The organism is Flavobacterium sp. (assembly GCF_044357305.1).
Classification (GTDB): Bacteria; Bacteroidota; Bacteroidia; order Flavobacteriales; family Flavobacteriaceae; genus Flavobacterium.
Map to the genome: position 1 here is coordinate 1 of NZ_JBIKPS010000001.1, position 115,343 is coordinate 115,343.

The 115,343-nt window shown below is 33.6% G+C and carries 101 protein-coding genes and 1 tRNA gene (1 of these 102 running past the window's edge); 50 read left to right on the forward strand and 52 right to left on the reverse strand.

Going from position 1 to position 115,343, the window contains the following annotated elements; all coding sequences use genetic code 11:
- Positions 1–1,720 precede the first annotated feature (1,720 nt).
- From ACIQ2J_RS00005 to dinB, 4 genes are all read right to left on the reverse strand, one after another.
- On the reverse strand, positions 1,721–3,928 hold the full coding sequence (locus ACIQ2J_RS00005) for a TonB-dependent receptor domain-containing protein (protein ID WP_396165174.1): 2,208 nt from the start codon (positions 3,926–3,928) through the stop codon (positions 1,721–1,723).
- A gap of 94 nt (positions 3,929–4,022) precedes the next feature.
- The gene (locus tag ACIQ2J_RS00010) at positions 4,023–4,373 is read right to left on the reverse strand and encodes a hypothetical protein (RefSeq protein WP_396165177.1); all 351 of its coding nucleotides are present in this window, start codon (positions 4,371–4,373) and stop codon (positions 4,023–4,025) included.
- Positions 4,374–4,463: 90 nt separating this feature from the next.
- On the reverse strand, positions 4,464–5,453 hold the full coding sequence (locus tag ACIQ2J_RS00015) for an aspartate-semialdehyde dehydrogenase (protein WP_396165179.1): 990 nt from the start codon (positions 5,451–5,453) through the stop codon (positions 4,464–4,466).
- A gap of 330 nt (positions 5,454–5,783) precedes the next feature.
- Positions 5,784–6,866 (reverse strand): DNA polymerase IV, encoded by a 1,083-nt coding sequence (gene dinB, locus ACIQ2J_RS00020; protein WP_396165182.1) that lies wholly within the window; start codon positions 6,864–6,866, stop codon positions 5,784–5,786.
- Positions 6,867–6,928: 62 nt separating this feature from the next.
- Between dinB and ACIQ2J_RS00025 the strand changes: the two genes are divergently transcribed.
- Positions 6,929–7,396: a CYTH domain-containing protein gene (locus ACIQ2J_RS00025; protein ID WP_396165185.1), complete on the forward strand. Its 468-nt coding sequence runs from the start codon at positions 6,929–6,931 to the stop codon at positions 7,394–7,396.
- Position 7,397: 1 nt separating this feature from the next.
- On the opposite strand, the gene ACIQ2J_RS00030 is transcribed toward ACIQ2J_RS00025, so the two are convergent.
- From ACIQ2J_RS00030 to ACIQ2J_RS00040, 3 genes are all read right to left on the reverse strand, one after another.
- Positions 7,398–7,889 carry a septal ring lytic transglycosylase RlpA family protein gene (locus tag ACIQ2J_RS00030; RefSeq protein ID WP_396165187.1) on the reverse strand — a complete coding sequence of 164 codons (492 nt, stop codon included), beginning with the start codon at positions 7,887–7,889 and terminating at the stop codon, positions 7,398–7,400.
- Positions 7,890–7,974: 85 nt separating this feature from the next.
- Entirely contained in the window at positions 7,975–8,397 is a 423-nt protein-coding gene (locus tag ACIQ2J_RS00035; RefSeq protein WP_396165189.1) for a hypothetical protein, read from the reverse strand.
- A 173-nt stretch (positions 8,398–8,570) separates the two neighbouring features.
- The gene (locus tag ACIQ2J_RS00040) at positions 8,571–9,143 is read right to left on the reverse strand and encodes a DUF3109 family protein (protein WP_396165191.1); all 573 of its coding nucleotides are present in this window, start codon (positions 9,141–9,143) and stop codon (positions 8,571–8,573) included.
- A gap of 141 nt (positions 9,144–9,284) precedes the next feature.
- Between ACIQ2J_RS00040 and ACIQ2J_RS00045 the strand changes: the two genes are divergently transcribed.
- The 3 genes from ACIQ2J_RS00045 to ACIQ2J_RS00055 are packed head-to-tail and all read left to right on the forward strand — an operon-like array spanning position 9,285 to position 10,727.
- Positions 9,285–9,863, forward strand: coding sequence for a MarC family protein (locus ACIQ2J_RS00045; RefSeq protein WP_396165193.1), 579 nt, complete (start codon positions 9,285–9,287; stop codon positions 9,861–9,863).
- 37 nt (positions 9,864–9,900) lie between these two features.
- A complete protein-coding gene (locus ACIQ2J_RS00050; protein WP_396165196.1) occupies positions 9,901–10,101 on the forward strand; it encodes a hypothetical protein in 201 nt (66 codons plus the stop codon).
- 17 nt (positions 10,102–10,118) lie between these two features.
- Positions 10,119–10,727 carry an FAD-dependent oxidoreductase gene (locus ACIQ2J_RS00055; protein ID WP_396165199.1) on the forward strand — a complete coding sequence of 203 codons (609 nt, stop codon included), beginning with the start codon at positions 10,119–10,121 and terminating at the stop codon, positions 10,725–10,727.
- Here ACIQ2J_RS00055 and ACIQ2J_RS00060 read toward each other — a convergent pair whose 3' ends face one another.
- The 5 genes from ACIQ2J_RS00060 to ACIQ2J_RS00080 all read right to left on the reverse strand — a co-directional run bounded on the left by ACIQ2J_RS00060 (position 10,728) and on the right by ACIQ2J_RS00080 (position 14,730).
- A complete protein-coding gene (locus tag ACIQ2J_RS00060) occupies positions 10,728–12,302 on the reverse strand; it encodes a S41 family peptidase (protein WP_396165201.1) in 1,575 nt (524 codons plus the stop codon). It abuts the gene before it with no gap.
- 142 nt (positions 12,303–12,444) lie between these two features.
- Positions 12,445–13,080: a hypothetical protein gene (locus ACIQ2J_RS00065; protein WP_396165204.1), complete on the reverse strand. Its 636-nt coding sequence runs from the start codon at positions 13,078–13,080 to the stop codon at positions 12,445–12,447.
- Between the two features lie 4 nt (positions 13,081–13,084).
- A complete protein-coding gene (locus tag ACIQ2J_RS00070; protein ID WP_396165207.1) occupies positions 13,085–13,501 on the reverse strand; it encodes a hypothetical protein in 417 nt (138 codons plus the stop codon).
- A 122-nt stretch (positions 13,502–13,623) separates the two neighbouring features.
- Positions 13,624–14,052: a deoxycytidylate deaminase gene (locus ACIQ2J_RS00075; protein ID WP_396165210.1), complete on the reverse strand. Its 429-nt coding sequence runs from the start codon at positions 14,050–14,052 to the stop codon at positions 13,624–13,626.
- 84 nt (positions 14,053–14,136) lie between these two features.
- Positions 14,137–14,730 (reverse strand): HupE/UreJ family protein, encoded by a 594-nt coding sequence (locus ACIQ2J_RS00080; RefSeq protein WP_396165211.1) that lies wholly within the window; start codon positions 14,728–14,730, stop codon positions 14,137–14,139.
- A gap of 143 nt (positions 14,731–14,873) precedes the next feature.
- Here ACIQ2J_RS00080 and ACIQ2J_RS00085 point away from each other — a divergent pair, with 143 nt between their 5' ends.
- Complete coding sequence (locus ACIQ2J_RS00085; protein ID WP_396165213.1) at positions 14,874–15,305, forward strand: TerB family tellurite resistance protein; 432 nt, start codon at positions 14,874–14,876, stop codon at positions 15,303–15,305.
- 59 nt (positions 15,306–15,364) lie between these two features.
- On the opposite strand, the gene fbp is transcribed toward ACIQ2J_RS00085, so the two are convergent.
- Complete coding sequence (fbp, locus tag ACIQ2J_RS00090) at positions 15,365–16,372, reverse strand: class 1 fructose-bisphosphatase (RefSeq protein ID WP_396165216.1); 1,008 nt, start codon at positions 16,370–16,372, stop codon at positions 15,365–15,367.
- Between the two features lie 127 nt (positions 16,373–16,499).
- Here fbp and ACIQ2J_RS00095 point away from each other — a divergent pair, with 127 nt between their 5' ends.
- The 13 genes from ACIQ2J_RS00095 (at position 16,500) to dgt (ending at position 30,590) form a co-directional block, all read left to right on the forward strand.
- The gene (locus ACIQ2J_RS00095) at positions 16,500–17,354 is read left to right on the forward strand and encodes a M48 family metalloprotease (protein ID WP_396165219.1); all 855 of its coding nucleotides are present in this window, start codon (positions 16,500–16,502) and stop codon (positions 17,352–17,354) included.
- 99 nt (positions 17,355–17,453) lie between these two features.
- Positions 17,454–17,957, forward strand: coding sequence for a GNAT family N-acetyltransferase (locus ACIQ2J_RS00100; protein ID WP_396165221.1), 504 nt, complete (start codon positions 17,454–17,456; stop codon positions 17,955–17,957).
- A gap of 73 nt (positions 17,958–18,030) precedes the next feature.
- Positions 18,031–19,284 carry an aspartate kinase gene (locus ACIQ2J_RS00105; RefSeq protein ID WP_396165224.1) on the forward strand — a complete coding sequence of 418 codons (1,254 nt, stop codon included), beginning with the start codon at positions 18,031–18,033 and terminating at the stop codon, positions 19,282–19,284.
- Positions 19,285–19,372: 88 nt separating this feature from the next.
- On the forward strand, positions 19,373–19,603 hold the full coding sequence (locus tag ACIQ2J_RS00110; RefSeq protein WP_396165226.1) for a hypothetical protein: 231 nt from the start codon (positions 19,373–19,375) through the stop codon (positions 19,601–19,603).
- Positions 19,585–19,899, forward strand: coding sequence for a hypothetical protein (locus ACIQ2J_RS00115; RefSeq protein ID WP_396165228.1), 315 nt, complete (start codon positions 19,585–19,587; stop codon positions 19,897–19,899). The genes ACIQ2J_RS00110 and ACIQ2J_RS00115 overlap by 19 nt, the downstream gene beginning before the upstream one ends.
- A 221-nt stretch (positions 19,900–20,120) precedes the next feature.
- Positions 20,121–23,522: a hypothetical protein gene (locus ACIQ2J_RS00120; protein ID WP_396165230.1), complete on the forward strand. Its 3,402-nt coding sequence runs from the start codon at positions 20,121–20,123 to the stop codon at positions 23,520–23,522.
- 220 nt (positions 23,523–23,742) lie between these two features.
- Positions 23,743–24,312: a hypothetical protein gene (locus ACIQ2J_RS00125; protein ID WP_396165233.1), complete on the forward strand. Its 570-nt coding sequence runs from the start codon at positions 23,743–23,745 to the stop codon at positions 24,310–24,312.
- 316 nt (positions 24,313–24,628) lie between these two features.
- A complete protein-coding gene (locus ACIQ2J_RS00130) occupies positions 24,629–25,606 on the forward strand; it encodes a ribonucleotide-diphosphate reductase subunit beta (protein WP_396165235.1) in 978 nt (325 codons plus the stop codon).
- 278 nt (positions 25,607–25,884) lie between these two features.
- Positions 25,885–28,302 (forward strand): ribonucleoside-diphosphate reductase subunit alpha, encoded by a 2,418-nt coding sequence (locus tag ACIQ2J_RS00135; RefSeq protein WP_396165239.1) that lies wholly within the window; start codon positions 25,885–25,887, stop codon positions 28,300–28,302.
- 104 nt (positions 28,303–28,406) lie between these two features.
- On the forward strand, positions 28,407–28,622 hold the full coding sequence (locus tag ACIQ2J_RS00140; RefSeq protein WP_396165242.1) for a hypothetical protein: 216 nt from the start codon (positions 28,407–28,409) through the stop codon (positions 28,620–28,622).
- Between the two features lie 35 nt (positions 28,623–28,657).
- Positions 28,658–28,906 (forward strand): type II toxin-antitoxin system RelE/ParE family toxin, encoded by a 249-nt coding sequence (locus tag ACIQ2J_RS00145; RefSeq protein ID WP_396165244.1) that lies wholly within the window; start codon positions 28,658–28,660, stop codon positions 28,904–28,906.
- Positions 28,907–28,967: 61 nt separating this feature from the next.
- Positions 28,968–29,189: a hypothetical protein gene (locus ACIQ2J_RS00150; protein ID WP_396165247.1), complete on the forward strand. Its 222-nt coding sequence runs from the start codon at positions 28,968–28,970 to the stop codon at positions 29,187–29,189.
- 66 nt (positions 29,190–29,255) lie between these two features.
- Entirely contained in the window at positions 29,256–30,590 is a 1,335-nt protein-coding gene (dgt, locus tag ACIQ2J_RS00155) for a dGTP triphosphohydrolase (RefSeq protein WP_396166011.1), read from the forward strand.
- Positions 30,591–30,671: 81 nt separating this feature from the next.
- Here dgt and ACIQ2J_RS00160 read toward each other — a convergent pair whose 3' ends face one another.
- Together ACIQ2J_RS00160 and ACIQ2J_RS00165 are read right to left on the reverse strand one after the other, a co-directional pair.
- Entirely contained in the window at positions 30,672–32,450 is a 1,779-nt protein-coding gene (locus tag ACIQ2J_RS00160; protein WP_396165249.1) for a 1-deoxy-D-xylulose-5-phosphate synthase, read from the reverse strand.
- 42 nt (positions 32,451–32,492) lie between these two features.
- A complete protein-coding gene (locus tag ACIQ2J_RS00165; protein ID WP_396165252.1) occupies positions 32,493–32,984 on the reverse strand; it encodes a hypothetical protein in 492 nt (163 codons plus the stop codon).
- Positions 32,985–33,106: 122 nt separating this feature from the next.
- Here ACIQ2J_RS00165 and ACIQ2J_RS00170 point away from each other — a divergent pair, with 122 nt between their 5' ends.
- The 5 genes from ACIQ2J_RS00170 to pbpC all read left to right on the forward strand — a co-directional run bounded on the left by ACIQ2J_RS00170 (position 33,107) and on the right by pbpC (position 42,470).
- Positions 33,107–33,358 (forward strand): DUF2683 family protein, encoded by a 252-nt coding sequence (locus ACIQ2J_RS00170; RefSeq protein WP_396165255.1) that lies wholly within the window; start codon positions 33,107–33,109, stop codon positions 33,356–33,358.
- Positions 33,340–33,621 (forward strand): Txe/YoeB family addiction module toxin, encoded by a 282-nt coding sequence (locus ACIQ2J_RS00175; RefSeq protein WP_396165257.1) that lies wholly within the window; start codon positions 33,340–33,342, stop codon positions 33,619–33,621. Before ACIQ2J_RS00170 ends, ACIQ2J_RS00175 begins: the two co-directional genes overlap by 19 nt.
- Before the next feature lie 15 nt (positions 33,622–33,636).
- Entirely contained in the window at positions 33,637–34,080 is a 444-nt protein-coding gene (locus ACIQ2J_RS00180; RefSeq protein WP_396165259.1) for a nucleoside deaminase, read from the forward strand.
- 276 nt (positions 34,081–34,356) lie between these two features.
- Positions 34,357–40,032 (forward strand): alpha-2-macroglobulin family protein, encoded by a 5,676-nt coding sequence (locus ACIQ2J_RS00185; protein WP_396165261.1) that lies wholly within the window; start codon positions 34,357–34,359, stop codon positions 40,030–40,032.
- Positions 40,033–40,094: 62 nt separating this feature from the next.
- Positions 40,095–42,470, forward strand: a complete 2,376-nt coding sequence (gene pbpC, locus ACIQ2J_RS00190) for a penicillin-binding protein 1C (RefSeq protein ID WP_396165263.1) — start codon at positions 40,095–40,097, stop codon at positions 42,468–42,470.
- Positions 42,471–42,766: 296 nt separating this feature from the next.
- Here the strand turns inward: pbpC and ACIQ2J_RS00195 are convergent, their stop codons facing one another.
- Positions 42,767–44,311 (reverse strand): Rne/Rng family ribonuclease, encoded by a 1,545-nt coding sequence (locus ACIQ2J_RS00195; protein ID WP_396165265.1) that lies wholly within the window; start codon positions 44,309–44,311, stop codon positions 42,767–42,769.
- A 389-nt stretch (positions 44,312–44,700) separates the two neighbouring features.
- On the reverse strand, positions 44,701–44,994 hold the full coding sequence (locus ACIQ2J_RS00200; RefSeq protein WP_396165268.1) for an HU family DNA-binding protein: 294 nt from the start codon (positions 44,992–44,994) through the stop codon (positions 44,701–44,703).
- Between the two features lie 133 nt (positions 44,995–45,127).
- Here ACIQ2J_RS00200 and mutY point away from each other — a divergent pair, with 133 nt between their 5' ends.
- Genes mutY through gldD form a run of 4 tightly spaced genes read left to right on the forward strand, consistent with a single transcriptional unit; the run spans position 45,128 to position 48,509 of the window.
- The gene (gene mutY / locus ACIQ2J_RS00205; RefSeq protein ID WP_396165272.1) at positions 45,128–46,165 is read left to right on the forward strand and encodes an A/G-specific adenine glycosylase; all 1,038 of its coding nucleotides are present in this window, start codon (positions 45,128–45,130) and stop codon (positions 46,163–46,165) included.
- 33 nt (positions 46,166–46,198) lie between these two features.
- Positions 46,199–46,633: a single-stranded DNA-binding protein gene (locus tag ACIQ2J_RS00210; RefSeq protein WP_396165274.1), complete on the forward strand. Its 435-nt coding sequence runs from the start codon at positions 46,199–46,201 to the stop codon at positions 46,631–46,633.
- A 21-nt stretch (positions 46,634–46,654) separates the two neighbouring features.
- A complete protein-coding gene (locus tag ACIQ2J_RS00215) occupies positions 46,655–47,950 on the forward strand; it encodes a gliding motility-associated protein GldE (protein WP_396165276.1) in 1,296 nt (431 codons plus the stop codon).
- A complete protein-coding gene (gene gldD, locus ACIQ2J_RS00220; protein ID WP_396165279.1) occupies positions 47,943–48,509 on the forward strand; it encodes a gliding motility lipoprotein GldD in 567 nt (188 codons plus the stop codon). The genes ACIQ2J_RS00215 and gldD overlap by 8 nt, the downstream gene beginning before the upstream one ends.
- A 137-nt stretch (positions 48,510–48,646) precedes the next feature.
- Here gldD and ACIQ2J_RS00225 read toward each other — a convergent pair whose 3' ends face one another.
- Positions 48,647–49,027, reverse strand: a complete 381-nt coding sequence (locus ACIQ2J_RS00225; protein WP_396165281.1) for a heavy-metal-associated domain-containing protein — start codon at positions 49,025–49,027, stop codon at positions 48,647–48,649.
- 114 nt (positions 49,028–49,141) lie between these two features.
- On the opposite strand from ACIQ2J_RS00225, the gene ACIQ2J_RS00230 reads away from it, so the two are divergent.
- On the forward strand, positions 49,142–50,008 hold the full coding sequence (locus ACIQ2J_RS00230) for a DMT family transporter (RefSeq protein WP_396165283.1): 867 nt from the start codon (positions 49,142–49,144) through the stop codon (positions 50,006–50,008).
- 69 nt (positions 50,009–50,077) lie between these two features.
- Here the strand turns inward: ACIQ2J_RS00230 and ACIQ2J_RS00235 are convergent, their stop codons facing one another.
- Both ACIQ2J_RS00235 and ACIQ2J_RS00240 read right to left on the reverse strand, forming a co-directional pair.
- Positions 50,078–52,132: an insulinase family protein gene (locus ACIQ2J_RS00235; protein ID WP_396165285.1), complete on the reverse strand. Its 2,055-nt coding sequence runs from the start codon at positions 52,130–52,132 to the stop codon at positions 50,078–50,080.
- A 12-nt stretch (positions 52,133–52,144) separates the two neighbouring features.
- Complete coding sequence (locus ACIQ2J_RS00240; protein WP_396165287.1) at positions 52,145–53,476, reverse strand: M16 family metallopeptidase; 1,332 nt, start codon at positions 53,474–53,476, stop codon at positions 52,145–52,147.
- Positions 53,477–53,698: 222 nt separating this feature from the next.
- Here ACIQ2J_RS00240 and rplU point away from each other — a divergent pair, with 222 nt between their 5' ends.
- Positions 53,699–54,172 carry a 50S ribosomal protein L21 gene (gene rplU / locus ACIQ2J_RS00245; protein WP_396165289.1) on the forward strand — a complete coding sequence of 158 codons (474 nt, stop codon included), beginning with the start codon at positions 53,699–53,701 and terminating at the stop codon, positions 54,170–54,172.
- Positions 54,173–54,194: 22 nt separating this feature from the next.
- Positions 54,195–54,455, forward strand: coding sequence for a 50S ribosomal protein L27 (rpmA, locus tag ACIQ2J_RS00250; protein WP_035127829.1), 261 nt, complete (start codon positions 54,195–54,197; stop codon positions 54,453–54,455).
- A gap of 1,112 nt (positions 54,456–55,567) precedes the next feature.
- Here rpmA and ACIQ2J_RS00255 read toward each other — a convergent pair.
- From ACIQ2J_RS00255 to ACIQ2J_RS00270, 4 genes are all read right to left on the reverse strand, one after another.
- Positions 55,568–56,356 carry a Fic family protein gene (locus tag ACIQ2J_RS00255; protein ID WP_396165292.1) on the reverse strand — a complete coding sequence of 263 codons (789 nt, stop codon included), beginning with the start codon at positions 56,354–56,356 and terminating at the stop codon, positions 55,568–55,570.
- 843 nt (positions 56,357–57,199) lie between these two features.
- Positions 57,200–58,240, reverse strand: coding sequence for an aldo/keto reductase (locus tag ACIQ2J_RS00260; protein WP_396165294.1), 1,041 nt, complete (start codon positions 58,238–58,240; stop codon positions 57,200–57,202).
- Positions 58,241–58,382: 142 nt separating this feature from the next.
- Entirely contained in the window at positions 58,383–59,348 is a 966-nt protein-coding gene (locus tag ACIQ2J_RS00265; protein WP_396165297.1) for an OmpA family protein, read from the reverse strand.
- A gap of 44 nt (positions 59,349–59,392) precedes the next feature.
- On the reverse strand, positions 59,393–60,154 hold the full coding sequence (locus ACIQ2J_RS00270) for an exodeoxyribonuclease III (RefSeq protein WP_396165299.1): 762 nt from the start codon (positions 60,152–60,154) through the stop codon (positions 59,393–59,395).
- A gap of 166 nt (positions 60,155–60,320) precedes the next feature.
- Between ACIQ2J_RS00270 and ACIQ2J_RS00275 the strand changes: the two genes are divergently transcribed.
- Positions 60,321–62,117 carry a GNAT family N-acyltransferase gene (locus tag ACIQ2J_RS00275; RefSeq protein WP_396165302.1) on the forward strand — a complete coding sequence of 599 codons (1,797 nt, stop codon included), beginning with the start codon at positions 60,321–60,323 and terminating at the stop codon, positions 62,115–62,117.
- A gap of 151 nt (positions 62,118–62,268) precedes the next feature.
- Here the strand turns inward: ACIQ2J_RS00275 and ACIQ2J_RS00280 are convergent, their stop codons facing one another.
- From ACIQ2J_RS00280 to ACIQ2J_RS00310, 7 genes are all read right to left on the reverse strand, one after another.
- Complete coding sequence (locus ACIQ2J_RS00280; RefSeq protein ID WP_396165304.1) at positions 62,269–63,072, reverse strand: M48 family metallopeptidase; 804 nt, start codon at positions 63,070–63,072, stop codon at positions 62,269–62,271.
- The gene (locus tag ACIQ2J_RS00285; RefSeq protein ID WP_396165307.1) at positions 63,062–63,502 is read right to left on the reverse strand and encodes a hypothetical protein; all 441 of its coding nucleotides are present in this window, start codon (positions 63,500–63,502) and stop codon (positions 63,062–63,064) included. Before ACIQ2J_RS00285 ends, ACIQ2J_RS00280 begins: the two co-directional genes overlap by 11 nt.
- Positions 63,499–63,903 (reverse strand): DUF2752 domain-containing protein, encoded by a 405-nt coding sequence (locus ACIQ2J_RS00290; protein WP_396165309.1) that lies wholly within the window; start codon positions 63,901–63,903, stop codon positions 63,499–63,501. Before ACIQ2J_RS00290 ends, ACIQ2J_RS00285 begins: the two co-directional genes overlap by 4 nt.
- Positions 63,904–63,906: 3 nt before the next feature.
- Complete coding sequence (locus ACIQ2J_RS00295) at positions 63,907–64,245, reverse strand: TM2 domain-containing protein (RefSeq protein WP_396165311.1); 339 nt, start codon at positions 64,243–64,245, stop codon at positions 63,907–63,909.
- 52 nt (positions 64,246–64,297) lie between these two features.
- Entirely contained in the window at positions 64,298–65,251 is a 954-nt protein-coding gene (locus ACIQ2J_RS00300) for a 2-hydroxyacid dehydrogenase (protein ID WP_396165313.1), read from the reverse strand.
- 123 nt (positions 65,252–65,374) lie between these two features.
- Entirely contained in the window at positions 65,375–66,109 is a 735-nt protein-coding gene (locus ACIQ2J_RS00305) for a T9SS type A sorting domain-containing protein (RefSeq protein ID WP_396165315.1), read from the reverse strand.
- A gap of 58 nt (positions 66,110–66,167) precedes the next feature.
- A complete protein-coding gene (locus ACIQ2J_RS00310) occupies positions 66,168–68,048 on the reverse strand; it encodes an Omp28-related outer membrane protein (protein WP_396165317.1) in 1,881 nt (626 codons plus the stop codon).
- Between the two features lie 157 nt (positions 68,049–68,205).
- Between ACIQ2J_RS00310 and ACIQ2J_RS00315 the strand changes: the two genes are divergently transcribed.
- Positions 68,206–68,279 (forward strand) — tRNA-Ala (locus ACIQ2J_RS00315).
- 80 nt (positions 68,280–68,359) lie between these two features.
- On the opposite strand, the gene ACIQ2J_RS00320 is transcribed toward ACIQ2J_RS00315, so the two are convergent.
- The 7 genes from ACIQ2J_RS00320 to ACIQ2J_RS00350 form a co-directional block, all read right to left on the reverse strand.
- Positions 68,360–68,971, reverse strand: coding sequence for a hypothetical protein (locus ACIQ2J_RS00320; RefSeq protein ID WP_396165319.1), 612 nt, complete (start codon positions 68,969–68,971; stop codon positions 68,360–68,362).
- Positions 68,972–69,034: 63 nt separating this feature from the next.
- Positions 69,035–69,490, reverse strand: a complete 456-nt coding sequence (locus tag ACIQ2J_RS00325; protein ID WP_396165321.1) for a hypothetical protein — start codon at positions 69,488–69,490, stop codon at positions 69,035–69,037.
- 107 nt (positions 69,491–69,597) lie between these two features.
- Positions 69,598–70,629, reverse strand: a complete 1,032-nt coding sequence (locus tag ACIQ2J_RS00330) for a hypothetical protein (protein WP_396165323.1) — start codon at positions 70,627–70,629, stop codon at positions 69,598–69,600.
- A 390-nt stretch (positions 70,630–71,019) separates the two neighbouring features.
- Entirely contained in the window at positions 71,020–71,235 is a 216-nt protein-coding gene (locus tag ACIQ2J_RS00335) for a hypothetical protein (RefSeq protein ID WP_396165325.1), read from the reverse strand.
- 210 nt (positions 71,236–71,445) lie between these two features.
- Positions 71,446–75,486: a T9SS type A sorting domain-containing protein gene (locus ACIQ2J_RS00340; RefSeq protein ID WP_396165327.1), complete on the reverse strand. Its 4,041-nt coding sequence runs from the start codon at positions 75,484–75,486 to the stop codon at positions 71,446–71,448.
- Positions 75,487–75,853: 367 nt separating this feature from the next.
- Complete coding sequence (locus ACIQ2J_RS00345; protein WP_396165330.1) at positions 75,854–76,012, reverse strand: hypothetical protein; 159 nt, start codon at positions 76,010–76,012, stop codon at positions 75,854–75,856.
- Positions 76,013–76,209: 197 nt separating this feature from the next.
- Positions 76,210–79,077, reverse strand: a complete 2,868-nt coding sequence (locus ACIQ2J_RS00350; protein ID WP_396165332.1) for a TonB-dependent receptor domain-containing protein — start codon at positions 79,075–79,077, stop codon at positions 76,210–76,212.
- A 392-nt stretch (positions 79,078–79,469) separates the two neighbouring features.
- On the opposite strand from ACIQ2J_RS00350, the gene ACIQ2J_RS00355 reads away from it, so the two are divergent.
- Positions 79,470–79,883, forward strand: a complete 414-nt coding sequence (locus tag ACIQ2J_RS00355) for a GxxExxY protein (protein WP_396165334.1) — start codon at positions 79,470–79,472, stop codon at positions 79,881–79,883.
- Between the two features lie 483 nt (positions 79,884–80,366).
- Here the strand turns inward: ACIQ2J_RS00355 and ACIQ2J_RS00360 are convergent, their stop codons facing one another.
- The gene (locus tag ACIQ2J_RS00360) at positions 80,367–81,149 is read right to left on the reverse strand and encodes an alpha/beta fold hydrolase (protein WP_396165336.1); all 783 of its coding nucleotides are present in this window, start codon (positions 81,147–81,149) and stop codon (positions 80,367–80,369) included.
- Positions 81,150–81,520: 371 nt separating this feature from the next.
- Between ACIQ2J_RS00360 and ACIQ2J_RS00365 the strand changes: the two genes are divergently transcribed.
- From ACIQ2J_RS00365 to ACIQ2J_RS00375, 3 genes are all read left to right on the forward strand, one after another.
- On the forward strand, positions 81,521–81,871 hold the full coding sequence (locus tag ACIQ2J_RS00365; RefSeq protein ID WP_396165338.1) for a hypothetical protein: 351 nt from the start codon (positions 81,521–81,523) through the stop codon (positions 81,869–81,871).
- Between the two features lie 75 nt (positions 81,872–81,946).
- A complete protein-coding gene (locus ACIQ2J_RS00370; RefSeq protein WP_396165340.1) occupies positions 81,947–82,144 on the forward strand; it encodes a hypothetical protein in 198 nt (65 codons plus the stop codon).
- Positions 82,132–82,455: a hypothetical protein gene (locus tag ACIQ2J_RS00375; protein ID WP_396165342.1), complete on the forward strand. Its 324-nt coding sequence runs from the start codon at positions 82,132–82,134 to the stop codon at positions 82,453–82,455. The genes ACIQ2J_RS00370 and ACIQ2J_RS00375 overlap by 13 nt, the downstream gene beginning before the upstream one ends.
- Before the next feature lie 60 nt (positions 82,456–82,515).
- Here the strand turns inward: ACIQ2J_RS00375 and ACIQ2J_RS00380 are convergent, their stop codons facing one another.
- The gene (locus ACIQ2J_RS00380; protein WP_396165344.1) at positions 82,516–83,808 is read right to left on the reverse strand and encodes an aminopeptidase P family protein; all 1,293 of its coding nucleotides are present in this window, start codon (positions 83,806–83,808) and stop codon (positions 82,516–82,518) included.
- 161 nt (positions 83,809–83,969) lie between these two features.
- Between ACIQ2J_RS00380 and ACIQ2J_RS00385 the strand changes: the two genes are divergently transcribed.
- The 13 genes from ACIQ2J_RS00385 to ACIQ2J_RS00445 all read left to right on the forward strand — a co-directional run bounded on the left by ACIQ2J_RS00385 (position 83,970) and on the right by ACIQ2J_RS00445 (position 95,333).
- Positions 83,970–84,821, forward strand: a complete 852-nt coding sequence (locus ACIQ2J_RS00385) for a ChaN family lipoprotein (protein WP_396165347.1) — start codon at positions 83,970–83,972, stop codon at positions 84,819–84,821.
- A gap of 65 nt (positions 84,822–84,886) precedes the next feature.
- On the forward strand, positions 84,887–85,759 hold the full coding sequence (locus ACIQ2J_RS00390) for a hypothetical protein (protein ID WP_396165349.1): 873 nt from the start codon (positions 84,887–84,889) through the stop codon (positions 85,757–85,759).
- 80 nt (positions 85,760–85,839) lie between these two features.
- Entirely contained in the window at positions 85,840–86,211 is a 372-nt protein-coding gene (locus tag ACIQ2J_RS00395; protein WP_396165351.1) for a type II toxin-antitoxin system RelE/ParE family toxin, read from the forward strand.
- A gap of 1 nt (position 86,212) precedes the next feature.
- Positions 86,213–86,518: a helix-turn-helix domain-containing protein gene (locus ACIQ2J_RS00400; protein WP_396165353.1), complete on the forward strand. Its 306-nt coding sequence runs from the start codon at positions 86,213–86,215 to the stop codon at positions 86,516–86,518.
- Between the two features lie 227 nt (positions 86,519–86,745).
- Complete coding sequence (locus tag ACIQ2J_RS00405; RefSeq protein ID WP_396165355.1) at positions 86,746–87,414, forward strand: succinate dehydrogenase cytochrome b subunit; 669 nt, start codon at positions 86,746–86,748, stop codon at positions 87,412–87,414.
- 6 nt (positions 87,415–87,420) lie between these two features.
- The gene (locus ACIQ2J_RS00410; RefSeq protein ID WP_396165357.1) at positions 87,421–87,729 is read left to right on the forward strand and encodes a nucleotidyltransferase family protein; all 309 of its coding nucleotides are present in this window, start codon (positions 87,421–87,423) and stop codon (positions 87,727–87,729) included.
- Entirely contained in the window at positions 87,719–88,057 is a 339-nt protein-coding gene (locus ACIQ2J_RS00415) for a DUF86 domain-containing protein (protein ID WP_396165359.1), read from the forward strand. Before ACIQ2J_RS00410 ends, ACIQ2J_RS00415 begins: the two co-directional genes overlap by 11 nt.
- A 12-nt stretch (positions 88,058–88,069) precedes the next feature.
- Complete coding sequence (locus ACIQ2J_RS00420) at positions 88,070–90,076, forward strand: fumarate reductase/succinate dehydrogenase flavoprotein subunit (protein ID WP_396165361.1); 2,007 nt, start codon at positions 88,070–88,072, stop codon at positions 90,074–90,076.
- A gap of 75 nt (positions 90,077–90,151) precedes the next feature.
- Entirely contained in the window at positions 90,152–90,442 is a 291-nt protein-coding gene (locus tag ACIQ2J_RS00425; RefSeq protein WP_396165364.1) for a nucleotidyltransferase family protein, read from the forward strand.
- Entirely contained in the window at positions 90,435–90,776 is a 342-nt protein-coding gene (locus ACIQ2J_RS00430; protein WP_396165366.1) for a DUF86 domain-containing protein, read from the forward strand. Before ACIQ2J_RS00425 ends, ACIQ2J_RS00430 begins: the two co-directional genes overlap by 8 nt.
- A gap of 42 nt (positions 90,777–90,818) precedes the next feature.
- Complete coding sequence (locus ACIQ2J_RS00435) at positions 90,819–91,580, forward strand: succinate dehydrogenase/fumarate reductase iron-sulfur subunit (RefSeq protein WP_396165368.1); 762 nt, start codon at positions 90,819–90,821, stop codon at positions 91,578–91,580.
- Between the two features lie 77 nt (positions 91,581–91,657).
- Positions 91,658–94,510, forward strand: a complete 2,853-nt coding sequence (locus ACIQ2J_RS00440; RefSeq protein ID WP_396165370.1) for a GH92 family glycosyl hydrolase — start codon at positions 91,658–91,660, stop codon at positions 94,508–94,510.
- A gap of 58 nt (positions 94,511–94,568) precedes the next feature.
- Positions 94,569–95,333 carry an amidohydrolase gene (locus ACIQ2J_RS00445; RefSeq protein WP_396165372.1) on the forward strand — a complete coding sequence of 255 codons (765 nt, stop codon included), beginning with the start codon at positions 94,569–94,571 and terminating at the stop codon, positions 95,331–95,333.
- A 39-nt stretch (positions 95,334–95,372) separates the two neighbouring features.
- On the opposite strand, the gene ACIQ2J_RS00450 is transcribed toward ACIQ2J_RS00445, so the two are convergent.
- Both ACIQ2J_RS00450 and ACIQ2J_RS00455 read right to left on the reverse strand, forming a co-directional pair.
- A complete protein-coding gene (locus tag ACIQ2J_RS00450; protein ID WP_396165374.1) occupies positions 95,373–96,974 on the reverse strand; it encodes an Ig-like domain-containing protein in 1,602 nt (533 codons plus the stop codon).
- An 82-nt stretch (positions 96,975–97,056) separates the two neighbouring features.
- Entirely contained in the window at positions 97,057–97,737 is a 681-nt protein-coding gene (locus tag ACIQ2J_RS00455) for a ComF family protein (RefSeq protein WP_396165375.1), read from the reverse strand.
- A gap of 84 nt (positions 97,738–97,821) precedes the next feature.
- On the opposite strand from ACIQ2J_RS00455, the gene ACIQ2J_RS00460 reads away from it, so the two are divergent.
- Positions 97,822–99,366, forward strand: a complete 1,545-nt coding sequence (locus ACIQ2J_RS00460; protein ID WP_396165377.1) for a glycine--tRNA ligase — start codon at positions 97,822–97,824, stop codon at positions 99,364–99,366.
- Between the two features lie 108 nt (positions 99,367–99,474).
- Here ACIQ2J_RS00460 and ACIQ2J_RS00465 read toward each other — a convergent pair whose 3' ends face one another.
- From ACIQ2J_RS00465 to uvrC, 10 genes are all read right to left on the reverse strand, one after another.
- A complete protein-coding gene (locus tag ACIQ2J_RS00465; protein ID WP_396165379.1) occupies positions 99,475–102,294 on the reverse strand; it encodes a TonB-dependent receptor in 2,820 nt (939 codons plus the stop codon).
- 217 nt (positions 102,295–102,511) lie between these two features.
- Positions 102,512–104,152, reverse strand: a complete 1,641-nt coding sequence (pgi, locus tag ACIQ2J_RS00470) for a glucose-6-phosphate isomerase (RefSeq protein ID WP_396165381.1) — start codon at positions 104,150–104,152, stop codon at positions 102,512–102,514.
- A 108-nt stretch (positions 104,153–104,260) separates the two neighbouring features.
- On the reverse strand, positions 104,261–105,484 hold the full coding sequence (locus tag ACIQ2J_RS00475) for a peptidoglycan DD-metalloendopeptidase family protein (RefSeq protein WP_396165383.1): 1,224 nt from the start codon (positions 105,482–105,484) through the stop codon (positions 104,261–104,263).
- An 18-nt stretch (positions 105,485–105,502) separates the two neighbouring features.
- On the reverse strand, positions 105,503–106,429 hold the full coding sequence (locus ACIQ2J_RS00480; RefSeq protein WP_396165386.1) for a tryptophan 2,3-dioxygenase family protein: 927 nt from the start codon (positions 106,427–106,429) through the stop codon (positions 105,503–105,505).
- Positions 106,426–107,202, reverse strand: a complete 777-nt coding sequence (locus ACIQ2J_RS00485) for a DUF3108 domain-containing protein (protein WP_396165389.1) — start codon at positions 107,200–107,202, stop codon at positions 106,426–106,428. The genes ACIQ2J_RS00480 and ACIQ2J_RS00485 overlap by 4 nt, the downstream gene beginning before the upstream one ends.
- A 295-nt stretch (positions 107,203–107,497) precedes the next feature.
- Positions 107,498–108,658, reverse strand: coding sequence for a 4-hydroxyphenylpyruvate dioxygenase (gene hppD, locus ACIQ2J_RS00490; protein ID WP_396165391.1), 1,161 nt, complete (start codon positions 108,656–108,658; stop codon positions 107,498–107,500).
- A 60-nt stretch (positions 108,659–108,718) separates the two neighbouring features.
- Entirely contained in the window at positions 108,719–109,876 is a 1,158-nt protein-coding gene (locus ACIQ2J_RS00495; RefSeq protein WP_396165393.1) for a homogentisate 1,2-dioxygenase, read from the reverse strand.
- Positions 109,877–110,104: 228 nt separating this feature from the next.
- Positions 110,105–111,610, reverse strand: a complete 1,506-nt coding sequence (locus ACIQ2J_RS00500; RefSeq protein ID WP_396165395.1) for an amino acid permease — start codon at positions 111,608–111,610, stop codon at positions 110,105–110,107.
- 80 nt (positions 111,611–111,690) lie between these two features.
- Entirely contained in the window at positions 111,691–114,057 is a 2,367-nt protein-coding gene (locus tag ACIQ2J_RS00505) for a patatin-like phospholipase family protein (protein ID WP_396165397.1), read from the reverse strand.
- Positions 114,058–114,069: 12 nt separating this feature from the next.
- On the reverse strand, positions 114,070–115,343 hold the 3' portion of the coding sequence (uvrC, locus tag ACIQ2J_RS00510) for an excinuclease ABC subunit UvrC (RefSeq protein WP_396165400.1). Its footprint extends 526 nt past the window's final position; the window shows 1,274 of its 1,800 coding nt (coding positions 527–1,800); the start codon falls outside the window, past its right edge; the stop codon is at positions 114,070–114,072.

Consider the following 115,343-nt stretch of genomic DNA (forward strand, 5'->3'; position numbering starts at 1 on the left):
AAAAAATGCAATTGCAAAACCAGTGTTCAGTGCTCGGTGCTCAGTAATACAAAACAAACAAAACAAATTGCCCTACTAAATTAAGCAGTAACAATATTCATCTGCGTAATCAGCGTAATCTGCGGGATAAAATTCAATAGTAATGTCAAAAATCAAAATCAATAACAAAAAAATCCGTTCTAATCCGCACAATCTGTGGCAAAAACAACTACTTGCTATATTATTCTATGCAAAGCGAAACGCCTAAACTACATTAAAAACCTATGAATCTATATGGTTAAAAAAATGCAATTGCAAAACCAGTGTTCAGTGCTCGGTGCTCAGTAATACAAAACACACAAAACAAATTGCCTTAATAATTTAGCAGTAACAATATTCATCTGCGTAATCAGCGTAATCTGCGGGATAAAATTCAATGGTAATGTCAAAAATCAAAATCAATAACAAAAAAATCCGTTCTAATCCGTGCAATCTGTGGCAAAAACAACTACTTGCTATGTTATTCTATGCAAAGCGAAGCGCCTAAACTACATTAAAAACCTATGAATCTATATAGTTAAAAAAATGCAATTGCAAAACCAGTGTTCAGTGTTCGGTGCTCAGTAATACAAAACAAACAAAACAAATTGCCCTACTAAATTAAGCAGTAACAATATTCATCTGCGTAATCAGCGTAATCTGCGGGATAAAATTCAATGGTAATGTCAAAAACAAATAAAATCCGTTCTAATCCGCACAATCTGTGGCAAAAAAACTACTTGCAATATTATTCTATGCAAAGCGAAGCGCTTAAACCACATTAAAAACCTATGAATCTATATGGTTAAAAAAATGCAATTGCAAAACCAGTGTTCAGTGCTCGGTGCTCAGTAATACAAAACAAACAAAACAAATTGCCCAACTAAATTAAGCAGTAACAATATTCATCTGCGAAATCTGCATAATCTGCGGGATAAAAATCAATAGTAATGTCAAAAATCAAAATCAATAACAAAAAAAATCCGTTCTAATCCGCACAATCTGTGGCAAAAACAACTACTTGCTATATTATTCTATACAAAGCGAAGCGCCTAAACCACATTAAAAACGTATGAATCTATATGGTTAAAAAATGCAATTGCAAAACCAGTGTTCAGTGCTCGGTGCTCAGTAATACAAAACAAACAAAACAAATTGCCCTACTAAATTAAGCAGTAACAATATTCATCTGCGTAATCAGCGTAATCTGCGGGATAAAATTCAATGGTAATGTCAATAACAAAAAAATCCGTTCTAATCCGTGCAATCTGTGGCAAAAAAACTACTTGCTATATTATTCTATACAAAGCGAAGCGCCTAAACTACATTAAAAACGTATGAATCTATATGGTTAAAAAATGCAATTGCAAAACCAGTGTTCAGTGCTCGGTGCTCAGTAATACAAAACACACAAAACAAATTGCCTTACTAAATTAAGCAGTAACAATATTCATCTGCGTAATCAGCGTAATCTGCGGGATAAAAATCAATAGTAATGTCAAAAATCAAAATCAATAACAAAAAAATCCGTTCTAATCCGTGCAATCTGTGGCAAAAATAACTACTTGCTAGAAATCTATGCAAAGCGAAGCGCCTTTATTGCATTAAAAACCTATGAATCTCCTATGTGGTTAAAAAAATAATAGCAATTTCAATAACAAATCACCAAGAAATAAACGGATAATTTTAAAATTGTTTGGGATTAAATAACAAAATTAATCCCCAAAACAATATTCCTTCCAATGTTGGGGATCCCATCATTTTTTAATCTGGACAAATGCGAAATATAAGTTTTATTCAATAGATTATTAGCATTCAAATTAACATCAAAAGCCATTTTGCCTAAAGTAACTTTCCCACCAAAACCCAAATTCAATAAAGTATAATCGTTGGATTTGGTTTCAAACGGACCTGGATTATTTTGATTTAAAGTATGTTCTACATTTAAAACTGCAAAACTATCTTTTAAATATTTAGTCGATTGGAATTCGGTTTTAAAGGAATTATTCCACTTGTTAGCCGGAATCAAAGGCAAGTTATCTCCGTTTTGTTTTTGACCCGTTACGCTTTCAAAACTACTCGTAATGTGTAACCAATCTAAAGGATGCGGATGAAAGTGAATTCCGGCTTCTCCACCAAATAAATTTGCGTTTTCTTGTTCATAATCATATGCATCATTTTCATCAATTACATTTCCATTTGGAGCAATAAAAATATAATTATTGATATGATTATAAAATCCGTTTACAAACAATTCAAAATGCGGATTTCTATATTCCAAATTCAAATCAGTTTGAAAATTTTGTTCGTTTTGCAAATTTGCATTTCCAATTTCATAGCGATTACTACCTTCATGAACGCCATTCGAAGTCAATTCTGCCAAGTTGGGAGCCCTAAATCCGGAAGCTAAATTCAATCGCAAAATGATATTTTCCTTCAAATTGGTTTTAAATCCTAAAGACGAATTAAAACTTTGGAATTTTTTATCGATAGCAGCAAAATAACCTTCTTCTCCTTCAATTCCATTTGTTTTAGAAGTCACTTCTCTATTGTCAAATCGGATTCCGGCTTGAAGTACATTCTTGTTCCATTCGTAATTGGCTGTGCCAAAAACTCCAAAATCATTCGTTGTTGCGTCCGGAATTAAATATTCCATCCCCGAATTAGTATTGGTTTGGTGCATTCCTTGCGTACCAATAATCGATTCTAATTTCCCGAATTTTGGTAAATAATACTTCACATTATAATTTAATGTTTTCAATTTCATACTTAAAACTGCCACATCACTATCTTCAAATTCGCTTCGGTCGTTGTTGATGTATCCTAAATCGGCTTCCAATTTTGAATTTTTAAAGAAAAAACTGTTATTCAAACTCAAAATCTGACTGTAAACGCCTTGTTTTGGAAACTCGGTAGTTTTACTATTGGATTGTTCTGCAATACCGTTTTCTGGAATTCCTAAATCTAATTTATTGTAATTGTATCTAAAAGTGGTAGAAAAACTGGAGTTAGAATATCCTAAAGCAGTTTTGAAATCCAGTTCTTTATATCGCGTATTGGTCACTCGATCTCCATCGGCAATTTTATAATCGGCATGTCTGGTATTGCTTATTCGAGTTGAAAATTTTAAATCTTCCCCAGATAATTTATATCCTAAAGAAGAATTTGTCCCGTTGGTATTGCTGAAATATTTTTGATTGAAATTCAATTCAGAAGTATTGGGTTTCCCAAATTTTTCAGGATTAAAATACAAAACACCGCCAATAGCATCCGAACCATATAATAACGAAGCAGGTCCTTTGATAACTTCAACGCTTTCCACTCCAGCATCGTTCAGCCCTAGTCCGTGTTCTTCTCCAAATTGTTGGTTTTCCATTCGAACTCCTTGCGAATACACCAAAACTCGATTACCACTCAAACCACGAATTACGGGTTTTCCAATAGAAGTTCCCGTTGAAATTTGTGAAACTCCTGGTATAGTTGCCAAACCTTCCATTAAGGTAGAAGTTCCTTTTTGTTGCAGCGCTTTCATCGATTGGTGTTCTACTTTCATCACATTTTGCGATTGCAATTTATTAAATGCTGTAGAAATAATTACCTCATCCATTTGGTGTATGGTCTCCTCCAAAACAACATCCATATTAATTTCTTTTTGATTCATCAAAAGTGATTTGGATTGTGTTGCAAATCCTATAAAGGAAAATACTATTTTGAAATTTCCAGAAGGTAAATTAGTGAAAACATAGGCTCCAGAAGCATCGGAAATGGTTTCCTTATGAATTTCTGGAATAGAAATGGTTACGCCAAGCATTGGCTTATTTTGAATGTCTTTGATAGTTCCTGTAATTTTGTTTTGCGCGTTAGCAAACAACGAAAACCCTAATAGTAGGGCGTATAAAAATGATTTCATTTTGAGAAAATTTTAGATTATTTCTATCGGAACCATTAAGAAATTAAGGTTCATTAAGAAACAATTTGATTATTGTTTAATTTTAATTGAGGAATTAAGCAATAATTGGCGGTGCTCGAAGTGCAAAAAGACTGCCTCGAAAGGATTGGGTTATTTCTTTAGAATAGAAATAAGAATACGAAACTGGGATTAGCTCTTTCTTAAAGGTGAAAGAAAAAATATCCGATTTTATAGAGGTGCTAAAGGTAAATTCACAAGCAAAACAATGGTCAGAATCGTGGTGACTATGGCCAACTTCTGTTTTGTTAATGGCGTATTTATGGTGGCATTGCTTCTCTGAAAAGGCTTTTTGGATATGATCATAAGAGTGAACTGATTGTAGCGTTATTGCGAACAATATTGCCAAACCAAAAAGCATACTTAGTATAGAATCTTTTCTTTTCATCGCTGCAAATATAGAATAGAAAAGCAAAAAACCATTTGAATTAACAAATTTTATGATTTGAAAATGCAAATGGTTCTATAATGGTAACTATTAAACTAGTTTATGCGCCACTAAATATTCCGCAATTTGAATGGTATTGGTGGCAGCACCTTTTCTTAAATTATCGGCAACAATCCACATGTTTAGGGAATTGGCTTGGCTTTCGTCGCGGCGAATTCTTCCAACAAAAACATCGTCTTTTCCTTGTGCGAATAAAGGCATAGGGTAGGTATAGGTGTCGTTGTTATCTTGTACCACCACGCCATCGGTATGGTGCAAAATAGAACGAATTTCACTCACATCAAAATCGTTTTCAAATTCGATATTCACCGCTTCACTATGTCCGCCTACTATAGGTACACGAACTGCTGTTGCGGTAACTGCAATAGAATTATCGCTTAGTATTTTCTTGGTTTCTTTAACCAATTTCATTTCTTCTTTGGTGTAACCGTTTTCTTCAAAACTATCGCATTGCGGAATGGCATTGCGGTGAATTGGGTATTTGTAAGCCATTTCACCTTGCACTCCTGCATATTCATTTTCTAGTTGTTGCACCGCTTTCACTCCGGTTCCGGTGATGGATTGGTAGGTAGAAACAATAACGCGTTTGATTTTATATTTGGCATGCAAAGGTGCCAAAACTAAAACCATTTGTATGGTAGAACAGTTTGGATTTGCAATGATTTTATCGTCTTTGGTCAATTGGGAAGCATTGATTTCGGGAACGATTAATTTTTTAGTAGCATCCATTCGCCAAGCCGAGGAGTTATCGATAACGGTGGTTCCTGCTTCCGCAAATTTAGGAGCCCAAACCAAAGAGGTTTCGCCTCCTGCAGAAAACAAAGCAATATCTGGACGCAGGTCAACAGCGGTTTGCATGCCTACCACTTTATATTTTTTCCCTTTAAATTCGATTTCTTTTCCCACTGATTTTTCCGATGCCACCGGAATTAACTCGGTAACAGGAAAATTTCGTTCTGCCAAAACTTGAAGCATTACTTCGCCAACCATTCCGGTAGCGCCAACCACAGCAACTCTCATATACTATTATTTAGATTTTAATAAAATTAACGAAAAACAAAAGTAAACAGAAATTTGTTTTTAGGGGAAGTTTTGAATTAAAAATTATTGTTTACTTTATTGTAGGCAAAGATTCTAATAGGTTTTTATCCGCGTTGCTTTGCATCCGTTTTATCTGCTTCCAATTTAGTAATAGCACGCTGATTTTACAGATATTCTAACGCAGATTCAAACGAATTTTTTATCCGCGTTGCTTGCATCCGTTTTATCTGCGTCCAATTTAATCCTGCAATCGGAATAGCACGCCGATATTACAGATATTCTAACGGACTTGTACTATCGTAACCATCATCAAAACTCAAACCGCAACTGCACCACTACCGTTTTTTTTATATCGGTATTCAAGTTGTTTAACGAAATGCCCAGCAACCGCACCGAGTCTTTCATGCGTTCTTGGAACAATAATTCTTTTGCAGTTTCCAATAGCAAACCTTTATCGGCAATAAAGTAAGGCAGGGTTTTGCTTCGGGTTTGGGTAGTAAAATCGCTGTATTTTATTTTCAAAGTAACCGTTTTTCCTGAAAGGGTATATTTCTTGAGCCGTTTTTCCAGTTCGGCAGCAATTCGTTCTAATTTTTCCAACATAAAAATCTCTGAAGTTAGATTTTCATTAAACGTATGCTCTGCTGCAACCGACTTCGAAATTCTATTCGGTTTCACTTCACTGCTGTGAATTCCTCTGACAATATTGTAATAAAATCCGCCACTTTTGCCAAAATGGTGTTCTAGATATTCTTTGGTTTTAGACTTTAAATCTTTACCCGTAAAAATACCATGTTGGTACATTTTCTCTTTAGTCACCTTGCCAATTCCGTAGAACTTTTTAATCTCTAAGTTTTCTAAAAATCGTTCTACTTCTTCTGGATTTACTGTTTTTTGACCGTTGGGTTTGTTGTAATCACTGGCAATTTTGGCAACAAATTTATTTACCGAAATCCCCGCAGAAGCATTTAAACCTACTTCTTCATGAATACGTTTCCGAATTTCTTGAGCAATCAAACTTGCACTTGGATTCCCTTTTTTATTTTGCGTAACATCCAAATACGCTTCGTCTAAGGAAAGCGGTTCTACTAAATCCGTATAATCCAAAAAGATTTTCCGTATTTTGTTAGAGATTTCTTTATAGCGGTCAAAACGAGGTCGTACAAAAATTAAATCGGGGCAATTTCGTTTGGCTTGCACGCCACTCATGGCACTTCGTACCCCAAATTTTCGAGCCTCATAACTCGCTGCCGAAACCACGCCACGAACTTCACTTCCACCAACAGCCAATGGTTTTCCTCGAAGTTCGGGAAAGTCCATTTGCTCCACCGAAGCGTAGAACGCATCCATATCTACATGGATTATTTTTCGTAATTGGATTTCTTCTGACACAGTACAAATTTAGTTTTTTTATTGCACCAAGAAATAGTATTTTTGAACAAAACAATAAGGTTATGATAGAAATAGAACGAAAATTTTTAGTGACTTCTACGGCATTTATAGCCGAATCTTTTACGCAACACCACATTGCGCAGGGCTATCTTAATTCCAATCCTGAAAGAACGGTTCGCATCCGAATAAAAGGAAACAAAGGTTTTATAACCATCAAAGGAATTGGGAATGCAAGTGGTGCCTCTCGATTGGAATGGGAAAAAGAAATCCCTCTTGAAGAAGCCCAACTATTATTCCCTTTATGTGAAAAGGGTGCTATAGAAAAAACCCGTTACGAAGTAAAATCAGGAAAACACGTTATAGAAATAGATGTTTTTCACGGAGAAAATGAAGGCTTAATTCTTGCCGAAATAGAGCTAAAAAATGAAAATGAAGCCGTAGAAAAACCATTTTGGCTTGGTGCAGAAGTAACTGGAGATAAGCGCTATTATAACTCTTATCTCAGTTTACATCCGTATAAAAGTTGGTAATTTATTTTTGTAAAACCTCCATAGAAACATTGATATAACCAGCGCCACTACTAGAGGCAATAGTAAAAAATGCTTTTTTAGATAAGTCTATTTCGCGACCTCTCACAAATGGACCTCTATCCGTTATTTCCACCACTACCGATTTACCGTTAGTAGCATTAGTCACCCGAACTATAGTTCCAAAAGCAAGTGTTTTGTGCGCTGCTGTTAATTTGTTCATGTCGTAAACTCTTCCGCTTGCAGTGCGCCTTCCATGAAATTTATTAGCATAATAAGATGCCCGAGCACTTTTTTTGTAAGGCTTAAATTTACCTTTATATGCAACAACAGAATCGGTAATTATGGTTTCCTTTTCTGGTAATTTAATTTTTTTAATCGTGTCTCTGCTAGTTACTTTAGTGTCTTTTTTCCCAACTAAAATAGATTGCGCAAAAAAACTCGTGCCAATTAAAGCAATACTAAGAAATAGTAAAATGGATAATGTTTTTTTCATCTTGGATAATCTGTAATTTAAAAAATGCTAATTTAGTAGGGATGTTTTTTTTACAAAATAACTAAATGGGGCAAAGCATTTTTTATTAAAACCACAAATGCCATGGAATTCTCGCTACTATTAACACCAATCCTAATCCGTAAAAAACAGCAATAGATTTAAATTTAGATTCGCTAGTAGCAGCTTTTTTATGTTTAGACCATCCTATAGTAATTAATACAATCGCAATGATATTAATTAAGGGATGCTCTAATGAAGTTAATCGTAACGAAGCGTCACTCATTTGACCTAAGCTTGCCTTTCCTAAAGGGGAAACAAAATATAAAATTAATCCAACTAGTAATTGAATGTGGATAAATACCAAGCCGAATAAAGCTATTTTTCTGTCTTTTTCGGTAAATTCTTTTTTAGAACTTAACCCAATTACAGAATTTAGAACTGTAATTACTAACAATAAAAGCGCTAAATAAGCCCAGCCAGAATGAAATTTTTGAAGAAAATCGTACATAAAAAGTAATTTAGTTTTAACAAATATATCAAAAAAAATGGAAAATAAAAACGTAAATTAATACCAGTTTAATTTAATTTAATTACAAAGCAGTTATTAATTACTGACTAATAACAACTTAGGCATGAATAAAAATCCTATTTGGATTATCATTTCCAAAAGAAAAAAACGCCCTATCGTTCCTTTTTCAAGTCTTCGGCTACTTTTTCCAATTCCATATACCAGTCCTCTCCAAATCTTCGAATTAAAGCTTCCTTCACAAATTTATAAATAGGAACTTGTAGCTCTTTTCCTAAAGAACAAGCGTCATCACAAATATCCCATCGATCATAATTTACTGCAGCAAATTCGGTAAAGTCTTTCACACGAATAGGATACAAATGACACGAAACTGGTTTTTTCCATGAAATTACACCTTGGTTATAAGCTTGTTCGATACCACAAAGGGCAGTTTTACCATCAAAAATAACATAAGCACAATCCTTATTATCTATAAGCGGCGTTTCCAAATCTTGATCGGTGCCTTTAACCCAAGTGCCCAATCGCTCGATGGCCTCGATACCTTCCTTGCGAAGAAATGGTTTTACCTTTGGGTAAATGGCTTCCATTATTTTAGTTTCTTCTTCGCTCAAAGGTGCACCCGCATCACCATCTACACAACAAGCGCCATGGCAAGCAGAAAGGTTGCAAACAAAATCTTTTTCTAATATATCTTCCGAAACGATGGTTTTTCCTAATTGAAACATGGCTGCTGCTAATTTTAAATATCGCCAAAGGTACAACGGATTTTTATTTTTTTGCCAAGAGTTATTTATCCTAAAATTAACAAAGGCATTAGTTGGTTAGTATTTGTAAAGGCTTAATTTTGCAAACTAAATAGAACTATTATGTTAGGATTTGATTTTAAAGAAATTGCCACTATCGGAATGGTGCTTTTTGCTGTAATTGATATTGTAGGAACGATTCCGATTGTAGTAGATTTAAGACAAAAATATGGTCATATTGAATCGGAAAAAGCTACTATAGCTGCAGCAATTATCATGATAACCTTTCTTTTCGTAGGAGAAGAATTGCTAAATTTAATTGGAATTGATGTACATTCGTTTGCTGTTGCAGGTTCTTTTGTTTTATTTTTTCTAGCCTTAGAAATGATTTTGGGCATCCGCCTTTATAAGGAAGAAGAAGCTAGTTCGGCATCTATAGTACCACTTGCATTTCCTTTAATTGCAGGTGCTGGAACAATGACTACTTTGCTTTCCTTACGTTCCCAATTCCAAACCGTTAATATTGTTGTTGCCATCATATTAAATATAATTATAGTATATATAGTCCTAAAATCATCGGCTAAAATCGAAAAAATGTTAGGCAAAAATGGTTTGGGAGTTATCCGAAAAACCTTTGGGGTAGTACTCTTGGCGATTGCTGTTAAATTATTTGCGGCTAATGTTAAAGGATTATTCGTTTAATTCCTTTTTCACTATTTTTACACTTTAAATTCCTACTATGAAAATTTTTACTACTATATTGATTGTTATTGCAATTGGACTTGTCATTTTTAACTTAACAATGTTGGATTTCAAGAAACCTTTTGAAGGGAATAGCATGATAGCATTGATTGGTGTTGTGGCTTCTTTTTGCGCAGTTTTCATCCTTCTTATTTTTAAAATGTCTAAAAAAATTGAAGACAAACTTAAAAATCAATAAATTTTAATACCTAATTTATGTTGGATGTTTTAATAATTGGCGGAGGAGTTTCTGGAGTTTCTTGCGCATTGGTTTTAGGTTCTGCAAAAAACAAATCTTTTGTTTCCGACAAGAAAATTGCAATTATTACCCACCAAAAAACTTCTGCCTTACAAGAAGCCTTATTCAATAATGCTTACGGAATCCCCGCAGGCAAATTAGGCTCTGAACTTCTAAGAGAAAGTTTGGAACAACTTGAAAATTTATATCCTCATATTACACAAATGGAAGGCGAAAAAGTAATTGCGGTAACTGGAGAACATCCAAATTTTACCGTTGTAACGAATAAAAACACCTACCCTACTAAAAATATTGTGGTTGCTATTGGCGCTTCGAACACTTTTGCAATTGAAGGTTTAATGCACTATGTAGAACCTCATAAAAAATCGATTGCTGAAAAACTACGCATCCAACTCCATAACGACGACCATTTAGTTGCCGATGGAATTTATGTTGCCGGAACCCTTGCAGGCCATCGAAGTCAATTGGCAATTGCTGCCGGAAGTGGCGCTGCAGTTGCAACAGATATTTTGACAGTATGGAATGATGGAATTTCGAGTCAAAGTCACGATTCTATAAAGAAATAATTACTTCTTCATAACTGCCTTAATCATATTATCGTCTTTCAAGATAATTTGATAGTATTGGTTTTCACCAAATAATTGTCGGGCGAATTCTGCAGTGATATATCGGTTTACGACCTCCGTGTTTTTAGTTAAGTTGAGATCAATACCCGCTTTAAATAAATACTTTTGAAATTGTTTTAAATAAAAAGTATCCTTTTGCATTTGAACTTGAAATTGCTCTATTTTTAAACCTCGAAATGCTTTTGGATTTTGATCTAATTGTTCAAAGACAAAGTGTCCTACAACACCTGTTTGCAAAATATATTCCAAACTTTCAGTACCTTGTGTAACTTCTAAAGGAACAAAAACATCAGGAACAATACCACCACCACCATAAACGATTCTTCCTTTTTTTGTTTTAAATTTTAAAGAATCGGCAATTTTTATTTTGTCTTTTTCGTATAATTCGCCACTTTCAAATCGGCTTTCCGATTCTTTATAGTAATCTTCGCTATCGCCTTTTTTATAATGTTTTTGGATAGAACGCCCACTTGGCGTGTAATATCTTGCAATGGTTAACCGAACGGCAGAACCGTCGTCAAAGTCCATTTCGCGTTGCACTAATCCTTTCCCGAAAGATCTTCTTCCGTAAATAGTTCCGCGGTCATTATCTTGAATAGCCCCTGCTAAAATTTCACTAGCCGATGCCGAATTTTCATCAATTAAAACCGAAACTCTACCCGATTCAAAATCGCCATCTTCAGTGGCAAATGTTTTATCTGTAGTGCCTTTTTTGTTTTTTGTGAAAACAATTAGCTCTTTATCTTTTAGTAATTCATCGGCAATTTGAACTGCCATTTCCATAAATCCGCCACCATTATTACGCAAATCTATTACCAACGAGTTGATGCCGCCTTTCTTTAATTGCAAAAGTGCAGTATGAAATTCTTGCCCAGTAGTTTCTGCAAAACGATTGATTTTTATATAGCCAGTAGTTTTATTCAATAGTAGGGCAACATCCACACTTTTAATAGCAACCACATCGCGTTTTACCTTAACTTTAAGTCTTTTATTTTCCGATTTTCTGTAAACGGTTAAGGTTACTTCCGAATCTTTTTCGCCTTTTAATTTGCTGAATAATATTTCATTATTAAGTTTTTTGCCAAATAACTGGAAGTTGTCTGCGTACAAAATTCGGTCTCCTTCTTTAATTCCTGCTTTTTCTGCCGGACCATTTTTAATAGGTTTAATAACAGCAATAGTATCTTTGTACGAATAAAAATTAACGCCAATTCCTACAAAATCACCTTTCATACTTTCGGCAATAGAAGATTGCTCGCTTGGTGGCACATACACCGAATGCGGATCTAGATTGGCCAAAATAGTAGTAACGGTTACATCTACAATAGAGTCGGTTTTTACGTCGTCTACATATTCGTTATCAATAAAATCTAGTAATTTATTGAGTTTAGTCTTATAATACTTCTTTCCTAATGTAGTTTTGGATGTTGGATAATTTATGAATCCACCAATTACAATTCCCAATGCAACGCAAGAGAAAAACAAAAGTGGCAAATAGGTTTTTTCAATTTTCATTTAAGGATAGGTGTTATTCAGCGATAGATACAGAAGAACAAAAGTATGAAATTGAATTCACAAATAATGGATTAGTTTTTTAGTTAATTTCTAAAAAAAAATAGATACCGAAGCAAATCTATCTTCAGGAAAACACCCTAAATTATTTGGTCTTTACAGTTAGTTTTGGCATTTGGTTTTTATTCAAGGCCTTTCCAAATGAAAATTTTATCCCAAGAGCAGGGATTAATTGATTAGAGACAGAATAGAATTTTTGATACGGCCCATCTAAAATAACATCATACTTGGTATGGTTGTATTCTAATCCAAAAAAAGCGGTCAGGACATCATTTAAAAAGTAATTAAATTTTGTTCCAATAAAAAAATCGTTCCCCGTTATTTTATATTCGGACAATTCCGATTTGTTATAAATTGTGGCATTCCCAAACCCTAATCGGCTTTCAAAATACATTTTATTGTTCTTTAAAAAATTTCGATATCCCACAAATAGATGAGAAGAATTACTATAGGCGCTACTAAAATCTCCTATTATTTCAGAATCTATACTGGAAAAATAATGTTGTTGGAAGTTTGCACCTATTAAAAAATTTCTTCGAACGTTTAGTTGTATTTCAGAATCAAAACCAAAAGCATTAGTATATCCCTTGTTCAGAAAATTATCTCCCAACGAAATTGGCAAATTCGGCGCAAAAGACAAGGAAAATCGTCTTAATACATTTTCTTGTGCTTTAGCATTAAAAAGAAAAAGCAACCCTAATATAAGTGTTATTTTTTTCATCTTTTTAATTGTAATTAATTAGTTTAATTATCCCAAAATTATAATAAGTGCCGTTCAAACTATTAATAAAACCATAATAATACGGAGGATGATTGCCGTCCTCTTGCAACAAAACGGAGTGGTTTTGCATGTTTATTATATTTTTATTTACAAAACCTAAAGAGTAATTATAATTGGCTTTAGGAGCCGAAACATATATCTTTCCATCATTATCTGAAAAAACTTCTTTAACAGAAATTCGAACGGTACTTCTAAAGGTATATAACTCTGCCGATTGGTTTGCTAATGGCATTCCATTTTCATTAACTAAATACGCTTCAAGAACAATTCTAGAATTATTCTCATATTTAAATGGCGGTGAAGATTCGCCTCCACAGCTAAATAAGAAAATAGTTGCTAAATATAAAATGGCTTTTTTCATAACTCGTTCTTTAAATTAGTATCAAATAAAACAGAAGATGAAAATTAATTATAATTTTCATCTTCCTACGAAACAATGCGCTAATGAAATATAAATATAATGAAAAAAGGGAGATAAGACTACTATTCCAAATCTTCAATTTGCGCTACTTCAATTCCGGCTTTAACCAAAAAGTCAATTCCAGAAGTATCGCGATAACCATTTTTATAAACTACTCGCTTAATTCCCGACTGGTGAATTAGTTTGCTACACTCTTTACAAGGTGAAAGTGTGATGTATAAAGTTGCGTTGTCGCAAGTTTGAGTAGAACGTGCCACTTTTAATATAGCATTGGCTTCGGCATGAAGCACATACCATTGGGTTAGCCCTTCGGTATCTTCACAACAGTTTTCAAAACCTGATGGGGTTCCGTTATAACCATCCGAAATAATCATTCTATCGCGAACTATTATGGCTCCTACTTGTTTGCGCTTGCAATAGGAAAGCTTGCTCCATTCGGCAGCAATTCTCAAATAAGCTTTGTCGTATTTATTTTGTTTTTTATCTGTCATGTCATTTGCCGCTAAGGCACTAAGGCGCAAAGTTTAAATTGTTGTAGTGTACAAATATAGTTAGGGTTTGGCTTACTAAACAACTTATTTCTTCCAAATTGGATTTTCTATAATCAAAGGCACTACTACACCTATTACAAAACTAGACATGATAAGAGTAAAATCGCGCTTATTAAATCGGAGTAAATTCTGTACTATGAAGGCTAAAATTAAAACAGCAATTACTACAATTATTTGAGCACCTTCTATACCGAGAGCAAATTCTAATAATGGTAAGAGTTTCTCTGTAGGTTTTCCGGGTAAAATAGTATTGAAATAATTAGAAAATCCCAATCCGTGGATGATTCCAAAGAAAATTGTTACTCCAGCAATAAAACTAATGTTTCCGTTTTTGGATGATTTTCCGACTAAAATAAGATTCGAAAATGCCGTTATAAAAATAGTAATCGGGATTAATAATTCTACCCACTTAGACTGCACCGTTACTATATTAAAAACCGATAGAAATAAAGAAATAGTGTGACCAAGAGTAAAACACGAAACTAGAATAATTATTCGTTTCCAATCTTTAGCAACATAAGGAACCGTTAGGGCAATTAAAAAAAGTAAGTGGTCGTAAGCATGTATGTCCAACACATGGGTAAGACCTATTTTTAAAAAAATTATAAATTCGTCCATCAATACCGTTGTTTAATCTTTTATAATGGTAAACATACAAATTATTTTGAGTTTTTATAAAAAAACACCGAAATTCAGTTAGTTTTTTCTTTCATATTATTGAAAATTTCTTTAAATTTGGGTATAACTTAATACTATTTATTATGTCATTCTCCGATTTATTTAACAGCGAATTCAAAGCCCGAAACAAAGGTCATTTTTCTGCAATAGTGCGCGTTGCCACTGCCGATGGAAATTTGAGCAAGGAAGAAAAAGAATTTTTAGATAAACTTGCCTTACGATTAGAAATATTACCAGAAGAATATGCGGAAATTTTGGAAAACCCATTGAAATATCCAATTAACCCTCCTTATTCTTATGCACATCGATTGGAACGATTGTATGATTTATCTCGAATGGTTTATGTAGATCATATTTTGGGAGATAAACAAAAACAAATTCTAACTCGATTTGCATTAGCACTTGGTTTCACCCCAGGAAATGTGCATTATATTGTAGACAAAGCACTTTCTCTATTAGTTTTGGGAGTAGATTTAGATACTTTTACCTACGAGATGCAACACATGAATAAATAATAAACTAAAAAGGCTGTTTTCAACTCTTGAAAACAGCCTTTTTAATGTTTTTTTGACTCCTATTTAAATTCACTCATAAACTCTTCCGCTTTTTCCACCATATTATAACTTCCACAGAAAAAAGGAACTCTTTGGTGCAATTCGGTAGGTTCAATTTCCATAATTCTTGTATAGCCATCGCTTGCTTTTCCACCTGCTTGTTCGGCTATAAAAGCCATTGGATTACATTCGTATAATAAACGTAGTTTCCCTTTGGGTGCTTTAGAACTTGTAGGATAAATGTAAATCCCACCTTTAATCATGTTTCTATGAATATCCGAAACTAAACTACCAATATATCTTGAGGTATAAGGTCTATCTGCTTCTTCTAGTTGGCAATATTTCAAATAATTTTTCACACCTTGTGGAAAATGCACATAATTTCCTTCGTTAATAGAATAAATAGTACCATCTTTAGAAAACTGCATGTTAGGGTGCGAAAGGTAGAAAGTTCCAATTGCTGGATTTAATGTAAATCCGTTTACACCATGCCCTGTTGTATAAACCAACATGGTAGAAGTACCATAAATAACATATCCCGCTGCAACTTGATTAATTCCTTTTTGTAAAAAATCTTCCGAGCTAACAGGTGTTCCCACCGGAGTAACCCTTCTGAAAACTGAAAATATAGTTCCTACCGAAACATTTACATCAATATTAGACGATCCATCCAATGGATCCATCAAGACTACATATTTATTGTTATGGCTTTTGTCACTTCCGGCAACGGTAATAAAATCATCGTTTTCTTCCGATGCAATTCCGCACACAATTTCGCGATTGATCAATGTTTGAATAAAAACTTCATTGGCATAAACATCTAATTTTTGTTGGTCTTCGCCTTGAATGTTTTGTTCCCCAGCCGCTCCAACAATGTCAACTAATCCCGCTTTGTTTACTTTGTAGTTTACCACTTTGGCTGCAAGGCGAATGGAGTTAATAATCCGGGACAATTCCCCGGAAGAATACTGAAAGGCATTCTGATTTTCAATGATAAATTCTCCTAATGTTGTGTTTTTTGTTTCCATTGCGCAATCGAGGTAGTTAGAGGACAAATGTAACTTTTTTTCTGATTAATATGTAATAAAATTGCTTCGTATAAGAAGTATTTTAAGCAATTTTTTTTTATCTTTGAGATAATCAAATTCATAAAAAATGAGATCAAAAAAAACATTAACACTAATTTTAATTGCCTTTTTAATTTTTTCAAAAACTTCTGCACAAATAAACTTAGGGGAAAGAGCTCTAGGAGCATTACAAAATGGCATGGCAGCCTTTACCTTTAGTGATGAAGATGCGGCAAAATTGTCTAAAGAGGCAGTACGGAAATTAGATTCTACAAACGTAGTTGCAGGTCCAAAAGATGGCTATACCCTTAGATTGAATCGGGTATTTGGAAAACATATCGCTGAAAATGGCTTAAAATTAAACTACAAAGTGTATTTAACTAAAGATGTAAATGCATTTGCCACTGCCGATGGAAGTGTTCGGGTTTTTTCTGGTTTAATGGATATCATGGACGATAACGAATTGCTTGCGGTTATTGGACACGAAATTGGGCACGTTGCCAACCACGATTCAAGAGATGCCATGAAAGCTGCCTATAGAAAAGCAGCTCTAATTGATGCTGCAGCTTCGCAATCGGATAAAATTGCTAAATTAACGGATGGCCAATTAGGACAAATAGGAAGCGCAATAATTGACAGTAAATTTAGTAGAAAACAAGAGTCGGAAGCCGATACATTTTCCTATGAATTTATGAAACGTAATGGCTATAATGTAAATGCGGTAGCGTCTGCATTTTCTATTTTAGCAAAAATGAGTGAAGGCACACAATCCAATTTTTTAACCCAAATGGTAAGTTCACATCCTGAGCCAAAAAATAGAGCCGAAATTGCTAAAGGCAGAGCACAAGCAGATGGTTTATATAAACCGTATGTTGCTAAACCTATAAATAATAAAGCCACTACTACAAAGGTTCCTGCTAAAAAAGCAACGAAGAAAAAATAAATATTTTTTCAATAAATTAAAATCCCAAATTCCAATTTCTATTGGGATTTGGGATTTTTTTTTACATTTACATCTAATTAATAGAGCCCTAACAAAGACATGATAATACGAAAAGGAATTTCTAGCGACATGCCGTCGGTTTTAGAATTAATAAAAGAATTAGCCATATTTGAAAAAGAACCCGATGCTGTTGTAGTAACGGTAGACGATTTAGTTCGAGATGGATTTTCAGAAAATCCTTTATTCCACTGTTTTGTTGCCGAAGAAGATCAAGAATCAAGCGAAGGCAATCCATCGAAAAAAATAATTGGGATTGCCTTGTATTACTACCGCTATTCTACCTGGAAAGGAAAAACCATCCACCTAGAAGATCTAATTGTAAAAGAAGACAAACGAGGGACCGGAGCAGGCATGGCACTATATCGCGAAGTCATCCGCCAAGGAAAACGCGATAAAGTACGAAGAATAGAATGGGCAGTTCTCGATTGGAACACTCCTGCTATTCATTTTTATCAAAAAACAGGCGCTAACGTTTTAACCGATTGGCATGTGGTTCAAATGGATGAGCAAGGCATTGACACATTTTTAAAATCAAATATTTAACAATTACATTTGTTTTTAATAGCTTTGGAAATTATTTGGAATTTGTTATTTAATTATTGGAATTTTTAAAAGTATGAGAATTTTTAAATTTGGAGGAGCTTCTGTAAAAGATGCCGATGGGATAAAAAATGTATTGGATGTTTTACAAAAAGTAGGTCATGAAGACGTACTTGTAGTAATCTCTGCAATGGGAAAAACAACCAATGCTTTGGAAATTGTAATTAAAAACTACTTCGAAAAATCAAGTGCTTTTCATGCCTCTTTACAAGAAGTCAGAAAATACCACAACCAAATTTTATTGGATTTATTTGACAACGAAGAACACGACGTATTTTTTGCTGTAAATAGTCATTTTGCCGATTTAGAATATTTTTTACGCAGCAACAAATCACCCAACTATAATTTCGTTTACGACCAAGTGATAAGTTACGGAGAAATTGTTTCTACGGCTATTGTAAGTCATTATTTCAACGAAAAAGGATTGAAAAATAATTGGATTGATGTTAGAAATTTCATCAAAACCGATACAAACTATCGCGATGCAGAGGTAAATTGGGAGCAAACCCAAAAATTAATTTCTAAAGGTATTAAGAAAAAAACCTTGAACATCACCCAAGGATTCTTAGGGTCGGATGAGAATAACTTCACCACCACTTTAGGTAGAGAAGGATCCGATTATACCGCTGCAATTTTTGCTTATTGCCTAAGTGCCGAAAGTGTCACCATTTGGAAAGACGTTCCCGGCGTGATGAATGCCGACCCAAGATATTTTGAAAATGCGGTTTTGTTAAACCAAATTTCCTATCGTGAAGCAATTGAATTGGCTTTTTACGGCGCTTCGGTGATCCACCCAAAAACCTTACAACCTTTACAGAAAAAGGAAATTCCGTTATATGTGAAGTCCTTTATAAATCCTTTACTTTCGGGAACTAGCGTTTCTAAAGGAGAAGATTTAGAACCAAAAACTTCTTGTTTTATAGTAAAGAAAAACCAATTGTTACTTTCCTTATCTTCTATAGATTTCTCTTTTATTATGGAAGAAAACATCAGTGAGATTTTTGCTTTGTTCCACCAATTCAAAATGAAAGTGAGTTTAATTCAAAATTCGGCTATTAGTTTTTCGGTTTGCATGGAAGATAAATTTGGGGATTTTAATGATTTGAAAGGTATTCTTTCTAAAAAATTCAAAGTGGCTTACAATGAAAATGTCTCGCTATACACCATCCGACATTTTACTAAAGAAGCAGCCGAAATGGTGGAGAAAGACAAAGTTGTTTTGTTGAAACAAATATCTAGAGAAACCATGCAAGTGGTTACTAAGGAGTAGAATATTTTTAGCCTACTGGAACAATTCATGTTAAAATAAAAATCAAATGAGAAAAATTAGTAAATTTGTGTAATAAATTTTTAGCACCATGACAACCATTGCTTTACGAAAATATTTAGTTTCCAAAATTAATCTTGTAGAAGATGATTTGATATTAGAAAAAATCAAAAAAATCATTGAAAAAAAAGAAAAAGTATATGAACTTTCTGAAGAACAACTAAAGAGTATAGAAATTTCTGAAAAACAGATTTTAATGGGCGAATATTTTGACCAAGAACAAATGGACGAAAAATTTGAACAATGGTTAAAAAGAAAATAATTTGGACAAAAAGAGCTCATTCTGAATTGTATGAAACATTAGATTATTATACCAACAGAAATAAAAGTAGGATTTATAGTACAAAACTCTATAAAGAAATTCAACAAAAATTAAGGAAATTAGATTTTTCTATCGCATTACCAAAGAAAACAAGTAAGCCAAATATTTTTTATTTTACATATAAACATGTTTCTGTGTTTTTTTCATTTCAAGAAAACACTATTTTTGTGAAAGCACTTTCTGACGATAGAAGAAATCCAAAAAGTTTTGAATTAATTTTGCGTAATTTGGAATAATTATACTAACTACTTTCATGTTGTAAAACTCAAATTAAATTAGAATATGCCTAAATTATTTTGAGTATACTTTTCGGTACTTAATAAACTAACTAAGGCGGCACCAAGACAGCTGATTTCTTATAATTCAGAAACTTAAAATTAAGCAACCTACACAGATGTTCTATGAAATTTTTTCCAATTATAAATACTACTTTTGACATTTACGAGTTATCTTAATTATGTTGAAAAATAGTTTTTTAGGATTGTTGTTATTCTGTTTTTCGGGCATTTTTGCTCAGGAAATAGAAACGCCCTACAAAAACAAAAAAATTGCCTATTCCAAAGACACTATTGCTATTGATAATGTCAGTATCAACCACTCTTTTTTTAAAATCCTTGACCAACAAGGGAATCCAGTGGATACTTCCTTTTATAAAATGGATTTCCAAAAGGCAAAATTGGTTTTCAAAAATAATTATATTGCCAAAGATTCACTAACAATTAGGTATTTGAAATTCCCGGAATTCCTAACCAAAACTTACTCTATTTATGATGATGCCCGAGTGATTTCTAATGAAGCGGGTAATTTATACGCATTAAAAAGAGAGAACATTAAACCCTTCAAACCTTTTGATGGGCTGAATACTTCCGGCAGTATCACTCGTGGAATTACCGTTGGAAATAATCAAAATTCTACACTAAACTCCAACCTCGATTTACAAATAACCGGTAGAATATCCAATAAGGTTTCGCTTCGTGCTTCTATTCAAGACACGAATATCCCTTTGCAAAGTGGCGGCTATTCGCAGAAAATAGATGAATTCGATCAAATTTTTATCGAATTGTATTCCGATAAATGGAACATTCGTGCGGGAGATTTATTTTTAGAAAACAGACAATCGAAGTTTTTAAATTTTAACAAAAAAGTACAAGGATTATCCACCCATTTCACTTTTGGAACTCCCGAAAATAAAACTGAAATATTTGCATCGGCTGCATTGGTTCGTGGCCAATATGCTAAAAGTAGTTTCACAGGAAAAGAAGGAAACCAAGGACCTTATAAATTAAAAGGCAACAATGGCGAGTTGTATGTGTTGGTGATTTCAGGTTCGGAACGAGTATATGTAAACGGAATCCTACTAAAACGAGGCGAAAACAACGACTATGTAATCGATTATAATGCTGGCGAAATCAAATTTACTTCCTTGTTTCCCATCACTTCCGAAATGCGAATTGTAATAGAATACCAATATTCCGAAAGAAATTATACTCGTTTTGTAACTTATACAGGAGCAACCCACGAAGAAGGAAAATGGAGTATTGGTGGTTTTTTATATTCAGAAAATGATGTAAAAAACCAACCCTTGCAACAAAACCTTTCCACAGATCAAGTGGCTATTTTAAAAAATGCTGGAGACGATGCTTCTTTAATGGTTGCGCCTTCTGCCTATTTAGATAGTTATTCAGAAAATAAAATTTTGTATAAAAAAGTAACCCTAGGAAGTGTGGAGATTTTTCAATATTCGAATGTTTCTACCGATGTTTTATATAATGTAAAATTCACTTTGGTAGGGAATAATTTAGGAAATTATATTTTATCCAATAGCGCTGCCGTGGGAAAAATCTACGAATACATAGCACCAATTGGTGGAATTCCGCAAGGAAATTACGAACCAATAACTAAATTAGTAGCACCAACCAAATTACAAATTGCCACCTTTTTAGGGAAATTCAATCCGTCCGAAAAATCCAGTTTCGATTTTGAATTGGGCGTAAGCAACAACGACTTGAATTTATTTTCCAATCTGGACGATTCTAATAATAAAGGAATTGCCACCAAATTGAACGGAAAACAACGTTTGTATTCGGGGAAATTTCTTTTGGATGCTTTTGCAAATTACCAATTAATTCAAAGCAATTTCAAAACAATTGAACGCTTGTTTACCATAGAATTCAATCGCGATTGGAACATAAGCAATCCATCGGGAAATCAAAGTTTGTTAGTTTCGGGTTTGAATTTTGATTTTAAAGAAAAGGGAACCATTAAATACCAATTAGAAAAACTAGATTTCACCAATAGTTTTTCAGGAACACGCCACGTAATTCAGGCGAATATTATACAAAAAGCTTTTGTAGTAACCGAAAAAGGAAGTTACCTAAAAAGTTCGGGGGAAATATCCAATTCTACTTTTGCAAGAAATCAAACCTTGGCAAAATACCATTTTAGAAAAAATTGGATTGGTGCTAGTTTTCGCGCAGAAGACAACCAAGAAAAACTGGTTGCAACCAATAATTTTAGTATTTTAAGTCAAAAATATTTTGAGATTGGGAGTTTTATAGGTCGAGGAGATAGTTTGAAAGTTTTTACCGAGCTGGGCTATTTGCATCGCAATAACGACAGTGTGCAAAGTGGTGTCTTGAAACGCGTTAACACCTCAAACTCCTATTATATAAAGTCGAAATTAATACAAAATCAAAAAACCAATCTATCGGCTTTTGTGAATTACAGACGATTGACGTTTACCGATCCCGCCAAGCCAACAGAGCCTTCGTTGAATTCTAGAATTTTATACAACGATAATTTTTACAATCAAATTGTGCAAATTACCTCGGCTTATGAAACGGTTTCGGGCACCATTGCACAACAAGAATTTACCTATTTGCAAGTCAATCCTGGGCAGGGAGTTTATATGTGGAATGATTATAACGGCAACGGAATACAGGAATTACAGGAGTTTGAGGTAGCACCATTTCCGGATCAAGCCAAATACATTCGGGTGTTTTTGCCCAATCAAATATTTATGAAAACGCATCAAAATAAATTTTCGCAATCCATAACATTATCGCCATCGCAGTGGATGAATGAGAAAGGATTTCTAAAAATGCTTTCTCATTTTTACAATCAAACTTCCTTTTCGATGGATCGAAAAATCCTTCGAAATTCGGATAATTTCAACCTCAATCCGTTCTCGACTAGTGTAGAAAATTTATTGGGATTGAATACCAATTTCCGAAATAGTTTATTCTACAACCGCGGAAAACAAGACCATTCGGTTACTTACACTTTTTTAAATAGCCATGTTAAAAGTTTGCTATCTATAGGATCGCAAGAAAATTCGTCGCAATCCAACCAATTGCAATATGCTCATTTGTATAAAAAAAGTTGGTTGTTTAATTTGGATACTTCGCTTGCCAAATCGAATAGCATTTCGGATAATTATGCTTCTAGAAATTTTGAATTGAATAATTATTCGGTGGCGCCAAAAATTTCTTATTTATTTTCGAGTAATAAAAGTTTGTCTTTTATATATGAATTCAAAAACAAAGCAAACACCATTAACGATCAGGAAACTTTAAAACAACAACGATTGGGAATTTCCTTTACCTATTCGGGAGAAAAGAAAATCACCTTAAACGGAGAATTCTCGTTATATAATAATGCCTTTATTGGAAACCAACTTTCTCCAGTTGCATTTCAAATGTTAGAAGGATTACAAGCAGGAAAAAACACCACTTGGCGTTTGCTTTTACAGAAAAACCTTACACAATATTTAGACATTAATATTAATTATCAAGGGAGAAAATCAGACACTAGCCAAATAATTCATACTGGAAATGTGCAATTAAGAGCCTTTTTTTAATAACTGTTTTATTAATAAAAAAAATTTATCTATTTATTTATCAGTTATTTAAATAATAAAAATCGTGTATTTCTCTTTATAAATTACCTAATTCACTTCTTGGTTATTTTATGTTCACAACAAATAATAGTTCCATTATCCTAAAATAAAAATAGTTCTTGAATTGATTTTTGTAAAAATATATTTACTAATTTTAAGTATAATTTTAACAAAAAACCTTATGAAAAAATTAATTTTATTGTGTTTAGTTTTTGTTTTTTCTAACACATTTTATGCACAAGACGCTAAAACAAAAACAAAAAAAGCAAAAGCAACCACCGAAAAAGTGGTGAAAGAAAAAAAGGAAAAAGTAGCAAAAGTTAAAGACAAAGCTACTAAAGCAAAAAAAGACGCTGATAAGGAAGCTAAAAAAGCAGAAAAAGAGGCGAAAACTAAAGCCAAAAAAGAAGCAAAAGGAGCAAAATCTTCTGCCGTCACGGATGCTGAAAAAGAAGCTAAAAAACAAGCGGCTAATGAAAAAAGAAAGGCAACTATAGCTGCAAAAAAAGCTGCTGCAGATAAAGAAACGACTCCAAAAACTGCAAAAGAGGCCAAAACCAAAGCAACTAAAAAAGTAAAAGAAAAAGCTAGTGCAGTAGAAAAAGAAACCAACGAGAAAGCACCAAAAGTTGCGGATAAAGTAACAGGTGAATATAATGGTCATAAAGTATTTACAGGACCAAAAGGGGGTAAATATTATATAAATAAAAATGGCAACAAAACCTATATTGATAGGGACGCTGCAAAATAAACTACTTACACAATTTTTGATTAAAAATCACGATTATTTCGTGATTTTTTTGTTTATTTTTTTGTTGAAATATTTTATTATAAATTTTCTGAAATAAATCTTTAACCCCTTATTTTTATGGGTATTGACTTTTATAATAAAGCATAAAAAACTGTTAAACAACATTTTAAATCAAACCTTACGGGATGCCTTGAAATATAAGCATTGTTAAAAACTATAGCCGATTGTGAATAAGTTTGACTTTCTTTTTTGGTTAAATTTGACAACCTTTGTGACAGCTGAAATAAGTAATAAAATCTTTTAAAAAACCCAAATTATGTCTTTCATTGAACCAATTCTTAAAGAAAATAAAGATCGCTTTGTAATTTTTCCAATTAAGCATCAAGATATTTGGGAGTGGTATAAGAAACAAGAAGCATGTATTTGGACTGCTGAGGAAATTGATTTACATACCGATTTAAACGATTGGAACAACAAGTTAAGTGAAGATGAAAAATATTTCATCAAACACATACTTGCTTTTTTTGCAGCTTCCGATGGAATTGTAAATGAAAATCTTGCGGAAAATTTTGTAAGCGAAGTTCAATATCCAGAAGCTAAGTTTTTCTACGGATTTCAATTGATGATGGAAAACATTCACAGCGAGACCTACTCCTTATTAATCGATACTTACGTAAAAGACGAAGCTGAAAAAGACGAATTATTTCATGCTTTAGATAATTTTCCAGCAATTAAAGAAAAAGCCGACTGGGCTTTAAAATGGATTGAATCCGATTCTTTTGCCGAAAGACTTATTGCATTTGCAGCCGTGGAAGGAATTTTCTTTTCTGGTTCTTTTTGCTCTATTTTTTGGTTAAAAAAACGTGGATTGATGCCTGGATTGACATTTTCTAACGAACTTATTTCTCGTGACGAAGGTTTGCATTGTGATTTTGCAGTACACTTACACAACCACCATTTGGTAAACAAAGTGCCAAAAGCAAGAATTACCGAAATCATTACCAATGCTTTAGATATTGAAAGAAAATTCATCACCGAATCGCTTCCAGCAAGTTTGATAGGAATGAATGCCGTATTGATGACCCAATATTTAGAATTTGTTACCGATAGATTATTGGTAGAATTAGGTTGCGATAGAGTCTACAACTCTTCTAATCCGTTTGATTTTATGGACATGATTTCGCTTCAAGGGAAAACCAATTTCTTTGAAAAACGCGTTGCCGAATACCAAAAAGCAGGCGTTATGAATTCGGATTCGGAATCTAGTAAAATTAGTTTCGACGCTGATTTTTAATTAAACCATTAAGAAATTTAAGTTTCCTAAAGGCTCAATTTTATTAACACTCTTAATGTTTAAAAAATTACCAAGCCATTGGTTTGGGTTAGCCCAGATTGCAGTGGAAATCCTTTTATTTTTTTTCTTTAAAAAAATAAAAGATTGCAACGGAAAGCTGGAATAGCTCCAAAAAAAAGAGAAAATGAATCAATAATGAGATTGCTTCGTTCCTCGCAAAGACTAACAAATAACCCGAAATAGCGAAGGGATTTTCTATTTCACAAAAAACAAAACTTATGTACGTAGTAAAAAGAGACGGCCACAAAGAGCCAGTAATGTTTGACAAAATCACCGATAGAATTAAAAAACTATGCTATGGTTTAAATGATTTGGTAGATGCCGTTAAAGTAGCAATGCGAGTAATTGAAGGGCTTTATGACGGAGTTACCACATCGGAATTAGATAATTTAGCCGCAGAAACTGCTGCTTCCATGACTATTTCACATCCAGATTATGCACAATTGGCTGCGAGAATTGCAATCTCTAATTTACATAAAAACACCAACAAATCGTTTTCGGAAACGATGAACGAAATGTATTTTTATGTAAATCCTAGAACAAACCAAAAAGCGCCATTACTTTCGGAAGAAGTACATAACGTAATTCAAGAAAATGCAGAATTTTTAAATTCTCATATTATATACAACCGTGATTTTAACTACGATTATTTTGGTTTCAAAACTCTAGAACGTTCGTATTTGTTAAAAATAAATGGTAAAATTGTAGAGAGACCACAACACATGTTGATGCGTGTTTCAGTTGGAATTCACATGAACGATTTAGAATCGGTAATTGAAACTTACGATTTAATGTCGAAGAAATTCTTCACCCACGCTACTCCTACTCTATTCAATGCAGGAACTCCAAAACCACAAATGTCTTCTTGTTTCTTATTAACGATGAAAGACGACAGTATTGATGGAATTTATGATACGTTAAAACAAACGGCAAAAATTTCACAATCGGCAGGAGGAATTGGATTAGCAATTCACAATGTTCGTGCAACTGGCTCTTACATTCGTGGAACTAACGGAACTTCGAATGGTATTGTACCAATGCTACGTGTTTTTAACGACACTGCTCGTTATGTAGATCAAGGTGGTGGTAAAAGAAAAGGAAGTTTTGCAATTTATTTGGAAACTTGGCATGCCGATATTTTTGACTTTTTGGATCTAAAAAAGAATACCGGAAAAGAAGAAATGCGTGCTAGAGATTTATTCTTTGCCATGTGGACTTCCGATTTATTCATGAAACGAGTGGAAGAAGACACCACTTGGACTTTAATGTGTCCTAACGAATGTCCTGGCTTGGATAATGTTTACGGAGAAGAATTTGAAAATTTATACCATTCGTATGAAGCACAAGGAAAAGGAAGAAAAACAGTTAAAGCACGGGAACTTTGGGAGAAAATCCTAGAATCGCAAATTGAAACTGGAACACCTTATATGTTGTATAAAGATGCAGCAAATAGAAAATCGAACCAAAAGAATTTGGGAACTATTCGTTCGTCAAACTTGTGTACCGAAATTATGGAATACACTTCAGAAGACGAAGTGGCAGTTTGTAATTTGGCATCTATTTCGTTGCCAATGTTTGTGGAAAACGGAAAATTCAACCACGAATTGTTATTCAATGTAACCAAACGAGTTACTAGAAATTTAAATAAAGTTATTGACCGGAATTACTATCCAGTAGTTGAGGCCGAAAACTCTAACATGCGCCACCGTCCAGTTGGATTAGGCGTTCAAGGATTAGCAGATGCATTTATTATGATGCGTTTGCCTTTCACAAGCGATGAAGCGAAAGAAGTAAATCAAGAGATTTTTGAAACTTTATATTTTGCTGCTGTAACGGCATCCATGGAAATGGCAAAAGAAGAAGGACCCTATTCTAGTTACGAAGGTTCTCCAATTTCTAAAGGAGAATTCCAACACAACCTTTGGAATATTAAAGACGAAGAACTTTCTGGAAGATGGGATTGGGCTAGTTTGAGAAAAGAAGTATTGCAACATGGTGTAAGAAACTCTTTATTGGTTGCTCCTATGCCAACCGCTTCTACTTCGCAAATACTTGGAAACAACGAAGCATTTGAACCATACACTTCTAATATTTATACTAGAAGAGTTTTATCTGGGGAATTTATTGTAGTAAACAAACATTTGTTGCACGATTTAGTAGAACGCGGTTTGTGGAATGAAACTTTGAAACAAGAATTGATGCGTAAAAACGGATCGGTTCAAGATTTAGATATTCCAGAAGACTTGAAAGAATTATACAAAACCGTTTGGGAGATGTCTATGAAAGACATCATCGACATGAGTCGTCAAAGAGGGTATTTTATTGATCAATCGCAATCGTTGAACTTGTTTATGCAAGATGCCAATTATGCGAAATTGACTTCGATGCACTTCTATGCATGGAAAAGCGGATTGAAAACGGGAATGTATTATTTAAGAACTAAATCGGCTGTAGATGCTATTAAGTTTACTTTAAATAATGATAAAAAAGCAGAACCAACTCCACAAGCAGAACCAGTAGCATTAGAAGTTATTGCTCCAAACGAAACAGGTGAAATGACTGCAGAAGACTTTAGAGCAATGGTAGAATTAGCACGAAATGCTGGCCCGGATGATTGTGAAATGTGTGGGTCATAAATAGTAATTAGGATAAAGAGAATAGAATATAGAAACAGCTGTCAATTGATGGCTGTTTTTTTATAAAATTTTATAAATTTGTAACTCACATAAAATATTTCCATATGGATATTGCTTTAGAAAAACAAAATATTCTTCATTGGATTCAGAATTTGAAAGACAAGAAAATTATTGAAAAGCTTCTTGATTTAAAAGAGGAAAACGAATCATCTAATTTTGAAAACAAATTAATTCAAAAAGGATTAGAAGATGTTTTGCAAGGAAATACTAGTTCTCATGAAGAAGTGAAAAAAAGATTTGAAACCAAGTTTGCAAAATAATAAAAATTATTTGGACAAAATTTTCTGAGATTTCATTGTTAGAAATTGTTGATTATATTGAAGTTGATTTTGGGGTTTTAGTTGCTGAAAAATACTATTGGGAAGTATTAGAAACTATTAATGCAATTGAAATCAATCCGGAATTATTTCCAATTTATCAAAACCCTACAAATACAAGAAAGGCTGTCATCAATAAAAAAACAATTCTATATTATAAAATCGTAGAAAACAATATTATATTACTTGCATTTTATGATGTGAGAAAAGGAACACATAAAATATAACAGTCATCAATACGATGGCTGTTTTGTTTTTTAATTATCTTTGAAATCAAATTAAAACACAATGGCAAAAGAAAAAGGGGTTTACACCGGAATTATCGAAATAGACGAAAACGGAAATTATTTTTGTGGAGAATATTTATTGGATTACCAATATACCGTGGCAAGTTTTAAACTTGGAGATGAGATCAATCTTAAAACGGTGATAGCAAATCCGAGCGATAAAAGTTACAACCAATACCCAAAGAAATCTAAAAATTTCTTTTTGGCTAACGACAAGCAATAAAAAGATTTTAATATTTATTTGCTAAATAATATCTAATATTTGAAATTTAATATCTAATATTTAATGATGCACTGGGAACAATTATTATCTTTAAAACGCCAAGGCGACAAAGGCAAACGTCTTAGGATAGAACAAGACGACACCCGATTGGGGTTTGAAGTAGATTACGACCGTATTATTTTCTCTGCAGCTTTTAGAAGTCTGCAAGATAAAACACAAGTCATTCCGCTTTCTAAAACCGACTTTGTACATACTCGATTGACACACAGTTTAGAGGTTTCGGTTGTTGGACGTTCTATAGGGAGATTAGTAGGTAAAAAAATAATTGAAAAATACCCCCATCTACAAGAAATTCATGGCTATCAAGCTAACGATTTTGGAGCCATTGTTGCTGCGGCAGCATTATCACACGATATTGGAAATCCTCCGTTTGGACACTCAGGAGAAAAAGCAATTGGCGAATATTTTTCTATTGGAAATGGACTGCAATACAAAAACCAACTAACCCCTAAAGAATGGCAAGATTTAATTGATTTTGAAGGAAACGCCAACGGTTTTTCGGTTTTAACTAGCTCCCGTCCTGGAATTGAGGGTAGCATCCGTTTGACGTATGCCGTACTTGGGGCTTATATGAAATATCCGAAAGAAAGTTTGCCTAAAAAACCAACTCCGAATATTGCTGATAAAAAATACGGTTTCTTTCAAACCGACAAAGAATTCTTTCAAGAAGTTGCAGATGAATTGGGTCTGATACGTAATAAAACGGGGAATGACATTGGATATGAAAGACATCCCCTTGCTTATTTAGTGGAAGCTGCCGATGATATTTGTTATACCATAATCGATTTTGAAGACGGTATTAATCTAGGTTTGGTATCCGAGGATTTTGCTTTAGAATATTTGATAAAATTAGTAAAAGACACTATTGACACTTCTAAATATAAAACGCTAACAACCAAAGAAGATAGAATAAGTTATTTACGCGCTCTGGCTATTGGAAATTTAATTAACGATGCAGTTCGAGTGTTTGTTGAGAATGAAGAAGCCATCTTAAAAGGAGAGTTTCCGTATGCTTTGATGGATAAAAGTAAATACAAAGCGCAAATTGATGACATCATTCAACTAAGTGTAAAGAAAATCTATCAAAGTCGTGAGGTGATAGAAAAAGAACTTTCGGGTTACCAGATAATAAACAATTTATTAGATAAGTTTAGTACTGCTTATAATAATGATTTTGAAGGAAAAGCAACCAATTACGATACTTTATTACTCAAAATTTTACCCGAAAAACATTTAATAAAAAAAGAAAGTACTTACGAAAGATTGTTACACATTTGTCATTTTGTTTCGATGCTAACCGATGGAAAAGCAGTTCTCTATAATAAAATTGTTACTGCATAAAAAATGTTAAATTTTTGAATATAAAAAAAGCGACTTAAATATTTAAGTCGCTTTTTTTATATTCAAAATTCTGTTTTAGGGCTATTCTAACAATAGTTTCATTATACTTTCCACATCTATCCCACATATTTTTTGAAGTTCTTCCACCGTTCCGTGTTCTACAAACACATCAGGAATTCCGAGAACTTTAATAGGTGTAGCATAATTATTTTCGGCAGCAAATTCAATAATTGCACTTCCAAAACCTCCCTTAATTACACCATCTTCTATGGTGATAATAGTTTCAAAAGTAGCAAAAATTTCATGTAAAAGACTTTCGTCTAATGGTTTTACAAATCCAAAATCATAATGCGCTATAGCATCCGAATTGGAAATTTCATTCAAAGCCAAAGTCACATTGTTGCCAATAAATCCCGTAGATAAAACTGCAGTTTTAGTACCTTCTTTAAGTTCGTGTCCTTTACCAATTTTAATAGTTTGGAATTTGGAATTTAAAACTTGAAATTTAGAACTTAGGTATTTCCCCCTTCCTCGAGGATATCGAATAGCAATAGGATGTTCCAATCCCAACGATGCGGAATAAAGTATATTTCTTAAATCAATTTCATCTTTTGGCGCATAGATAATCAGGTTTGGAATACATCGCAAATAAGCCAAATCAAAAACACCATGATGGGTCGCGCCATCTTCACCAACCAATCCTGCACGATCCAAGCAAAAAATAATAGGCAAATTTTGCAATGCTACATCGTGAATAATCTGGTCGTAGGCACGTTGTAAAAAAGTAGAATAAATATTGCAAAATACCACCATGCCTTGTGTTGCCATGCCAGCAGAAAGCGTCACCGCATGCTGCTCAGCGATTCCCACATCAAAAGCCCTGTCAGGAAAAGAATCCATCATAAATTTTAATGAACTACCACTAGGCATTGCTGGGGTAATCCCAATAATTTTCGGATTATTGGTAGCCAATTCCACTAAAGTTAACCCAAAAACATCTTGAAATTTTAAAGGCAAATTCTCTTCCGATTTAGGATGAATTTCGCCAGTAGTTTTGTCAAATTTCCCAGGAGCATGGTACTTTACTTGGTCGTCTTCGGCTTGTTGTAAGCCTTTCCCTTTGGTGGTTATTATATGGAGAAATTTTGGTCCTTTTACTTTTTTTAATCGTTCTAATTCCGAAAGCAACTTAGGTAAATCATGCCCGTCAATAGGTCCCGAATAATCAAAATTCAGCGACTTAATCATGTTATTTTGCTTCGGATTTTTCCCTTCTTTTACTGAAGTCAAGTACTGTTTCAAAGCCCCAACACTCGGATCAATTCCAATAGCGTTATCATTCAAAATCACCAACAAATTGGCATCGGTCACTCCAGCATGATTCAATCCTTCAAATGCCATGCCGCTTGCAATGGATGCATCCCCAATAACGGCAATATGCTGTTTATCTTCCCCCTTCAATTGTGATGCAATCGCCATCCCTAAAGCCGCAGAAATAGAAGTCGAAGAATGTCCCACGCCAAAAGTATCATAAACACTTTCACCCCGTTTTGGAAAACCCGAAATCCCACCAAGTTGTCTATTCGTGTGGAATTTATCTTTCCGTTCGGTTAAAATTTTATGTCCATAAGCCTGATGGCCTACATCCCAAACCAATAAATCTTCGGGAGTATTAAACACATAATGTAAGGCAATAGTTAATTCTACAACGCCAAGGCTAGCGCCAAGATGTCCTTCTTTTACCGAAACTACATCAATAATAAAATCCCGCAATTCTTTCGCCAATTGTGGCAACTGCGAAGGTTCCAATTTTCTTAAATCGGTTGGATTGTTGATGTTTTCTAGAAGGTTGCTTTTCATTAGAATTAAAAAAGCAAAGTTAAGGTTTTGATATTACTTTCACTATTCCTTTTTTGTAATAGAATCTTTTTTGGGAGGTAATGATATTCCCAATACATGTTTTTCTTTAATTGTATCTTTTGGAATATAAACCGTATCACCAACAAGTTTATTTTCCTTAGTAGCAGAAGTATCCTCAACTACCGAAACTTCACCCAAAGTGGCATCGTTATGATTTTTGCAACTAAAGAGTGTGCTGCCCATCACTATAAAAAGTGTCAACAAAAAAGCCTTGTGGAATGACATTTGTCGCTGTAAAATACTTTGTGGAATTGAAATGTCAAACCTGCCAACTTGTTCATTCTTAAATCTCCCACAAATTTTTTGCCCTTGATTTTGACTGAAATAATTTTGAATTTCTTCTGAATTTTTATTTGTAAAATCAACAACTCCTTTGGTACAAACACTACAAAATCTTCCTGTTTCTTCAGGGGTCATGGCATTCCAATCTTCATGACAAGGTTTTGGAATGGTTATTTTAAACTTGTCTTCCATAAAAATAAAGTATTCGGGTTTAAAAATAACGATAATTATTTCAAAATCGTATATTTAGTTTATTTTCACTAGGTATGATTTTTGTGTAATTTCGTATATTTGTAATTCAAAAATCCTTGACTATGACAACTTTCACTATAAAAATTAACGAGCGCACTAAAGCAGGAAAAGCCTTTAGAGCAATGGCAGAAACGTTTTTTAAAGATGCAAATGGCATAGAAATTACCGAAAACCCAATTCTAAAAGAAGACGAAATTTACAATCCTGAATTTGTAAAAATGATATTAGAACGTGCAGAAGGAATAAATAACCCTGAAAAACGTAAAAATTGGACCACTGTAAATCCTAAAGATATATGGGGAAGTATATTGTAGTTTTTGAACCATCCGCAGAAATTGAAATTAAAATCCATTTAAAATCCGGCAACAAAGCAATTCTGAAAAAACTAGAAAAATTAATTGCCGAACTTTCTGAAACTCCTTATTCGGGCATTGGAAATCCTGAAGCCTTAAAACACAAATTATCCGGATTTTGGTCCAGACGCCTTAGCCCAAAAGACCGACTTATATATAAAGTAGAAGAAAATATTGTTACTGTATTTGTAATCGCTGCCTTAGGTCATTATTCCGATAAATAACTTCAAAACCCCTAAATGGAAAACATTTTCACCGACGAATACTTCATGAAAAAGGCTTTACAAGAAGCAGAAATGGCTTTTGATAAAGAGGAAATCCCCGTTGGTGCTATCATTGTCATTGACAACAAAATAATTGCCAGAAGCCATAATTTAACCGAGTTACTACACGATGTCACCGCACATGCCGAAATGCAATCCATCACCGCAGCAGCCAATTTTCTTGGCGGTAAATATTTAAAAGACTGCACTTTATACGTCACTTTAGAGCCTTGCCAGATGTGTGCCGGCGCTTTATATTGGAGTCAAATTTCCAAAATTGTTTTTGGAGCCCGCGACGAACAACGTGGTTTTTTAACTCTCGGAACCAAACTACATCCCAAAACCCAAGTAAAACAAGGCGTTTTAGCCCAAGAAAGTGCCGATTTAATGAAGCGTTTTTTTGCTAAAAAAAGAAATTAAAATATTTTTACGATTTTGTTTTTGTATATCAAAAATGTATAACTTTACTAAGAATTTCCCAAATTAAATTTAAAAAGAAAAACACCTGTTTATTCATTTTTTAAAATATAATTTATGTAGTTAAATATTTTGAAGCAAATGGCTTGGGCACTCTTTCCCACCATTTTCCTGCTGTACGCTTCAATCTCGCCAAGAAAAATGGCGAGGATTTCCGCTGCCATCAGGGCTAGATACAATCTTATTTTTATAAAAAACCTATTTTAAATTTACCGAAAAATGAAAACCACCAAAAGCATCCTTATTTTGCTTGCAATCTTTGTATTGCATTCTTGTTCCAAAAAATCGGCAAACGATTTTGATTCCAATTTTTCATTGTATAAAGATTATATCTCGAGTTTCTCCTCCGGATACGTTCCTGTTAAATCCGATTTCCGAGTACAACTGGCCTTCAACAAAAGCGATTGGAAACCCAATCAAGAACTTGACGACGATTTATTCGACATTTCTCCTAGCGTAAGCGGAAAAGTGGTAGCGTTATCCAGCAATACCATTGCTTTTATTCCAAAAGACAAGTTGGAACAAAACACCTTGTATCAAATTACGTTGCACCTCTCTAAAATCACCAATAAAGTTCCTAAAGAATTATCCGATTTTAATTTTTCGGTGAAAACCATAAAGCAAGATTTTATTGTAAATACCTTAGATTTACAATCTTACGATAAAGACACTTATTATCTAAACGGAACTATTAAAACTGCCGATAATTTAAGTTTTGAAGAGGCTCAAAAACTGCTTGAAGTAACTCAAAACGGAGACGATTTAAAAGTGACTTTCGATAAGGCAACAAGTACCGCAACCGAATTCAAATTCACCATCGATAAAATAAAACGATTTGATGATGATAGCGAAATAGTAATCGCTTGGGATGGCGATGATGCCGATATCGACCAAAAAGGAGAAGTGAAATTCCCAATTCCTGGGAAAAACCAATTCAAAGTTTTAGACATTAAAATTGGCGACGAAAACAACCAATCGTTGTTAATTAATTTTTCAGATCCCTTAAAAAGAGACCAAGATTTTAAAGGATTGATTGCTATTGAAAATACTAAAAATTTGAAATTTGCCACAATGGGTAACGTTTTAAAAGTATTCTTTAGCAACGAAGCAAAAAATTCCGAAGTAGATAAAGGAACTACCAAAGCCATTGCGGTTGGCGCGGTTGTCGACTCCACAGCCGTTGCTGCTGACAGTGCTGCTGTGGCAGTAGACGATGTTTCGGATGCGGTTGCCGTACCTACAGAAGATGCATCTGCTTTAGAGCAAGCCTTCTCGGGAAGCAAATTAGTAGAAGTTTTTCAAGGAATTGAAAATGATTATGGGTATAAAATGAAAAATACTTATTCTGAAAAAATAGTATTTGAACAAATAAAACCCGGAGTACGTTTAGTGAAAAGTGGAACGATTATGCCAAGTTCCAACAATTTAAAACTGAATTTTGAAGTGGCCAATTTGAATGCAGTAGATGTTAAAGTGTATAAAATTTACAAAAACAACATCCTGCAATTCCTTCAAGACAACGAATTAAATGGCACGCGAAATCTAAGACAAGTAAGTCAGGCCATTGCCAAATCGACTATAGAATTAAAGCAAAACAACTTGCTCAATTACAGCAAATGGAATACCTATGCCTTAGATCTTTCTAAAATTATCAAGCCAGAACCTGGTGCAATCTATCGCGTAGAATTCTCCTATAAAAAGAAATATTCTTTATATAAATGTACTTCCACAACATCCGAAACCGAAAATACAACCGACGAAGACGAGGAAGAAGTAGATGAAAACGACGTGAATTATAGTGGTGAGAATTACGATTATTACTACGAAGAAGATTACGATTATCGAGAAAGCCAAGACCCTTGCAGCGATTACTATTTTAGCAATACCCGAATTGGAACCAATATCCTAGCGTCTGATTTAGGAGTAATTGCTAAAAGAGGCACCGACAAATCAGTAGTGGTAGCCGTGAGTGACATTGTATCTACCAATCCGATTTCGGGTGCCAAAGTAACTTTATACAACTACCAACAACAAAAAATTGCCGATTCCAGCACCGATGGCGATGGAATGGCTTCTTTTCAATTAGAAAAAATCGCCTACTTCGCAATTGTAACCAAAGGCGATCAAAGCACTTATGTGAAATTGGACGATGAACTTTCATTATCTGTAAGTAATTTTGATGTTTCTGGAGAAACCTTGCAGAAAGGTATAAAAGGTTATTTGTATGGAGAACGTGGCGTTTGGCGTCCTGGTGATACTTTGTTTTTATCTTTTATATTAAATGATAATGCCAATAAATTACCTGCCAATCATCCTATAAAATTAAAATTAAACGACCCTAGCGGAAAAACGGTTTACCAATCGGTTCAAAAACTGAACGAATTGAACCATTACAAATTTGTAGTCCCAACCCAATCAAGCGCTCCAACAGGAAGTTGGGAAGCAGTAGCAAGTGTTGGTGGTGCTCGTTTTTACAAAAACATCAAAATTGAAACTATTAAACCTAATAGGTTAAAAATAAAAAATAGTTTCAATGATGCCCTACTTTCTGCAAGCAAAAATAACGTCAACAACATTCAAGTGTTGTGGCTTCATGGTGCTGTAGCAAAGGATTTAAAAACCGAAGTTCAAGCAAAATTTTCGCAGCAAGTAACCACCTTTAAAGGATTTGACAAATATGTTTTTGATGATCCAACAAGAACCTTTTCTTCCGAGGAAATTAATATTTTTTCTGGAAAAGTGGATGCAAATGGTCGGGCTTCTATTCCGATTAAACCAACTTTATTAGGTCAAGCGCCAGGAATGTTGAAAGCGGCTTTTATTACCAAAGTATACGAACAAGGTGGCGATGTGAGCACCGATGTAGCCTCTACTTCTTACTCGCCCTACCTAACTTATGTTGGGGTTAAGGCTCCTGAACCGAACCGTTATGGCATGTTGGAAACCAGTAAAAATAACCGTTTTGATATTGTAACGGTGAATGAAAATGGGAAACCAAAATCAGTTCCAAATTTGGATGTCCGCATTTACAAATTAGAATCTCGCTGGTGGTGGGATGCGTCCAACGCTAATTTGTCGAATTACAGTTCGTCCAATTCTACTATTGCTTATCGAAATTATAAAATTTCCACCGATTCTTCTGGAAAAGGAAGTGTTTCTTTTGCCGTACCTCAAGAAGATTGGGGGAATTATTTAATTCGAGTTTCCGACCCAACCGATGGTCATGCAACAGGAACTAGAGTTTTTATTGACATGCCATATTGGTCCGATCGATCTAAAAACGGAAGTGGAAAAGAAGCGACTATGCTTCGCTTTTCAACAGATAAAACTAAATACGCAGTTGGAGAAACCGCTAAAATATTCTTCCCATCCAGTGAAGGTGGAAGGGCTTTAATTTCTATCGAAAACGGAACGAAAGTAGTGAAGACCCTTTGGGCAAAAACCAAAAAAGGTGAAACTTCAGTTGAATTGCCAATCACTGGAGAAATGGCACCAAACGTCTACATTAATCTTACTCTTTTACAACCACATGCTTCTACTAAAAACGATTCTCCTATTAGAATGTACGGAATCGTTCCAATAGAGGTTGTAGATAAAAACACCGTTTTGGAACCGCAAATTTCCATGCCAAACGTACTTCGACCAGAACAAAAAGTTAATGTAAAAGTTTCCGAGAAAAACGGGAAAGCAATGACGTATACCATTGCAGTGGTAGATGATGGTTTGTTGGATTTAACCCGTTTTAAAACTCCAAATGCTTGGGATAGTTTCTATACTCGGGAGGCTTTAGGAGTGCGAACTTGGGATATTTACGACGAAGTAATTGGTGCCTATGGCGGAAAAGTAAATCAGGTTTTCTCCATTGGTGGCGATGCCGATTTGGGCGGAGGTAAAGCCAAAAAAGCCAATCGTTTCAAACCGGTTGTAATGTATTTCGGTCCATTCGAATTAGGGAAAGGAGCTACTAAAACCCACTTAATTAAACTTCCAAAATACATTGGATCCGTTCGAACTATGGTGGTGGCAGCCAATAAAGAAAAAAGTGCTTATGGGATGGCCGAAAAAACCACGCTAGTAAAAAGTCCGTTGATGGTATTGGCTTCGTTACCAAGAAAAATTTCTCCGTCCGAAAAAGTAACCATTCCAGTAACGCTTTTTGCAACCGAGAAAAACATTAAAAATGTAACCCTTCAAATAAAAACAAAAAGTGCTGTTAGAGTGGTTGGAAGTAAATCACAAATAGTGAAATTTACGGAACCTGATGAAAAAATGGCGTATTTCAACCTTGAAGTGGGAAGTGCAACGGGTTTAGGGAAAATTCAAATTATTGCAACTTCGGGCAAAGAAAAATCGGTTTATGATGTGGAAATTGATGTCACAAATCCGAATCCTGTAACCACCACATATACCGATATTGTAATAAATCCGAACAGTTCCAAAGCAATATCGTGGAAATTATTTGGGGTAACTGGAAGCAACACTGCTAAAATGGAAGTTTCTTCCGTTCCAACGGTGGATTTCAGCCGACGATTGGATTATTTAATTCAATACCCACATGGATGTGTGGAACAAACTACGTCTTCCGTTTTCCCTCAATTGTATTTGAATGATGTGATGGATTTAGATGCTACTTACAAACAACGAATTCAGAAAAATGTAACTGCTGGAATTCAAAAATTAGGTAATTTTCAAGTTGCCAACGGCGGATTTTCCTATTGGCCGGGGAATGCCGATGCCGACGATTGGGGAACATCGTATGCAGGACATTTCTTAATTGAGGCCGAGAAAAAAGGCTATGTGTTGCCAATTAGTTTCAAAAATAAATGGATTTCCTACCAACAAAAAATGGCGAAACAATGGCGCTATGAAAAACAATACGGCAATGATTTTGCGCAAGCCTATCGCTTATATACCTTAGCTTTAGCAGGTTCAGCCGATTTAGCATCGATGAATAGACTCCGCGAAACAGTTGGAATTTCTAACGAAAGTAAATTGCGTTTGGCTGCTGCTTATGCTATCATCAAACAAAATTCCGCAGGATTAGCCTTATTGAGCAAATCTATAATTGACGAACAAAACGAAGATGGATACTACTATTATTATGGTTCCAACGAAAGAAACCGAGCCATGGCTTTAGAAACTTTGATTCTTTTAGGTCAAAAACAAAAAGCATTTACAATGGCGACAAAACTGGCGAAAAGTCTGTCTAGCAACGAATGGATGAGTACACAAACTACCGCTTACGGGTTGTATGCCATGTCGAAATTTGCTCAAAGTAATGGTAGCAAAGGTGTTTCCATTCAATATACCAATGGCGGAAAAGTGCAAGTAATCAACACCAATAAAACTGTTGCACAACGCAATTTGGTTCTAGTTTCTGGAACCAATTCGGTTACAATCAAAAACAATAAAAACAATACCTTATTTGTTCGTGTCTTGAATAGTGGCATTCTTCCTGTTGGAAAAGAGAACGTGGTGCAAAATAACGTAACAGCAAATGTAGTTTTCAAAGACCGAAAAGGAACCGCAATCACCGTTACCAAAATCGCACAAGGAACCGAATTTATTGCAGAAGTAACCTTGACCAATCGCAAAAATGAGCGAGTAGAGAACATAGCGCTTTCGCAAATTCTACCTTCTGGATTCGAAATTGTAAATACGCGTTACACCGATTATGGCGATGCTACCAATAACGTTGCCGACTATATTGATATTCGGGATGATCGTGCCAATTACTATTTTAGTTTGCGTGCCAGTGAAACTCGAACGTTCAAAATCTTGCTTAACGCATCTTATTTAGGCAAATATTACTTACCTGGATTGCAATGTGAAGCCATGTACGACCATGAATTCTTAGCCAGAACTAAGGGACAATGGGTGGAAGTGGTGAAGTAACTAATATTTCTAACTCTCTAACTCTGTCAGAGTTTGAAACTCTGACAGAGTTATTTTAAAACATGAAACAAAAACTCCAAGCTTTCTTACAACGCATTTTAAACTACCTAAAAACCAACAAAAAGAAATCTGTAATTATCAGTATTCTTTTACTTGTCTATTATTTTTCGTTGCCTCGTACTCTTTTTCAAGAACCCTATTCCACGGTTATTGAAAGTAACGATGGCGAATTGCTTGCTGCCAAAATTGCAAGTGATGGCCAATGGCGTTTCCCTGCCAAGGATAGCGTACCAGATAAATTCAAAAAATGTATTGTATATTATGAAGACGAACACTTTTACCAACATTTTGGGTTCAATCCAGCGGCTATGTACAAGGCATTTAAACAAAATCGAAGCGCCGGAAAAGTAGTCCGTGGTGGAAGTACCATTACGCAGCAAGTCATTCGGTTATCTAGAAATCACCAAAGGAGAACCTATTTCGAAAAAATAATCGAAATGATTCTTGCCACCCGCTTGGAATTCCGTCATTCTAAAGAAAAAATTTTAGAGTTATATGCTGCTCATGCCCCTTTTGGAGGAAATGTTGTCGGTTTAGAAATGGCTGCTTGGCGGTATTTTGGAGTGCAATCCCACCAATTATCTTGGGCAGAAAGTGCTACATTGGCAGTCTTGCCTAACGCTCCAAGTTTGATTTATCCGGGGAAAAACCAACAAAAATTACTCAAAAAACGCAATGCCCTTTTGTTAAAATTATACAGCGAAAAAATTATGGATAGGATGACGTATCAATTATCTGTTAAAGAGCCCTTGCCACAAAAACCGTATAATTTACCCCAAATTACACCCCATTTATTACAACGCATTGCCAAATCGGAGGAAGGAAAACGCATCAAAACCACCATTGATGTGTCGTTGCAAAATCGTGTCAACCAAATCGCTGCCTATTATTACAACCAATACAAGCAAAATGAAGTGCACAACTTGGCGATTATGGTTATCGATATTCAAAACCGAAATATTATTAGTTATGTGGGAAATGCTCCAACCGACAAAGACCACGACAAAGACGTCGATATTATTGCCGCTCCAAGAAGTACCGGTAGTATTTTGAAACCGTTGCTTTATGCTTCTATGTTAGATGATGGAGAAATTTTACCCAACACTTTGGTTCCCGATATTCCTACCCAAATTTCGGGCTATACTCCAGAAAATTTCAATCTCACTTTTGATGGTGCAGTGCCTGCACAAGGTGCTTTGTCGCGTTCGCTAAACATTCCGGCGGTGTTAATGTTGCAAGAACACGGAGTAAATAATTTTTACGAATTACTCCAAAAATTCAAACTAAAAAACATCAACAAACGTCCCGATCATTACGGATTATCGCTAATTCTTGGTGGTGCCGAAAGCAATTTGTGGGATTTGTGCCGCACCTATGCCAACTTATCGTCAACGCTGAATTACTACAACGCTTCCAAAGGAAACTACCGCATGCAAGAATTTGCCGAACTTAACTACAACAATGATTTTAAACAAGACTACGGAGACCAGAGCAACCAAAAGACAATCTTAGGCGCAGGCTCCATTTTCTTGGCTTACAACGCCATGAAAGAAGTCAACCGTCCCGAAGGGGATGAAGCCTGGAAATTTTATGATTCATCACTAGAAATCGCTTGGAAAACAGGAACTAGTTTCGGAAATCGCGATGCTTGGGCCATCGGAACCAATTCGAGATATGTAGTTGGCGTATGGGTTGGCAACGCTTCAGGCGAAGGACGACCGCAATTAACCGGAGTAGAAAGTGCCGCGCCAATTCTCTTTGATGTATTCAATTTACTTCCAAGAAAAGCATGGTTTCAAGCGCCTTTAAACGATTTAGAATATGCTGATGTTTGCACCAAAAGCGGTTATTTAGCACAAGAAGATTGCCCAAAAACCAAACAACTCATCCCTAAAAAAGGAACCAAAACTGCCATTTGTCCCTACCACAAATTGGTACATTTGGATGTCACGCAACACTATCGGGTAAATAGCAGTTGCGAAAATGTAGACAATATTGTCCGTAAAAAATGGTTTGTTTTGCCTCCCGTAATGGAATGGTATTACAAAAGCAACCACATCGATTATATGCCTTTGCCCCCATTTCGTGCCGATTGCCAGCAAACGCAACAAGCATCCATGGATTTTATTTATCCAAAGGCAAATAGCAAAATTTACTTAACCAAAGATTTCAACAGTAAAATCCAACCCGTAATTATTAAAGTAGCGCATTCCAACAAAGAAGCTAAACTGTATTGGTATGTTGATAATGTCTATAAAGGTACCACCCAAACCTTCCACGAAATGCAAATCGAGGCCAACACCGGCTTTCATTACATCACCGTTGAAGACGAATTCGGAAACGAAATTAAAAGAAAAGTGGAAATTGTGCGGGATTAATTAACTTTTAAACGATTTTTAATATCAAAAAACGCACACTTCGCAATAATTTTTAGACGTTTTTTCAAAATATTTTGTGCCTTTTGTAATAATAGAAAATCAGCACTAATTAGCAACGCAAAACCATACTCAAACAACTCCAAACTCTTTGATTTACTAAAATCTTTTGTGCCTTTTATTAACAACAAAAAGGGTCAAGTAATTTTAGGAGGGGTCACCGACCCCCAATAAAATAAGGAAAAAACAAAAAATAAACCCCACAAAAAAACCGCCAATCTCACGAAAGGCGGTTTCAATTATTTAATTTCTTTTCCGTCACTATCAAAAAAATGATATTCAAGATACGTGTAGGCATCACGAGGAATTATTTTTATCCATTTTTTATGCTCTAAGAACCACTTCGAGCGTATTGATGGAAACCCTTTTTTAAGATATGCTGCCACAAAAGGGTGAACATTAAGTTTCACTTTACTATGGTCTTTAACTATTTTTTCAAGTGAAAAAGCAATCTTATCAATAATCTGAATTGGAGCGTCTACATCTCCGCTCAAATTATTTGGATTCTCTTCTCTTGTTTCAATATTTACTTCTGGTCTTACTCGTTGTCTTGTAATTTGAACTAATCCAAATTTACTCGGCGGTAAGATCTTATGTTTGGCTTTATCGTCGCTCATTTCCTCTTTCAAGAAATTGTATAGAACCTGACGATTTTCTGGATTTTGCATATCGATAAAATCGACTACAATAATACCTCCCATGTCGCGAAGTCTTAATTGGCGAGCAATTTCTGCTGCGGCAATCATGTTCACTTCAAGAGCAGTATCTTCCTGATTAGTTGCTTTGTTAGAACGGTTTCCGCTATTTACATCAATAACGTGTAATGCTTCGGTATGTTCTATAATCAAATAAGCCCCTTTACTCATAGAAACGGTTCGTCCGAATGAGGTTTTTATTTGACGTTCTATATGATATTTCTCAAATAGTGGGGTATCGTTTGACTGATAAAACTTCACTATTTTTTGTTTGTCTGGAGCTATTTCGGCTAAATAGTCCTTTGTTTCTTGGTACAACTCTTCATCATCAATATGAATACCGGTGAAGGTATCATTAAAAACGTCTCTTAATATAGAAGATGCTTTATTAAGCTCTCCTAATACTTTGGACGGATGATGAGCAGTTGGTAATTTTTTACACATTGCAGTCCATCTACTCATAAGATTCTGCAAGTCTTTTTCTAATTCTGTTGTTGTTTTGCCTTCGGCTACTGTTCGCACAATAACACCAAATCCTTTTGGTTTAACTGCTTGTACCAATTTTTTTAATCGGTCTTTTTCTTCTTTTTCTTCTATTTTTTGTGAAATAGAAACACGATCTGAAAAAGGGACAAGAACTAAAAATCTACCGGCAAAAGAAAGCTCAGAGCTTATTCTTGGTCCTTTGGTAGATATAGGTTCTTTAACCACTTGCACTAAAATAGATTGATTGGCGTTTAGCACATCGGCTATAGCACCATCTTTATCAATTTCTTTTTCAAACTGAAAGGTTTTTAGGGAGAAATCTTTTATTTTACCTGTATTTACAAGTTTTATGAATTTCAAATAAGAAAGTAATGCTGGTCCTAAATCGTGGTAATGTAAAAAGGCATCTTTTTCGAAACCTACATTTACAAATGCCGCATTAAGTCCGGGAACAGGTTTTCTAATTTTGGCAATAAAGATATCGCCAACCAGAAAATTGCTTCCTTTTTCTTCTTCTTTGTGTAATTCTATTAGTTTTCCATCTTTTAATAAGGCAAAATCTACAGCATTTTCACCACTTCTGATGATTAATTCTTTATTCATGTTGTAAATTTTTATCCTGACTTCGTGTTAGTAGTTTATAGTTAGTAGTTTATAGTTAAACAACCATAAACTTACAACTCTAAACCATAAACTTTTCAGCAAGGATGGATTAAACATTATTTCAGGTATTACCCGGTGGAATAATATTAAATTTTTAATATAAGATATTAAATTTATGCGGATGCTTTATATTTAATATCTAATTTTTCAAATCTAAAATTCCTTTTCAATGAACGTTTAAAAAGAAAAAAGTAGTTTAAAACTACTTTTTCTTTTTGTGACGGTTAGCTCTCGCTCTTTTTTTACGTTTGTGCGTCGCTACCTTATGTCTTTTTCTTTTTTTACCGCTTGGCATGGTATGAGTTTTTTAGGATTAATAAATAAGTTTTTTAAACTGCAATTTCAGTTTTAGTTTTTACTCCTTCTACAAATACTTTTGCAGGTTTAAATGCAGGAATATTGTGTGCAGGAATTTTAATTGTAGTATTTTTTGAAATGTTTCTACCTGTTTTTTCAGCTCTAGTTTTGATAATAAAACTACCAAACCCTCTTAAGTAAACATTATTCCCACTTTCTAATGATGATTTCACCTCTTCCATTAGTGCTTCAACTGTTGATTGTACATCTCCTTTTTCAAGCCCTAATTTTTCTGAAATTTTTGCTACGATATCTGCTTTCGTCATTTTCTTTCGTATTTAATATTTATTGTAATTTTTTTAAGAGTGCAAATATAGGAATTAAAAAAACAATATTTCAAGTATAATAGATTAAAATTTAATCACATAAAGATTTACTTTTACATCCCAATACATTTAAATGGATTTTTCTAACTCTTTACTGTCATGGTATTTACAAAATAAGCGCGATTTGCCTTGGCGAAACACGGTAAACCCTTATCCTATTTGGCTTTCCGAAATTATGCTACAACAAACGAAGGTAGCGCAGGGACTCCCTTATTTCTTCACTTTCATTGAAGCTTTTCCCACTATTTTAGATTTGGCAAAAGCCGATGAAGAACAAGTTTTGAAACTTTGGCAAGGATTAGGTTACTATTCTCGAGCTAGAAACATGCATAAAACTGCACAAATTATAGCTTTTGAGTTAAAAGGAAACTTCCCAAACAACTATAATGACCTTATAAAACTGAAAGGAGTTGGAGAATATACTGCTGCTGCCATTGCCTCATTTGCGTTTAATGAAGTGGTTCCAGTGGTAGATGGAAATGTTTTTAGAGTACTTTCTCGTTATTTGGATATCGAAACCGACATTGCATCGGCTTCAGCCAAGAAAGAATTTTCGGCTTTAGCCAAAGAATTAATGCCTGAAAATAATCCTGCTTTATTCAATCAGGCAATCATGGAGTTTGGTGCATTGCAATGTGTTCCTAAAAATCCAGATTGTACTAATTGCATCTTTAATACTAGTTGCGCTGCTTTACAAAAGAAAAAAGTAACCGAATTGCCTGTGAAATTGAAAAAAACTAGGGTAACCAATCGGTATTTTAACTATTTAGTTTTTTTAGATAATTTGAATAAGACTATAATTAATAAGAGAACCGAAAAAGGAATTTGGCATAACTTATATGAGTTTCCGGTGATTGAAGCCGAGGAAGAATTGGATTTTGAAACTATCTCGGAAGCAATTTCCGAAAAGTATATTGATTTCTCTATCGATTCAATTGTGGTATATAATCCAGAACAAATAATACATAAACTATCCCATCAAAAATTACATATTAACTTCTATAGAGTTGCCGTAACCGAAGAAATTTTGGAAGGAGTTTCCTTAGATATTCTAAAAAATTACCCATTCCCGATAGTAATTTATAATTTTATTGAAAAATATTCTATTTAATTTGTAAATTTGATATTACAAAAACGCTTTCTTATGTATGGAACTTTAAATAAAGTAATGCTAATTGGCCATTTAGGCAATGATATTAAAATGCACTATTTTGAAGGTGGGAACAGCATTGGTCGCTTTTCTTTAGCAACTAATGAGGTTTATATTAATAAGCAAACCAATGAAAAAATCACTTCAACCGAGTGGCATAACTTGGTTGTACGTAATAAAGCCGCCGAAATTTGTGAAAAATACCTATCTAAAGGAGATAAAATTTATATAGAAGGACGTATAAAATCCCGTCAATGGCAGGCAGAAGATGGCTCTATTAAATATACGACTGAAATTCAAGTTACCGAATTTACTTTTTTAACCGTTAAAAAAGATGCCGATGCCATCAAACAAATGCCCGAATCAGAGACAAAAAACACTAACTTTGACGACATGAATTCTCCAATAGAGAACGATTTGCCTTTTTAATAGTAACCAATTTTATTTAATTTGGACCCAGAGCCCAGTTTTACGTTATTCAATTTAGATTCCAATTTGTTTATTGGAATTTTTGGCATTTGCTGCTTGCTTTTTTGCACAGCAATGGTTGCTGCTGCAGAAGTAGCATTGTTTTCTTTATCCCAAAAGGATTTGTCGGATTTATCGCAACAAAATCCTTCCAAACATTTAATTATCAACCAACTTTTGGCAAAGCCCAAAAAATTATTAGCCACTATTTTGGTAGCAAATAATTTCCTGCATATTGCGGTGGTAATTCTTTTCTCCTTTTCATTGGATAAAGTATTTTCAATGATTGCTATTCCGGCGGTGAAATTTTTAGTGGAAGTACTGTTAGTTACTTTTTTGATCTTACTTTTCGGAGAAGTCCTTCCTAAGGTATATGCTAGTAGAAACAATAAAAAATTTGCCTGTTTTATTGCTTATCCATTATTGATTTTGAATAAAATATTATCGCCAATAAGCATTCCGCTGAGGGGTTTAACCATTTTTATTCAAGAAAAATTAGGAAAACAAAAGACTAATTTTTCTATTGACCATCTTTCGCAAGCATTGGAATTAACTTCTACCGAAGATACTTCCCATGAAGAACAAAAACTTTTGGAAGGCATTGTTTCTTTTGGAAATACCGACACCAAACAGGTCATGAGTCCTAGAATTGACATTTTTGCAGTAGAAATTGAGGAAACTTTTTCAGATATTCTTCCAAAAATTATTGAAAAAGGATATTCCCGAATTCCGGTTTATGAAGACAATATTGACCACATTAAAGGCGTTCTATTTATTAAAGATTTAATTCCGCATATAAATTCGGAAGTTTTTGATTGGAAAACATTACTTCGTGAGCCATTTTTTGTGCCAGAAAACAAGAAATTAGATGATTTATTAAAAGATTTTCAGAGTATGAAAAGCCATTTGGCAATTGTGGTAGATGAATATGGCGGTACCTCTGGCTTGGTTTCTTTAGAGGATGTTATAGAAGAAATTGTTGGCGATATTAGCGATGAATTTGATGAAGAAAATATTAATTATTCGCAAATTGATGCTACGAATTTTCTTTTTGAAGGGAAAATTAACCTAAAAGATTATTATCGAATTATCCCGGTTAACGAAGAATTATTTGAAATTAGAAAAGGAGAAGCAGAGACTTTGGCGGGATTTATCCTAGAAATATTAGGGAATTTTCCGAAAAAAGGACAAAAAATTCAATTTGAAAACTGTCTTTTTACCATTGAGGTAGTAGATAGAAAAAGAATTAAACAAATAAAAGTAACTATTGATGGTTAAGATATTTAAATATAGTTGTGGTTTACTGATAAGCGGAGTGCTATTAATGAGTTGCAAAGAGGAAGTTTTACCAAAGCCCCCAAGTCAATTGCGATTGAATTATCCGGTTGCCGAATATGATGCTTTTGAAAACCATTGTCCATTTATTTTTGAGATGAATTCGGAGGCGGTAATTAAAGAGGATAAAGATTGTGGGTTTACTATTACCTATCCAAAAATGAAAGCTACCATTTATTTAACCTACAAAACGGTGAATAATGATATTGATTTTTTATTACGTGACGCACAGAACCTAACCTACAAAATGCATACCATTAAGGCAGACGAAATAATAGAATTACCTTATTTTAATAAAGTAAAAAAGGTATATGGAACATTTTATGATGTCACCGGAAATGCGGCAACCAACTCATTATTTTATGCAACAGACAGTGTCAAGCATTTTGTCACTGGATCGGTTTACTTTTATGCAAAACCTAATTATGATTCTTTACTCCCTGCAGAAAGTTATGTAAAAAACGATATGCAACATCTAATGGAAACAATAAAATGGAAGTAAAAAAACCTCACCCCCGACCCCTCTCCAAAGGAGAGGGGAGCCAGACTGTGAATGGATTATGTTTGGTTAATGGAAAATAAATAAGGGCTTAAGTTATATACTTAAGCCCTTATTTAATAAATCTATACTAGAATTGATTAAACCTTAGTTCCCGTTTTTACATTAGAAACTTTATACGTTTGTCCATCACCTGTAGTTTCGACCGCTTTTACTAAATCTTCTGATTTTAGTTTGTCCAAATCAAAGTTCACTGTTGCTTGTTTTTTATCAAAATCTACTTTGGCATTTTGAACACCATCCATTTCCGATAGTTTTTTTTCAATTGTCTTAGCACAGCCAACCGCACAGGTCATTCCATCTATACTGAACGAAGCTGTTTCTGGTTTTACAGCTGCAGCTATTTCTTTTTTTGTTCCTGTTTTTGAAGCAGCATCTGCGGGAGTTTTTTCGTTGTTTTTACATCCTACAAAAAGAACTGAAGCAATTGCTATACCTATGATTGAATTTGAAAATTTCATACTATTATATTTTATAGGTTTGGGAATCAATTAATTTATTTTAGCAAAATTACACTATTTTTTAATCGACAATTCATAAAATTATGTCAAATTTGTCGCTTCAAACAAAAAACGATGCAAACCAAACAGCTCCAGTGGACTTTATTAGTAGTGCTTTCCTTAATCTGGGGAAGTTCTTTTATCCTTATCAAGAAAGGATTGATTGGTTTATCACCCTACCAACTGGGAGCCTTACGAATTATTTTTACCGCCGGGTTTTTATTGCTAATAGGATTTAAAAGTTTAACCGAAATAAAACTCTACCAATGGAAATACATTGCTTTAACGGCACTGTTTGGCACTTTTATTCCAGCCTTTCTTTTTGCTGTAGCTGAAACCAAAGTAAGTAGCTCGATATGTTCTATTTTAAATTCCCTAACGCCATTAAATACTTTATTAATAGGATTTGTAGCGTTTGGACTTTCGTTTAAAAGAAGCCAATTTATTGGCGTGGTGATTGGTTTAGTTGGCACTGCCGTTTTAATTTTTAATGGCAAACAAGAAAGTTCTAATGACAATTACTATTATGCCATTTTGGTGATTATTGCTTCCGTTTGTTATGCTGTAAATGTAAATTTGATAAAGAAATTACTTTCAGATGTAAAGCCATTAAGCATCACTACTGGAAATTTTGTGGTGCTGTTAGTGCCAGCATTAGTAATTTTATTTTCAACTGATTTTTTGTCAATTGTCTCTTTACCAAAAACGCAACATTCGATGTTGTATATTATAATTCTTGGCATCGTTGGGACTGGAATTGCAAACATTTGTTTCTTTAAATTGATTCAAATATCCTCTCCAGTATTTGCCTCTTCGGTGACTTATTTAATTCCAATTGTGGCATTTTTTTGGGGATTATTAGATCATGAAATGCTTACTCCTTTGCAATTCTTTGGAGCATTTGTAATCTTAATTGGGGTGTATTTAGCAAATAAAAAATAATCTTAAAACTATTATATACAAAAAAAACCGCCATTGCTGACGGTCTTTTCTAATTTATGGTAGTTCTGATTATTGAAAATCAGCATCCGAAACACCTTCATTAATTTTAACATCGGTAACTTTAATTTCAATCTCTCTTCCTTGAGACATAACAATAACGTAAGGAATTTTAATTCCTTTAACTTCTTTATAATCGTTAAAGCTTATCGTTGAAGTCATTTTTTGTCCATTTTTTTCAGTGGTAGTTGATGACATAACTTTAAGACCCGTTTTCACGTCATAATATAATGTGGTTTTTCCGTTTTTAATGGCATAAGCATCACTGCCATTTATTGGTTCTATTCCATCCAATGTTACATCTGCTTTTTTAGATAATAACAATTCTTCAAAAGTAGTTGCAGTTGCTTTTTTCTCAGCAAATTCTTCTGGAGTTAAATCCTTTTTTTGACCTTGAGCAGCTGAATAACCTGTTTTATCACCTACTACTTGTTTAGATAATTCCATCATTCCAACCAATTCCAATTTAAAAAATACTCTTCCTTTTGTGTCTTTTTTAGAAACATAAGAAAGAGGCGCTGGTGCACCTTCAATCTCTGAAGCACCTGTAACAAATAAAGATTTCACTCCTGTTACGGCTTTTTCTCCTCCAATTGCTGCAATGTAACCATCTAAAACTGTTTTAACGGTAACTCCTGCTGGAGCTGGTTTTTTCATTTTAGGTTTTTCGGTAGGATTACCAAATTTGTCAAAATAGAACATTGGAATTTTTAGTTTTTCCAATCCTGGTATAACATCAGTCCCTTTTCCTGTAATTAAAATTCGCATGTTATCAGCAAGAATGTACTTGTTCATTACTCGCATTACATCGTCAGCAGTTACTGCTTGAATATTTTTGATGTAATTTTCATAAAAATCAGCAGGTAAACCTTCGGTTTCAATATTAAGTGCATAACGAGCAATGGTTTGTGGTTTTTCAACTTGCATTACAAATCGACCAACATAACCAGCTTTTACGTTACTCAAGGCTTCATCCGTTACTTTTTCGGTTCTAATTCTTTTAATTTCTTTAATGAATTCTACCACAGCACTATCTGTAACCATATTTCTTACTTGAGAATTGGCTTTAAATTTGCTAACAGTATATTTATTAACTCCAACACTTGAACGCGCACCATAAGTCCAACCGTGAGCTTCTCTTAAATTCATATTTAAATAACTGTTGAAATCGCCACCCAATACTTGGTTTGCAACAATAACAGGAAAATAATCTGGATCAGATAGTTTTAAATTAACTGAGTTTACCAAGGAAATTTCCGACTGTACTGCATTAGGCATATCTACAAAATTGATTTGAGTGTATTGTACATTGCTTGGCGCAGAGTAGGATAAATTTGGTGCGGTAGCTTTTAACCAAGAACCAAATAATTTCTCTACCATTTTTTTAGTGTCCTTGAATTTTACATCTCCAATTACTACTAAATAAGCATGTTCTGGAACGAAATATGTTCCGTAATGGGCTTTCACATCTGCAAGAGAAACATTTTTAATGGATGCTTCAGCCAAATATTCTCCAGCTGGATGATTTTTCCCGTATACCAATACATTTTCAACACGACCTGCAACCACAGGAACACTTTTTTCTTGTGTTTTTAAACCTTCTATTAGCTTGTCCTTTTCTTTGTCAAATTCTTCTTGAGTAAAATTAGGGTCTAGGGTACCTTCTGCCATTAATTCTAAAATTCTTTTAGAATATTTTGAAAGTCCACTTGCATAGGCTCCGTTAGTGCTAAAGTTTATATCAGCACCAAGGAAGTCAATTTCTTCGTTGAAAGCATCTTTAGCAATTTTCATTGAACCATTACCAATTAGACCTCCTGTTAATTCATCAACCCCTTTTTTATCGCCTTCGGTGTAAGGCGCATTGTCTAATGATAAATTAAAAGAAACCCTTGGTAATTTATGATCTTCTACCACTAGTACTTTTAAACCATTAGGCAAGATAAAGGATACTGGTTTTTTAATGTTTATTGTAGGAGCAGGTCCTGGTTTTGGCTGGCTTCTATCTTGTGCTTGCATAGTTATAGTTAAAAACAAGCCCGATAATAATATAATTGATTTTCTCATTTTCTTGTTAGTTTATTTATTTTCAGCTTTGTCTTTTGCAGGAATATAATCCAAAAGCAAACGTTGATTTGGATTCAAATATTTTTTTGCGATGTCTCTAATTTCTTCACGAGTAATAGAATTGTATATTTCTATTTCGGTATTAATTAAATTTACATCACCATATAATAAATAATAAGTTGCTAAATTATCAGCAATCCCTTCAACACTTGCGTTTCCACTAACGTAACTGTTCTCGAATTTATTTTTTAATTTTTGAAGATCATTTTCAGATATCAATTCCGATTGAAGTTTTACAATTTCTTCATCTACTTCTTTAATAATATCTTTAGATGTAAAATCGCCTTGTGGCATTCCGTAAAGAATATAGGTACCGTAGTCTTCTTGGTTGTAACTAAAAGCACCTATTTGAAGCGCCATTTTCTTGTCGTCTACAATTTTTTTATACAATTTTGAACTTTTACCATCACTTAAATAAGTAGATATAAAATCCAAAACTCTAGCGTCTCTAGTTTTCATGGATGCTGTTCTGTAAGCGGCAACCACCATTGGTTTTTGAATATTATTGTCTTCAAAAGTAGCATTGATTGGCTGAGTGATTGGGTCCTCTACAAAAGTTTCACGAACTATTGCTGGTCCTTTAGGAATAGATCCAAAATACTTTTCTATCCATTCTTTTGTTTGTGTAGGATTGTTAATGTCTCCCGCAACTACAAGAACCGAGTTATTAGGAATGTAGAATTTTTTATTGAATGCTTGGAATTCTTCTAATTTAGAAGCGTCCAAATGATCCATTGAACCGATGGTTGTCCAACGGTATGGGTGTTTGGTAAACATGTTTTTTTTCACTTGCGGAATCAATTGACCATAAGGACTATTGTCATAACGCAATCTTTTTTCTTCTTTTACCACTTCGTTTTGCGTGTCAACACCTATTTGGTTAATAACCGGGTGCATCATTCGTTCCGATTCCATCCATAATCCCAATTCTAAATTATTAGAAGGGAAAACTTCATAGTAATAAGTTCTGTCTTCGGTAGTATTGGCGTTGTTGGTACCTCCGTTAGAAGTAACAATTTTAAACCATTCACCTCGTTTGATGTTTTCAGTTCCTTCAAATAAAAGGTGTTCAAAAAAGTGTGCAAAACCAGTTCTATCTGGTTGTTCGTCTTTGGCCCCCACGTGGTACATAACCGAGGTTATTACAACTGGCGCTGATGGATCGTTGTGTAAAATAACGTGCATTCCATTGGCTAAATCATATTCCTCAAAAGCGACCTTTTGGGCATGAGCTGTTCCTCCTAGCATAAGCAATGAACTTAAAGCGATTAATGATTTTTTCATAAAAAATTATACAGTTTTGGTTGACAGTACGATTAGTGTACTGATTGAATTTTTTGTTACACAAAAATATCATTATTTTTCAATTTTCGCTGAAAGAAATAAAATATTAGCATAATATTATAACAAACTGATTATTAACTAAAACTTTTTTGAATAAGAGTTGTAAGAGAAATATTTATTTGTATATTTGCAACCTTAAAAAAATTAACTAAACAATTTGTTATGTACGCAATCGTAGAGATAGCAGGGCAACAATTTAAAGTAAGCAAAGACTTAAAGGTTTATGTTCACCGTTTATCTAATGAAGAAGGTTCAAAAATTTCTTTTGACAAAGTTCTTTTATTAGATGATAATGGCACAATCACTTTAGGCGCCCCAGCTATAGAAGGTGCTTCAGTAGAAGCAAAAGTGTTACAACACTTAAAAGGTGATAAAGTAATCGTTTTCAAAAAGAAAAGAAGAAAAGGTTACAAAAAGAGAAACGGTCACCGTCAGTATTTAACACAAATCCTTATTGAAGGTATTAGTGCTACTGGTGGAAAGAAAGCAGCCCCTAAAAAGGAAGCAGCACCGGTTGTTGAAACTGTAGAAGAAGAGGTAGCTCCTAAAAAAGCTAAAGCTCCTAAAGCAGAAAAAGCAACTGAACAAGTAGCAGCAGCTCCTAAAAAAGCTAAAAAAACAGATAGTCAAGAGTAATAACTTATAAAACCAAAACATCATGGCTCACAAGAAAGGTGTCGGTAGTTCGAAGAATGGTAGAGAATCACATTCTAAACGTTTAGGCGTTAAGATATATGGTGGTCAAGCTGCAATTGCTGGTAACATTATCGTAAGACAAAGAGGTTCAAAACACAATCCAGGAGAAAACGTTTACATTAGTAAAGATCATACTTTACATGCAAGAGTTGATGGAGTTGTGAAATTTCAGAAAAAAGCTGGCGATAAGTCGTTTGTTTCTATAATTCCTTTTGAAGCATAATCTAATTCAATTTAGACATTTTAAAACCCGTTCAGTGATGATCGGGTTTTTTGTTTGACACTGTTTTAGGTTTTGTTTTATAAATTTATTAAGCGAAAGTGAATATTTTGTTTGGGAATAGATGAAATTATTTTGTTTTTTGAATATAAAAAAACCTCTAAATTTCATTGGAAGTGGATTGATTCACTTTCAAACTTCAATTTATATATTCATTATAATAACTTTAAATTATTAGTTTTGTTGAAACATGATAAATATCATGTTTTTAACTCTTTTTTTTAACTTTATTCGAACGATTATTTTAATGTACTGTTTTTTTAAGCTAAATTTTAATTACTATTTTATTATCATGCAACATAGAGGAAAAATAATAAAAATTGCAGTTTATAAAAGTGGATTTCCTATTACGAATTTGGCTAAAAGGTTAAATAAAAGTAGGAGATGGGTATATCTAATGTTCGAAAAAAAAGAAATTTCTCTAGATTTGATTTTACAAATAGGGAATATTATACATTTTGATTTCACCCAAGAAATTAATGCCTTGAACAGTTTAAGAATTAATAATTATGTTGATTATAAAAACAGTATTTATTGGGAAAATAAATATTTAACCCTATTAGAAAAATTTAATGAATATAAGCATTCGCAAAAAATATAATCGATTTAAAAAAAAAGATGCGATACTCCAGAATTTGAGTCCAATTTTATATTTTCTAACCGAATGTCCATCTTGATACAAAGGACTTAATAGTTGGGTTTGAAACCCAATTTTACAAGGTGATTAACCTGTTTGAATTCGAAGGTACTAAAACTGTAATTGCTTGGATAAAATTACTCAAAAGTGTTTTTTATGCATTGTTGATTCACTTCAAACCAACCAGAATTTAAATCTATTTCTATTAAACCACAAAATACCCTGTTGATTTTCCTTGCCCTTCTTTTATTATAATTCCTTTTAAAACTAATTTAGCCAAAGATTTTTTTAACGGTTGGTATGTATATCAAGTTTCTTCGCTATGTTGCTAGAGGCACAACCAGCATGGTTTTGAATAAAGAATACCATGCGCTTCTCCCGTTGTGAAATAGGTTGTTCGGTTTTGCTTTTATCTAATTTAATCAGCAACTGTTCTTGTATATTTATCAAACAACTGATAAAAAAAGTTAACCTGTTCGTAACATTTTCTCCTGGTCTGTTTCGCTGTGTTTGCATGAGTAACTTTGTAATACTCCGATTTTCTACTTTCAATCTCATGTTCAAAACTAACATATTGAATCCATGAATAGCGATTTTTTAAAAGCAGTAAACTCCCAAGCAATCTGCTTAATCTTCCGTTGCCATCTTGAAATGGATGGATGCTTAAAAATTCGTAAACAAACAAAGCTGACTTTACCAAGGGAATTGTTTCCTTGTCCGAATTATACCATTCAAACAGCTGTATCATGGCGTCTTGTGTTGCCAATCCAGGCTCCGTTGTAGTGAAAACGATTTGCTTTGTACCATCAACCAAATTAGCTTCAACTGCATTACTCACTTGCTTGTAGTTTCCTCTACACCAAGCATCTTTTTCGACATGTAACATCAATATCATATGCATGTTTTTGATTTGACTTTCAGAAATACCAATGAATTCATAGTTTTCAGCGATCGAATCTAAGGCTTCAAAATAACCAATGACTTCCTGCTCATCTCTTTCTTCTAATTTGGAAATAGATAATTTTTCAATCAACACTGCCATTTCATCGTCAGTCATTTTTGAACCTTCAATCCTTGTTGAAGCACCCAAACTTCGCACAGTAGCAATAGATTTTAATTGCTTCAAAGAAGCACCTTCCCACTTTTCAATAGTTGCCCATGAAGCATCAAATCGTTCAATTTTACTCAGCTCAGTCATGAACTTCATGCCCAAGTCTAATTTCAATGTATGAATAGTTAAACTCACGATAATATACGTATTTATTCGCAAATATAGATACGTAACATTAATAGTAAATATAAAAAGCTCTTTCCGAATAATAACCATCATATATAACTTGAAGTGTTTGTATAACTTTAATTTTATACATATTTTAAAATATTTATTTTTTGCTACTCTTTAATGGATTTTCGCTTACTCCATTTATTTATAGTTTCAATTCAAAATTCCTTTAAATCCAAAACAAATTCTTACTATAATAAAAAAAAGGTTTCAGTACAGTAACTTTTTTTCAACTTTTGGATACTCGGGAATTCCAACTGCTAATAATTCAACTGCATTTGGAACTGGAATTAATAACACTGCTAATTTAGTAACTGCTTGTAGAGAAGGCACTGTAGCTTATATATGTGATGCACTTACAATTGATGGCTACTCGGATTGGTTTCTGCCAAGTAAAGATGAACTATCTTTAGTTTATCAAAACTACGCATTAGTTGGTGGAGTGTATCCTACCACAAGTCAAGGGGTATGGAGTTCAAGCGAAGTTGATGCAAACAGTGGATATGTTTGTAGTTTTGATGAAGGAGGATGGGTTTTTTTACCAAAAACGTATGGTTTTTGTGTTAAGCCTTTAAGGAAATTTTAATTTTAGGAGAGGTCACACGCACATGTAATTGTAGGTCAATGGTCAGTTTATTAAAATGAAATCTTCAGGTTCGGAAGGTGAATTTTCAGGTAAAAAGGGTGAAAATTCAAGTTAATAACCTGAATTTTCACCCTTTTTACTTGAATTTTAAAGTTCCGACCCTGAACGATGAATATTGAAAACTATGGTGCCGGATTCGGAATTAACTCTTGAATTTTATTGATTTCGGCGAGAACTTCTGGAGATAAAACCACTTCAAAAGCATCTATATTGGCTTTCAATTGTTCTAAAGAAGTAGCTCCGATAATAGTTGAAGTTACAAAACTTTGTTGGTGAACAAACGCTAATGCCATTTGAGCAATGGTCAAATTATTTGCTTTAGCTAAAACATTATATAATCGAGTGGCTTTCACCGCATTTTCGCCAGTATATCTAACGAATTGCGGGAATTTCGCCATTCTATATTCCGGATTAATTCCGTTTAAATATTTACCAGATAGCGTTCCAAAACCTAATGGTGAATAAGCCAAAAGACCCACGTTTTCACGCATACAAATTTCCGAAAGGCCCACTTCAAACAAACGATTCAATAACGAATACGGATTTTGAATAGTAGCAATTCTTGGTAAATTATTCTTTTCGCTTTCTTGTAAAAAACGCATCACGCCGTAGGGATTTTCATTAGAAACTCCGATGCTTTTTATTTTTCCTTCTTTTACTAATCCGTCATAAATAGATAGTACTTCTGCAAAATTATCTTGCCAATTGGTATCAATTTTGGTCAACCCGCGTTGCCCAAACATATTCATGACACGTTCTGGCCAGTGCATTTGATACAAATCAATGACATCGGTTTGTAAATTTTTTAAACTCAATTCTACCGCATCGTGTATACTTTTCTTAGAAAAATCTAAGGGTTGACGAATGTATTCCATCCCGCGATGGGGCCCTGCAATTTTGGTAGCAACCACCAACTTCTGTCTTTCGGAAGATCCAATTTTGTGTAACCAACTTCCTATATGGCGTTCGGTACTTCCCACAATTTGGGCATTCCCTCCAATAGGATACATTTCGGCAGTATCAATAAAATTGATGCCTCGTGCTATGGCGTAATCCAATTGATCATGAGATTCGGCTTCACTGTTTTGGTTGCCAAAAGTCATGGTTCCAAGGCAAATGGTACTAATTTTTAAATCGGAATTCGGGAGGTTGGTATATTTCATTTTGTTTTAATAGGAGATAAGAGTTGCAAAAATACATTTTAGAAAAGGATTTCAAATGCTAACAGTTGTTAAACAAACTAAATAAACCATAAAGGCCCTAAGAAAAATCTTAGAGCCTTTATGGTTTTGATAATGTAACGAATTACAAATCGTTTAACATTTTAGAAATTTCATCTAATTTTGGAGTTAAGATGATTTCAATTCTTCTGTTTTTAGATTTTCCTTCTGGAGTATCGTTGCTCATTAATGGAGCAAATTCTCCGCGACCAGCAGCCGTAAGGTTTTGTTTGTTAACACCTTTATTTTCCGAAAGGATAGTAACAATTGCAGTTGCTCTTTTGGTAGATAGATCCCAGTTGTTTTCGATTCCGCCACCAAGGTTTCCCGTAATTTTATCGTCATCGGTATGCCCTTCAATTAAAACAGAAAGATCTGGGTTTTGAGCCAATACCTTACCTACTTCCACTACAGCAGTTTTTCCATCGGCATTCACAGCCCAACTTCCCGTTTGGAACAACAATTTGTTTTCCATAGAAACATACACTTTCCCATCTTTTTCATGAACCGTTAATCCTTTTCCATCAAAGGCTTTCAATGATTTCATCAACGTTTCTTTCAGTTTTTTCATACTAGCATCTTTAGCAGCTATGTATGCTTCTAATTCGCTTAAACGTTTGGAACTCGCATCTAAATCGGCTTTCAGTTTGTTCAATCTAGCTTGTTCTGCTGCCAACGATTTTTCTTTAGCTTCTAATTGCGCTAACAATTCACGGTTTTTATTAATGTTTGCTGTCAAGGCTTCATTACTGTCTTTTTCTAAAGCATTATAAGAAGCTTGCAAAGTTTTCAAACTCTTATCAGTTGCTGCATAACTAGCCTGCAACTTCTCGTTATCCGCTTTCAGCTTATCGTAATCCGCCTTTAATTTGGTTCCATCCAATTCCAACTGATTCTTAACCTTTGTCAACTCTTCATTGTCGTCGGCTATCTTTCGGTTTTCTTTCTTTAAATCGGCAAATTTATTTTCCAAATCATTGTATATTTTTTTAGATACACAAGAGGTAGAAAGTGCTAAAACTAATAGTCCTAAGGAAATTTTCTTTATCATTATTTTTAATATTATAAGTTAGTATTTGGGGTAATTTTAATTTGTTAATCCACTTCTACCATAATTGGACAATGGTCAGAATGTTTGGCTTCGGGCAAAATTACAGCACGACTCATTCGGTCTATTAAGTTCTCGCTTACTAAATTGTAATCTATGCGCCAACCTTTATTATTACCTCTTGCTCCTGCTCTATAACTCCACCAAGAATAATTGTGAGGCTCTTTATTAAAATGTCGGAAACTATCTACAAAACCCGATTTCATAAAAGCATCCAACCAAGCGCGTTCTTCGGGCAAAAATCCGGAAACAGTTTTATTTCGAATAGGATCATGAATATCTATAGCTTCATGGCAAATATTATAATCGCCACAAATAACTAGATTTGGAGTTTCCTTTTTTAAGGCATTGATGTAGTTTTGAAAATCGTCCATATACTTAAACTTATGGTCCAATCGGTCGATATTAGTACCCGAAGGTAAGTATAAACTCATTACCGATAGGTTATCAAAATCAGCACGAAGGTTTCGTCCTTCAAAATCCATGTGTTCAATTCCGGTTCCGTAAACTATTTTTTTAGGTTCGGTTTTAGATAATATAGCTACACCACTATATCCTTTTTTATTAGCCGAAAAATAATATTGGTACGGATACCCAGCAGCGGTTATATCTTCCGTAGGAATTTGATCTTCCGTAGCTTTAATTTCTTGTAAGCAAATAACATCGGGGTTGGCTTGTTGCAACCAATCTAAAAAGCCTTTAGTTATTGCCGCACGAATACCATTAACATTATAAGAAATGATTTTCATTTTCAATTTTTAGTTTTTCAAAAGTAAATAAAAACGCGAAAACTTCTTCTATTTATCTAAAATTATTAGGTTTTTTTTACCATTTATGTAAATCTGATTATTTTAAAATTCCGTTACAATAGATTTACTATATTTGTTTTTTGTTCAAAAAACCAAAAACGATTCAATGGGTTTAGTCACTGCCAAAGAAGTTGCAAAATCAATAAACGCTGACAAGTATGGAGTTTTAGGCACTTTCGCTGGATGGGTATTAATGAAAGTACTTAAAATTTCGACTTTAAATAAAGTTTATGATAGAAATAAACATCTACAAGATGTTGAATTTCTCAATGCAATACTTCAAGATTTAGAAATAAAATTTGAAATCCCTAAAGAAGATTTAAAACGATTACCAAAAGATGGTGCTTATATAACTATTTCCAACCATCCTCTTGGCGGAATTGACGGGGTGTTATTATTAAAATTAATGCTTGAAAAAGAGCCTAATTTTAAAGTTATTGCCAATTTTTTATTGCATCGAATTGAGCCACTCAAAAAATATATAATGCCTGTTAATCCATTTGAAAACCACAAAGATGTTAAATCTAGTGTGATTGGATTAAAAGAAACTTTTCGTCACTTAAGTGATGGCAAACCTCTTGGAATGTTTCCTGCCGGAGAAGTTTCTACCTACAAAGATGGAAAGTTAGTGGTAGATAAACAATGGGAAGAAGGCGCTATAAAAGTTATTCGAAAAGCGCAAGTTCCGGTAGTTCCTATTTATTTTCATGCCAAAAACAGTAGATTGTTTTATTTGTTATCTAAAATTAATGGCACATTAAGAACAGCAAAGTTACCGTCGGAATTATTTTCTCAAAAAGACAGGGTTATTAAAGTTCGAATTGGGAAGCCTATTTCAGTTGCAGAGCAAAATGAATATAAATCCATTGAAGAATATTCGGAATTTTTAAGAAAGAAAACCTATATGTTGGCTAATTCTTTCAATAAAGAAAGTAAATTGTTATCGGTTCCTAATTTAAAATCTGCTAAAAGTCCGAAAAAAATTGTTACTGCAGCAAGTCAAGAAAAGATAGTTAACGAAGTTAATAAACTAAGAGATGCCGATTGCCGATTGTTGCAAAGTAAAAACTATGAAGTGTTTTTTACGGAAGCCCATAAAATACCAAACGTGCTTCACGAAATTGGTCGTTTGCGAGAAATTACGTTTAGAGAAGTAGGTGAGGGTACTAATGAGTCTATTGATTTAGATAAATACGACCACTACTACCACCATATGTTTTTATGGGATGATGAAACGAAACAAATTGCCGGTGCTTATAGAATGGGATTGGGATCAGAGATTTTTCCAAAATACGGCATGTCCGGATTTTATCTAAACGATTTGTTCCGATTTGAAAGTGAATTGCACGAGATGATGCAAAATTCCATTGAAATGGGTCGAGCCTTTATCATCAAAGAATACCAACAAAAACCAATGCCTTTGTTTTTGCTTTGGCGGGGGATTATTCATACCACACTTCGTTATCCGGAGCATAAATTCTTGTTGGGTGGGGTGAGCATTAGCAACCAATTTACCGATTTCTCTAAATCGTTGATGATTGAATTTATGAAGTCTAATTACTACGATCCCTATATTGCGCAGTACGTGCATCCCAAAAAGGAGTTTAAAGTAAAACTAAAAGATGCCGACAAGGATTTTATTTTTGATGAAGCCGAAGCCGATTTAAATAAATTTGATAAAATAATTGACGAACTAGAGCCCGGTAGTTTACGCCTTCCGGTATTAATAAAAAAATACATCAAGCAAAATGCACGCCTGGTAGCTTTTAATGTCGATCCGTTATTTAACAATGCTATTGATGGCCTAATGTATATTCGGATTGCCGATATTCCAGAAAGCACCATGAAACCTGTTATGGAAGAATTTCAGGCGGAATTGGAGCGGAAGTTGGGGGAGAAATAGGGTTCTGGGTTCTGGGTTCTGGGTTCTGGGTTCTGGGTTCTGGGTTCTGGGTTCTGGGTTCTGGGTTCTGGGTTCTGGGTTCTGGGTTCTGGGTTCTGGGTTAAAAATAAAAAATAAAAGCTACAAAATTTTAAATCTTGTAGCTTTTTTATTATTCTAATTTTTTAATTTGATTTTGAAATGCTTTCCAATTTTGTTCGGTTAGCGTTTGTTTCTTTTGGTGTTTTTTACCTTTTAAATAATCTAAAATATATTTAGCGCGCTCTTCCGATTCGGGATGGGTGGAAATCCACGACAAGCCATCCGGCATTTCTTCTTTTTGAGCTAATTCATACATAAAATCGGCCATAGGTTCAGGGTTAATATTTGCTTTAAGCAAATACTTAACGCTTTCCATATCGGCTTCTTTTTCAAGAGTTCTATCGTAAGCTGTAGAAGAAAGTGTATTAAAGATTTGTTGCAATATTTCGCCACCTTTTCCACCAGATGCAGCAGCAATCAAAACCGATAGACCAACTTCTTTAGATAGTTTTTTCATGACATGGTTGTTTTCAATATGTGCAATTTCATGTCCTAAAACTCCTTGCACAGCCTCTTGTTTCTTGCAATCTACTAATAAACCCGTATATACCACCAAATGATTATTGGGCAAAGCAAAAGCATTAACCTCATCCTTTTTTATGATGTGAATTTTCAATGAATCGCGTTCAATGTTATTGGCTTTGCAGATAGACATAATCAAACTATCTAAAGTATTCACTAGTGAATCCTTTGTAATAACATCTTCCGTATCCTGAATTTGATCCCAAATTAAATCGCCAATTTTATTTTCGGCAGAAGTGGAATGCTTTTGAATTTGAAAAAAACCAACAAAATCTATTTTGGATAGTCCAAACCACAATCCGAAAAAGACAACTAAAATTAAGAACCCTTGAAAAATTGTTTTATTTATCATCTGCTCTACAAATTAAGTTAGTTAAATTTCCGAAAAACCATTGTTGCACATGAATTCCTTTTCTGGATTGCACAGCGCAATAAATAGTGGATATAAATTCTACAACATTAAAACAAAAAGCGGTGAATATATAGGCAAAATATCGATTGCTCACATGTGCCTCTCCAAAAACGATAGAAATAGTCCACCAAAAACCATAGCTGTTCATGCAGAGCAATGCTGCTTGCGAAACCAAGGCTTGGGTGCAATGCCAACGCACAAAATAAGTGCCTTTTCTATTGGCAATAAAGAAAAAGAACGTAGCAATTAAATTAATAATAGGCAATGGTAAACCCGCAACCAAGGCGACTAAAGACATCAAATAACTATTAGAAGCTCGTTCCGATTCGTGATCGGTGGGTTTATAAGCAAATGTGGTGTTTTGTATCATAATCCTTTTTTTATATTCCAAATCCAATTGAAAATCACTAATATAATTAAAAAAAATGCTAATTTTTTAGTTCGAATAATTGCTTCGGCTTTTTGGTAATTGTTGAAAAATGTTTCTTTTTTGGTTATAGTATCCGATACAATCCATAATGGTAGCACTACCATCAAGAGAGCAACAAGGATTCCAAAAGGATTCATTTGTAGGGAAGCCATCCAATTATTTTTTAAAAGCAATTGAATGGCTCTAGTAGTTCCACAGGAGGGGCACGGATAACCCGTGACATTCTTTACCATACAAAGACTTAAAGAAGTGCTTTTAGAATAATGTATGCTATAAAAAAGGTAACTAAAACCTGTTAAACAAGCTGCTATTATAAATAGGTATAACTTGTTTTTAGACATTATCTAGTATACTGTGTTTTGAAACATTTGCATATTTTTTTCACGAGTAGCGCCTTGAATCATGAACCAATCAATGATTGCCCAAATACCTAATCCCCCACAAGTTAATAATTTTCCAACACCCATTCCAGTATCGCCAATATAAAAACGATCAATTCCATATGCTCCCCCAAAAATGGAAATAATAAGTGCGGTTGTTGGTTCTTTAAACTGCAGACTGTGAACGATACTTGATTTAGATTCGTCTAAACTTAATAATTTTTCTCTTACTGAATTCAAATGATAACTTTCAAAGTATTTTGAATTCATCATCATAAACATGTCGACTTTCTGTGCGTCCATAAATTTTAGGTTTGGTTAGTTAATTTTGTTTTAGTTTACTAAAATAGAAAAATTATTTATATAATCTAATAATTTTATCTACAATTGTCTGAGCCAATTTTTCATGGCTTTCAAAAGTCCAGCCTGCAATGTGAGGTGTTAGTAAAACATTTTCTGAATCTAATAGATATTGAAAAGCTTCAGGCTTGTCAGAGTCGATGAATAAATTTTCAAAAGATAGTTTTTCGTATTCCAAAACATCCAATCCTGCTCCAAGTATTTTTCCGGATTTTAAAGCAGTTACAACATCGGCAGTAACTACGTTATTACCTCGTGAAGTATTGAGAAACCAAAAAGGTTTAGCAAAAGAAGTAATAAAATTGGCATTCACCATCTTGTCGGTTTCTGGAGTCCACGGAATGTGTAAGCTCAAAACGTCTGTTTTTTCCTGAAGTTCTACAAGACTTACTTGAGTGGCATTTTCATCTCCTACATTTTGCTGAATGTCGTAGCACATAACTTCTACATCAAAACCACGTAATTTTTTAGCGAAAGATTTTCCCATATTGCCATAACCGATAATTCCGACGGTTTTATTTTCTAACTCATAACCACGATTACCTTCGCGAATCCATTTGCCTTCGCGTACCAATTTATCGGCACGGTTTAGTTTGTTCATTAACGATAGTAACATGCCAAGCGTATGTTCGCCCACAGCATTCCTATTGCCTTCTGGAGCTGCAATTAAGTGGATTCCTTTGGCAATTGCATAATCACAATCGATACTTTCTAGTCCAGCACCCACACGAGCAATAAATTGCAAATTGGAAGCTTTATTAAGAAAGGTCTTGTCTATTTTAAACCGACTCCGAATAACAATGCCTTGGTAGTTGTGTATCTTGGCTTCGACTTCTTCTTTAGTAGAGGTAAAATCTGCTTCATTTTGAAAACCAGCCTCTTCTAGTTGTTGCCACAACAAAGGATGGTTACTGTCTAGATGGAGAATTTTTATTGCTTGTACAGACATAATTTATATAAAGTATAAAAATACTTATTTTTAGATTACTATGCGTTTTAATTTGATAAATACGGCTTTTATTAAAACAAAAAAGTTCGCAAGATGCGAACTTTTAAGAATTTATTTTAAAATTTATTTTTTTACAAACTTTAAGGAGAAAGCATCTGCTTTTTCATCAATAAAGTTTATTAAATATAATCCTGAAGACAAATTAGAAACGTCTACTGATTGCATTCCGTAATCTAATTTATTTGCTAAAACTAGCTTCCCATTTAAATCATAGATTGTAAAATCAGATTTTGAATTTACTTCTAGATCTAAATTATTATCAATAGTAGTTGATTTAATAGTTACACTTTTAGTGCTTAACCCTCCTACAGTATTGTTAGAAAGTGTAGCATCGTAGCGATAGGTAAAAATAAATGGCGTTCCTGTTTGTGAACCAAAATCATCTACTTGGTATATTTTAAATACATAATCTACTGGCGCACTTAACGAGATACCTAGATCATTGTTAAAAAAGTGAGCTGAAGAATCCACTCCTCCAGTAGTAATATTTACAGATCCAGAAGCTGGAAACACATCCCCTACTGAAGTTGTACCGTAACAATCTGGTCCAAAACAAACTTCCATCATTTGCCCATCAGTATTGGTCATGCTTTGGCATTTAATTTTTACATTAATTGCAGTTGCAGCAGTATTGGTTATTTTCAAAGCTAAAGAAGCCTGAGCATAAACAATAGAGTTAAAAGTAAGAGTTTGACCATTAGTAACTGCAGTTCCATCTGCTTTGGACACTGTAAACTGTGCCACAGTACTAAAAGAAAAAGTCAACAATACTAGTGCTGAAAGTATAATTTTTTTCATATAATAGAATTTAAATAAAGGCATTTATCGCCAGAGTGACGATAAATGCCTTAGTAATTTATTTTACTAACAAATGTAAGCTAGTAGAAGTAGTTTCAGATGCAATGTTTACAATATATTCTCCAGTAGAAATTCCTTTTACTGGAATAGTTACTGATTCATTTTCGATAACATTTTTAGAATCAATAATTTGTACTGCTTTTCCTAACATATCATAAATAGTGATAGTATAATCACCACTTTTTAAGTTTTTAATATTAAAATACTCACTTGCAGGGTTTGGATAAATTTGAACAGCATCATTTAAATAAGTATTACTATCAACAGCAAGTGTATTTAAAACAACCGATTTAGCATTTACAACTTCTCCAGTAGCTTGATCAATTAAGACTAAAACGGCATGCATGTTTGCAACAACACTAGTAGCTGGAACAGTATAATTAAAGGTATAACTTGCACTTTGACCATCTGTAATTGAAGCAGGTACAGAACCAATTTGGCCATCATATCCACCTAATAAAGCTCTACCAACGTGGTTGTAAGTCATAAGTGCAGCAGGAACTGGATTTGCCAAAGATTCATAACCGCCCATTGGTCCATTAGCATTTGCAGCATAGTAATTAACTTGTTTATATCCAGCAGTAGTCCCACGAACTCCATCTTCTGAAATTATTACTCCTAATCTAAAATCAGCAGCAGAAAATAATGTTCTAAAAATAGCTTCTGCATTTATTGTTATAGCAGAACCAACAACACTTCCAGAAGCATTGATACTAACTGGAGTAGCAAGTACTTTTCTTTGGTTAAAATTGGAAACCATCAATGACTGAGAAACTCCTTCGTTTTTTACAACTCTATCTACGTTCATACCAGGAAAACCTGTTATTCCTGCAGCAGTATCATAAACAGCAAGTTTCATCGGATCACTTGAACCATTGTGTACCGCAACACCAATAAATTGAGTAGGGTAAGTAGCAGTCATGTAATTCATTGCTACAGCTCCTCTTGGACACCAACCACACCATGTTCCTGTTCCTTCTTCAAACAATACATTTTTAACAGATGCCTGGCTAATAGTATTAAACATATTAGAGCTTACATTATCGCTAGGATCTGAATCAGTAGTTCCATTAACTTGAGTTGCTGTAATAGCTATAGATTTTTCTACAACACTCGCGTATTGTACTCCTGTTGGATGATCTAAAGTAATCGTTTCTCCAATACCTATAGTTGTAGGGATGGTAGTACTATGGTTAGTACCATCATTCCAATTTACAGTTACATTATCAACTACATTACTTCCTTTATTTTTAAGAGTTAATGAAATTGTGTTTGTTGAATTTAATAATCCGTATCTTATAAGTTCTGAAGAAACTAATTGAACGTTATTTTGAGGCAATGTCTTAACCTCCATATTATCAACTATTAAATAATAGAAATCAGTACAATTGAAATGTCTAAAACTAATGTAAACGGTTTGACCTATAAAACTTGATAAATCAAACGCTTTATTAGTAAGAACACCATCTGTAACATCCGTTTCATAAAAAGGAGCAGCTGCGGTGATTACCGCTGGATCATTAGAAGTAGTTATGTACATTGCATAATGTTCTTCTGGGTAACTTAAATTTGTAACTTGGTCGTATAAGAAATAAACATTTGAAGCTGTAACTGCAGTTAAATCAATAGCTGGAGAAGTTGCTAAATTATCGGGAGTTAGCGGCCCTAAAGTGCTAGTATAGGAAAACGAAACTAAAGAACCCAAACCAAGGTTGCTGTTAATAGTAGAAGCATTTAATGATGCCCATTCATTTGTGTCACCGTCTAAGTCGACTGTAGTCCAGCCATTAAGGCCTCCTTCAAAGTTTTCAGAATAATAGGTTTGCGCCTGACTTTGCAGTGCAAATAAAAATAAAAATAGTAAAGTAATTTTTTTCATAGAATGATTTGGGTATTAAATTAGGTAATTTATTGATTGGTAGTGCAATTATAGGTATTTTTTTTTAGATATTCGCAATACTAAGTCTTAAAATTTTAAAAATACTATATATTATGTTATATTAATACTAATAATAATTTACATTTGCTAAATATAAGGGGGATTAGCTCATTTGGCTAGAGCGCTTGCCTGGCAGGCAAGAGGTAACCGGTTCGACTCCGGTATTCTCCACAAAATAGCCTCTAAATATAAATTTAGAGGCTATTTTTATTCATTTAGTAAGTTTTGCAAAAAATGATGTTTGATTTGGATTACCAAATTTTTTCTTCTTGCAAAGTACCATCTTCTTTATAATATTTCCAACTTTGTCCTTGTCTTGGGTCTTTTTCTGGATTATCAATGTAAGTTCCTTCTTTCTTTATTTTACCATTTTCATAATAATACACCCAATAACCTATGCAATCCGTTTCCTCATTTGGAGTCAAAGTATCACATTTTTTTGATACTTTTCCTGATGATGCCAACTGACCATTTTGGTAATAGGAAAAATAATCTCCAGGTCCGATAGACTCAACATAATTATTAAAAGCAGCCAAAAAGCAAGAATCCCGTTTTGTGCCATTTAAATAATGACTGACGGATACTTTTTCTTTGATAATATCTGGACCGCTTGATCTTCCATCGACAATACCATCCTCTTTATAAAAGACTTTACGAAGATAAGCTGGCGCATCTAAATCTGACTTACTAGGATATTCTCCAGCACTATTTCTTGGCATTATCCATTCGCCTACAGAAACATTGTTTTTATAAACCCCTTTCTGAATTTCAATGCCAGTGGTGTTATACATACAATAATTTCCGTTAAACAATCCATTGCTTTTATTAGCTTTCACATAAGGCTTACCATTATCATAATTCATTAAAAAAATACCGTTTTCTGAAAAATCAATTACAACCTTTCCAGATGTGTCGTAATCAATTTCTCAATCAGAAGACCCGTTTTTATAATAAACTTCTTTATATTTAAGACAAATTCCTTTTTGAAATTCTTCATCCGTTTCACACTCTTTACCATTAATGTAATATTTATAATCAATAATAGAAACAGGCTTATTATTTTTATAAAGACCTGTTTGTTTTATATAATCTTTTCTATTTGAATCTATTATCAAATAAAATGTTTTAATTGGTCCTTCTATCACGCCATTTTTATAGGTCATTTCTGCTTCTTTTATGCCATCTCTAGTATACATCTTAGAAACACCATTTTTTTGACCCATACTGTTTACAAAATAACTTTCTCTAATAATTGTTTTTGCAAAGTCATAATGAATTTTCATTTGCTTTTGAGAATAACTAACCGAAAAACTTATCATTACGATAAATAATAAAAAAAATTTTATTTTAACAAAAATTGATTGTACTAAATGTTTATTCATAGCTAAATTTTTTTATGTTTATTTTGTAAACTTAAAATAAAAAAGGAAGCAAAATTAGGTCAAGTTTGGTCAAGTTTATCCTAATTAACTCCTTCTAAATAAATAAATTAAGGCAACATATTTAACAAGCCGTTTGAATAATGGGCCTTTACTATTTCCTCTTCATTATTTTTCAAGCTTTTTAATTTAGTACTGAATAATGAATTTAATTTTTTTTGAAAAATAATTGCTTTTTGGTTTTGAAAAACCTCAAGAAAAGTTTGATTTATAATATTTAATTCAATGATTGAATTCGTTTTTTTAAATTCATCACAAATCCAATTATAGGCAAAATCTAAGTATTCTATTTGGTTTGTTTTATTATGATTTGTTATTTTCAAATACCAAATTTTATAAGCTGTGTATCGCACTCTTGGAAACAAATGAATTTGATCAAACTCAATTGATGTGATAGGAAAATCATATATTTTTTTAGCAAATTCTATAGCTCTTAGGTCATTATTTAAATAATAATATCTAAATAGTACCGCATTACCAAAAACAAAGTCTTGAAGATAATTTTTAGATTGTGGCTTAGTAAAATTTAGATAGTAGTTATAACTTTCTGCATAACCCTTAATCCTGTGGAAAGGGTCATATAAAGCTTCCATAATAATATTTCTTACGAAACTATTATGACCATATTTTTCAATAAAGAGAGGAAAAGAATTAGTGTTTTGAAAATTGATAAATGTATGAAGTCCTATATATTCTTTAGTTTTATAATTTTCATTTTTTACGCTTTCAAAAATATCGATTAAAGAATTAAACTTTTCTCTTACTATTAAATCTTTAATTATTGTATCCAGTGTACTATTCAAAAAAACGGAGTTGTTAAACAAAGTATTGGTGTCACAATAATATAAAAAATAACTCCATGATTCAAAATCACAAAGTTGAGCTAGAATGTTTAAGGTATTTATATAAGGTTTCTGATTACTATCGGAACTTAAAAAAAAACGATATAAGGTTGACTCAGACAAATACCCAATCTTATGCTTAACAATATACTGCCCTACTAACTTACAGTCATTCTTATTTGTAATATAAATTCCGGTCTTGCTGTAAATTATTTCGAGTAATATTTTATTATAGTTCATAAATGAATTTTTATAAAATTATAAAAATTAAATTTATAAAAAAGAATAAAATAGTTCAAGTTAGTTCAAGTTCAATACAAAGAATTAAATTATTAAATTATTTAGTAGCTCTTTTTTTTATCAAAAGTCGTAAACCCGACTCGAAAAAAATCGAGATAACTTCCTTCTTTTCTAGTAGTAATAGTAGGCCTTACAGCAATGTGAGGATTTTTTTATGGAATTTGGGTGGAATATGGAATTTGCTTTTGAAACTAAAAAAATTAAGCCCAACGATTCTAATGAAGAAATAGTATTGAACTGATACTAATTCATTTTTTGCTTGGAAAGAATTGAAAGTAATTAACCTCTTACTCTAATATAAATAATACTAAAGCCATACAATAAAAAAAATTATGCTGATTTATATTGGTTTTTAACGTGCCAATATACTTTATAAGATGCAATTAATATTGCACCTATAAGTAAGAAAAAAATGCTTCCATCCAAAGGAAGGTTTGGAGGAGGATTGGGAACAATAGGTTGGGGAGGATTTGTACTTGCAATACTACTATTGCAATTCAAAAAAACAATACCCAATAAAAATATTTTAATTAAATCAATTTTCATAGATGGTAAAATTAATAAAAAAACCTCTGTATCAAAATTTTTCGACTTAAATATTTAAATTATTTCTGATTAGGTCTTATTGGCTGATTTTTTATGTGTTTTGGTTTTTTAAAAATCAGCGATAAATAGTCTATTTCAATTTAAATTATAAAATTTATAGTCAAAAAAAAACCGCCATTTCTGGCGGTCTTAATTAACTTGAAAAAAGATTTAGTTTTTGATAATCTTTTTAACAATTACTTCTTCATTAACTGAATTAGTGAATCTCACAAAATAAATTCCTTTATTTAAATTGGAAACATTTTCATTTAATGAATTTGTTCCTTCTTCAAGGTTTATTGTTTTAGTTTCTGAAACAATTGTACCTTCATAAGAGTAAATAGTCATTTGTAAGTTACCTTTAGTTTCAGTTGTTAAATCAATGTTTAAAGTTTCAGCAACTGGATTTGGATAAATCTCAGTTCTTGTAACTAACACTTCAGATTTAGTAACTGCAGTAGTAGATTTAATATTGTATGTTTTAGCAATACTAGATCCTACACCATTTTTAGCAACTACAGAAAGAGTTTTATATGGAGCAACAGTTGAAACAAATCCAGCAGGATAAACAACTGTGAAATTTAAATCCGCAGTTTCTAAAACATTACTTGTGTTTGTATCATTACTTGCAGATGTTACTACACAGTTTTCTGGAGCAGTAATAACATAAGTATTAGCTAAAGCAGAAGCAGTAATTGTATATTCTTTAGTAGCACCACTAGTAGATACATTAGCAGCAACATTATCTGGAGTAGTAGCTAATCCAAAATTAACAACTTTAGAAACAGCAGCAGGTGCTGTAGCAGCTAATGCTAATGTTTTAAGAGTAGAAAGACCAACCCCATTTTTGGCATTAACACTTATGCTAGAAGCAGTAGATATACCATTAAATTTAACAGTTATTATTCTATCTGCTAAAGGATCTCCAGAAACTAGATTAACTCCTTCAGGCAATGTCCATACATAAGAAGTTGCAAGTGCAGAAACTGCAGCTGTTAATTTTAATTCCGTATTTGTTGTTACATATTTACTAATATTTGTAATAGCAGTAGTTGTAACTCCATTTGTCATAACTAAAGTTGATGATGCAGCAGGAACTGTAGCAGTAGTATTTAAAGTTTTAGGAGAAGAAGTTCCAAAAGCATTTACAGATTGTACAGAAAATGGTAATGAATTAACACCCGTAGCAACACCAGATAAATTAACAGTAATTACATTAGATGTACCACCAGACAATTGGTTCACACCTGAAGGTAAAGTCCATAAATAAGATACAGCTGTTGCAGATGCAGTAGCAGTTAAAGTAAGAACAGTTGAAGTTCCAACATATTTACTTACTACAGTTACAGCAGTAGCTGAACTGATTGCAGTATTAGTCATTTTCAATGCAGCAGGTGCAGCATTTAAACCAGAAGTTAATTTTAATAATTTAGATTTAGATACTTCATATCCTGTTGCATTCCATACAGATGTAGCGCCAGTAATAGGTGTAACTGAAGTATTAAATGCTGTATACGTTTCAGTGTAAGTTCTATTAAATAAACCTGGAACAGCTGATCCATAAGTAGTGTTATCAGCAGGAATATCAACATTTGTTGTATTAACAGTATTTGACATACCTACACCATTTTTAGATCTTACTCCTAAGTATAAAGCTGGAGTAGAAGAAGTAACTCCACTAAAATTAACCAAAATAGAATTTAAATTAGATGTAACTACAGTACCATAAGGAGCCCATGGATCTTGAACAGGAGCCGCAGGAATAGCAGGCCCTGAAGATTTTCCTAACACTTCTAATTTAGTAGTAGATATCGTAACGGTAGTAGCAACGCCATTTACGTCAACCGTATATAATTTATTTGTAATTGTCCATTTACGACTTCCAGCACTAGCGTTACCAATCCCTGGAGCACCAACGAATGGATAAACAAAATAAACTTTAGTATTAGTTGAAGTTGGAGTACCAGATACTCCTAATACATTTACTCCAGCAGGTAAGTTCCATACATAGGAATTTGCAGTAGCTGCAGCAGTTGCAGTTAAAGTTAAAGGAGTTGTTGTACCTGCATAACTAGCTAGTTTAGTAATAGCAGCAGTAGCAGCTGTTCCAAGAAGAGCAGCGTTTGTTACTTTAATTGCAGTAGGAGCAACAGGTAAAGCAGTAGTAATTGTTATTGCTTTAGCAGTTCCTGCACATCCTGAAGCATTTTTAGCTTGAACAGAAATTGTTCCAACTGTTCCAACGAAATCTGGAGTTACTCCAGCAAAATTTAAAGTAATTGAATTACTAGTAGTAGTACCACCAGCAACAATGTTTACTCCACTTGGTACTGTCCATAGGTAAGTTAATGTTGCATCTGTTAAAGCAGGAACAGTAAATGTAAATGCAGTAGTTGTACCAACATGAAGACCTGCAGCAAAAGTAGCTACATTAATAGTACTTGCTGAATCTACAGTTGTGTTGTAAATACCTGCAAAAGTTGTAGTTGGTTTAGCATTAACTGTAACAACTAATCCAGCTTTATCGCTTTCATTATTATTTGCATCTAATTGTGATACCCAAAAATATTGTGTTCCAACTGCAGTAGTAGTTGGAGTTGCATTACCTACAATAGCAGTTTTAGCACCTGATAATGTAGTAGATTTATACCATTTTAAAGAAACTCCAGTTGAAGTTAATGTAGCTGTTAATGGAGTAGCTATAGAACTTTGACATAAAGATACATTGGAAGTTGTTGGTTGAGTACCAGCAATTGGGTTAGTAACAAAAGGTTCAATTTTAGAATCCGTAAAATCAGCACCTGTTGAAGCTAATGTTCCTGGTCTATAATCTAAACCAGTATAGCTAGAGTAATTAGACGTGTCGTATGGAGTTGTTAAAATAGAGTCACTAGAAGCAATTGCCGAATTATTGTGAGATGTCATCCAAGCGCCTAAGTCAAAAGTTGCACCTAAAGTTGCAGAAGCACCCGCAATAGTTACCATAGCAGCTGTAATTGTTTTAGTTCTTGGGTTAATTCCTTCAGGGTAAGAAGTAAAATCTGCAGTTGAGAAACCAGCAAAGATATTGTTGTTTAATTTTAATTCCCCTTTAATAGCTTTTGCAATTGTATTATCATCAGATAAACCAGCATAATTATTTTTCCAATCCATAAAGATAGAATTGATAACTTTTAATTCGGATCTTCTTCTAATATGTAACGCTCTAGCATATCCTGGAGCTAAAGTACCCAAGTTACGTTTTACTGGTCCTACAGATGTAATATTTGAGAAAATTGCAGAAGTATTAACATTATTAGGAGAAGCAATTGGATCAGCACCTGTAGCATTGTTATCTGATTCAAATCCTTCAGAAGTAGAAATTGCAGGGATGTCTGCAAGTTGAGGATCTCTTACAGCTAAAGCATATTGAACAGTACCAGCATATCCGTTATCAGTATCAAAATCATCATCTAAACTTCTAAAAGCAATTAAGTGTTTACAACTTACATTACCTCCAAACCACTCAAAAGCGTCATCCCCTGAGTAAGAAACTTGAACATAATCAATTGTTGTACCTTTACCAACAGCTCCCATAGTTAAACCGTTGATCTCATTGTTTGGAGAAAATACGAATCCAGCATACTCAATACGAACATATTTTAATATACCAGAATTATCATTCTCATCTGGAGCAGAACCTCCTCCATATTCAGTTAAAGTATTTGCAGCTAAACCTTCAACATTATTTAAACCACTAGTTTGGTTGTATTTACCTTTACCTAAAAGGATAATTCCACCCCAATCTCCAGCAGCTCTTTGTCCTGAAGCTTTATCAGAAGTAAATACAATAGGAGCATCAGCTGTTCCTACAGCATTAAGTTTAGCACCTTTAGTAATAATTAAAGCTGTTCCTGTATTAACGTACTGACCTTTAACAACAACACCAGGTTGGATAGTTAAAGTAGCATTGTTAGTTACATAAATGTTACCAGCTAACTTGTAAGTTTTACCAGCTAACCATGTAGTGTTTGCAGTAATGTTAGTAGTTACTGTGATAACAGTTGCAGCATCTGCATAAGCCTCAGCTTGAGGATTCCAATTAGCCCAAGTACCGGACCATTGAGCAGCAGGAGCAGGAGCAAAAGCACCTCTGTATGCTACTGGTTCTAATTGTGCATTAGCAAATTGGAAAATTAATGCCAATAATGCAATTAAATAATTTTTTTTCATTTTTTAAAAAAGATTTTTAGGTTAAACTTCTACAAATTTAATCTTGAGTGCTTTTTTTAGCGTAAAAAGAAAATCATTAAATGATTAAATTAAATGATGTAAATAACCATCAAACCCTGAGTTAAGTTAACTATATGTTAATTTAAAGTTTGAATAATATTAAATGCTAATTTTTATTGAGGAGAATGAAAAACTATTTTTTAACAATTATTTTCTTAAAAGACTTAAAGGTTTCTATTTTTGAATTGATAAAATAAATACCTTCTATAAGAGTTTTGGGTTATTAAGAATATGACCAAATTACATCAAGAGAATTTAAGGCATTTGTAAAAGTAAAAACTTAAGAATCGGAGGAAATAAAAGTCCTTTATGCCTTAATAGTTCTAATAGAATTGGATGCCGTATTTTCCGTTAAATTCCAATTATTTTGGGAGTCAGCCAATGGTACTAAATGTCCTCCAGGAAAATAGGAATCGGTAAGAAAAGTATCGGGAGTAATCACAACACAATCCACATTTGGTGCCATTGTGGTAGAATTTAAACCTAAAGCGAACCACCTATCCGATGGTTCGCTTAAAGTTAAATATACTTTTGAATATATATTACCTAGATCTATTGATCGCTCATTGTATTATATAAAAAAATAAACCTGTACTTATTTTTGAGCATTAAAACAAATCGAAAAAAAAGTAATGAAATACCTTAATTCTTTTCTTTTAAATTTTAGAAATTATAGGAAAATGATAATGAGAGTGTTCTTCCAAATTTTGTTATCCAAATTGCATCGTCTAAACCAGCTTTATATCCATTATCATTTTGACCATCACCAGTAAAAACAATATTGGTTAAGCTAACTATTGCAGGGTCGGAGTTTACTTTTTTGGTTGGTGTATTGTTTTGATAATAAATTAAATCTTGAGCTAAAAGGTTTTGTATGTTAAGCTTTATTTCAAATTTATTCTCCTTAAACGATTTAGAAACTTGCATATCTATAAAAGTTCTTGCTTTTTCCCAAATAGAAGGATTGTTTTCATTTCCACTAATTGCAATTCTATTTCCAGCTCTGTTAATATTGGTTGAAACTGCCCACCCATTTTCTTTATTAAAATATTGAAGGCCTGCATTAAAAACATACGGAGATTGACCTTGCATAGGTCTGAATTTTTCTGGTTCATTAAAACTAGAAATATCCACTTTAGATTTAATAATAGCAATATTAGAAAATAAGGTTAAATCCTCTAAGAACGAAGCTCCTTCAAATTTAAAAATAGAGCTTAACATAGTTCTGAATTCAAATTCAAAACCACTGTTTATAGAACTATCTGCATTAACATATTTAATGTTTTTGTTATTAGTTTGTTTAAGTTCTATTGGATTTGTAAAGTTTTTTCTAAAATAAGACACCGAAAATAGTTGTCCTTTTCCTGGGTAAATTTCGTAACGGAAATCTAAATTTTGAATTTTAGCAATTTTTAAATCTGGATTTCCTTCTGTTAAAAACTGTGTTGTAAAATCATAAAATGCAAACGGTGCTAACTCTCTAAATTCAGGGCGGTTCAATGTTTTGGAATAACTTACCCTTAAATTTTGCTCTTTATTTATTGCAAAAATTAAATTAGCAGAAGGTAAAATATCTTGTTGTCTATTATTCAACTCAATATTTTGGAATTTTGTATTCAATCCTTGTTCATAATCTTCAAGACGAACACCCCATACTAATCTAAATTTATTATATCGGTTATCCATCATGATATAACCTGCATTCAATTTAGAAGTTGCATTATAAGAATCTTTATCTTGGGTTTGCTCAAAAATACTGAATCCTGTAGTACTCATGTTGGTAGTTGAGAACACCGTAGATTCTGGTAAAGACGTCAATCCTGATTGTGTGTTGGAAGCATCAAAAAGTTTATAATAAAAAGATCTTGAGTAAAATTCTCTATTTCTATTTTGAATAAAAGTACCAATTTTTAACTCATTGATAGAGTTATCTCCAAAATTAAACTTTTTAGAAATATCTATCCTTGCTCCGTTTATAGATTCTATATTTTTAGAATAAAACATTGCTCCTGCATAGCTATTACTTCCCGCCTCATTTGTAGAAATATTTAAATAAGGAATATTGTAATTAGTGCTACTTGGATCGGTATCTAAAGTGTAGGAATTTCTTCTTAAATTAGGTATTTCACGTTGAATATTACTATAAAACCCTGTCCAATTGACTTTAATTTTTGAATTGGAAAAATAATGATCGCCATTAAGTTGCCCTGAATATATTTTATTGCTTGTAAACCATCTTACATTGGAGTTAGTTAAATACGTATTCGTTACATCTGCTTGACCAGATCGTTCCACAACTAAATCATTAGAATTGATACTTAATATATTTTTAAATGTAATAGCGTTATTTTCGTTAAACTTTAAAGAAAAATTTCCTAGAGCTCCTGTTAAAACTTGTTGACTGTAATTATTATCGGAGTAACTTGAATTTAAATTACCCGGACTAATAAAGTCGTTTCTTGAAATTTGATTAAAGTTATTCGTTCTATTATGAGATAACGAAAAAAGCATTCCTATTTTTTTGCTTCCTATTTCATAATGTTTTCCGATGGAATATTGGAAAGAAGTATTTGGGCTAAATTTTTTATCTGTTATAGCCCAATCATTTTGAAAACTTTTTGCAACTTGTAAGTTTGGAAGTGCGTGATTGTCTCCTTGCATTATTTCGGTACTAGGAATTGAGCTTGGTAATGCTCTAGTTCCATTGTCATAACCTAACCAATCGGTACCACTACCTTTATAAGTTCTCTGGTTTTTGAAAGTAGTAATGGTATTATATCCACTTCCTACCGTTAAAGATTGAAAATCTTTATCCGGAACAGATTTAGTGTTAATTTGTACAACTCCCCCTGCGAATTCTCCCGGAAGATCTGGGGAAGCCGTTTTTGTAATCATTATATTATCTAACATATTAGAAGGGAAAATGTCAAATGAAAAAGCCTTTCTGTCTGGTTCTGAACTTGGTAAAGGAGCCCCATTTATTAAAGCAAAATTATAGCGGTCATTTAAACCTCTAATAATAACAAACCTATTATCTTGAATACTGGCTCCACTTATTCTCTTTAAAACATCAGAGGTATTTTTATCTGGTGTTCTTTTGATTGTTTCAGATGAAATTCCGTCGGAAACATTTGCACTGTTTTTTTGGATTGTTAACAACCCCTTAACCGACTCTTGCTTTGCTTTGGTTGTTTTAATAACTACATCTTCCAATTGATTGGCCTTACTTGAAAGCGATATGTTAATAAAATTAACATCGTCTTTTACAACCGTTATATCTGTTACTTCTTTAGAAGAATAAGAAAAGCAAGTAACTTTAATAGAATAGTTTCCTGCATTAACTCTAATTAAAAAATTTCCTTCTGAATCGGATACATCTGATTTATTTGTACCTTTTATTATAATAGTTGCTCCCGGAACCGTTTGACCTGTTTTTTCATCAATGACAGTTCCTTTAATTCCAGAATTTTGTCCATAAGATAAAGTAAATACAAAAAATAAAAGCAGAGTTAAATATAAGTTTTGTTTCATAATATAGTAGGTTTTAAACCGCAAAACTAACTTTAAATAAAACAGAGTAAATTACTAAAATGTTAAATAAAATCGGACTATTATTACAAAAAGCTTTTTAGAATTAAGATAAGGTTAAATAAATGTTAACTTTTCTTAAAATCAAGATCTTGACCGTTAATTTTAGAATAAAAAGGTTGTTTACGAAGTGATTTCTTACAAAATCAGAAAAAATTATGGTTTTATTGAAGGAATTTGATTTTGGAGGTTGCTTTTCAAGAGAAAATTTATTTTAACCACAAAAGACACAAAAGTATCACAAAAGATATTTTAAAACGGTGTTATTTATGAAGACCAAATGGTATTGTTTGGAAATTGATATTAAGAGAAAGTATAACTCAAAATTATTATTTATGGAATTTACAAAATCCTATTTAAAAGATTTAACTTATCAAATAAATGGTGCAGCAATTGAAGTGCATAAATTTTTAGGCCCAGGATTATTAGAAAGCATTTATCATAAATGTTTGAAAAGAGAATTAGATATTAGGGGAATTTCCTATGTGTCGGAATTGTTGGTTCCAGTTAATTTTAAGGGATTAGATGTTGACACTAATCTAAGGTGTGATTTATTTGTTGAAAATTGTATTGTTTTAGAATTAAAAACAGTAAAAGCATTTGCTCCAATTCATCAAGCACAGCTGCTAACTTATATGAAACTACTTGAAGCTCCAAAGGGAATTCTTTATAATTTTAATTCAGTTAATTTATATAATGAAGGACAAATGACTTTTGTTAATGAATATTTCAGGATGCTGGAAGATTAATTTCACCACAAAAGACACGAAATTCTTTTTTACCACAAAAGGCACTAAATTCTTTTTTACCACAAAAGGCACAAAAGTATCACAAAAGATTTTAATATTATTTTTGTGTTTCTTTTGTGCCTTTTGTGGTAAAAAAGATAAAAGATTCACAATAAATTGAATATTATTTTTGTTTTTCTTTTGTGCCTTTTGTGGTAAAAAAGATAAAAGTTTCACAATAAATTGAATATTATTTTTGTGTTTCTTTTGTGCCTTTTGTGGTAAAAAGATAAAAGTTTCACAAAAGATTTTAATATTATTTTTGTGTTTCTTTTGTGCCTTTTGTGGTAAAAAAGATAAAAGATTCACAATAGATTGAATATTATTTTTGTGTTTCTTTTATGACTTTTGTGGTAAAAAAAATAAAAGATTCACAATAGATTGAATATTATTTTTGTGTTTCTTTTGTGCCTTTTGTGGTAAAAAAAAGGATAGTTTTTGCAGTTAAACATTTTTAAAAAACTCCAACAAAATCCTTTGTAACTTGTTTTTATTTTCAACATGACTCATGTGTCCATCGGGGAAAGAGGTTAGTTTTACAGTAGTACCTTCTATTTGTTCGAGGTTATCTTCATAAATTAATACCCCATCTTTTTTTCCTAATACCAACTGAATCGGATATTTAGCAAAATGCAAAATCACCTCTCGATCTTTCCGGATTTTCATTCCTTCTAGAGAAGCAACAACTCCTTGTAAAGGTGTTTTTAAGGCCTCGTTTTTTACTTTTTCAATTTCTTCTAGCAATCGTTCGCGGTTGTCTTCACTAAATAAATTTCCAATACTCATTCGCACAAAAGCCGCATAATTTTGCTTCACCGCAACTATAGCCCGGTCTCTGTTTTTTTTACGTTCGGCACTATCGGCTCGAGAAGTAGAGTTTAATAGTACCAAACCTTTCATAGCATCGGGATACAATTCGGCGAAAGCCAAAGCAATATAACCGCCCATAGAGTGTCCTATTAAAACGGATTTTCTAATTTTTAATTCGTGCAACACCGCATGCACCATATCGGCTTGGTCTTCCATAGAATGCACATATCCCAAACATTCGGTTTGCCCATGACCTAATAAGTCTATAGTTACTACCCGATTTTTTTTGGAAAATTCTGGTACAAAAGCATCCCACATGGTTTGATTTTCTAAAAAGCCATGTAGCAAAACCACAGCCGTGCCTTTTCCTTGGTCGGTGTAAGAGATTTTAGTGTTTTTGTATTGGAGGGTTTTCATAAATAATTAACTGTAGCAAAAATAGTTTTTGTTTTGAAAGGAAGGCGATTTTTTTTCAATTTAGTAGCAGTTATTTTTAGCAAAGTAGCAGTATAAAATAGTTATACTATGCCAAATTATACGTTAAAAACTTCAAATATTACGTAAGAAACCAAAAAGATGAGGTTAAAAACGTAAATTATCACGTTAATAACTTATAAAATGAGGTTAAAAACGTAAATGTTGACGTTAAAAACGTAAATTATCACGTTAAAAATGTATATCATGACGTTAAAAACGTAAATAATGACGTTAAAAACCTCAAATTTGGCGTTCTGGCGCTATTTTTTATAATTTTTTTTATAATTTTATCTTTTCTAAAAATAAGGAAGATGCTAAAAAGTAAATACAACATCAATACAGGGGCTCTTTTGAGAGCGCATATTCAAAAAAATCGCATTTTTAAATCCGTTTTAGGTGCTGCAATTAGAAGGAATGGACTTGCTGTAAATGAATATATGAAAAACGAGAGTATTCAAACGGGGATTTTGTTAGACATTTGTTATGCTTTGAAACACAATTTCTTTAAAGATATTGCCAATCAATTACCTGACAATTTCACCACCACTAATCCTACCGACATGAGTTTGATTTCTGAAAAAGATCAATTAATTGCACAACTGCAAGAAGAAAATAAAGTATTAAAGATACAGAACGAGGTGTTGCTGCTGATGAAGAAATAGCGATTTAACTGTAAAGGTTACTAAAGCCATTGTTTTTGTAAAACAAATTTCAGTAACTTTGATAAAAATAGGATTATGGATTTAGCCACACAAAAAAAAGATTTAATAAAATGGATTCATTCCATTGAAGATTCAAATGTATTAAAGAAATTAGAATCTATTAAATCAGAAGAAACTTTTGATTTTGATAAAGAATGGGAAAGAAGTATTTCTGGTGATGAATTGCGAGAACGAACCAAAAAACATTTAAATTCCTTGCCTTGGAAAAAATAACAGTTCAATATTTGCCAGAAATTGAAATCTTTATTAATAATTTAAGTGATGTTCTTTTTAAAAAGGAATATTTTTCTTTTTATGAATACGCAGAAAATTATGTAGATCAATTAACATTTTTCATTGAAAAAGAAATGATTAATTTCCCATATAAAGCAACTCCCAAAGCACTGAAAAAATTCGGTTCCAATTATGCTTTTTACAAAGCAAATAACAGAACTACCTGGTATATTTTCTTTGAAAAAAAGGCCAATCGCTATTTGATAACTTACTTAACTAACAATCACATCAAAGATTTAAACGAGTTATAAAAAAAACGGCTTACTCTCGTAAACCGTTATATCTGAACACTAAAAACTGAGCACTGAATACTAACTGTTCATCAAACTCTCAATTTCTTCCACTTCAATCGGGATGTTTCGCATCAAGTTGAAGGCTGCTCCTTTTTCTTGAATTACCATATCGTCTTCTATACGAATACCAAAACCTTCTGCCGGAATGTAAATTCCTGGTTCTACGGTAAACACCATATTGGCTTGCATAGGTTCGTGAAGCAATCCATAATCGTGGGTGTCTAACCCCATGTGGTGCGACGTTCCGTGCATGAAATATTTTTTATAGGCGGGCCAGTCTGGATTTTCATTTTGCACATCGGCTTTGTCAATCAATCCCAAACCTAAAAGTTCGGAAGTCATTACTTTACCCACTTCAACATGGTATTGTTTCCACAAAGTTCCTGGAACCAACATTTTGGTTGCTTCGTTTTTTACACGCAAAACCGCATTGTAAACCTCTTTTTGTCGAACACTAAAACGTCCTGAAACTGGAACCATTCTAGTCATATCACTAGAATAATTGGCATATTCAGCACCAACGTCTAGCAAAATCAAATCTCCTGCATGACATTGTTGGTTGTTTTCAATATAGTGCAACACATTTGCATTATTTCCAGAAGCAATGATTGGAGTATAAGCAAAACCTTTAGAACGATTTCTTAGAAATTCGTGCGCAAATTCAGCTTCAATTTCATATTCCATTACGTTTGGCTTCACAAAATTTAGAATTCTGCGGTACCCTTTTTCGGTAATATCACAGGCTTTTTGAATCAAATCCAACTCTTCACTCTCTTTTATAGAGCGAATGCGTTGCAAAATAGGATTCGATTTTTCTACTTTATGAGCAGGATAATTGTCTTTCCACCATTTGATAAAACGGGCTTCGCGAGTTTCCGTTTCAATGGTAGCACGATAATGCTCGTTGGTATTAATGTAAATAGTTTCGGCATAAGTCATCACTTCTTTCAAAGTTTTATGAAAATCTTGCAACCAAATCACGGTTTTAACACCCGAAACTTCCAAAGCGCGGTCTTTGGTTAGTTTTTCGCCTTCCCAAACTGCTATATGTTCGTTGGTTTCTTTCAAGAAAAGAATTTCCTTCAAATTATCATAAGGTGCATCTGGAAAAAGCAACAAAATACTTTCTTCTTGATCTACTCCCGATAAATAAAAGATGTCGCGGTGTTGTGCAAACGGCAAAGTGCTATCGGCAGAAACCGGATAAATATCATTCGAATTGAAAACAGCAACACTATTAGGTTTCATTTGTGCCGTGAATTTTGCTCTATTTTTAATAAACAAATCGCGGTCTATTGGATGGTATTTCATGATGTATTTTTTTTATATCAGGTGCAAAAAGAATTTTCCTATTCAAAAGGAGGGTTATTTGCAAATTCAAAAATAGAAAGAATATACAGAATGGCCGTAAATAGTATTATATATTTTATAAAAATCTTTTAAAAAGACTATTTTTATCAAAATTTAAAAAAATGAAAGCAACTTTTATTACCCTTGTAGTTCTTTTTTCTTTAATTAGTAATGCTCAAGACAAAAAAGCCTACCAACTTTTTGATAAAAACGGAAAGAAAGTTTCCTATAAAAAATTATTAAAAGCTGCAGAAGGAACGCAAGTTGTGCTTTTTGGAGAATTTCACAACAACGCTATTTCCCATTGGTTGGAATTGGAATTGACCAAAGACGTAGCCGAAAATAAAGCAGTGGTTCTTGGTGCCGAAATGCTGGAAGCCGACAATCAAAAGCAAGTAGATCAATACCTGAATGGGGATATCAATCAGAAAAAATTAGATTCCACTGCAAGACTTTGGCCAAACTACAAAACCGATTACAAACCCTTAGTAGATTTTGCTAAAGAAAATAAATTGCAATTTATAGCAACCAATATTCCTAGAAGATTTGCTTCTTTGGTTTCCAAAAAGGGCTTTGAAGCACTAGAACAATTAACCGACGAAGAAAAAACTTGGATTGCCCCACAACCCATTCCGTATGACGCTACTTTGCCAGGTTATGTTGAGATGTTGAAAATGATGGGAGAACACACCAGCCCTAATATGCCCAAGGCGCAAGCCAGTAAAGATGCAACGATGGCCTACTTTATTTCTAAAAATTTAAAAGATGGAACGACCTTTATTCATTACAACGGAAGTTACCATTCGGATAATTTTGAAGCCATTAGTTGGTACTTAAAAACCTACCAGCCCAATGTTAAAATAGTTACCATTTCTTCGGTAGAACAAAAAGATTTAACTAAATTAGATATTGAAAATTACAATAAAGCCAACTTTATTATCGTTATAGATGAAGATGTAACAAAAACTTACTAAATTCGTCAAACAAATTTGGTCTTGTTTTAAATATATAAAGGAAGAAATTCTGTAATCCTGTCTTTATGAAAAAATTACTATTATTTGCTATCGTATTAGGAGCCAGTTTCTCAATTTTTTCTTGCGAAGATCTAGACGATACTCCAACAGAACCAATGTTGATTGTAAAATTTAAATTCGATCCTACGCAAGAACGGTTGAATAATTTTGGATTACCAACAGCTCTTGCTGCTGGTCATGGTGCGCAATCTCCAGTATTTAATACTATTTCTTCTCATTATGTAGAATTGGCTCCCGATGCTACTACCCAATTAGGTTTTGGAACTGTTTTATACCACGCTCCAGAAACTACTCTTGGAGGTGCCAATGCTATAGATTTTAGCCAATCTAAAATAGTTGCCGAAGGAGAAACCTTTTTAGAAATTCCATTAAAAAAAATAGTTTCTGGCAATTACCAATGGTTGCGTGTTTCGTTATCCTATCAAAATTATCAAATTAGTGTTCGAAGTTCTGGGCAAGATTACCAAGGAACCTTGGCTAGTTTTGTAGGTTTCAACACTTATATTGGTTCCCATTCTATAGGAAACACCTTTTTTCAAGTGGATGGCAATAGAGCGCAAGGATATTGGGCATTTGCATTAAACGATTTGCCATATTCTACCTCTGGGCAAGCGCCAGCCAATGCTACCACAGTTCCCAACCCAATTGCCGCAACTTCCCCAATTCCAGCTGGATCTTGTGTCGTTACCGGAAAATTTGCAACACCATTGGCTATTACAGGCTATGAAAAAAAGAATATTGTAGTAACAGTATCCCTTTCTACAAATAGTAGTTTTGAATGGATTGACTTAAACAATGACGGAAAATACGAACCCGCAGCAGGAGAAACGGTTGTAGACATGGGATTGCGTGGATTGGTTCCTTCGTATGGGAATTAGATAATTGCATTGTTTTTAAAATAACCAATATACACATTAAAAATAGTTGTTGATGTTGTCCAATTAGTTAACTTTGCACTATGAATACCGATAGACATGTAATTGCATACAAGAACTATTTTTTAGACTTTTATGAAAAACAACTGGAGACAGTTCAGAAAAAGATAGAATGGACTCTTAAATTAATTGAAGTCACTCCCCAGATTCCAAAAAAATATTTTAAACATTTAGAAGGTACCAAAGGGTTATATGAAATTAGGGTTGAAGTAGCCAGTTCTATATTTCGTATTTTCGCTTTTTTTGATAAAGGAAATTTAGTAGTTCTTGGGAATGCTTTTCAAAAGAAAGCCCAAAAAACTCCTAAAGAAGAGTTAGAAAAAGCACTAAAGATAATGAAGGAATATCAAGATGAATTTAATGAGGCGAAATCTCGAATACCAAAAAAGAAATAAAATGACTAAAACAAAAAATAACATTACGACTTTAGACCAAATTTTAGATAAAAAATATGGCGAAAACGGACAACCGAAAAGGGAGAAATGGGAACAAGAGTTTGAATCTTTTCGACTTGGCATTTTACTAGAAGAAGCAAGAACAAAACTTGGAATGACACAGGAAGAACTTGCTCTAAAATGCGGAACAAACAAATCCTATATTTCAAGAATTGAAAATAATGCATCCGACATTAGACTATCTACCTTAATGAAAATCATCCAACAAGGTTTAGGCGGACATTTGAAATTAACACTACAAATATAACCCTCATAAGGAGAAACGTTTGTAGACATGGGATTGCGTGGATTAGTTCCTTCGTATGGGAATTAATATTGTTTAACCAATACCCTCTTTATTGTTCTTTTCCCCTCTTCCTCAATCAACAACTGTTAAACGCACTTTAAACTCATTATAAATTATTGCGAAAAGGTTGTAGTATATTTGAAATAGCTGTATTTTTGTTTGATTTTTATAAATAAATTAATACAACTATGGCAAAATCTACATTTTTGAGTTCTTCCATTGCAAAGAAAGTCGCAATGGCACTTTCGGGACTCTTTTTGATTACCTTTTTAGCACTGCACTTTTTTATAAATCTAACCTCTGTTTTTAGCGAAGAAGTTTTTAATGCGTGTTCTCATTTTATGGGCTACAATCCGTTAATTCAATTTGTGATGCAACCAATTCTTGTTGCGGGAGTAGTTTTTCATTTTGTTATGGGAATGGTGTTAGAAGTAAAAAACAACAAGGCAAGACCTATTGCTTATGCAAAATACAACGGAGCAGCAAATGCTTCTTGGGCTTCTAGAAATATGATTATTTCAGGGCTTGTTGTTTTAGCATTTTTAGGATTACACATGTACGATTTTTGGTTTCAAGAAATCATGTACAAATATGTGGATGTAAATTCTGTGGAACCAACAAGATATTATGAAGAGTTGGTTGCTAAATTTGAAAATCCGATCCGTACTGGCTTGTATTGTTTAGCATTTTTATTGCTTTCTATACACTTATGGCATGGTTTCAGTTCTGCTTTTCAATCGGTAGGATTTAACAATAAATTTTCTAAAGGAGTTCAAAAACTAGGATATGCTTTTGCAATTGTAGTTCCTTTCGGATTTATATTCATTGCTTTATTCCATCATTTTTTCAATAATTAATAAAAAATGAATTCTATAATCGAAAATAACAAGTTCTCAATTGAAAAACTTTGCAAAGAAAACAAAGTCGATAAATTGTATGTATTTGGTTCGGTTTTGAATGAAAAATTCAATGAAAAAAGCGATTTAGATTTTCTAGTCTCTTTTAATAAAAACATTGAATTATTAGATTACGCAGATAATTATTTTAATTTTCTATTTTCATTAGAAGATCTTTTCAGTAGAAATATTGATTTAGTAACGGAGAAATCCTTAAAAAATCCTTATTTTATTAAAGAGTTAGAAAACACAAAACAATTAATTTATGCCACATAAATCTGCAAAATATTTGTTTGACATTATGGAATCTATAGTTTCTATAGAAAACTATTTAGGCGAAAACAGAGATTTTGTAGAGTATTCTAAAAACAAACAATTAAGAAGAGCAGTTGAAAGAGAATTAGAAATTATTGGAGAAGCATTAAATAATTTGAAAAAATTGGATGATACTGTAGAAATTACTTTTTACAGACAAATAATTGGCTTACGAAATCAAATTATTCACCGCTATGACAATATAGATAATGAAACAATTTGGGGAATACTAATGAAGCATTTGCCAATACTAAAAATAGAAATAGAAAATTTAATAAATACTAAATAAAAACACTTATTTATGTTAGATTCTAAAATACCAGAAGGACACATTTCTCAGAAATGGACAGATTATAAAGACCACTTAAAATTGGTTGCACCCAACAATAGACCAAAAATTGATATTATTGTAGTAGGAACTGGTTTAGCTGGAGCTTCGGCAGCAGCTTCTCTTGGAGAAATGGGGTACAACGTAAAAGCATTTTGTTTTCAAGATTCTCCTCGTCGTGCGCACTCTATTGCAGCACAAGGGGGAATTAACGCAGCAAAAAATTACCAAAATGACGGAGATAGTATCTTCCGTTTGTTTTATGATACCATCAAAGGTGGAGATTACAGAGCTCGTGAAGCTAACGTTCACCGTTTAGCTGAAGTTTCTGGAAACATCATTGACCAATGTGTGGCACAAGGAGTTCCTTTCGCTCGTGATTATGGTGGATTGCTAGACAACCGTTCGTTTGGCGGAACACAAGTACAACGTACTTTTTATGCTGCTGGTCAAACAGGACAACAATTATTATTAGGAGCTTACTCTGCTTTATCGAGACAAATTGGTTTAGGACGTGTAAAAATGTTCAACCGCCATGAAATGTTAGATTTAGTTAAAGTAGATGGAAAAGCCCGCGGAATTATAGCCCGTAACTTAGTTACTGGAGAGTTAGAAAGACATTCAGCTCATGCTGTTGTAATTGCTTCTGGTGGATACGGAAATGTTTATTTTCTTTCTACAAATGCAATGGGAAGCAACGTAACTGCAGGTTGGAAAATACACAAACAAGGCGCTTTTTTTGCTAACCCTTGTTTTGTTCAAATTCACCCTACTTGTATTCCCGTACACGGAACGAACCAAGCAAAACTGACTTTAATGTCTGAATCTTTGCGTAATTCCGGTCGTATTTGGGTACCAAAGAAAAAAGAAGATGCTGAAGCAATTCGTGCCGGAAAATTAAAACCATCACAAATTACAGAGGAAGATAGAGATTATTATTTAGAAAGAAAATATCCTTCTTTTGGGAATTTAGCTCCAAGGGATATTTCGTCTCGAGCGGCCAAAGAAGTTTGTGATGCAGGTCACGGAATTGAAGCTAATGATACCAACGAAGGAGTTTATTTGGATTTCTCAACTGAAATTCAAAACAAAGGAAAACAAGCTGCTTACGCAAAAGGGAATCACAATCCGTCGGCAGAAGAAATTACTGCTCAAGGAAAACAATGGCTAAAAGAGAAATATGGTAACTTGTTTACTATGTATCAAAAAATTACGGATGAAAATCCGTATGAAACTCCAATGAAAATTTATCCAGCGGTTCACTACACTATGGGTGGTGTTTGGGTGGATTATAACTTACAGTCTTCTATTCCAGGTTGTTTCGTTGCAGGTGAAGCTAACTTCTCAGATCACGGTGCTAACCGTCTTGGAGCTTCAGCTTTGATGCAAGGTTTAGCCGATGGTTATTTTGTATTGCCATACACCGTTTCTAATTATTTAGCAGATGAAATCCGAACTGGAAAAATCTCTACAGAAACGCAAGAATTTACCGATGCAGAAAATAGAGTTAAAAACACTATCGATACCTTCTTAAATAATAAAGGTTCTAAATCTGTGGATCATTTTCACAAACGTTTGGGATTAATTATGTGGAATAAAGTTGGAATGGGTAGAAATGAAGCAGGCTTAAAAGAAGCTATTGCTGAAATTGCTGCTCTTAAAGAAGAATTCTACAAAGAAGTTAATGTTCCAGGAAGCGCAGATGAATTCAACCCTCAATTAGAAAAAGCACTTCGTGTTGCCGATTTTATTGATTTAGGACAATTAATGGCAATGGATGCTTTACAGCGTAATGAATCTTGCGGAGGTCACTTCCGTGAAGAATATCAAGATTCAGAAGGAGAAACTCTTCGTGATGATGAAAACTTCTCATTTGTTGGCGCTTGGGAATATAAAGGCAACGACATTAGCAAAGAAGAACTTCATAAAGAAGAATTGAAATACGAGTTTATCAAAATTGCAGCTAGAAATTACAAATAGTAGTTCGCAAAATTGAATTAATCGGATATAACTTTCTTAATGTAAATAAGTATTACAGAGTTCTAAAACATTAAAATGAAAACGCAACACTATATAAAAACAAAGCTAACCGAACTAAAGCCAATTCTTCAGCAGAAATATCCTGTTGCAGCAATTGCTTTGTTTGGATCGTATGCCAGAAATGAGCAAACGGAAGATAGCGATGTGGATGTCATGATTGAGTTGAACGGTAAAATGGGAATGAATTTCGTTACAATGTCCAATGAAATTGAGGATTATTTAGGAATAAAAACAGATGTTGTTTCTAAAAATGGAATTAAACCGGCTTATTTTGTTTTTATAAAAGAGGACTTGCTATATGTCTAAAAGAGATTTTCATTTATTGGTAGATGATATTTTACAATCAGCTATTAAAATTAAAATTTATTCTAAAGATTTATCTTTTGATGTATTTATAAAGGATGGGAAAACTTTTGATGCAGTAGTTCGCAATTTTACAATAATTGGTGAAGCCTCCAATAGAATAGACAACGATATTAAAATGAAATTTCCATTAATTGATTGGAATGAAATTCGAGGATTAAGAAATAGAATTGTTCATGAATATTTTGGTATCGATAATCAAATATTGTGGGAAATAATAGAAAACGAATTAGATTATTTAATTGAAAATTTAGAATTAATAAAAAGTAAATTATAAAAACCACCAACTCCTTTTGGTTTTTGGTTAAAAATAGAAATTATGAGTGCAGCAAAAAACATCAATATTACCCTTAAAATTTGGCGTCAAAAGAACTCCAAAGCTAAAGGAAATTTAGAAACTTATAAATTAGATAACGTTTCTACAGCAAGTTCGTTTTTGGAAATGTTAGACCAATTGAATGAACAATTAATTAACGATAAAATAGAGCCTATTGCATTTGATCACGATTGTCGTGAAGGAATTTGCGGAATGTGTTCTCTTTACATCAATGGCCGTGCTCACGGACCAGATACTGGAATTACTACTTGTCAATTACACATGAGAATGTTTAATGATGGTGATACTATTTTTGTAGAGCCATGGAGAAGCACCGCTTTCCCAGTAATCAAAGATTTAGTGGTAGATAGAAGTGCTTTTGATAGAATTCAACAAGCAGGTGGTTTCGTCTCAGTAAATACATCCGGTAATACTATCGATGCCAATACCATTCCAATTCCTAAAGACGATGCAGACAAAGCGTTTATGGCTGCTGCATGTATTGGATGTGGTGCTTGTGTAGCCACTTGTAAAAATGGTTCAGCAATGCTATTCGTTGGTGCTAAAGTATCGCAATATGCATTATTACCACAAGGAAAAGTGGAAGCTACTAATCGTGTATTAAACATGGTGCGTCAAATGGACGAAGAAGGATTCGGGAACTGTACCAATACAGGTGCTTGTGAAGTAGAATGTCCTAAAGGAATTTCATTAGAAAACATTGCTCGTATGAATAGAGAATATTTATCTGCAAGCCTTAAATAATAATTTTCTTTAAATTATATAGAAACGCATTCATTAACTTGGATGCGTTTTTTTTATCTTTGAATTAAAATAATCCCATGAAAAAAGTATTTTCCGCAATAGTTCTTTTAGTTACGATAAGCTCTTTTAGTCAAAATTACCACCAATTAGTAAATCCAATGATAGGAACTGGCGGGCACGGACATACTTATCCAGGTGCAACGGTGCCTTTTGGAATGGTACAACTTTCTCCCGATACTCGAATTGATGGAAGCTGGGATGGTTGTTCCGGCTATCATTATGACGACGCTACCATTTACGGATTTTCATATACGCATTTAAACGGTACGGGTTGTTCCGATTTTGGCGATATTATGCTGATGCCTACCATGGGTAAACAAACATTAGATAATAAGGTCTATTCTTCTAAATTTTCTCATAAAAATGAAAAGGCTACTGCAGGATTTTATTCGGTTAAATTAGATAAACACAATATAGACGTTCGTTTAACGGCATCTACAAGAGTTGGTTTTCAGGAATATACTTTTAACACTGCTGGACAAGCCAATATTATCCTTGATTTGAATCATCGGGATTTATTGTTGGAAGGAGAAGTGCATATTATTAATAGTAAAACTATTCAGGTAAGACGTATTAGCGAAGCTTGGGCAAAAAACCAAATTGTATTTGCTCAAATAGAGTTTAATGTCCCAGTGAAAGTAACCGAAATCCGCAGTAATGGAGATTATATGCATTCTCCTGAAAACGAATATATTGGTGGTACCCAAACGGCAATTTGTTTTTCTAAAAAAGTTAAAAAGGGAGAAAAAATGCTAGTAAAAGTGTCTCTTTCGCCAACAAGTTATGAAGGAGCTAAATTAAATAGTTCCGAAATTAAAGATTGGAATTTTGAACGAGTTAAAAAAGAAGCCGAGCAACTTTGGGACAAACAATTATCTAAAATTCAAATTACCGAAGCCGATTTAAATAAGAAAGCCGTTTTTTATACTGCTCTTTATCATACCATGGTTCAGCCAAATATCGCTCAAGATATAGATGGGAAATACCGTGGTCGCGACAATCAAATTCATAAAGCAGAAGGTTTTGATTACTATTCGGTTTTCTCACTTTGGGATACTTTTCGGGCAGCAAATCCGCTGTACACTTTAATTGAAAAGAAGCGAACTTCCGATTTTATTAATACGTTTTTAAAACAATACGAACAAGGCGGAAGATTACCTGTTTGGGAATTGGCTTCCAATGAAACCGATTGTATGATTGGCTACCATTCGGTTTCGGTTATCGCCGATGCGATGGCTAAAGGAATTACAGGTTTTGATTATGAAAAAGCATTTGAAGCATCGAAACACAGTGCTATGTTAGATCATTTGGGATTGGATGTTTATAAAAAGCAAGGTTTTATTTCTATGGATGACGAGCATGAAAGCGTTTCTAAAACTTTAGAATATGCCTATGATGATTGGTGTATTGCACAAATGGCCATGATTTTAGATAAAAAAGAAGATTACAATTATTTCATGAAACGTTCCCAAAGTTGGAAGAATGTCTTCGACAAGGAAACAGGATTCATGCGCCCTAAGAAAAATGGTGGTTGGGACAAACCTTTTGATCCTAAAGAAATCAATAATAATTATACCGAGGGCAATTCGTGGCAGTATTCGTTTTTTGTTCCGCAAGATATTCCAGGAATGATTGCAGCCTATGGAGGAAACGATAAATTTGAAGCCAAATTAGATGAAATGTTTACTAGCGAAAGTAAAACTACAGGTCGCGAACAAGCCGATGTTACTGGATTAATTGGGCAATACGCACACGGAAACGAACCAAGTCACCACATGGCCTATTTGTACAACTATGTTGGCAAACCAGAAAAAACCACTGAAAAAGTACATTTTATTTTAGATAATTTTTACAAAAATACTCCAGACGGATTAATAGGAAATGAAGACTGCGGACAAATGAGTGCGTGGTATGTTTTGAGTTCAATTGGTTTATATCAAGTAACACCTGGTCAAATAAAATGGGCTACAGTAGATCCAAATTTTAAAGAAATAATAATAAATACAGATAAGGGGTTAAAAAAAATTGATAAAAATACTCCGAAAAGTTATTGCAAATTCTTAGACACTAAATTTGAAAAATATGCTACTACAGATGATTTTGATGTAACTAGCGCTGTTAAAGAGGAAGAATTAATTAGAGATATCCTCCCAGTTCCCGTAATTCAAGCAGAAAGTAAATCATTTAAAGATACAATGAAAGTTGCCATTATTTCTCAAAATCCAAAGGATGTAATCTATTATAATATAAGTGATAAAAATGATTATTTAGCAAAAAAACTTCCCTCGGTTGTTTATACGGAACCTTTTGAGATTTTAGAAACTTCAACTATTTCGGCTTATGTAAAAAATAATGAAAACCAAAGCAACACCATATCTGCAACCTTTTTCAAAAAACCAAACAACTACACCATCGACATAAAATCTAAATACAATCCGCAATACCATGCCGGAGGCCCAGAAGGTTTGATCGATGGGATTCACGGAACAGAAAACTGGCGCAAAGGTGATTGGCAGGGGTACCAAAGTCAAGATTTTGAAGCCGTTATCGATTTACAAAAAGAACAAACAGTAAGTTCGTTTTCGGCAAATTGTATGCAAGATTCCCGTTCTTGGATCTTGATGCCAACCAAAGTTGAATATTATGCTTCAATAGATAATGTGAATTTTACTTTAATAGGAACCGTCACGAACTCGTTCAGTCCAAGAGAATACGAAAACAAAATTCAAGATTTTCAATTAAATTTAGATAAAGAAATAACAGCCAAATACATCAAAGTAAAGGCCTACAATTTTGGAAAACTACCCGAATGGCATCAAGGTGTTGGGGGAGATGCCTTTATTTTTATAGACGAAATAACCATTAAATAAAATCCGTTAAATCTGCGTTTTCACGAAGTGAATCCGTTTTTTCCGCGTGCCATTAACCATGAAGATAGCCCTACTACAAACCGCCTTATCTTGGGAAAACCCAGAAGAAAACTGCCTTAATCTCGAAGAAAAAATCCATTCTATTTCTGAGGATGTCGATTTAATTGTTCTCCCCGAAATGTTCACTTCTGGATTTACCATGCATCCGCAAAATTGTGCCGAAACGATGCAAGGAGCAACTATTTCTTGGTTGCAATCGTTAGCAAAAGAAAAAAATTCTGCCATTACTGGAAGTTTAATTATAGAGGAAAACGGTAACTACTTTAACCGATTGGTCTTTGTATTTCCTAATGGCGAAATCCAACACTACGATAAAAGGCATTTATTCACCTTAGCAGGAGAAGATAAAATATACACTGCAGGAACTAAAAAATTGATTGTAGAATATAAGGGCTTCAAAATTTGTCCGCTTATTTGTTACGATTTGCGTTTCCCTGTTTTTGCAAGAAATGTAGAAGAGTATGATGTGCTAATTTATGTTGCCAACTGGCCAAAACCTCGTGTAAACGCTTGGGATATTTTGCTGAAAGCGAGAGCCGTTGAAAACATGAGTTATGTTATTGGCGTAAATAGAGTTGGATTAGATAATAATAACCACGAATATGTTGGTCATTCGCAAGCCATAGATTTCCTAGGAAATTGCGTCTTAGAACCTCAAGAAACAGAAGAAATTTTTATCGTTACGCTAGATAAAGATGCAATGTTAGACACCAGAAAAAAATTAAACTTCCTAAACGATAAAGATGAATTCAAAATATTCTAAACTTCCATTTCGTACTTCCAACTTCGTACCTCGTACTTTTTACTTCGTATTTAAATCAAATGGTTGTTCCACATCCCAATTGGCACGAACATCCAATTCTTTCGGAAAATAAATCACTTCTTCACTTTGTCGGAGTTCAAGAAAATTTCCGGGTGTCCAAGATTTATCTTTATCATCGTCGTAAATTACCCTTAAAGTATATTTGCTTGGCTCTAATAAATCGAAAATTATTTCTTTATTTTTATCCGAATATTCGCTAGCGGTAACGTCTCCTTTTTCGTCTAGAAGTTCCACAATTACTGGGAATCGTTTTACATTTTCCAATGTAACTTTCAAGTTTCCGTAATCCGAAAGATTGTTAGTGGTAAAATTATACGATAAGGTATCGTTCTGCTTTTCGTAATAATTCAGCAATGCTCCAGGTAGCAATTTTAAATTGTATTTTTCTAATGGTTCTTTTTGAAATAAAAACTTTAATTTTTGATTAAATTCATCGTATTCGGTAGTAAATTTCACTTCGGCAGAATCTTTATTAATAAATTTTATTTTTGTAACATCCCATTTACTAATCGGAGTATTCGAATTAATTGCGAAAGTCTCCCGGAAATTTAAAGTACCCAGGGGTTCTGCAGAAAAATTGATACTATCTTTTTTCTGATCTTTAACTTTTAGCAAATAGGTCTTTTTGAATTTATTTTGAGAAACCACAACACTAACACTATCCCCTTTAACGGCCTTAAACCAAACTTGAAGTGAATCTTTTTTAGGGAATTTGGAAAGGATGTAAGGAATAGATTCCGATCCTCTTTTCACCGATATTTTAACCTCCTTGGCTTTTCCTTCATAACCCATCGTATATTTTGAAGCAGATGCCTGTGAAAAATTCCTGGATTTAAAAGGCATTTCTTCTTTAAATAATTCTAGTTCGTAAATAGTATCATTCGGAATCGAAATAAAATCTTTCTGGAAACCAATTTTGTCGGTTTTAGGATCAAATTTATTGTTTCCGTTGGCATCTTTCAAAGCAACAAGGCGGTATTTTCCTTTCTTTAGATTTTCAAATTTTCCTAATTTCAAACTGTCTAAAGTATTGGTAACATATCTTGGAGACTGTTTGTAAATTGCCGAATCGGTGTATTTTTCATTTACTTCGTACAATAAAATTGAAACAAAATTATCTACTTTTTTGCCGATAGCGTCTTTGGTTTTTACTCCTAAAGTCAAAGAATCGATATAACTTCCGGTAGAAAAAACATATTTAAATTGTTGGTACGGATTGCCTTCGTTATTGTCTTGAATACTTTTTCCAAAGTTAAAACTATAAGTAGTATTGGGTTGTAACGTATCTTTTATTTTAATAGTAATCGTCTTGCTTGCAGTTGCTGGCAAGATTTCAGGCTGCAATTTCATGGGAGGCGAAATAATAAGTTGTTTGCTCACATCCTTAAGTTTCACATATTCATCAAACGTCAATTTTATTTCTTTCCCATTAAAATTAGTCGAAAGGGTTTTAGGTAAACTACTCGTCATTACCGGAGGAATGGTATCTTTCTTTCCACCAGTAATACTGCCTCTTTTGGCACATCCAATTAGGAAAAACACCATTAAAATCATCAGATAGTTACAATACTTTTTTTGCATCAATTCAAGGTTTTCGTATCGCAAAATAACAACTATATTTAGAGGTAACGAAATGTTTTTATTTATAATTAACTAAAAATAATTATTGGGTCATAGCCATACAAACGATACTCAATTTCGCCCCCGGAATTTTCAGCAATTCTCTACCACATGCTTCTAGGGTAGATCCGGTGGTAATCACATCGTCAATCAGCATAAAATGCTTGTTGTGCAGCGAATCGTTATGCACAGCACTAAAGATGCTTTCCACAACTTCACTGCGTCCCAAAAGGTTCTTTTTGGTTTGGGTTTTAGAATAGACATTCCGAATTAATACCGAATCGTTATAAGGGATCCCCATACTTTCGGATAACGATTTTCCAAACGCCTCCACCTGATTGTAGCCACGTTCTTTCAATCGTTTTTTGTGTAACGGAACTGGAACAATATAATCTACCGAATTAAGCTCAGCAATGGTTTTCAATTCTTCGGCATACCAATAGCCAATTGCAGTGCCCACTTCTTGGTGTCCTTTGTATTTTAATTTGTGAATCATCTCTTGAACGATTCCTTTTTTATGAAAATAAAATAATGCTGCGGCAAATTCTATAGGAATTCTCCCATAAAATTTTACAACGGCTTCGTTATTTTCAATTTTATGATGGTTGGTAAGCGGAATTTCATGTCGGCAAACGGTGCAAATTACCTTTTCATTGGCCAACAGAAACGAATTACAGCCCGAACAAGCCTTAGGAAAAAATAGATTTATAAGATTTTCAAACATAACCTAAAATAATTTACACTTAAATATAATAAAAATGCAAATAGCAAGATAATTTAAACGCACTTTTTATATTTTTGCATCACTATGGCAAAACAAGAAGATTTATTTAAGAATGTAATTTCGCATGCAAAAGAATACGGATATATTTTTCCGTCAAGCGAAATTTACGATGGTTTAAGTGCTGTTTACGACTATGCACAAAATGGAGTAGAGTTAAAGAAAAACATCCGGGAATACTGGTGGAAAGCAATGGTGCAAATGCACGAAAATATTGTTGGACTTGATGCAGCAATCTTGATGCATCCTACCACTTGGAAGGCTTCTGGCCACGTAGATGCTTTTAACGATCCATTAATTGACAACAAAGATTCCAAAAAAAGATACCGTGCCGACGTTTTAATTGAGGATTATGCCGAAAAATTAAACCTGAAAGCCAAAAAAGAAATTGAAAAAGCCAAAGCACGTTTTGGAGATGCTTTTAACGAACAAGAATTTATTACTACCAACACTAGAGTGGTAGAATATCTTGCCAAAGAACGAGAAATTCTAGAAAGAATGGGACGTTCTTTAGGTGCTGGAGATCTAGAAGATGTGAAAGCATTAATTGAAGAACTAGAAATTGCCGATCCAGAAACGGGTTCTAGAAATTGGACCGAAGTACGTCAGTTTAACTTGATGTTCGGAACCAAACTAGGTGCTTCTGCAGATACTGCAATGGATTTATACCTTCGTCCAGAAACGGCTCAAGGTATTTTTGTGAATTTCTTGAACGTTCAAAAATCAGGGCGAATGAAAATTCCGTTTGGAATTGCGCAAACTGGTAAAGCCTTTAGAAACGAAATTGTTGCCCGTCAATTTATTTTCCGCATGCGGGAATTTGAACAAATGGAAATGCAATTTTTTGTAAAACCAGGCGAAGAAATGAAATGGTACGAATACTGGAAAACCACTAGGTTGAACTGGCATTTGTCTCTTGGTTTAGGAAGAGAAAATTACCGTTTTCACGATCATGAAAAATTGGCGCACTATGCTAATGCTGCTGCCGATATTGAATTTAATTTCCCATTTGGATTTAAAGAATTGGAAGGAATTCACTCGAGAACCGATTTCGATTTAAAAGCACACGAACAATTTTCAGGTAGAAAATTACAATATTTTGACACCGAAGAAAATGTAAATTATACGCCGTATGTGGTGGAAACTTCGGTAGGATTAGACCGTATGTTTTTAGCCGTTTTCGCTACTTCTTTAAAAGAAGAAACTTTGGAAGATGGTTCTACTAGAACGGTATTGCAATTGCCATCGGTATTGGCACCAACTAAAGCGGCTGTTTTTCCATTAGTGAAAAAAGACGGACTTCCAGAAATTGCTCATAGCATTATAGACGAATTGAAATGGGATTTCAATGTAACTTATGATGAAAAAGACGCCGTAGGAAGACGTTACAGACGACAAGATGCTCTTGGCACACCTTTTTGTATTACAGTGGATCATCAGACTTTAGAAGATCAAACAGTGACTATTCGTCATAGAGATTCGATGAAACAAGATAGAGTTAAGATATCCGAATTAAAAACCATTATAGAAAATGAAGTTTCTATAAAAAATTGGTTGCAGAAAATTAGTTAACTTTTATTAATTTAGTTTTTCTGCAGTATATAAATCCTAGGATTTTTTAAATAAAAAAAGAGGCCGTTTCACATTGTGAAACGGCCTCTTTTATTTTAAGAAACTTTCTTAGAAGTTGTAAGAAATTCCAAAGTTCCAAGTTCTTCCAAATCCGAAGTATACTGAGTTACTTGTATCAACACCATTGTATAATTTTGTGTCAACATAAGTTTGATATAAAGCATCTGTAGTAAAATCTTCTCTTGTTTTTGCATGATTATTCGTGCTAGATTCAGCAATAAAAGTTTTATCTAACAAGTTGTTCACGTTCAATCTGAAGTTTACAGAATCTGCTTTGTCTTTACCTACTAACAATTTATAAGAAAAACCTGCGTCTACTAAACCAAAAGCTGGCAATTCTAATGAACCTTTGTTAATTTCTGAAGAGAAGTTAGCAGGAGAAATATTAGCATACAATTTATCTGTATAAATATAAGTAGCATCTAGAGAAACTCTTTTAAATACTTCATAAGCACCTCCTAAAGAAGCCGTAAGTTGAGCTGAATTTCCAACTTTAACTTTATCTAAATATAAAGTTGTTGCAGTTCCACCAGAAATTGGATTATTAGTAACATCATACCTATTACTGATACTATTTCCTTTGTATTCCCAACTTCCTAAAGAGAACATACCATTTACTTTAAATTTGTCAGTTACTTTAGCATTCATATCAACCTCAATCCCTGAGTGAACTTCTGTAATTCCAGAAAAATCATAATATCCTCCAATGTTATCAGCAGCAACATCATTCGAACGTTGGTATCTGTCTTTCCAAGTTGTATTATATAAATTCACATTAGCATTAAATTTAGCTGATCTAAATCCATAACCTGCTTCAAAACCAGTTATTTTTTCATTAACTAGATTTCCGTTAACAACTGAAGCATTGTTAGGATATACTGCGTTAAAGAAAGGTTGTTTAGAATAATAACCTGCATTTACAAATACATTATGGTTTTTATTGATGTTGTAGTTTAGACCCCCTTTAACGTTTCCTCCTAAAATATTTTCATAAGGAGTTGAAGAAAGTGGATTAGCTTCTAAATATTTGAAATAATCAACTCTTTTAAATCCTTGTTGCGAAATTGCAGCTTGAAAATAAGCAGTTAATTTATCTGTAGTATATTCTAATTGAGTAAAAGCACCCAACCAATTTACATTTCCATCATTATTATAGGATACTTTTTGTTGGTGATCCACATTAAAAAATGGATTAATGCTAGGTGTTGACTCATAAACTTGAGTAAGTATTCTATTAGGATCATTCCCATTACCATTACTGTAAACACCGTTTACAGGAATTGATGTTACATCTTTAAAATAATATCCACCAACTAAATCACTTACATTTTGGTAATGAATACCTCTATAAGTTCTTAAATCAACCCCAAAATCAAGAACCAATTTATCATTAATTTTTGTATTTAAACTTGCTACACCACCATACCAGTTGTGAGAATTAATTGATGAAATTTTAGAAATTCCGTTTGTTAAATTATTAGCTGTAGCTGTACTACTAATGTATTTACCGCCATCTAAAGCTCTTGTAGCTGTAGAAGGTGTTAATCCAGGGATTGTTGTAGATTGTCCATTATTCCAAGAATAAATATTATCAACATTAATTGTACCATCTGCATTTCTAAAATTTGGTGCTATATAAGATAGCCCTCTAATTCTTCCTGCACCACCTGTTCCACCACCTCGGCCCCAAGAACCATAAACTACAGTAGATAATTTTGTTTTATCGGATATTTTGTAATCCCAATTTAAGGACATTACTGGCTTATGATAATAGTTAGTTCTAAAATTATATTCTTTACCATTTAACATACCCCAATCAGCATTATACTTAATGTTTGGCTCACCATCTTGACCATATTTAATATAATCAGCTACAGTAACTGCAGTTCCTCTTTGGTTGTGCCATTGTGGTGCTCCAGTAAATGTAAATTGTAAATCGTGTTTTTTATTAATTTCATATCCTAAAGCTAAGAAATAGTTAGCTCCTTCAAATTTAGTACCATTAACATATCCATCCCCTTTTGTTTGGCTTAATAAAAATGAAGCAGAAAATCCATTTTTCATTTTACCTGTTGAATAGGATGTTTGAGTTTTTAAATAATCATTATTTGCAGTACCAACAGAAACACTTCCACCTTCTTTCATGTCAGAAGTTTTGGTAATAACATTTATAGTACCTCCAACAGAAGAAATAGCTAATTTAGAAGAACCCAATCCTCTTTGTACTTGCATTGCTGAAGTAACATCAGATAAACCTGCCCAATTTGACCAAAAAACTCTACTGTTTTCCATATCATTAACAGGAACTCCGTTAATCATTACAGCAATATTCTCTTGAGAGAAACCACGAATAGTTACTCTTGAATCACCAAAACCACCACCAGCTTTTGAAGCATATACCGAAGGAGTATTTTTCAAAATCTCTGGAAATTCTTGATTTCCAAGTTTTTGTTGAATTTCAGAAGCTCTAATTGTAGAAACAGCAACCGGAGTTTTTCTGTCTTTAGCAATGTCAATTAAGTTGCTTTTTACAACTACTTCTTCTAATTGGCTAGAATTAGAAACCAATTTAATAGAACCTAAATCTACGGTTTCTCCTTTTTTTACTGAAAAACTTACCGTTTGCGATTGAAATCCAACGTAAGAAATAACTACTTGACCAGAAGTCGCTGTAGTATTTAAAAGAAATTTACCATCAATGTCTGTCGAAGCTCCAGTAGTAGAACCTTTAACTAGAACATTTACACCTGGTAAAGCGCCGTTAAGCTCACTATCCGATACCGTTCCTTTTATTTTTCCTTGCGAAAACATGGTTGTAGCCACTAAAAGAAACATAATCGAAAATAAATTAATTGTACTTTTTTTCATGTTGTTTTGTTTTAAATAATTTTTATGCAAAATTCTTGTTTTATTATTTTATTAATGTTAAATGAATGTTAACAAAAACATTTTTGAGGAACATTTCTTAGAAAATGGACATTAAAAGCATTTTTGACAACTTAATTATCAAATTTCGACTAAATTCATAAAAAAACCTCAAGATTAATAAAAATGATGAGGTTGTTAAATAAGTAATAATTATCGTTTATTTTTTAAAAAAATGATGTAATAATAATGTTGTTGAGCTATCGTGCTCTGCGACTTTTTTTGCATTTATTTCTTCTAGAATAGAGTTGGCCAATTGTTTTCCTAATTCTACCCCCCATTGATCGTAACTAAAGATATTCCAAATAATACCTTGAACAAATATTTTATGTTCATACATAGCTACTAAAGAACCTAGACTTTCAGGAGTTAATTTCTGAATAAGTATCGTATTAGTTGGTTTATTGCCTGTAAAAACTTTAAATGGTTTTAAGAAATCTGCTTTCGATGCATCCATTCCTTGTTTATCAAACTCTGCTTGCACTTGTTCGGCAGTTTTGCCATTTAATAATGCTTCTGTTTGTGCAAAGAAATTCGACATCAATTTATCATGGTGGTCTTCATTGCCATATAATGGAGTTACGTACCCTATAAAATCGGTGGGAATTAACTTAGTTCCTTGATGAATTAACTGAAAAAAGGCGTGTTGCGAATTGGTTCCTGGCTCTCCCCAAATAATAGTCCCGGTTTGATAATTCACAGGTTTGCCATCTCTACCGATACTTTTCCCGTTGCTTTCCATAATTCCTTGTTGTAAGTAAGGAGCCAGTTTTTGTAAATACTGGGTATATGGAATGATTGCTTCGCTTTCGGCACCAAAAAAGTTATTGTACCAAACACTTAATAAAGCTAATATAACCGGAATGTTTTTATCGAAGGATTCGTTTTTAAAATGTTCGTCCATTTGGTTGGCGCCTTTCAATAATTTGTCAAAATTATCAAAACCAACTGCCAAGCTAATAGACAATCCAACCGCAGACCAAAGTGAAAAACGACCGCCAACCCAATCCCACATTGGGAAAATATTGTTAGCATCGATTCCGAAATCGGTAACTTTTTGGATGTTTGTAGAAACTGCCACGAAATGTTTTGCAACATCTTCTTGTTTTGCCGATTGCAAAAACCAAGTTCGTATGGTTTCCGAATTGGTTAGTGTTTCTTGTGTGGTAAACGTTTTAGAAACAATTACAAAAAGAGTCGTTTCTGGATTTAATTTTTTAATTATTTCATTCACATGATCGCCATCCACATTAGAAACAAAATGAACGTTCAAATGATTTTTGTAATACTGCAACGCTTCTACTACCATTGCAGGTCCAAGATCCGAACCTCCAATACCAATATTCACAATATCTGTAAAGGCTTTCCCGGTATATCCTGTTCGGTGTCCAGAAGTTATTTCGTTAGTGAACTTTTCTATGCTTTGTTTTACTTCGTATATTTCGGGCATCACATTTTTTCCATCTACTAAAAAAGTAGCCGATTTGGGTGCACGTAATGCAGTATGCAAAACCGCTCTATTTTCGGTTTGGTTGATGGTATCTCCATTAAAATATTGAGCAATGGCTTCCTTCAACTGAACCTCATCCGTTAATTGCAATAATAAATCAAGGGTTTCTTGTGTGATATTATTTTTAGAGTAATCTACTAAAAAATCGTTCCATTGGATGTGAAATTTCTCAGCTCGAGTGCCGTCATTTTGAAACATTTCTTTAATGGAATTGGTTTCCATAGCAGAAAAATGTTTTTGTAAATTCTGCCAAGCATTAGTTTTGGACGGATTGGTATTGGGTAAAGACATATTGTTACTTTTTTGTAGGACAAAATTAGATAAAAGACGAAGACTTTGCTAATTAATTTTCTAAAAAAAGAATGCAAACGTTGTAGTTGTAAGTAATTAAAGAATTTATTACTTATGGAATCGAATATCAGTAACACTATCCAATTCTCTTTTTAGAGGTCGCATTTGTTCCTTAAATCTTGGAAGATTTCTTCCTTCCATGACTTGAGAATTTGGAAGTTTTAGTTTTAATGCGTCAACTTGCACCCCGTTTTTCCAGAAACGATAACATACGTGAGGACCCGTTGCTAAACCAGTACTTCCAACTTTACCAATGATTTCTCCTTGCTTCACACGCTGTCCTCTTCGAACTAAAATACGGGACATATGTAAATATTGAGTAGAATAAGTTTTATCGTGTTTTACTTTTACAAAATTTCCGTTTCCTGTAGAATATCCTGATTGTTCCACAACTCCAGCTGCGGTAGTCATAATGGATGTTCCCGTTGGCGCAGCATAATCGGTTCCTTTATGGGCTTTCCATTTTAATTGCACCGGATGAAATCTATTTTTAGAAAATTTAGAGGTAATATTTACAAATTTCAATGGCGCTTTTAGGAAAAAATTCTTTAATGCTTTCCCATTTTCATCGTAATAATCAATTTTACCATTTCGCTCTTGTGCAAATGGAAAGGCGTATATTTTTTCTCCCTTATATTCAAAATAAGCAGCTCTTAAACTATCTACTCCATCATAAACGGTATCATTAATGTATCTTTCGGTGAAACTAAGTGCAAATTTGTCTCCTTTTCTAGATTTGAAGAAATCTATAGACCAAGCAAAAACTTTGGTTAATCTTCCAGATAGAGTTGGTTCAATTTTCATACTGCGCAACGTTTGCGTAAGCGAACCTATCAGTTCCCCTGCAACCGTTCTTGTTTTGAAAGTTAGCGGTCTGGATTTTTTGAATCCAACAATAGAATCGGTTAAATCAATTAAATAGTAATCTAAGCGGTTGGGTTGGTAAATAAGATATTGTAATTTATTGTATCGGTCTTTGGATCTTAAACAAACATAAGGTCTTTTAAAACGAACACTGGTTGGAAAAGAGTCTTTAACAATTCGAATGATTTGGGAAACTTTTTTCCCGTTTAGGTTTTGTTTTTTTAAGATTCTTTCAAAAGTATCTTGACTTTGAATGGTATCGTAATGCACGTTAAAGTCCTGGTAATGAAACCCAAAATCTACGATGGGTTTTTGTGGCTCAGCATCTTCAATTACAAATTCTTCTTGTGCTTTTTTACAAGAAGTTATAGCCATTAGTGCCAATAAAAGAAGTGCCAGTTTTTTCAATATGCTTGTATTATTTTTTTAACAGTTTTCTCCCCAATTTTTCAATTCGTCTTCGCTCCAAAGTTCGGGAAAAAATATTCTTCTTTGGTATTTTGGGTGCATGTATTTTTTCCAGTCGCTTCCTCCTGTTGCTTCTCCAGAACCTTGACCACTTTCAATGTATTTTTTTGCAGCATTTAAATGACCCATTACCCAAGTAATATTTACCGTTTTGTCGTAATGACGCATGGCAGTAATTAAATCGGTATTCTTTTGATCTGCTTCAGGAAGTTGTTTGAATTTTTGCCAAACATTGGTGGTGTTATGCTCCTCCATATAACGCAAAAACTCGGCTTTGTATTTTCTTTCAAATTCTAAAAGTAGGAATGATTTTTCTCCCGTTTTGTAATCTTTGCCTGCAGCCTGCCAATACAGGTGCTCAAAGGCATGCGTATAAGGAGTGTTGCGGTCAATGGTTGCTCTAAAACGATAATCGATAAGATTGATTAAATCGGTAGAAGCAAATTCAATTAATCGATACTGTGCACTTTGAAATCCACTTGCAGGAGTTAAAGTATTTCGGAATTTCATGTATTGCTCCACTTCCATTCCGTCGCCCATAATGTCAAACGAAGTGGTAAGCATGTCAAAATAACGACTAATTCGCATTAACCTTTCGGCAAAGAATTTAGTTTCGGGTTGTTCGCATTGGCATACCTGTTCTATCTCCCAAAGTATCATTTTAAACAACAATTCGTTGACTTGATGGTACATAATAAAAACCATTTCGTCTGGCAAAACAGTTCTTTGCGTTTGCAAATTCAGTAGCGCATCGGTTTGAATATAATCCCAATAGGTTATTGGTTTAGACCAAAGTAGCCCTTCGAGATGGGTATCCGTTTTTTGATTTATTGCAGCAAATTTTTCTTCTAATGCTTCAATTATTTGAGGTGTGTCTAAGGTCATTGTTTTACTTTTATTGTAAATGGATTGGATAATCCCTTAAAGGATTCTAAATCGGCTTTTAAAGAACCAATAGCCAAACTAGCTTTGATTCGCACAGGTAATTTATTGTCGTCGTCTGAAATCCAAACGGTTACACTTTCTTGTTCTTTAAAAACACGTCCAGATTGCACCAAAGGTCTAAAAATCATACAAGGCACGACGCCAAATTTAGTATCTAAATCTTCTTTACCAATGTATTTTAACTTAAATTTTGTGGTTTCTTGATCAAAAAACATATCAATTGCAATAGATTCTCCTACTTTTAATTTATTTGCCGAAGGGTGTTTTCTTAGGTAATAAAAAGTAGAAACAATATCTTGAATGTTTTCGGAAGTAGCAAAAGTTTGGTTGCTTTTGTTTTTATAATCTTTTACCAAGATAGTGTTTTTGTCCTGATTAAAAAACCCTTCTTCGTCTTTGGTATACCCGCCTTCGTCAATTTTTCTTACATACTGGTATGGCTTACCAGTAGCTTTGTCAAAATAGGTCTCATAATTATCCTCTACATTAAATAACCATTTGGACATACCGGTTGTATACCCTCTTCCAACGGCATGGTACACTTTCTTATTGTTTTTAACGGCTTCCTTAACTTCTAGAGTTGCATATCCAGCAGTTACTAAGCCATAGTGAATTCTAAATTTGAACCATTCACCTGTATCGAATGGAGTATCCTGAAGAGAGTCGAAACTTACTGTAAGAAATAATATAGCAAGAACTAATATCTTTTTCATGTGTAATTATAATTAGATTATACTCTTGTAATGCAAATTCTGTTCCAAATGTATTAAAACAAAAAAACTCCATCAAATAATGATGGAGTTTTTATGCTATTAACCAACCTAAAAACTATAAATTATGAAAACTTATATAAAAAATTAAAGGAAACCACTCCTTTTCTTTTTGTGAGTACAAAGATAGTACTGTTTTTAAGTTATTCTCAACAAAAAAAGAACTTTAACATATTTTTATTAAAAATATAGCTACTACAACGTTATATGGTGCTAATTTTATAACAAATTTAGCAATTTACAACGTTCCTCTCAGTGCTTGTTCCCGTTCAATCGATTCGAAAAGTGCCTTAAAATTACCTGCGCCAAATCCTTTTGCTCCCATTCTTTGAATTATTTCAAAAAATAATGTTGGACGATCTTCTTGTGGTTTGGTAAAAATTTGCAACAGATATCCATCTTCGTCAGCATCTACTAAAATTGACAGTTCTTGTAATTTCTTTATATCTTCTTTCATCATATCCATGTGAACCCCTAATCTTCTTGGAATATCATCATAGTAAGCTTGAGGTGGTGGTGGTAAAAACTCAATTCCTCTTGCTTTTAATCCAGAAACGGTTTTAATTATATCATCAGTGGCAACTGCTAAATGCTGCACACCAGAATCTTCATAAAAATCTAAATATTCTTCAATTTGTGATTTTTTGTTTCCTTTTGCCGGTTCGTTTATTGGAAATTTAATTCTGCCGTTACCGTTAGACATTACTTTACTCATTAAAGCAGAATATTCGGTATGGATTTGTTTATCATCAAACGAAAGGAAATTTTCAAATCCCATCACGTCTTCGTACCATTTCACCCATTGATCCATTTGACCCCAACCTACATTTCCAACCATGTGGTCAATGTATTTTAATCCAAGGGATTCTGGATTATATTCGGATTTCCATTCTACAAATCCTGGTAAGAAAGCTCCATTGTAATTTTTCCGTTCTACAAATATGTGAACGGTTTCTCCATAAGTATAAATTCCAGATCGAACAACTTCTCCGTGTTCGTCTTTTTCAACGGTTGGTTCCATGAAGGATTTTGCACCGCGTTTAGTAGTTTCTTCATAAGCCGAACGAGCGTCTTCTACCCAAAGGGCAATTACTTTTACTCCGTCTCCGTGTTTTCTTAAATGGTCATTTATAGGAGAATTGCTATTTAACGGGGTTGTCAATACCAAACGGATTTTGTCTTGTTTCAAAACATAACTCACCGAATCGCGGGAGCCTGTTTCTAAACCACGATAGGCATGTGATTGAAAACCAAATGCTGTTTTGTAATAATGTGCCGATTGTTTTGCATTACCTACGTAAAATTCAACATAATCGGTTCCTAATAGTGGAAGAAAATCTTGTGCTCCACTGAATATTTTTTCTAGTCCGTATTCTACGGATTTCATTTCTTTTGACATATTATTTATATTTTTAAGTCTTTCCAAAGTTTTAATTTAGAAAGTTTTTGTCATTATTAATTATTCTACCCAAGATTTGTAATATTTTCCATCATCAATTCCCATAGCTTCTTCAGTAACCATTAACGGATGAAAGGTATCTACCATGACAGCCAATTCTTCCGTCACTGTTTTCCCAATACTACGTTCCATTGCTCCAGGAGCAGGTCCGTGTGGAATCCCCTTAGGGTGTAAAGTAATATGACCTTGCTCTATATTATTTCTTGACATAAAATCGCCATCAACATAATATAAAACCTCATCGGAATCTATGTTACTATGATTGTAGGGTGCCGGAATTGATTTTGGATGATAATCATAAAGTCTAGGAACAAAAGAACAAACTACAAAAGTTGCTGTTTCAAATGTTTGATGAACAGGTGGTGGTTGATGTACTCTACCTGTTATGGGTTCAAAATTATGAATAGAAAATCCATAAGGAAAATTATACCCATCCCAGCCTATAACACCAAAAGGATGCGTAGCATAGATTACTTCATGCATCATTCCTTCTTTTTTAATTTTGACTAGAAAATCCCCTTTATCCTGGTGCGTTTCCAATTCTGTTGGCAATTTAAAGTCGCGTTCACAAAATGGCGCATGCTCTAAATGTTGACCCGATTCATTTTTATATCGTTTTGGCGTATAGAAAGGCGCAAAACTTTCGACATAAAATAATCTATTATCTTCGGTGTCAAATTGAATTTGATAAATCATTCCACGTGGAATAATAAGGTAATCTCCATATTCAAAAGGGATGTTTCCCATCATGGTGCGTAATTTCCCTTTTCCTTTATGGATGAAAATCATTTCATCAGCATCGGCATTTTTATAGAAATATTCCGTTAGAGATTTTCTTGGAGCCGCCAATCCAATGGTGCAATCTTTATTAACCAGCATTGCTTTTCTGCTGTCTAAAAAATCATCTTCTGGTTTTAGTTCGAATCCTTTTAATAATAAAGATTTTATGTTTTTTCCGATTGCTATTTTAGGTTCAACCGAATACGATTTTAGGATTTCCTTTATTTGCGTTGGCCGATGCACTTCATATAATAATGACGAATGTCCATTAAAGCCCTCAGTGCCGAATAGTTGTTCGTAATACAATCCGCCATCCGGATTTTCAAACTGAATGTGACGCTTGTGAGGGATATTTCCTAGTTTATGATAAATTGGCATTTTCTTTTTGTTTAAAGGTTTGAAAAATAAAAGTGTGGGGGTAACCCAACTTTAGTTAACACTCAAAAAGAATTTTTACTCATTCCGGATTTCTCTTGATGAGGTATTTTAATAGAATAAGTAAATCGTCCCAGTTTTTCATTATCACAAATGTCGTAAAAAATGTTTTCCGAAAAATAAAAAAAGCATTAAAAATGAGGTTTCAGATTTAATGCTTTTTAGTGGTTGTTATTTTTGAATGTCTTTATCTGGATTGTTTAATTTGCTATTTTTTTTACTGTAAGCAAAATAAATAACTAGACCAATAAGCAACCATACTGCTAGTCGAAGCCAGTTAGTCCATCCTAATCCGTAGATCATAGCAAGACAAACTAAAACTCCTAAAATTGGCACAAAAGGAACCAAAGGGGTTTTGAATTCGCGTTTCATTTCTGGATTGGTTTTTCTTAATACAATTACTGAGATACATACAAGGATAAATGCAAATAAGGTTCCAATACTTGTCATATCTCCTACAATATCACCAGGAATAAATGCAGCAAACAAACCAACAATTACTAAGATGGCAAGATTAGCTTTGTAAGGAGTTTTATATTTTGGGTGTAAATCCCCGAATGCTTTTGGCAATAAACCATCTTTTCCCATAGCATAAAAAACTCTGGATTGACCAAGTAACATTACTAAAATAACAGAAGAAAAACCTGCTAAAATAGCTACTGTAACAAATTGAGCCAGCCATTGGTAACCTATCATATATTTTCCTATTGCAAAAGCTACTGAAGCTTCTTTACCACCAGTTCTAAAATCTTCTACTGTTGCTACTCCTGTTAAAACATGAGCAAAAAGGATATATAAAACAGTACAAACTGCTAAAGATCCAAGTATACCAATTGGCATATCTCTTTTTGGATTTTTAGTTTCTTGAGCAGCGGTACTTACGGCATCAAATCCGATGAAAGCAAAGAACACTGTTCCTGCAGCACCAAGAATACCCATTATACCTCCATAACTATGACCAACGCCATGTTCATCTGTAAATATGGAGCTTTCTGGAATGTAAGGTGTATGGTTTACAGGATTGATATAACTCCATCCAAAGACGATAATCATGATTACAATGGCAACTTTTACCACTACAATAATTCCATTAACAAAAGCAGATTCTTGAGTTCCTCTAATTAATAATAAACTAATTACAGCTACAATAAACAAGGCTGGCAAGTTGATAATTCCTTGCTCAATTACTTGATGTGTAACTGGATCTAATACTTTTTGAAATGGCGAATGCGATAAGGAATATGGAATTGGACTCGTATGGAGCACATTGACCAGCAGATTGTTGAGGTATTCACTCCAAGCAATTCCTACGGTTGCAGCACCTACAGCATATTCTAATATTAAATCCCAACCAATGATCCAAGCTAATAATTCACCCATGGTTGCATAAGTATAGGTATAAGCACTTCCTGAAATTGGAATGGAAGAGGATAATTCAGCATAACATAATCCAGCTAAAGCGCAACCAATAGCTGCTACAATAAATCCGATTGTTACGGATGGTCCTGCGTTTTGAGCTGCAGCGGTTGCTGTTCTCACAAAAAGTCCAGCTCCTATAATAGCTCCTATTCCTAAGGCTACCAATGACCAAGCTGTTAATGTTCTTTTTAATCCTTTTTCAGAATCAGACGCTTCTGCAAGTAATAGCGCCAAAGGTTTTCTTTTCCAAATAGACATAGTTTATTCTTTTTAGTTTTATTTGTTCAAATATACTTTTTTTGTTTAATATTTTTACGAAAATAGAAAATTTCTGAGCTTTAAAACCAAAAACCTAGATTGAATCCCAGAAATCCTTTGGGTAATTCGGGTGACCAAGAGTATTTAATTTCGAGGGGGCCAAGTATGGTTTCTAATCCATAACCTACTGCATATCCTGAATATCTTGGGGTGGCAAGCCAATTTCCGGTACTGAATAATTTGTTTTCGGCATTGGCATAATTAGCCGAAAAATTGATATGGTTTTTTTTATAAAACTCAATATCTAATGTCGCTAAAGCCTTAACATAACTATCGGCAGAAATACTGATAAAATCATACCCATAAAATTGTTTGAAATTATTGATAGGATTAAAGCCATAACCTCCTAGAACAAAGTCTAAAAAGTGCATGCTTTTTTGTCCGAAAGATAAACCTGCACCCGATTCAAATTTTAAATTGATTACTTTATAGAAAGTTCTTGTGATTCCTAGTTCGGAACTAGCAATAGAGAATCGATTAAATTGATTAGTGTAATTGGAAGAAAACAAATACGATTGCAGATTACTATTAAAATACCATCCTTTTTTAGGAAAATATTTACTGTCTAAAGAGTCGTATTTTAAATAACCGTAGACACTTGTATAATCACTTTTTTCAAAAACGGGATTGATGTTTTCTAATGTTTTAGAGGATATTTTTAGATGTTTCATTTCTACTCCTGCTCCAACAAGAAACTTTTGTTCGAAAATAGTTTGCAAATAGGCCGAGTTAGTCCAATCAGAATAATCAACATTTAAAGAATTTATACCAAGTTGTTGAAAAATTGCACCATTACTGAAGTCGGTAGAGACATTTTTATTGAACTGATTGAAGCGGGATTTAAATCCGAAACTGAAATAAAATCCGTTATCAATATAATAGTCTAAATTGTATCTAAAGTTGTCGCCAATAACTAAATCTACAGATAAAACATCATTTCTAAAAAGGGATTTTTTTTGAGTTAGGTTTATTAAAGCAGCGCTTTTATAGAGCCCGTCATAATGCAAACCAAATTTTAAAAAAGTGCTATTTCCACTTTCTTTTATGGTTAATTCTAGTTCATCGCCCGAATTAAATTTATTCAATTGGTAATTAATTACAGAGAAATTTCCAGTTGCATTAAGGGTATTAATGCCTTGTTTTAATTGCTCATAACTAATTTTGCTGCCTTGTATAAATCCTAATTTACCAATAATATAAGCGCGAGTGTAATCTTTAACATCGTTGATAGTTAATTTGGTAATATTGATTAAACCGTTTTTAGAGTCTAATCTTTGGGATGGTTTATTAGTTTGTCCAATTTTATTTATTTGATCCAAAACTTTTAAAGCGGCATCTTCTCCCTTTTTTATAATTTCATTTTCTTTATCAAATGAAATGACAGTATACCCTGAAATATCTGGTTTAATATAAATATCTGTTTTTCTTATTTTATCTTGCATCCCAACAATCATTTGAAGATTGGATATTTGAAGGAGAATTTGTGTGGCTTCCTTTAAGGAATCTCTATTTTTTAATCCGTCTTGAACATCTACTCCGATAATAATATCGGCCCCCATTTTTCGTACCTCATCAATAGGATAATTGTTAGAAACCCCTCCATCTATAAGCATTTTTCCATCTATTTCTACTGGAGAGAAAAGGGTAGGAAATGCCGAACTTGCTAGCAATGCTTGGGACAAACTACCTTTATTTAATATTAGTTGTTCTCCTGTTTCTATATCAGTAGCAATACATAAAAAAGGAATTGGCAATTGGTTAAAATCTCTAATATGCCGAACGGAGTGGGTTAATTTATTGAGCAAATTATAGTTGTACATTCCTTTAGATAAAGCAATTGGAACACCTATACTAAGTTTTTTGAAGGGTAATGAAATGGCATACATCTCATCGTTGCGTTTTTCATAAAAACTTTTATTCTTTCTTGGAATATAATCTTTTAATAACTCGTCAAAATTAGTGTTGTGGAATATAGAATCTAATTGCTGTGCATTATAGCCTGTAGCATATAAGCCTCCAACTACTGCGCCCATGCTGGTTCCACCAATATAATCAATTTTTACGCCGGCTTTTTCTAAAACTTTCAAAACCCCAATATGGGCAAAGCCTTTAGCGCCACCTCCGGTTAAAACCAATCCGATTTTAGGACGTTTTATAGAATCTTGGGAATAGGTAGTTTGAGAAAATAGAGAAAGGAAAATAGATAAAAGAATAAAGAGTGTAGGGTGTAGGGTGTAGGTTGTAAGTTGTTTTTGAAAAACGGATTTTTGCAAAAGACCTTTACCGTCTAGCCCCGACAGCAACGGAAATCCTTTTTCTTTCTTCTTTAGAAAGGAAAAGATTGCAGTGTATGGCGGGAAAATGGTTTGCAAATAGGCCTGAAACATTCGCTACGGAAATTAATTATCTATTTTATGGTAAAAGTCGGAAATTTTTTTGGCTTTTGATGCACCAATTACGTCAGAAATTTCTTTTTCGGTGGCTAATTTTAATCTTTTAACACTTTTGAAGTGGGTTATTAACGTTAACATGGTTTTTTCGCCAATTCCTGGGATGGTTTCTATGGACGAATTTAGTGCTGCTTTGCTTCGCTTATCGCGGTGAAAAGTAATTCCAAAACGGTGGGCTTCGTTACGTAAAAACTGAATGACTTTAAGGGTTTCCGATTTTTTATCGAGGTATAAAGGTGCCGAATCGCCCGGATAAAAAAGTTCTTCGAGGCGTTTTGCAATTCCGATGATGGCGATTTTTCCGCGAAGTCCTAAATCGTCGATGCTTTTTAGTGCCGAGGACAATTGCCCTTTTCCACCATCGATGATAATGAGTTGTGGCAAGGGTTGGTTTTCGTCTAAAAGGCGTTTGTAACGTCGGTACACTACTTCTTCCATGGAGGCAAAATCGTTGGGGCCTTCTACGGTTTTTATATTGAAATGGCGGTAGTCTTTTTTGGACGGTTTTCCGTCTTTAAAAACCACACAAGCCGCCACAGGATTGGTTCCTTGGATGTTGGAATTATCAAAACACTCTATATGACGCGGCTCGACTGAAAGACGTAAATCTTTTTGCATTTGTGCCATAATTCGGTTGGTGTGCCGCTCGGGATCTACAATTTGGATTTGTTTTAATTGATCCATTCGGTAGTATTTGGCGTTGCGTTCGGAGAGCTCTAAAATCTGTTTTTTATCGCCCAATTGCGGAACGGTAACTTTTATTTTATCGCCAAAATCTAAGGCAAAAGGCAGAATTATTTCGCGCGAAAGCAAATGAAAACGCTCCCGAAGTTCCACCACTGCCAATTCTAGAAGTTCTTCGTTGGTTTCTTCTAGTTTTTTCTTTAATTCTAAAGTATAGGATCGAATGATGGCACCATGGGCAATTTGTAGGAAATTTACATATGCCACGGCTTCATCGGAAATAATGGAAAATACATCAATATTGGAAATCTTCGGATTGATGATGGTAGATCGCGATTGGTACTGCTCTAAAACCTCTATCTTTTCTTTAATTTTTTGGGCTTCTTCAAAGTGCATATCGGCTGCCAATTCTTGCATTTTAATTTTAAATTCCTTTAAACTTTCTTTGAAATTTCCTTTCAAAATTTCGCGAATGGCATCGACTTGTTTTTGGTAATTTTCTAATAGTTCGTAGCCTTCGCAACCGCCTTTGCAGTTGC

Bases quoted from the DNA above. Each gene is read 5' to 3' on its own strand.
- ACIQ2J_RS00070 (WP_396165207.1), bottom strand. From the start codon at position 13,501: ATGAAAAAAGCCATTTTATATTTAGCAACTATTTTCTTATTTAGCTGT.
- ACIQ2J_RS00065 (WP_396165204.1), bottom strand. From the start codon at position 13,080: ATGAAAAAAATAACACTTATATTAGGGTTGCTTTTTCTTTTTAATGCT.
- ACIQ2J_RS00210 (WP_396165274.1), top strand. From the start codon at position 46,199: ATGTATGGAACTTTAAATAAAGTAATGCTAATTGGCCATTTAGGCAAT.
- ACIQ2J_RS00170 (WP_396165255.1), top strand. From the start codon at position 33,107: ATGACAACTTTCACTATAAAAATTAACGAGCGCACTAAAGCAGGAAAA.
- ACIQ2J_RS00225 (WP_396165281.1), bottom strand. From the start codon at position 49,027: ATGAAATTTTCAAATTCAATCATAGGTATAGCAATTGCTTCAGTTCTT.
- ACIQ2J_RS00450 (WP_396165374.1), bottom strand. From the start codon at position 96,974: ATGCAAAAAAAGTATTGTAACTATCTGATGATTTTAATGGTGTTTTTC.
- ACIQ2J_RS00360 (WP_396165336.1), bottom strand. From the start codon at position 81,149: ATGAAAACCCTCCAATACAAAAACACTAAAATCTCTTACACCGACCAA.
- ACIQ2J_RS00040 (WP_396165191.1), bottom strand. From the start codon at position 9,143: ATGTTTCAATTAGGAAAAACCATCGTTTCGGAAGATATATTAGAAAAA.
- ACIQ2J_RS00385 (WP_396165347.1), top strand. From the start codon at position 83,970: ATGAAAGCAACTTTTATTACCCTTGTAGTTCTTTTTTCTTTAATTAGT.
- fbp (WP_396165216.1), bottom strand. From the start codon at position 16,372: ATGGAAACAAAAAACACAACATTAGGAGAATTTATCATTGAAAATCAG.
- ACIQ2J_RS00305 (WP_396165315.1), bottom strand. From the start codon at position 66,109: ATGAAAAAAATTATACTTTCAGCACTAGTATTGTTGACTTTTTCTTTT.
- ACIQ2J_RS00260 (WP_396165294.1), bottom strand. From the start codon at position 58,240: ATGAAATATACCAACCTCCCGAATTCCGATTTAAAAATTAGTACCATT.
- ACIQ2J_RS00300 (WP_396165313.1), bottom strand. From the start codon at position 65,251: ATGTCTGTACAAGCAATAAAAATTCTCCATCTAGACAGTAACCATCCT.
- rpmA (WP_035127829.1), top strand. From the start codon at position 54,195: ATGGCTCACAAGAAAGGTGTCGGTAGTTCGAAGAATGGTAGAGAATCA.
- ACIQ2J_RS00365 (WP_396165338.1), top strand. From the start codon at position 81,521: ATGCTAAAAAGTAAATACAACATCAATACAGGGGCTCTTTTGAGAGCG.
- ACIQ2J_RS00140 (WP_396165242.1), top strand. From the start codon at position 28,407: ATGGATATTGCTTTAGAAAAACAAAATATTCTTCATTGGATTCAGAAT.
- ACIQ2J_RS00240 (WP_396165287.1), bottom strand. From the start codon at position 53,476: ATGAAAAAATCATTAATCGCTTTAAGTTCATTGCTTATGCTAGGAGGA.
- ACIQ2J_RS00460 (WP_396165377.1), top strand. From the start codon at position 97,822: ATGGCAAAACAAGAAGATTTATTTAAGAATGTAATTTCGCATGCAAAA.
- ACIQ2J_RS00125 (WP_396165233.1), top strand. From the start codon at position 23,743: ATGAAAAAATTAATTTTATTGTGTTTAGTTTTTGTTTTTTCTAACACA.
- ACIQ2J_RS00495 (WP_396165393.1), bottom strand. From the start codon at position 109,876: ATGCCAATTTATCATAAACTAGGAAATATCCCTCACAAGCGTCACATT.
- ACIQ2J_RS00135 (WP_396165239.1), top strand. From the start codon at position 25,885: ATGTACGTAGTAAAAAGAGACGGCCACAAAGAGCCAGTAATGTTTGAC.
- ACIQ2J_RS00425 (WP_396165364.1), top strand. From the start codon at position 90,152: ATGAAAACGCAACACTATATAAAAACAAAGCTAACCGAACTAAAGCCA.
- ACIQ2J_RS00335 (WP_396165325.1), bottom strand. From the start codon at position 71,235: ATGAAAATTGATTTAATTAAAATATTTTTATTGGGTATTGTTTTTTTG.
- mutY (WP_396165272.1), top strand. From the start codon at position 45,128: ATGGATTTTTCTAACTCTTTACTGTCATGGTATTTACAAAATAAGCGC.
- ACIQ2J_RS00235 (WP_396165285.1), bottom strand. From the start codon at position 52,132: ATGAGAAAATCAATTATATTATTATCGGGCTTGTTTTTAACTATAACT.
- ACIQ2J_RS00350 (WP_396165332.1), bottom strand. From the start codon at position 79,077: ATGAAACAAAACTTATATTTAACTCTGCTTTTATTTTTTGTATTTACT.
- ACIQ2J_RS00505 (WP_396165397.1), bottom strand. From the start codon at position 114,057: ATGTTTCAGGCCTATTTGCAAACCATTTTCCCGCCATACACTGCAATC.
- ACIQ2J_RS00195 (WP_396165265.1), bottom strand. From the start codon at position 44,311: ATGAATAAAGAATTAATCATCAGAAGTGGTGAAAATGCTGTAGATTTT.
- ACIQ2J_RS00390 (WP_396165349.1), top strand. From the start codon at position 84,887: ATGAAAAAATTACTATTATTTGCTATCGTATTAGGAGCCAGTTTCTCA.
- ACIQ2J_RS00265 (WP_396165297.1), bottom strand. From the start codon at position 59,348: ATGATAAAGAAAATTTCCTTAGGACTATTAGTTTTAGCACTTTCTACC.
- ACIQ2J_RS00310 (WP_396165317.1), bottom strand. From the start codon at position 68,048: ATGAAAAAAATTACTTTACTATTTTTATTTTTATTTGCACTGCAAAGT.
- ACIQ2J_RS00485 (WP_396165389.1), bottom strand. From the start codon at position 107,202: ATGAAAAAGATATTAGTTCTTGCTATATTATTTCTTACAGTAAGTTTC.
- ACIQ2J_RS00325 (WP_396165321.1), bottom strand. From the start codon at position 69,490: ATGAATAAACATTTAGTACAATCAATTTTTGTTAAAATAAAATTTTTT.
- pgi (WP_396165381.1), bottom strand. From the start codon at position 104,152: ATGTCTTTACCCAATACCAATCCGTCCAAAACTAATGCTTGGCAGAAT.
- ACIQ2J_RS00025 (WP_396165185.1), top strand. From the start codon at position 6,929: ATGATAGAAATAGAACGAAAATTTTTAGTGACTTCTACGGCATTTATA.
- ACIQ2J_RS00010 (WP_396165177.1), bottom strand. From the start codon at position 4,373: ATGAAAAGAAAAGATTCTATACTAAGTATGCTTTTTGGTTTGGCAATA.
- ACIQ2J_RS00095 (WP_396165219.1), top strand. From the start codon at position 16,500: ATGAGATCAAAAAAAACATTAACACTAATTTTAATTGCCTTTTTAATT.
- ACIQ2J_RS00440 (WP_396165370.1), top strand. From the start codon at position 91,658: ATGAAAAAAGTATTTTCCGCAATAGTTCTTTTAGTTACGATAAGCTCT.
- rplU (WP_396165289.1), top strand. From the start codon at position 53,699: ATGTACGCAATCGTAGAGATAGCAGGGCAACAATTTAAAGTAAGCAAA.
- ACIQ2J_RS00105 (WP_396165224.1), top strand. From the start codon at position 18,031: ATGAGAATTTTTAAATTTGGAGGAGCTTCTGTAAAAGATGCCGATGGG.
- ACIQ2J_RS00445 (WP_396165372.1), top strand. From the start codon at position 94,569: ATGAAGATAGCCCTACTACAAACCGCCTTATCTTGGGAAAACCCAGAA.
- ACIQ2J_RS00415 (WP_396165359.1), top strand. From the start codon at position 87,719: ATGCCACATAAATCTGCAAAATATTTGTTTGACATTATGGAATCTATA.
- ACIQ2J_RS00420 (WP_396165361.1), top strand. From the start codon at position 88,070: ATGTTAGATTCTAAAATACCAGAAGGACACATTTCTCAGAAATGGACA.
- ACIQ2J_RS00285 (WP_396165307.1), bottom strand. From the start codon at position 63,502: ATGATACAAAACACCACATTTGCTTATAAACCCACCGATCACGAATCG.
- ACIQ2J_RS00295 (WP_396165311.1), bottom strand. From the start codon at position 64,245: ATGGACGCACAGAAAGTCGACATGTTTATGATGATGAATTCAAAATAC.
- ACIQ2J_RS00290 (WP_396165309.1), bottom strand. From the start codon at position 63,903: ATGTCTAAAAACAAGTTATACCTATTTATAATAGCAGCTTGTTTAACA.
- ACIQ2J_RS00130 (WP_396165235.1), top strand. From the start codon at position 24,629: ATGTCTTTCATTGAACCAATTCTTAAAGAAAATAAAGATCGCTTTGTA.
- ACIQ2J_RS00165 (WP_396165252.1), bottom strand. From the start codon at position 32,984: ATGGAAGACAAGTTTAAAATAACCATTCCAAAACCTTGTCATGAAGAT.
- ACIQ2J_RS00075 (WP_396165210.1), bottom strand. From the start codon at position 14,052: ATGACAGATAAAAAACAAAATAAATACGACAAAGCTTATTTGAGAATT.
- ACIQ2J_RS00270 (WP_396165299.1), bottom strand. From the start codon at position 60,154: ATGAAAATCATTTCTTATAATGTTAATGGTATTCGTGCGGCAATAACT.
- gldD (WP_396165279.1), top strand. From the start codon at position 47,943: ATGGTTAAGATATTTAAATATAGTTGTGGTTTACTGATAAGCGGAGTG.
- ACIQ2J_RS00380 (WP_396165344.1), bottom strand. From the start codon at position 83,808: ATGAAATACCATCCAATAGACCGCGATTTGTTTATTAAAAATAGAGCA.
- ACIQ2J_RS00160 (WP_396165249.1), bottom strand. From the start codon at position 32,450: ATGAAAAGCAACCTTCTAGAAAACATCAACAATCCAACCGATTTAAGA.
- ACIQ2J_RS00085 (WP_396165213.1), top strand. From the start codon at position 14,874: ATGTCATTCTCCGATTTATTTAACAGCGAATTCAAAGCCCGAAACAAA.
- ACIQ2J_RS00340 (WP_396165327.1), bottom strand. From the start codon at position 75,486: ATGAAAAAAAATTATTTAATTGCATTATTGGCATTAATTTTCCAATTT.
- ACIQ2J_RS00430 (WP_396165366.1), top strand. From the start codon at position 90,435: ATGTCTAAAAGAGATTTTCATTTATTGGTAGATGATATTTTACAATCA.
- ACIQ2J_RS00330 (WP_396165323.1), bottom strand. From the start codon at position 70,629: ATGAACTATAATAAAATATTACTCGAAATAATTTACAGCAAGACCGGA.
- ACIQ2J_RS00185 (WP_396165261.1), top strand. From the start codon at position 34,357: ATGAAAACCACCAAAAGCATCCTTATTTTGCTTGCAATCTTTGTATTG.
- ACIQ2J_RS00370 (WP_396165340.1), top strand. From the start codon at position 81,947: ATGGATTTAGCCACACAAAAAAAAGATTTAATAAAATGGATTCATTCC.
- ACIQ2J_RS00055 (WP_396165199.1), top strand. From the start codon at position 10,119: ATGTTGGATGTTTTAATAATTGGCGGAGGAGTTTCTGGAGTTTCTTGC.
- ACIQ2J_RS00435 (WP_396165368.1), top strand. From the start codon at position 90,819: ATGAGTGCAGCAAAAAACATCAATATTACCCTTAAAATTTGGCGTCAA.
- ACIQ2J_RS00035 (WP_396165189.1), bottom strand. From the start codon at position 8,397: ATGTACGATTTTCTTCAAAAATTTCATTCTGGCTGGGCTTATTTAGCG.
- ACIQ2J_RS00410 (WP_396165357.1), top strand. From the start codon at position 87,421: ATGAATTCTATAATCGAAAATAACAAGTTCTCAATTGAAAAACTTTGC.
- ACIQ2J_RS00110 (WP_396165226.1), top strand. From the start codon at position 19,373: ATGACAACCATTGCTTTACGAAAATATTTAGTTTCCAAAATTAATCTT.
- ACIQ2J_RS00355 (WP_396165334.1), top strand. From the start codon at position 79,470: ATGGAATTTACAAAATCCTATTTAAAAGATTTAACTTATCAAATAAAT.
- ACIQ2J_RS00280 (WP_396165304.1), bottom strand. From the start codon at position 63,072: ATGATAAATAAAACAATTTTTCAAGGGTTCTTAATTTTAGTTGTCTTT.
- ACIQ2J_RS00275 (WP_396165302.1), top strand. From the start codon at position 60,321: ATGGGTTTAGTCACTGCCAAAGAAGTTGCAAAATCAATAAACGCTGAC.
- ACIQ2J_RS00030 (WP_396165187.1), bottom strand. From the start codon at position 7,889: ATGAAAAAAACATTATCCATTTTACTATTTCTTAGTATTGCTTTAATT.
- ACIQ2J_RS00345 (WP_396165330.1), bottom strand. From the start codon at position 76,012: ATGGCACCAAATGTGGATTGTGTTGTGATTACTCCCGATACTTTTCTT.
- ACIQ2J_RS00015 (WP_396165179.1), bottom strand. From the start codon at position 5,453: ATGAGAGTTGCTGTGGTTGGCGCTACCGGAATGGTTGGCGAAGTAATG.
- ACIQ2J_RS00255 (WP_396165292.1), bottom strand. From the start codon at position 56,356: ATGAAGTTCATGACTGAGCTGAGTAAAATTGAACGATTTGATGCTTCA.
- ACIQ2J_RS00150 (WP_396165247.1), top strand. From the start codon at position 28,968: ATGGCAAAAGAAAAAGGGGTTTACACCGGAATTATCGAAATAGACGAA.
- ACIQ2J_RS00230 (WP_396165283.1), top strand. From the start codon at position 49,142: ATGCAAACCAAACAGCTCCAGTGGACTTTATTAGTAGTGCTTTCCTTA.
- ACIQ2J_RS00180 (WP_396165259.1), top strand. From the start codon at position 33,637: ATGGAAAACATTTTCACCGACGAATACTTCATGAAAAAGGCTTTACAA.
- ACIQ2J_RS00175 (WP_396165257.1), top strand. From the start codon at position 33,340: ATGGGGAAGTATATTGTAGTTTTTGAACCATCCGCAGAAATTGAAATT.
- ACIQ2J_RS00465 (WP_396165379.1), bottom strand. From the start codon at position 102,294: ATGAAAAAAAGTACAATTAATTTATTTTCGATTATGTTTCTTTTAGTG.
- ACIQ2J_RS00060 (WP_396165201.1), bottom strand. From the start codon at position 12,302: ATGAAAATTGAAAAAACCTATTTGCCACTTTTGTTTTTCTCTTGCGTT.
- ACIQ2J_RS00115 (WP_396165228.1), top strand. From the start codon at position 19,585: ATGGTTAAAAAGAAAATAATTTGGACAAAAAGAGCTCATTCTGAATTG.
- ACIQ2J_RS00005 (WP_396165174.1), bottom strand. From the start codon at position 3,928: ATGAAATCATTTTTATACGCCCTACTATTAGGGTTTTCGTTGTTTGCT.
- ACIQ2J_RS00100 (WP_396165221.1), top strand. From the start codon at position 17,454: ATGATAATACGAAAAGGAATTTCTAGCGACATGCCGTCGGTTTTAGAA.
- dgt (WP_396166011.1), top strand. From the start codon at position 29,256: ATGCACTGGGAACAATTATTATCTTTAAAACGCCAAGGCGACAAAGGC.
- ACIQ2J_RS00320 (WP_396165319.1), bottom strand. From the start codon at position 68,971: ATGAATTATGATAATGGTAAGCCTTATGTGAAAGCTAATAAAAGCAAT.
- ACIQ2J_RS00400 (WP_396165353.1), top strand. From the start codon at position 86,213: ATGACTAAAACAAAAAATAACATTACGACTTTAGACCAAATTTTAGAT.
- ACIQ2J_RS00405 (WP_396165355.1), top strand. From the start codon at position 86,746: ATGGCAAAATCTACATTTTTGAGTTCTTCCATTGCAAAGAAAGTCGCA.
- ACIQ2J_RS00480 (WP_396165386.1), bottom strand. From the start codon at position 106,429: ATGACCTTAGACACACCTCAAATAATTGAAGCATTAGAAGAAAAATTT.
- ACIQ2J_RS00395 (WP_396165351.1), top strand. From the start codon at position 85,840: ATGAATACCGATAGACATGTAATTGCATACAAGAACTATTTTTTAGAC.
- ACIQ2J_RS00500 (WP_396165395.1), bottom strand. From the start codon at position 111,610: ATGTCTATTTGGAAAAGAAAACCTTTGGCGCTATTACTTGCAGAAGCG.
- ACIQ2J_RS00200 (WP_396165268.1), bottom strand. From the start codon at position 44,994: ATGACGAAAGCAGATATCGTAGCAAAAATTTCAGAAAAATTAGGGCTT.
- ACIQ2J_RS00045 (WP_396165193.1), top strand. From the start codon at position 9,285: ATGTTAGGATTTGATTTTAAAGAAATTGCCACTATCGGAATGGTGCTT.
- pbpC (WP_396165263.1), top strand. From the start codon at position 40,095: ATGAAACAAAAACTCCAAGCTTTCTTACAACGCATTTTAAACTACCTA.
- ACIQ2J_RS00050 (WP_396165196.1), top strand. From the start codon at position 9,901: ATGAAAATTTTTACTACTATATTGATTGTTATTGCAATTGGACTTGTC.
- ACIQ2J_RS00455 (WP_396165375.1), bottom strand. From the start codon at position 97,737: ATGTTTGAAAATCTTATAAATCTATTTTTTCCTAAGGCTTGTTCGGGC.
- ACIQ2J_RS00080 (WP_396165211.1), bottom strand. From the start codon at position 14,730: ATGGACGAATTTATAATTTTTTTAAAAATAGGTCTTACCCATGTGTTG.
- ACIQ2J_RS00120 (WP_396165230.1), top strand. From the start codon at position 20,121: ATGTTGAAAAATAGTTTTTTAGGATTGTTGTTATTCTGTTTTTCGGGC.
- hppD (WP_396165391.1), bottom strand. From the start codon at position 108,658: ATGTCAAAAGAAATGAAATCCGTAGAATACGGACTAGAAAAAATATTC.